Genomic DNA, 115343 nt, shown 5'->3' on the forward strand with positions numbered 1-115343 from the left:
GCATGAGCGGACGCACGAGCGCGGAACCCCGCCCGGCGGCCGCGCTTCTGCTTAGCTGGCGCCATGGCTGAAGCACGGCAAGTGGACGTGGTGGTCGTCGGACTCGGGGTCGGCGGCGAGGAGGTCGCCGGTCGCCTGGCCGCGGCCGGGCTCAATGTGGTCGGAGTCGAGCAGCGGCTGGTCGGCGGCGAATGCCCGTACTGGGGCTGCATCCCTACCAAGATCATGGTGCGGGCCGGGAACGCCCTGGCCGAGGCGCGCCGCATCCCCGGCCTGGCCGGGGCGTCCACGGTGGAGCCGGACTGGGCCCCGGTGGCGAAGCGGATCCGGGACGAGGCCACCGACGACTGGAACGACAAGGTCGCGGTGGACCGCTTCACCGGCCGGGGCGGGACGTTCGTGCGGGGCACGGCGACCATCACCGGTCCCGGCCGCGTCCGGGTCGGCGAGCAGGAGTACGCCGCGACGCGCGGCGTGGTCGTCGCCGCCGGCACGGCCGCGGTCATCCCGCCGATCGACGGCCTTTCCGGTACGCCGTACTGGACCAACCGGGAGGCCGTCGAAGCGGCCACCCTGCCGGAGTCGATGCTGGTGCTCGGCGGCGGCGCGATCGGTTGCGAGCTGGCCCAGGCGTACGCCCGGTTCGGGGTCCGGGTGACCGTGATCGAGGGCTCGCCGCGCCTGCTCTCCTTGGAGGAGCCGGAGTCGTCCGAGGTGGCCGCGGCCGCGTTGACGGCCGACGGCGTCCAGGTGCGCACGGGGGTACGGGCCCGGCACGTCGCTCACGACGGCTCGTTCCGGGTCACGCTCACCGACGACACCGTGCTGACCGGCGAGAAGCTTCTGGTCGCCACCGGCCGGGCCGCCCGCCTCGCCGGTCTGGGACTGGAACACGTGGGGCTGGATCCGTCCGCCCGTTTCCTGAGCACCGACGAGCGGATGCGCGCCGGCGACCGGATCTGGGCCGTCGGCGACGTCACCGGCAACGGCGCCTTCACCCACATGGCGATGTACGAGGCCGACGTCGCGGTGCGGGACATCCTCGGGCAGGGCGGCCCGGCGGCCGACTATCGGGCGCGGCCGCGGGTCACCTTCCTCGACCCGGAGATCGGCGCGGTCGGCATGACCGAGCAGCAGGCTCGGGACGCGGGGCTGGACGTGCGGGTCGGCCACGTGCCGCTGAACCGGACCTCGCGGGGCTTCATCCACGGCCCCGGCAACGAGGGTTTCCTCAAGCTGGTGGCCGACCGGGGCCGGGGCGTGCTGGTCGGCGGGACGACGGCCGGGCAGTCCGGCGGGGAGATGATCGGAGCGGTGTCGGTGGCGGTGCACGCCGAGGTGCCGATCGAGACTCTGCTCGGTCAGATCTGGGCGTACCCGACGTTCCACCGAGGGCTGGGGGAGGCGCTGAAGGCGCTGGTCTGAACCCGTCCCGGGGCGCCGCCATCCGGGCGGGCCCCGGGACGTCCGGTTCTGCGCGCTCCGCGTGGCCGGGTGTCGGCCCGTCGGTGCCGGTTCTGCCGTGGTCCGCGTGGCACGGTGTCGTCCCGTCCGTAGCGGTTCTGCCGTGGTCCGCGTGGCCGGGTGTCGGCCCGTCGGTGCCGGTTCTGCCGTGGTCCGCGTGGCACGGTGTCGTCCCGTCCGTAGCGGTTCTGCCGTGGTCCGCGTGGCCGGGTGTCGGCCCGTCGGTGCCGGCCCGTTCGGTTCCGGTGCCGCTTCCCGCTGATCGCCCCGGTCCGTTCGCCGATATTCCTGCGCTGAGCTGGGCGGACGCGAGACACTAGACCCCGATTTGGAGCAGCGGGAAACCAGCGGGTAATGTTCTGCGAGCCGGCAGGGAAACGGGCGAGCGAGCGGAGAGATCCGCAGCGGCCGTCCTGCCAAATCCTTGATCATCTGACCACGGCAGCGCTGTGGCCTGGATCAGGGTGGCCGTACCGGGTCAGATCGGTGCCAACCGGGATTAACTGGTTGACAACGCCGAGCGGGCCGGGTAACGTAGAGCGAGTGCCCCGGAGGGCGGGCCGCGGAAGCGGTTCTTCTGATGGTGTGCGGTTGTTCTTTGAGAACTCAACAGGGTGCTTGATAAGCCAGTGCCATTATGGCAATACCCCGGCCAGGCCTTTGGGTCTGGTGGGAGATTCCTTTGGCAACTTTTTTGTTGTCGGGATTCGCTTTTTGACAAGTTTTTGTTGGAGAGTTTGATCCTGGCTCAGGACGAACGCTGGCGGCGTGCTTAACACATGCAAGTCGAGCGGAAAGGCCCTTCGGGGTACTCGAGCGGCGAACGGGTGAGTAACACGTGAGTAACCTGCCCCAGACTTTGGGATAACCCTCGGAAACGGGGGCTAATACCGGATATGACCTTCGGCCGCATGGTTGTTGGTGGAAAGTTTTTCGGTTTGGGATGGGCTCGCGGCCTATCAGCTTGTTGGTGGGGTGATGGCCTACCAAGGCGACGACGGGTAGCCGGCCTGAGAGGGCGACCGGCCACACTGGGACTGAGACACGGCCCAGACTCCTACGGGAGGCAGCAGTGGGGAATATTGCACAATGGGCGGAAGCCTGATGCAGCGACGCCGCGTGAGGGATGACGGCCTTCGGGTTGTAAACCTCTTTCAGCAGGGACGAAGCGTAAGTGACGGTACCTGCAGAAGAAGCGCCGGCCAACTACGTGCCAGCAGCCGCGGTAAGACGTAGGGCGCGAGCGTTGTCCGGATTTATTGGGCGTAAAGAGCTCGTAGGCGGCTTGTCGCGTCGTCTGTGAAAACTTGGGGCTCAACCCCAAGCTTGCAGTCGATACGGGCAGGCTAGAGTTCGGTAGGGGAGACTGGAATTCCTGGTGTAGCGGTGAAATGCGCAGATATCAGGAGGAACACCGGTGGCGAAGGCGGGTCTCTGGGCCGATACTGACGCTGAGGAGCGAAAGCGTGGGGAGCGAACAGGATTAGATACCCTGGTAGTCCACGCTGTAAACGTTGGGCGCTAGGTGTGGGGGACCTCTCCGGTCTTCTGCGCCGCAGCTAACGCATTAAGCGCCCCGCCTGGGGAGTACGGCCGCAAGGCTAAAACTCAAAGGAATTGACGGGGGCCCGCACAAGCGGCGGAGCATGCGGATTAATTCGATGCAACGCGAAGAACCTTACCTGGGTTTGACATCACCGCAAATCTTCCAGAGATGGGAGGTCCTTCGGGGGCGGTGACAGGTGGTGCATGGCTGTCGTCAGCTCGTGTCGTGAGATGTTGGGTTAAGTCCCGCAACGAGCGCAACCCTCGTTCGATGTTGCCAGCGCGTTATGGCGGGGACTCATCGAAGACTGCCGGGGTCAACTCGGAGGAAGGTGGGGATGACGTCAAGTCATCATGCCCCTTATGTCCAGGGCTTCACGCATGCTACAATGGCCGGTACAAAGGGCTGCGAAATCGTAAGGTGGAGCGAATCCCAAAAAGCCGGTCTCAGTTCGGATCGGGGTCTGCAACTCGACCCCGTGAAGTCGGAGTCGCTAGTAATCGCAGATCAGCAACGCTGCGGTGAATACGTTCCCGGGCCTTGTACACACCGCCCGTCACGTCACGAAAGTCGGCAACACCCGAAGCCGGTGGCCTAACCCCTTGTGGGAGGGAGCCGTCGAAGGTGGGGCTGGCGATTGGGACGAAGTCGTAACAAGGTAGCCGTACCGGAAGGTGCGGCTGGATCACCTCCTTTCTAAGGAGCAACTTTCACCGAAAGGTGACAGTGGCCCGCGACCTGCGAATGTCAGGTCGGGGTGCTCATAGGCGGAGACACTGGCTAGTTCGAGCCGGCAACGGCCGGGACATCTAGTACACGCCTTCGGGCGGCGGAACGGGTTCTGGTGCGGCTGGTGAGGGCGATAAGCACCCTGTTGGGTATCTGAAAGAACAACCTTTGGGTTGGTCTTCAATGCCAGGCACGACCTGGTCTTCCATACCGGCTGTTTTGACAGTGCTGGTGGTTGATCGTGGTGGTTGTGGGTTGGTCGTTGGTTGAGAATTGCACAGTGGACGCGAGCATCTTGTTTTCTGTGGTTAAGTTGTCAAGGGCGAACGGTGGATGCCTTGGCACCAGGAGCCGATGAAGGACGTGGGAGGCCGCGATAGGCCTGGGGGAGCTGTCAACCTAGCTGTGATCCCAGGGTGTCCGAATGGGGAAACCTGGCACGAGTCATGTCGTGTCATCCATGCCTGAATTCATAGGGTGTGTGAGGGGAACGCGGGGAAGTGAAACATCTCAGTACCCGTAGGAAGAGAAAACAACCGTGATTCCGTGAGTAGTGGCGAGCGAAAGCGGATGTAGCCTAAACCTTGCGTGTGTGATACCTGTCAGGGGTTGCACGTGAGGGGTCGTGGGACCTGCTGGAACGTACTGACATGCGTTCGAGGAGTTACAAAGTCTTATGCTAGTCGAACGACGTGGGAAAGTCGGCCGTAGACGGTGAGAGCCCGGTAGACGAAAGTGTATGACCTCCTTGTGGTGTTCCCGAGTAGCAGCGGACTCCTAGAATCTGCTGTGAATTTGCCAGGACCACCTGGTAAGGCTGAATACTTCCTGGTGACCGATAGCGGACTAGTACCGTGAGGGAATGGTGAAAAGTACCCCGGGAGGGGAGTGAAATAGTACCTGAAACCGTTCGCCTACAATCCGTCAGAGCCTTTCGGGGTGATGGCGTGCCTTTTGAAGAATGAGCCTGCGAGTTAGTGGCATGTGGCGAGGTTAACCCGTGTGGGGTAGCCGTAGCGAAAGCGAGTCTGAATAGGGCGTTTTTAGTCGCATGTTCTAGACCCGAAGCGGGGTGATCTAGCCATGGGCAGGTTGAAGCGTGGGTAAGACTGCGTGGAGGACCGAACCCACCAACGTTGAAAAGTTGGGGGATGACCTGTGGTTAGGGGTGAAAGGCCAATCAAACTCCGTGATAGCTGGTTCTCCCCGAAATGCATTTAGGTGCAGCGTCGTGTGTTTCTTGCCGGAGGTAGAGCACTGGATGGTCTAGGGGGCCTACAAGCTTACTGAAATCAGCCAAACTCCGAATGCCGGTAAGTGAGAGCGCGGCAGTGAGACTGCGGGGGATAAGCTTCGTAGTCGAGAGGGAAACAGCCCAGATCGCCAGCTAAGGCCCCTAAGCGTGTGCTAAGTGGAAAAGGATGTGGGATCGCATGGACAACCAGGAGGTTGGCTTAGAAGCAGCCACCCTTTAAAGAGTGCGTAATAGCTCACTGGTCAAGTGGTTCCGCGCCGACAATGTAGCGGGGCTCAAGCACACCGCCGAAGCTGTGGCATTGACGCATTGCTCGGTAGAGTTCTTCGGGATTCTATCCAGGCGCGTTGATGGGTAGGGGAGCGTCGTGTTGCGGGTGAAGCGGCGGAGTGATCCAGTCGTGGACGCTACACGAGTGAGAATGCAGGCATGAGTAGCGAATGAAGGGTGAGAACCCCTTCCGCCGGATGACCAAGGGTTCCAGGGCCAGGCTAATCCGCCCTGGGTGAGTCGGGGCCTAAGGCGAGGCCGAGAGGCGTAGTCGATGGATAACGGGTTGATATTCCCGTACCCGCAAAGGAACGCCCAAGATGAACCTCGGGATGCTAACTGCCTGAAGCGTCTGCGGTCTTCGGACCAAGGGCGTGGAGGCCAGGACCCTTCTGGGTAGTAGTTTAGTGATGGGGTGACGCAGGAAGGTAGCTGATCCCGGCCGGTGGTTGTGCCGGGGTAAGCGTGTAGGCCGTGTCATAGGCAAATCCGTGACACATGAGGCTGAGACGTGATGCCGAGCCGTTCTGGTGAAGTCAGTGATCCTATGCTGCCGAGAAAAGCCTCTAGCGATGTTCCGAGCGGCCCGTACCCGAAACCGACACAGGTGGTCAGGTAGAGAATACCGAGGCGACGGGTGAACTGTGGTTAAGGAACTCGGCAAATTGCCCCCGTAACTTAGGGAGAAGGGGGGCCGGACGCGTGAAGCCCCTTGCGGGTGGAGCGTGGTATGGCCGCAGAGAGCAGGGGGAAGCGACTGTTTACTAAAAACACAGGTCCATGCCAAGTCGTAAGACGATGTATATGGACTGACGCCTGCCCGGTGCTGGAACGTTAAGGGGACCTGTTAGCTCTTTGGGGCGAAGCGGAGAACTTAAGCGCCAGTAAACGGCGGTGGTAACTATAACCATCCTAAGGTAGCGAAATTCCTTGTCGGGTAAGTTCCGACCTGCACGAATGGCGTAACGACTTCCCCACTGTCTCAACCACAGGCCCGGCGAAATTGCAGTACGAGTAAAGATGCTCGTTACGCGCGGCAGGACGGAAAGACCCCGGGACCTTTACTATAGCTTGACATTGGTATCTGAATTCGATTGTGTAGGATAGGTGGGAGCCGGTGAAGCTCGGACGCCAGTTCGGGTGGAGGCGTTGTTGAAATACCACTCTGTTGGGTTTGGGTATCTAACTTGCGGCCCTGATCGGGTCGAGGGACAGTGTCTGGTGGGTAGTTTAACTGGGGCGGTTGCCTCCTAAAGGGTAACGGAGGCGCCCAAAGGTTCCCTCAGCCTGGTTGGCAATCAGGTGTTGAGTGTAAGTGCATAAGGGAGCTTGACTGTGAGACTGACGGGTCGAGCAGGGACGAAAGTCGGGACTAGTGATCCGGCACTTGCGTGTGGAAGCGGTGTCGCTCAACGGATAAAAGGTACCCCGGGGATAACAGGCTGATCTTCCCCAAGAGTCCATATCGACGGGATGGTTTGGCACCTCGATGTCGGCTCGTCGCATCCTGGGGCTGTAGCAGGTCCCAAGGGTTGGGCTGTTCGCCCATTAAAGCGGTACGCGAGCTGGGTTTAGAACGTCGTGAGACAGTTCGGTCCCTATCCGCCGTGCGCGTTGGATACTTGAGAAGGGCTGTCCCTAGTACGAGAGGACCGGGACGGACGAACCTCTGGTGTGCCAGTTGTTCCGCCAGGAGCATGGCTGGTTGGCTACGTTCGGAAGGGATAACCGCTGAAAGCATCTAAGCGGGAAGCTCGCTTCGAGATGAGGTATCCCACCACCTTTGAGTGGGTAAGGCTCCCAGCTAGACGACTGGGTTGATAGGCCGGAGATGTAAGCACGGTAACGTGTTGAGTTGACCGGTACTAATAGGCCGAGGGCTTAACCACTCTATACTTTATGCTTAGCGTCCACTGTGTGATTCACAGCAAACGAACAACCATCCCATGCTGCTGTTTGTGGTGTGTGGGTTGCTGGTTGTGGTTTCGCTGATGGCTGTTTCGGTGGTCATAGCGGAGGGGAAACGCCCGGTTACATTCCGAACCCGGTAGCTAAGCCCTCCAGCGCCGATGGTACTGCACTCGGGAGGGTGTGGGAGAGTAGGACGCCGCCGGACTTAACGTTGAGAAAGGCCCACCCCGGACGGGGTGGGCCTTTCTTCGTTTCCACGGACTGGCGAGCCTCGCGCCTGTGTCCGGGACCGGGCCGGGCCGCCCGGTGAGGCACCGGACCCGGCCCCGTGCGGCGGGCCGAGTGGTGAGACACCGGACCCGGCCCCGTGCGGCGGGCCGAGTGGTGAGACACCGGACCCGGCTCCGTGCGGCGGGTACAGAAACACCCCGTGCCCGGCCGGAGCTTCGAAACGGGGTGTCTGTGTGTTCCGGGGGGGAGTCCTCGGACGGCGGTGCGGGGCTCGTGGCGTACGGGGAAGCGGGTCAGATTTTTGCGATGTGGAGGCTGCGCCAGTCGACGAACTTGAAGTTCGTGCTGGTGCGCCCACCATCGGGGGTGTTCTCGCCGTCGTGGAGGACCAGCAGGCCCTTCGGGTAGCCGGGCAGCGCGACCGAGGTGGCCGCGGCGCCGTCGGAGTGCTGCACGCCGTCGAGCGGGCCGTCCGCGACCGTGAAGCGGGTGACCGGACGGTTCGTGCGACGGTCGTAGACGTAGAAGCGGCTGTCGCCCTGGCTGGAGACGATCAGGTAGCCGTCGTGCCTGCCGGTCTGGTAGATCGTGGCGCCCTCGACGTCCGCGGTGATCCGGCCGCCGAGGCCCGGGTCCGCGGCCGAGTCCAGGACGCACTCCTCGGACTCGGCGTCCCAGGTGCCCGGTACGCCGTACTCTTTGACCTTCTCGACGATCCGCGGGACGCTGCTGAACGTGCCGCCCCGCAGGTTGATCCGCCAGAGCGCGACGTCCTCCTGGGCGGCGTAGAGCACGCCCGCCTCGGCGTCCACCACCATGCCCTCGATCTGGGGGCCCTCACCCGGCTCCGCGCAGGGCGACCAGGTGCCGCCGTCCGGCAGCCGGAACGAGCTCGGCAGGTCCAGGGTGTCCGAGGTGCGGTAGGTGACCCGGCCGTGCCTCTCCTCCAGCCGGAAGATGCCGAGGCGGGTGCTGTGCCGGCGGCTGACCACCGCGTACCGGTCGTAGGTGGCCAGACCGTAGCCGGTGGCCTGCTCCTCGACCTCCGCCTGGTCCCGGGCGAAGAGCAGCGGCGCCTCGGCCGAGGTGACGTCGGTCAGCCCGGCCGGGCTGATCCGGTAGATGCGCAGCTTGTCCAGGCCGCGGTCGGTGACGACGGCCAGGTCGACCTTCTGCCGCCCCAACGGGAAGCCGGAGACGATGTCGACGTTGTTGAAGCGGCCGCCGTCCGGGGTCGCGATGGATTGCACCTCGCGGCCGGTCAGGTCGTAGACCCGCAGGCCGCCGTTCTTGGCGGTGCCGATCACCAGGCTGCGGGCCCGGTTCGCCTTGTTGATCCAGATAGCCGGATCGTCCGCGTCGGCATCGCCGCCGGCCTCGTCGTCGTACAACGCCGGGGTTTCGGCCTTCGCGGTCACTTCGCGGGCCGGGCGCTCGGCGGCGTAGGCCGGAGCGCCCGCGGCGAGGGTGGTCAGTGCGACAAGCGCGGCGATGCCGGAAGTACGTTGCATGGCTCGCAGGATCCCTGATCCACCTGTCCGCGAGATGTCCGGAGACTGAACACGCCAGCGAGTCGTGATCCAGTCGTGATGTGGGGGCTGCGCCGTCCTTGCCGACGTATCCGGGGTGCCCGTTACCACGGTGGAGCCGGAGGCGTGCGCGATCTCCCTGGCCGGGTCGAACAGCGCGCGGCAGACGTACCGGTCGTTGAAGCGGCGGGCGGTGGAACAGGCGCCCGAAGATCCGCCGATCGACGTGCCGGACGCCCGTACCACCAGCGTCATCGCCGGTTCCCGGCTGGACCTGCTGGACGCCCTGCAACGGTGGGAGACCCGCAACCCCGGTCTGGTCGGGCCGGTCGTTGCTGCGCGACATCCGCCGGCTGGACTACCGCGAGATCGCCGAACGCCAGGGCATTCCGGAGGGGACCGGGAAAGCCCGGATCCACCAGGGACGACGGGCGTACGTCCGGGGGTTCCTCGCCGCGGGGTGATCGCGGGCAGCCGTGGCGCGGCGGGTACATGATTGCGGAACGGATCGGGGTCGGTACGCTGACACCGGCGGGCCGCTAGCTCAATGGCAGAGCTGAGGACTTTTAATCCTTAGGTTCAGGGTTCGAGTCCCTGGCGGCCCACCGTTGCACCAGGCCAGCTCCGGTACACCGGGGCTGGCCTGGCCCGTTTTACGGGCGGTACCGCAGCCAAGCGCGCCCGCACGAGGTGGAAGAGGCGTTGTGGGCAGAGTCCTTGACTGGTTCGGTAAGCGCGCCGACCCGGTCGACAGCGACCCCTCGGCGGAGACGCGGCAGGCCGGCGACGTGTGCCTCTGCTGCGGGCGGCCGAGGGACACCCATGACCGGCATGCGCGGTTCCGGCTGCCGGATCCGGTCCTCGATACCCGCCGGCAGCATCGGGTACGAGGCGCCTGGCTGAGTCATGCGAACCCGGACGTCTCGGTGATGATGCACATCCCCGGGGTGGGCGCCTTCCTGCGGGCATTGCTCCCGGTGAGGTTGACCGGCGACTTCAGCGCCACGTTCGGGGTGTGGGTAGCGGTCGATCCGGCCGACCTCAAGCGCGCGTCCGCAGTGTGGTCGGAGCCGGAGTATCGGGATCTGCGGCTCCGGGGCCGGCTCGCGAACGCGCTTCCGGTCTGGGGCCTGCTGTCCGCTCCGGTCGAGTTGGCGGTGCGTGACCCGGAGCAGACGCCGTACTGCGTGTCGAGCTCCGATCCTGGTCTGGCCAGGGTGCTCGCGGAGGTCTGGCCGCATGAGGATGTGCTGCCCGGGCTCCCATGAGCTCAGCGCCGGGCGGAAGCGGGTCCCGGTCGGCCGCTCGCCGGGCCGGCGACGGCCGTCTCCGGACGAGGCGCGTCCCCGAACCGGCCACCGGTGGCATCGGCGAGCCCGGGCGGGGCACCCGGTCGGGGTAGCCGGATTGTTCCGAATGGGACCGCCTGGTCGGCGAAACTCCCCTCTTGCGGGTGTATCTACTGGTCGGTCACGACCCGGCGTGCGAGAGTCACAGTCCCGCGGCTGGGGCTCGCGGTGTGCCGGGGCCTGCCCGGCGGTGGACGGGAGCGTGGTGTGACGGGATGGGATGACGGACAGCTGGCGGCCGGGTTCCGGTCGATGACGTTGCTGGCCGCGCTGGTGGAGCGGGGTGGGCGGCCGGCCGCGGTGGCGCCGACCGTGCGGCTGCGGCCGGGGGAGAAGCAGTACGGGTGGTTCCCGGCCGACGTGACCGGCGGCGGCCGGCGGGTCGTGGTGATCACCGATCAGCGGATCGTGGTCGGCGCCGAGGAGTGGCCGCTGCGGGCGGTCGCCCAGGTCGAGACCGAGCCGGCCGACTGGTCGGTGACCTTGCGGGTGCGGGGCCGGTCGGCGCCGCTGGTGCTGAGCGGGCCGTGGGTGCCGTGGATGGGCGTGGTGCTCTGCGCCGAGCTGTACGGCACGGCGTTCCCGCCGGAGACGGCCGGGCCGGCCGTGCTGCCCGGGCCGCGCGCCCCGGGCGGGTCAGTAGACCCAGACCCGGGTCTTCAGCGGCAGGGCGTCGTTCTTCCACAGCCAGTTCATCGCGGCGATCGACACCCGGGCGCACCCGTGTGAGGCCGCGTAGGGCGGAACGCTGGTCGCTCCGTGCACGGCGATCCCGCCGTTGAAGTACTTCGGCCGCCAGAGCAGGCCCAGCGGGGCGTTCCGCCAGCCGTCGATCTGCCGGCTCACCCGGAATTTTCCCCGCGGGGTGTCGGCCCGGAAGGTCTCGCCCTTCTGCTGGTAGTACTCGTTCGAGCCGGTCGAGGTGTTGAAGACCTGGGTGATCCGGCCGTCGTCGACCAGCATCAGCAGCTGCCGTCTCAGGTCGATCTCCACCACCCGCCCGCTCGTCGATCTCGCCTTCGCGGCCACGCCGCGGTCCAGGGCCTGCCGGGTCCGTGGGCCGACCACGCCGTCGCGGCGCAGGCCGGCGGCCTTCTGCAGGGCGTACACCGCCTGCTGGGTGGTTGCGCCGAACCTGCCGTCCGCCGTGCCGTTCCAGTAGCCGAGCTCGGTCAGCCGGTGCTGCAGGGCGAGCACATCGGCGCCCTTGGCGCCGATCCTCAGTTTCCGTACCGGGGCGGTCGAGGGCGGGGCGGTGGGTGCGGACGGCGTGGCGGGGCTGCTGGGCGCGGCCGACGACGGAGCGGGTCCGGCCGAGGGCGTGCCACCGGTCTCCGGCTGGCCCGAGTCGCAACCGGTGGCCAGGGTCAACGCCGTCACCGCGGCGAGCGCGAAAACCGGGACTCTGTGCACGGGGGCCTCCCTCACCGATCAGCCGGGTCACTCTGGAGACCCATTCACCACCGTCCACCCATCATGTCCGATCGTCCACCCGCCGGTGAGTGATCAGGGCGTACCGGGTCGCAAGGTGTGAAAAAGAGTCAAGTAGTCTTTGGCTATGTCGTGGAAGGCGAGCGCGCGGCACGGCGTGCGGGAGGCGCCCGGAGGTTTCGCCCTCGTCCAGGAGTTGCTGAACACGCGCGCGGCGATGTCGTACGGGCCGGATCTGCTGGCCGCCGTCGAGGACGCCCAGTGGTGGGTGACCGACGCGCTGGCGATGTGGTCCCGCTCGTCCGGCCTGCCCGCCCCGACGCTGCTGCTCTCCGCCGCCGACCTGCGCTCGCTGCGCCGGCTGCGGTCGGCGTTCGAGCAGGTGGTGCTGGCCGGGTCGAACCAGGAGCCGCCCGGCGCGCTGCCGCCCGCCGACGTGCCGGTCAGCCTCGCGCCGGACGCGGCCGGGTGGGTGCGGGTGGTGCCGACCGGCCGGGGCACCCGGTGGCTGGCCTCGGCGCTGTGGGCCGAGGCGCTGCTCGCCCAGCAGGCCGGGATCTGGCCGCGGCTCAAGCTCTGCCACAACGCGGCCTGCCGCGCCGCGTTCTTCGACACCTCGCGGAACAACAGCGGGGTCTGGCACGACGTGAGCACCTGCGGGAACACCGCCAACCTGCGAGCCTTCCGGGAACGGCGGCGGCTGCTCGGGCACAGCCGGGAACTGCACGCCGGGCCGGGGCCGCAGTCGCACTGACCACCGCCGCCGGCGGAAAAGGCGGTGACCGGGCCGGAACCGTCGGCCGATCCCGCGCGACTATGGAGGCATGGCGTGTGAGCGGTGGCGCGAGATGCTGTCGGCGCAGTTGGACGGCGAGGACGACCCGGTCGTGCGGCCGCTGGTCGACGAGCACCTGGCCGGCTGTGCGGGATGCCGGGAGTGGCTGGAGCGGGCCGCGGCGGTGAACCGGCTCACGCGTACCGGGGCGGTGCCGGAGGTGCCGGATCTCAGCGCGGCCATCCTGGCCGCCCGGCCCGCGGCGCCGGTGAAGGCGCCCTCGCGGCGCCTCCCGGTGGCGGCGATGTACGTCGCTCTCGCGCTGATCGGCGCGGTCCAGATCATCCTGGGGCTGGCGCAGGTCGGCGGCGCGTCCGGGGCCGGGCACGTGCACCTCGGGCCGGCCACGGCGCCCGGGCACCTGTGGAACGAGTCGGCCGCGTGGAACGTCGCGGTGGGCGCGGGTTACCTCGTCATCGCGCTGCGGCGCACCCGGCCGGTCGGGCTGGTGCCGATGCTGACGGCGTTCGTCGGGATGTTGCTGCTGCTGTCGGTCAACGACCTGACCGCCGGCCGGGTGGACGTCGCCCGGCTGGTCGGGCACGGTTTCGTGGTCGTCGGCTATCTGCTGGTCGTGGCGCTGTCGCGAAGCGCCGGCGGATCGGCGCGGCCGCCCGGTGTGCGGGTCGGCGCCGGCTGGCGTTTCGACGGCACGGCCGAGCAGCAGGGCGAGACCCCGGCGGCGCGGCGGCCGGGACTGCGGCTGGTCCCGCCGACCGGTCCGCTCACCGCCCGGCGCGACTGCGGCCGGGACCGGCGCCGGGCGGCCTGATCAGCGGGCCGGCGGGCGCACGGACAGCTCACGCCACTCGTCCGGGCCGTTCAGCAGGGCGCGGACCATGTCCAGGGCGGCGTCCTCGCTGTCGTACTCGAAGAAGTGCGACGTGCCGTCGGAGCCGCCGGCGCGCTGCTCGACATACCACTGGTCGCCGCTGGTGCGAAGGTAGACGTCCTTCCGTGCGAGACGTCCCCATTTGCCGTTCCACCAGTGCTTACGCTGCTCCATCCCGGCACTGTATCGAACATCTGTTCGAACAGTGCCGGGAGGGCGAATCTTTTTCGCGGCCGGTCAGCGCGGCGGCTCCTGGCGGCGCTGGAGGATGTCGTCGACCGCGCTGCCGTAGACGTTGCCCTGCGGCTGGGCGCCATGCCCGGCCTGTGCCTGGGCGACCAGCGCGTCACGGATCTCGGTGAGCAGCTTGACCTCTTCGCTGGGCGACTTCGGCGGGGGCTCCTCGCCGCGGCGGCGGCGCTCGGCCAGCACGTTGAGCGGGTAGACGACCAGGAAGTAGAGCACCGCCGCGGTCAGCAGGAAGGTGATCACCGCGTTGATGAAGCTGGCGTAGTCGAACGGCACCTTGTTGATCTTGAAGGTGCCGGCCTCGACCCCGCTGCCGCCGCTGATCACCTGGATCAGCGGTTTCAGGAAGCCTTCGGTCAGGGTGGTCACCACGGCGGTGAACGCGGCGCCGATGACGACACCCACGGCGAGGTCGACGACGTTGCCGCGCATGATGAAGTCTTTGAAGCCTTGGAACATCTTTTTCACGGGCACTCCCGGGGGCCGAGGTCAATCCGGCAACGGGTTCCCGTGGCCGGTCGGCGACAAACTACGCCGACCGGTCCGGTCGTCGGGTGTGCGCCCGTCAGTCGAGCGCGGGCTCCTCGGCGGCGACCGCCTCATCCACGGTCGGGTACGTGTGCAGCACCTCGACCAGGCCGCTCACCTCCAGGATGCGCAGCACGCCGCGCTGCGGCGCGGCCAGCCGGACCGTGCCGCCGGCGTCGTCGGTGCTGTTCTTCGCACGGACGAAGACGGACAGCCCGGTGGAGTCGCAGAACGACACCTCGGCCAGATCGAAGACCAGCCTGGTCCGACCCTTCTCCAGCAGGTCGCTGATCTGGTCCTGCAGCTGCGGGGCGGTAGCCATGTCGAGCTCACCGGCCACCGACACGACGACCATGTCGCCGCGTTGTTCGGTCTGCACCGTCAAGGACATTCGTGGACCTCCTGTTATTGCTGAACGGTACTCCACGTACCGAGGGGATGCGCGCTGGCGGGGACGAAGGGCTTGACCCCGTCCGTTAGTTGGTCTACAGCAACTAACGGACATCCTGATGGTAAAGTCCGGCCGTTGCGCACGGATCGTGTGGTGGGGAGGCAGCGGTGGCGCTGAGTCCGGAGGAGTCGGTTCGGTTCGCGAACCTGCTCGAGGAACAATCCGAGGGGCTCGTCAGCCGCTGGGCGGAACTGGTCACCACCGGGCTCAAGGGCCGGATGACCGGCGTCGAGCTGCGGCGGCAGACGGCCGAGCTGCACAAGGGCTTCCAGCAGGCGCTCGCGGCCGGCGCGGGCGACGTCGCCGAGGAGTCGGCGGGCGAGCTGCGGGCCCAGCTGAGCGAGCTGTCCCGCAGCCGGGCGCGGCAGGGCTTCACCGCCACCGAGACCGCGATCAGCGTGTACGCGCTGAAGGACGCGGTGCTGGAGATCCTCGGGGACACCCCGGACGCCGGCACGCTGCGGCAGTACGTCGCCTTCTCCGGTTTCGTGGACCAGGCCGGCCTGTTCACCTTCGACAGCTACGTGCGTGTCCGGGAGGCCCTGATCGCCGACCAGACCGAGCAGCTGCTGGAGCTCTCCACCCCGGTGGTGAAGCTCTGGGAGGGCGTGGTGGCGGTGCCGCTGGTCGGCACGCTCGACTCGGCCCGCGCCCAGGTGGTGATGGAGCGCCTGCTGCAGACCCTGGTCGACACCGGCTCGCCGCACGCGATCATCGACATCACCGGCGTCCCGGCGGTGGACACCCAGGTCGCCCAGCACATCCTGAAGACCGTGGTGGCCGCCCGGCTGATGGGCGCCGACTGCATCATCTCCGGGATCCGGCCACAGATCGCCCAGACCATCGTGGCGCTCGGCATCGAGTTCGGCGACATCGCGACGAAGTCCTCGCTGGCCGACGCGCTGCGCTACGTTCTCGGCAAGAGCAGTTACAAGGTCGTGGCGACCAAGCGGACGGAGCGCTGACGTGGAACGCGTGCCGGTCCTCAAGATCGGCGACATCCTCCTGGTCTCCATCCAGATCGACATGGAGGACCAGACCGCCCTGCAGCTGCAGGAGGACCTGGCCGAGCGGATCGTGGCGACCGGCTGCCACGGCGTGATCATCGACATCAGCGCGCTGGACATCGTCGACTCGTTCGTCGGCCGTACGCTCGCGACCATCGCCTCGGTCTCCCGGGTGCTGGACGCCGAGACCGTGGTGGTCGGTATGCGGCCGGCGGTGGCGATCACCCTGGTCGAGCTCGGGCTGTCGCTGCAGGGCATCCGGACCGCGCTCAACGTCGAACTGGGCATCGAGATGCTGGCGCGCAGCCGGGCCGAGGCCGAGCCCGACGATGACGACGAGGATGAGGCCGACCCGGCAGCGGTAAGCACGCCGTGAACGAGGAGAGCCGGCGGATCCCGGTCACCACCGATCAGGACGTGGTCCGGGTCCGGCAGCTGGTCCGCACCGTCGCGGTCGAGGCCAAGCTCTCCCTCGTCGACCAGACCAAGCTGGTCACCGCGGCGAGCGAGCTGGCCCGCAACACCCTGGTCTACGGCGGCGGTGGCACCATCGAGGTGAGCCGGGTACGCAACGAGATCCGGGCCGGCATCCGCATCGTTTTCGCCGACCAGGGACCGGGTATCGCCGACCTGGACCTGGCCTTCACCGATGGCTACACCACCGGTGGCGGGCTGGGACTGGGACTCAGCGGCGCGCGCCGTCTCGTCGACGAGTTCGAGATCGAGACCGAGGTCGGCAAGGGCACCACCATCACCGTGACCAAGTGGTGCCGATGAGCGGAGGAACGGTGGCGTCCCTGCCCGAAGGGCTCCTCGAAGGTGGGGTCTGGTTCCGGGTGGAGGACGCCGGAACCGCCTCCGCCGTACGCCGCGCGGCCGAACGCCTCGCCACCGAGCTGGCCATGCCGGAGCGGCGGGTCGCCGACCTCTCCATCGTCGCCGCCGAAGCGGCCGGCAATCTGGTCAAACACGCCGTGCAGGGCACCGTCCTGGTGCGCGCGGTGCGCACCACGCAGCAGGCCGGGGTCGAGCTCGTCTCGATCGACAGCGGGCCGGGGATCGCCGATGTGGCGCGGGCGCTCGGCGACGGGCACTCCACCGCCGGCACGCTGGGTATCGGGCTCGGCGCGATCCTGCGCCAGGCCAGCCACTGGGACATGTACTCGCTGCCGGGCCACGGCACGGTCCTGGCCGTGCAGGTGTGGCCGGACGATCCCCCGGAAGCGGCGTGGGCGTCCGGGCTGACCCGGCCGATCACCGGGGAGGCGGTGAGCGGCGACGCGTACGCGATCCGCGAGGCCGACGGCCGGCGCCAGCTGCTGGTCTGCGACGGGCTGGGGCACGGCGGGCTGGCCGCGGCGGCCTCGCAGGAGGCGGTGCGGGTGTTCCGGCACGTCCCGGCCGGCTCGCCGGCGGCGATGGTGGAGGCGCTGCACCGTAAGCTCGGGCACACCCGTGGCGCCGCGCTGGCCGTCGCCGAGCTCGACCCGGCCGCCGGCCTGGTCCGCTACGCCGGGCTGGGCAACATCGCCGGCACCCTGTTCCTGCCCGACGGCACCCGGCGCGGCATGGTGTCGATGCCCGGCATCGCCGGGCATCAGCGCCGCCAGGTCCGGGAGTACGACTACCCGCTGCCACCCGGAACCACCGTGCTGATGCACTCCGACGGCGTGGTGGATCGGTGGTCCCCGGTCGGCTACCCGGGTCTGCTGGCCCGATCGCCCGAGGTGATCGCGGGCGTGGTGCTGCGGGACGCGGGAACCCGCCGGGACGACGCCGGCGTGCTCGTGGCCCGGCTGCCATGAGCGTGACCGAGCCACTGATGCGTATGCGGCTGCGCGCCGAACCGGACATCTTCGTGGTGCGGCAGCTCGGCCGGGAGGTGGCCCGGGCGGTCGGCCTGGAGGCGCAGGACCAGACCCGGATGGCGACCGCGATCAGCGAGGTGGGCCGGGTGCTGCTCACCGCGGGGGCGGGGGCGGACGTGACGTTCGCGGTGGAGCCCTATGGGGTACCCAACCTCCAGGTGACAATGGCACATTCGGCAGGTGGCGGCTCGCCGCGGCTGGCCGAGCAGTTGCAGCAGGTCGGCCGTCTGGTCGACACGATGGAGGTCGACGACGATGGCGGTAGCGGCACGACGATCCGGATGGCGCGGCGGTTACCGCCCGGGACGCCGGCTCTGACGCCGACCAGGATGGACGAGATCCGCGCCGAGCTGACCCAGCACGTGCCGGGCAGCCCGCTGGACGAGTTGGCGGTGCAGAACCAGCAGCTGATCGCCGCCCTCGACGAGGTGCGCGCGCAACGCGACGACCTGGCCCGGCTGAACGCCGAGCTGGAGGAGACCAACCGCGGCGTGATGGCGCTGTACCACCAGCTTTCCGACGAGCTCGAGGAGACCAACCGCGGGGTGGTCGCGCTCTACGCCGAGCTGGACGAGAAGTCGGTGCAGCTGCGCGCGGCCAGCGAGGCCAAGAGCCGCTTCCTGGCCAATGTCAGCCACGAGCTGCGCGCCCCGGTCACCGCGATCATCGGGTTGGGCCGGCTGCTCACCGACTCGTCGTCGGATCAGCTCACCGACGAGCAGCGCCGCCAGGTGGACCTGATCCGTACCTCGGCGAGCGATCTGCTGACCCTGGTCAACGGCCTGCTCGACCTGGCCAAGGCGGAGGCCGGCCGGATCGAGCCGAACTGGACCACGGTCGATCTCAAGGCGATGTTCGGCCAGCTGCGCGGCACCCTGCGCCCGCTCGCCACCCGTCCGGAGGTGGATTTCGTGGTGGAGGAGCCGGCCGTGCCGAGTCTGCGCTCCGACGAGGTGCTGCTCGCCCAGGTGCTGCGCAACCTGCTGACCAACGCGTTGAAGTTCACCGAGTCCGGCTCGGTGCGGCTCAGCGCGCGGCCGGTCGGCTCGGAGATCGAGTTCGTGGTCGCCGACACCGGGGTCGGCATCCCGCCCGAGCTGCACGAACGGATCTTCGAGGAGTTCTACCAGGTGCCCGGCAGCAAGCCGGTGAGCGGCAAGGGCACCGGTCTGGGCCTGCCCTACGCCCGGCGGCTGGCCGGGATCCTCGGCGGCGGCCTGCGGGTGCACTCCGTCCCGGGTGAGGGCAGCACGTTCACGCTCCAGCTACCGGCGACGTCATGACCCCGGCCACCGTCCTCGTCGTCGACGACAGCGCCACGAAACGGTACCTGCTGGTCAGCTGGCTGACCCGGGCCGGGTTCACGGTCGTCGAAGCCGAGAGCGGCGGCGAGGCGCTGCGCAAGCTGGCCGACGAGGACGTCGCCGCCGACCTGGTCGTGCTGGACGTGAAGCTGCCGGACATGAGCGGTTTCGACGTCTGCGAACAGATCAAGACCGATCAACGGTACGGCGTCCTGCCGGTGATCCACGTGTCCGCGCACGCGGTCGACGTCAACGACCGTACCCAGGGACTCAACCGTGGCGCGGACGCGTACCTCGTCGAGCCGATCGAGCCGGACGAGCTGATCGCGACCGCGCAGGCGGTGCTGCGCTACTACCGGGCACGGCAGCGGGCCGAGCTGCTCGCCGCCCGGATGGTCCGGCTGGCCGAGACCACGCTGGCGATCAACTCCTCGTCCACACTGTCCGCCCTGCTGGAGGCGGCCGCGGACGGGGCGGCGGACATCTTCGGCGGCCCGGTCGTGGTGGTGGCGGAGACCTCCGAGGGGGAGAGCCTGGCCGCGGTGGGGCCGCCCGCCGCCGTACGCAAATGGGCGGTGCCGGGCCATCGCGTCGCGGTCGGATCCCTGGTCCGCACGGACGAACCGGCCGACTGGGACGTGGTGCGGTGGCCGGACGGCGAGTCGGTCGCGGTGGCCGCGGCCCGGCTGCGGATCGACCGGCCGCCGGTCTACGTGGCCGTGTCGGGCAGCTCGCAGACGCCCGGTTTCCCGGTGCTGCGGCAGCTGTCGCAGGCGGTGGCGGCCGCGGTGGAGGCCCAGCGGTCGTTCGACGAGGAGCACCGGATCGCGGTCACCCTGCAGCGCAGCCTGCTGCAGTCCCGCCTTCCCGACGTGCCGGGGATCGAACTGGCCGTACGCTACGAGCCGGCCGGCGCGCAGACCGAGGTGGGCGGCGACTTCTACGAGCTGACCGTGCTGGACGGAAAGCTGCTGGTGGCGATCGGGGACGTGGCCGGGCACTCGCTGCACGCCGCCACGGTGATGGCCGAGCTGCGGCACGCGGTCCGGGCGTACGCGGTGGAGGGCCACCCGCCGGGGGTGGTGCTGGAGTTGGCGAACCGGTTCATGCGTACCGTGCTGCCCACCGAGTCGGCCACGCTGTGCCTGTTCACCCTGGACCCGGCCACCGGACAGATCCGGATGGCCTCGGCCGGGCACCTGCCGCCGCTGCTGCACGTCGACGGCGAAGCCCGGTTCCTGGCGCCGCGCGGCGCCCTGCTCGGGCTGGACGCGCCGGCACGCGCCGAACTGGAGCTCACGCTGCCACCCGGCGGCACGCTGGTGCTCTACACCGACGGGCTGATCGAGCGGCGCGACACCGACATCGACGAGGGGCTGCACGCGCTGGCCGCCTGCGCCGCCGAGGTGGAAGCGGACCTGAACGCCTTCTGCAGCCGGCTGCTCACCCGCCTCGGCGGGGCGGGTGAGCAGGCCGACGACATCGCGGTGGTCGCGCTGCGCCGCACCGCTTAGAACAGGTACGCCCACTTCTGGTACCCGGTGCCGATCCGCTGCCGAGCGGCGAAGGTGCCCCGGCCCGTGCCGAGCAGGCGGAACAGGTTGCCGGCCCGGTCGCGGACCAGCAGGTCGTTGCGGCCGTCCTGGTTCAGATCGCCCACGCCGATCACCGCGTTGTAGGCGGTGAACCCGGAACCGATCCTCCGGGCCTTGCCGAAGGTGCCGCTGCCGGTTCCGTACTGGGTGTACACGACGCCCTTCTTGCTGACCAGCAGCAGGTCGGCGCGGCCGTCGCCGTTGATGTCGCCGGGACCGACGATCCGGGCGTACGACCGGTAGCCGCCACCGAGCTCGGCACGGCCGCCGAACGACCTGCCGTTGCCGTAGTAGCGGTACAGCACGCCGGTCTTGGCGTCCCGGGCCAGCAGGTCGGGGCGGCCGTCGCGGTTCAGGTCGCCGGAGGTGACCAGCGCGTCGTAACGGTTCCAGCCGGTGCTGATCTTGACGACTCGGTTCCGGCCGAAGTAGGCCTGCCCGAAGCCGAGGTAGGCGTACAGGCTGCCGTCGCCCTTGCGAACCAGCAGATCGTTGTCGAGGTCGTTGTCGAGGTCGCCGAACGGGACGAGCGCCGACACCTGGCTCCTGCGGGTGCCGATGTCCCACTGCTCGGTCCAGCCCTGATCCCACAGCGAGGTGCGGTCCCGGCGAGCGAGTTGCCAGGCCGCCCGGCCGTCCTTTCGCACGGCCAGCACTCCCGGCATGCCGTCGCAGTCGTAGCCGCGCATCTTCGGGGTGCCGCACAGGACCATCACGGTGGACGTGCCGGTGCTGCCGGTGCTGCCGTCCGCGCTGGTGGTCAGGGCTATCCGGTACAGGCCGCTGGTCGCGCGCCGCCGACCGGCCAGGTAGCCGTCCCAGACGATGCCGATCTCGGCGGTCGTCGGGCCGCCGCTACGGGTGGCGACCACGGCGCCGGTGGCGGCCTCGGTGATGGTCGCCCTCCACGCGGTGACCGGCCGGCTCAGCGTGAGGTACCGGGACCAGACGTGATCGGAGCCGAAGGTCACCGCGTAGTCGCCGTCGTTGGTGACCACCACGGCCGGCCGTGACCGGGCCACCCCCGCGTCGATCACGTGCACGGCGCCGGTCGCGTCCGCATGGACGACATTCCCGCTGTACTTGTCGACCGCCCAGGTGATGTTCCGGTCGTCCGGCAGGGCGCCCCGGGCGAAGGTGCCGAGCGTGGCCCGGTCGCCGGTGCCCAGGTCGTGCCGGATCAGGGCGCCGTCCGCGTCGTGCCGGACCGCGTAGCCGTCACCGAGCAGGTATCGCCCGGACGGCAGCGCCACGTTCCGTTTCCGGGCCACGTCGTAGACGCCGGCCGGGCCGTCCGCGCCGCATGACCAGTAGACCTGCCTGCCGGTCGCTTGCAGCTCGGACGGTGTGCAGGAGGAGCCGGTGGCGAGCGCGGCGGCCGTGGCGCCGGTGGTCAGGTTCTTCGCCTGGATCCGGCCGGCGCTCGCGGTCCACAGTGTGTCGAACCAGAGCGCCGCGCCGGTCACCGCCCTCGCGGTGATCTCGTCGGTGTACCCGGTCCGGATCACGTACTGCCTGGCCGGGGTCGTGGTGTTGACGATCGCGTAGCTGTCGGAGACGTCGACCAGAGAACCGCCGCCGGCCGGGAGCGTGACATCGAAGCCACTGGTGTACGCGTCCCGCTTGAACGAGACGGTGGTCGAGGTCGTACCGGCGGAGACCCAGGCGGTGCCGTACCGGTTGCCGTCCACGGTGCGGACGCAGTGCGCGTCGGGCGCGCACGCGGAGGCATTCGTCAGTGTGCCACCGGCGGCGTGCGGTTCGGTGATGCCGCTGAGCAGGTGGTGGTTGGTGAATTCGTAGGTCGACTTCTGACCCTGCCGGGTGGTGACGCGTATCCGCCGGACCAGGCCCTGGCTCACCGTGAGACCGGCGGTGACGGCCGGGCGGGTCACGGCGAGGACCGGGACCGCGCCGCCGGAGGTGACCCGCTGGACAGCCCAGTCCCGCGCGTCCGTGCCGCCCACCACGAGGGCGCCGGCCGGAGCCGGGACGACCGCATCGGCGCCGGCCTGGCTTCGCGGCAGGAGCTGCCGGTCCGTTCCGTCGGCGGACCGGAACCGGACCGGCACCCGGTCGTTGCTGGTGGACCGGAGCAGGAGGCCGCCGTCGACCAGCAGCACGGAGGTTCCGGACGGGTACGCGATGGCGGCCGGTTCCCCGGCGGCGCCGGCGACGACGGCTGATCGCTCGAAGAGCTGCACCGTGCCGCTGGTCCGGAAGCCGACGTGGGTGGCCGACAGCATTACCTGGATGGTCCCGGTGACCTCGGGCATCATCGAGAGCCGGCCGGTCGCGATGTCGAGCAGGCCGTACCGGGTCCACCCGACGCCGTCGGTGCTGCCCCGGAAGCCGATGGTCGTCGCGGTCGCATCCGGTGCGGTGACGATGCCGCTGTTCAGCCCGGTCGCGTCAGCCGGTACTCCGGTCACGGGCACGGTGACGGGCGAGCCGTCGCCGGTGAACTTCCGCAGCGCCAGATCGCCGGGCCCGGTCCGGGACCGGATCAGCATCGTGTCGCTGAAGTAGGCGAGCATGGCGGCGTTCGTGGGTAGCGCCGGGTGCAACCAGCTGTCGGTGCCGAGGTCCAGCACCGTCAGCGCGCCGGCCACCGTGTGGCCGGCGACGTCGGCCAGGATCCGGATCCGGTCACCGCCGGCCCGGACGAGGTAACTTGCCGGGAGGCCGTCGAGCGCGGTGACGGTCCGGGTGGCGCCGTCCGCGTATCGGGTCCAGAGCCAGCTGTCGTTGGTCGTGTACTGGTGCAGGAAGCCGGTTTCCCCGGCGAAGCCCACCCGGTCGGTGGCGTAGTGCTCGATGATGTCGGACGGTATGACGGTCACTTCGGACGGCGCCGCCGCGGAGGCGGGCAGGGCCGGAACGGTCATCAGGCCGACGGTGGACAGGAAAGCGCAACAGGCGGCCGCGAGGCCGCGCTGAGCCGCAGAAGGCATGGGCTCATTCCCCCGTGATGGATGCCGATGATCGTAGAAGATCGACTTCTCCGCGGGTGACCGCCCCGCCTCGCGCGGGTCGCCGGTCGACACCCGGCCGGCGACACGAGGGGACCGCCCGTGCCGGTGCGTGGGTCGAGACCCTTTCCGGTACGACCATCGGCGTACCGGAAAGGGCCCGGCGGTGGTCAGATGGTGGCGGCGCCGGCCGTGTCCAGGATCCAGGCCAGGACGAAGGCCTCCTCCTTCCAGGAGTCGTAACGGCCGCTCGGCCCGGCGTGACCGGCGCCCATCTCGGTCTTGAGCAGGAACTGGCCCTCGGGGGCGACGGTGCGCAGCCGGGCGACCCACTTGGCCGGCTCGTGGTACAGCACGCGGGTGTCGTTGAGGCTGGTGACCGCGAGGATCCGCGGGTACGGCAGCGGGGCGACGTTCTCGTACGGGCTGTAGGACTTCATGTACGCGTAGACCTCGGCCGATTCCAGCGGATTGCCCCACTCCTCCCACTCGGTGACGGTGAGCGGCAGCGACGGATCGAGGATCGAGGTGAGCGGGTCGACGAAGGGCACCTCGGCGACGATGCCGGCGAACGACTCGGGGGCCAGGTTGGCGACCGCGCCCATCAGCAGGCCACCGGCCGAGCCACCACGGGCGACCAGCCGGTCGGCGGCGGTCCAGCGGTTGCGGATCAGCGCCTCGGCGCAGGCCACGAAGTCGGTGAAGGTGTTCTTCTTGGCCAGCATCTTGCCGTCCTCGTACCACCGGCGGCCCATCTCGCCGCCGCCCCGGACGTGCGCGATCGCGAAGACCACGCCGCGGTCCAGCAGGGAGAGCCGGGAGATCGAGAAGTACGGGTCGATGCTGTGCTCGTAGGAGCCGTAGCCGTAGAGCACGGCCGGGGCCGAGCCGTCCCGGGCGACGCCGCGCCGCGCCACGATCGAGATCGGCACGCGGGTGCCGTCCGGCGCGGTGGCCCACTGCCGGAACTGCTCGTAGTCGGCCGGGTCGTAACCGCCGAGCACCGGTTTCTGCTTGCGCAGCGTCATCGAGCGGGTGATCAGGTCGACGTCGAAGACCGAGTCCGGGGTGATCAGCGAGGTGTAGGAGATCCGCACCGCGGCGGTGTCGTACTCCGGGTTGCTGCCGAGGCCGACGCTGTAGAGCGGCTCGGGGAAGGTCATGTCGTACGTGTCGGTGCTGCCGTCGCACATCACTCGCAGGCCGGTCAGCCCGTCCTTGCGCAGCGAGATGACGATGTGCCGGGAGAACGCGTCGACCGATTCGAGCCGGGTGCCGGGCTGGTGCGGGATCAGCTCGACCCACTCGCCGGGCGCGTCGGCCGAGGTGTAGGCCAGCGCGAAGTCCTCGGCGTCGCGGTTGTGCAGGATCAGGAAGCGGTGCCCGTGGTGCTCGATCTGGTATTCCACGCCCTGCCGCCGCTCGGCGACCAGCACCGGCTCGACGGCCGGGGTGTCGGCGGGAATGACGCGTACCTCAGAAGTGATCTTGCTGTGCGCGTCGATGACGATGAACTTCTCGCTGCGGGTCAGCTCGACGCCGACCCAGAACCGCTCGTCGGTCTCGTGGTAGACGACCGCGTCGGCGGCGGCCGGCTGGCCGATCACGTGCCGGTGCACCCGGTCCGGGCGCCAGGCCTCGTCGACCGTGATGTAGAAGAGCACGCTGCCGTCGGCCGACCAGGCGCTGCCGTAGAACGTGTCCGGGATCTCATCGGCCAGCACCTCGCCGGTGCGCAGGTCCTTCACCCGCAGCGTGAAGCGCTCGTCGCCGTCGAAGTCGGTGGAGTAGGCCAGCCGGTGGCCGTCCGGGGAGACGTCGAAGGTGCCGAGCGCGAAGAACTCCTTGCCCTCGGCCAGCACGTTGCCGTCGAGCAGCACCTCCTCGTCGGGGCGCTCGTCGCCCGTCGGCGGGGCGGTCTCGCCGGGGCGCACCGGGACGCGGCACTGGATGCCGTACTGCTTGCCCTCCTCGGTGCGGGTGTAATACCAATACCCACCCTTGCGGCTGGGCACCGACAGGTCGGTCTCCAGGGTGCGGTCCTTGATCTCCTGGAAGATTTTCTCCCGCAGGCCGGCGAGGTGTGCCGTGGCCCGCTCGGTCCAGGAGTTCTCCGCCTCCAGATGGGCGATGGTCGCCGGGTCCTCTTTGTCCATCAGCCAGGCGTACTCGTCGGTGACCGTGTCGCCGTGGAAGGTGCGCGTGGTGGGCGCCAGGCGGGCCGGCGGTGGGCTGGAGGGGGCCGGGCGGGCCGGCGGCGGGCCGGCGGGCGATTCGGTCGTCACCTGAGACACGTTACCGGCGGAATGGTCGGCGATGAGTTCCTTACACACCCCGACTCCGCTCTTTCGAACATGTGTACGATGTGCCAGAGTGGACGATCTTCAGGGATCTCGATCCGCGCTCCGGTCTGATGGGGAGGCTTCGGACGTGACTGATTCCCTTCTCGACGCGCTCGTGGACATCTGCGGCCCCGGCTTCGCGCGCCCCGCGCGGTCGGTGGACCGGGTGGGCGGGCGACGTGCGGGCTTCGTCGCGGTGCCGGCCACCGGCCGCGCCGCCGCCGCCGCGCTGCGGCTCGCGGCCGAGCGCGGGCTCAGCGCCCGGGCCCGTGGGTCCGGCAGCAAGATTGATTGGGGTACGCCACCGGCCGGGCTGGACCTGATCGTCGACACCGGCCGGCTGAACGGGATGTGGAACCACCACGGCCCGACCGCGGTCGTCGCGGCCGGCACGCGGATCACCGCCGTGCAGGCCGCGCTCGCCCTGCAGGGCAGGCGGCTGGCGGTCGACCCACCGTCGCCCGGCGCCACCGTGGGCGGGATGCTCGCGGTCAACGAGGCCGGCCCGCTCGCGCACCGCTTCGGTAGCCCGGCCGAGCAGACCGAGAGCGTGACGTACGCCGACGCCACCGGCGCCGAGCTGGAGTCGGACGGCGAGGACGGCCGCCCCGGGATCGCCCAGATCCGCGGGGTGCTCACCGCGGCGGTGCTGCGGGTCCACCCGCGGCCCGCGACGCGCCGCTGGCTGGGCCGGGCGGTGAGCACCCCGGCCGGGGTGGCCGAGCTGGTCGAGCAGGTGAGCGCCGAGCGGCTGGAGCCCAGCGCGATCGAGGTCGACCTGCCCGGCGGCGGTGGCGGCACGGTCGCCGTGCTGCTGGAGGGCGACACCGAGACGGTGGCCGGCCGGTCGGCGCACCTCGCCCGGGTGTGGGGCGCCGGCACGGTCCTGGCCGAGCAGCGGCCGTCCTGGTGGGGCCGTTATCCGTTCGGCCCGCAGGACGTCGCGGTGCGGATCTCGGTGCGTCCCGAGGGGCTGCAGGCGGTGACGTACGCCCTGCGGGATCTGTGCGGCGTCCCGGTGACGCTGCGCGGCTCGGCGGGCCTGGGCACGGTGCACGCCGTCCTGCCGGCCGGTCTGCCGGCGCGCCGGGTGACCGAGATCGTGGACGGGCTGGAGCAGGTGCTGCTGGCGCGCAACGGCAAGGTCGTGGTGGTCTCCGCGCCGCCCGCGCTGGCCGCGGAGCTGAGGATGGCGCAGCCGCGGGATCTCTTCTGAGCCGTCGGTGGCGGGGTGGCGGTTTTCGGCGGCCGGGTGCTCAGGAGTGGGCCGGTGGCGGGGTGGCGGTCTTCGGCGGCCGGGTGCTCAGGAGTGGGCCGGTGGCGGGGTGGCGGTCTTCGGCGGCCGGGTGCTCAGAAGTGGGCCGGTAGCAGGGTGGCGGTCTCGGCGGCCAGGTGCCGGCCCATCCGGGCGACGTCGCCGACCGCGTAGGTGAGGTAGGCGAACTGGCCGACCTCGCGCACCCCGGTCAGCATCAGCTCGTCGACGCGCAGCCGGTGCCGCAGCATCGGGGTGCCACCGCCGAGCACGGCCGGCGCGATGCCGAGGATGAGCTCGTCGAGCAGGCCGTGCGCGGCGAACTGGGCGACCAGGTCGCCGCCGCCGGCCAGCCACACGTTCTTGCCCTGGGCCGCCACGAGCATGGCCTCGTGCACCCGGCGGACGTCCCCGCTGATCATGAAGACGTTGGCGTCCGGCACCGGAGGCAGGTCGCGGTGGGTGAAGACCCAGCACGGCACGTCGCCGTACATGTCGTGCCAGTTCTGCGGCTCTTCCAGCAGGTTGTCGTTCTCCAGCACCCACTCGTAGGTGGTCGCGCCCATGGCGAACGCGCCGACGCCGGCGAAGAACTCGCCGAAAGGGTTCTCGGTGCCCTCGTCCACCTCGAAGAGCCAGTCCAGCGAGTTGCGCTCGTCGGCGATGTAGCCGTCGATGCTGGTGGCGGTGTAGTACTGCGTCTTCGCCATGCCAACACCATGCCACGGTCGAGCTGACAAAAGGGGCAGATCGCCTCACGAGCCCGGCGCCGCGAAGCCCGCGGACCGCGCCGGTGGCCCGGCACCGGCGCGGCGGGTCGTGGCGCGGTCCCGGTGGCGGTTGCGGGCCGGGTCAGGGCGTCGGTGTGGCGGGTCGTGGCGCGGTCCCGGTGGCGGTTGCGGGCCGGGTCAGGGCGTCGGCGCGGCGGGTCGCGGCACAATGCCGGTTGCCGGTCGCCGGTGGGGGCAGGCCGGGTCAGGACCCCGGCGCGGCGAGTTGCGGCACGGTCCCGGTCCCCGGCCGGGGCGTGCCTCGTCAGGACGCCGGTGTGCCGGGGGTGGGCGGGCCGACCCGATAGGTCAGGTTGGCGAACTGTCCGAGCCGGCTCACTCCGGTCAGGGTGAGTCGGCGGGAGGTGAGCCGGCGCGGCAGCAGCGGGGCGCCCGATCCGAGCGTCACCGGCGCCACGCCCAGGATCAGCTCGTCGAGCAGCCCCTGATCGGCGAACTGCCCGACCAGCTCACCACCGCCGACCAGCCACACGTTGCGCCCGCCGGCCGCGGCCACCATCTCGCGGTGCACGGGAGCGACCTCACCCCGTACGAAATGGAGGTTGGCCCCCGGGATGCGGGGCAGCTCACGGTGGGTGAACACCCAGGCCGGGGTGTCGCCGTACGGCTCCAGCCACTTCTCCGGGTGCTTCAGGGCCTGCTCGTGGGCGACGATCCACTCGTACGTCGTGGCGCCCATCGCGAACGCCCCGACCCCGGCGAAGAACTCGCCGAACGGGTGCTCCTCGCCGCCCTCCACCTCGAAGAGCCAGTCCAGCGAGTTCTTCTCGTCGGCGATCCAGCCGTCGATCGTGGTCGCGGTGTAGTACTGCGTCTTCATACCGTGACCCTGCCACCGGGGTACGACAGTTTCAGGCGTCGTTGCGCAGCACCAGGATCGCGATGTCGTCCCGCGGCTCCTCCACCGAGAAGTTGATCGTCGTCGAGCGCAGCCGGGCGGCCATCGTGTCGGCCGGGTAACCCGCCAGCGGGGCGGCCGCCTCCCGCAGCCGGTTGGAGCCGAACAGCTCCCGGCCGCGCCGCCGCTCGGTGACCCCGTCGGTGTAGAAGATCAGCGAGTCGCCGGCCAGCAGGGTGATCTCGGCATCCGGCGTGGTGATCGACTCCAGCAGGCCGAGCGCCGTGCCGCCGTCGCCGACGAACGACGTCCGCCCGTCCGCCCGGACCAGCACCGCCCGGTCGTGCCCGGCCAGGTGCAGGCAGACCCGCAGCGCCCCGTCGCTGCGCCGGGTCACCGAGGCCATCGCGAGCGTGCAGTACCGCCCGCCGCCGCGCTGCACCAGCGTGCGGTTGACCCGGTGGAGGATCTCGTTGAGCCCCTTGCCGTCGTCGACCAGGATCCGGATCACGTCCCGGACCAGGCCGGTCACCGTGGCCGCCTGGACGCCCTTGCCGGAGACGTCGCCGACCACGACCAGCCACCTGTTGTCGCCGAACGGCATCACGTCGTAGAAGTCGCCGCCCACCTCGGAGCCGGTGGGCACGTACTCGGCGGCGAAGCCGATGCCCTCGACGTGCGGCAGCGCCGGCGGCAGCAGGGACGCCTGGAGGGTCCGCGCGACCGTACGCCGCTCGTCGTGGATCCGCGCGTTGTCGATCGCCAGTGCCGCCCGGCGGGCCACGTCCTCCAGCACGGCCACCTCGTCGGCGTCGTGCCGGTGCTTGGCGTGCCGGCCGACGGCGAGCGTGCCGAGCCGGGCGCCCCGGGCCACCAGCGGCACCGCGAAGCCTTCCAGCGGCGCGCCGAACATCACCTGGGTACCCAGCCGGGACGCCTCCTCCAGCCGGGCCAGCAGCGACTCCGGGCCGGACTCGGCGAGCGTGGCGTGCAGCTGGACCAGCGCGGACTCGTCGGCGTGGGTGGCCGCGGCCAGTTGCAGCCGGCCCCAGGCGTCGGTGGTGTGCACCGCGCACCACATGCCCAGCCGGGGCACCACGAGTTGGGGGATCAGCGCCATCGTGAGGTTGACGTCGAGCGACTGGGCGAGCAGCTCGCTGGCCTCGGCGAGGAAGGTGATCCAGGTCTGCCGGCGCACGTCGGCGCGGCGCAACCGGTCGTTCTCCAGGTGCAGCGAGAAGCGCTCGGCGACCATGACGGCCAGCGACTGGGCGTATCCGACCGGGGCCGCGTCCAGCTCCAGCTCCCCGGCGTACGGCCGGTGGACGGTCAGCGGGACGCGGATGGTGTCGGCGTTGTCGCGGGGGGCGCGGCCGTACCGGGCCAGCAGCTGGCGGCCCATCCCGTCGCCGCGGTCGACGCGCAGCACCGCGCCGGCCGCGCCGGTCAGCCGGGCCAGCCGGGAGAGCAGGTCGGTGGCCAGGTCGCCGAGGCCCTCGTCGGCCTGCCGCTCGGAGCCGCTGCGCAGCAGCCCGGTGAGCGCGCCGAGGCTGGGGGCGTCGGCGGTGACCGGGATCCGGGCGGCGCCGTCCGGGTCGCGGTGGTCGAGGTGGAACCAGACGCCCTTGCCGTCGCCCTCGTGCACGGTGCCCCACCGGCTGGCGAAGTGATCGACGAGCAGCAGCCCGCGGCCGCGTTCGGCCACCTCGCCGATGTCCGGGCTCTCGTTCTTCGGCCCGACGGCGAGCTGCTCGACCGGGCCGGGGGCGAAGTCGGTGACCGTCACGGTCAGCCCGCTCGGGTCGGCGGTGACCTCGATGTCCAGGTCGGTGTTGGCGTGCACCACGGCATTGGTGGACAGTTCGGTGGTCAGCAGCAGAGCCTCGTTGAGCAGGCTGTCCAGGCCGGCATCCTCGAGCACCGAGCGGACCAGCGCGCGCGCCGCCGCCGGGGTCCGCCGGTCGTTGGGCAGGCGTGCCCGGCGGACAAGGGTGCCGGAGGGCGCCCCCGACGGAATGCTCGTCCTCGTTCCGACCTCGGCTGGCACAGCATGCATCCTCTCCCGTGGGCGGGTGTATGCACAAAGTCGTCTCTCGCATTGACCCGGTCGAGCGAGAGAGGATAGGGAGCCCCCGGCAGCCGGACAGCGAGTGAGGACAGCATGACCGCGGCCAGAGAAGCCAGCGTCGGCGTGCCCGACGACACCGTTCTGCTCGGTGAGCTCGCTGATGCGCTGCGCCGGGTGCGGCGTGGCGACCTCAAGGTGCGGCTGCCCCGGCGGGCCGGCCTGGCCGGCTCGGTGGCGGAGGCCTTCAACGAGGTCGTCTCGATGCAGGAGCGGCAGAACCTGGACCTGCGTCGGATCAGCCGGATCGTCGGCCGTGACGGCCGGCTCACCGAACGGCTGGACGAGGAGGGACTGGACGGCTCCTGGGCGGACAGCGTGCGCTCGGTCAACTCGCTGATCGACGACCTGGGCCGGCCCACCACCGAGATCTCGCGGGTGGTCGGCGCGGTGGCCGAGGGCGATCTCTCCCAGCACATGGCGCTGGAGATGGACGGCCGCCCGCTGCGCGGCGAGTTCCTGCGGATCGGCCGGACCGTGAACACCATGGTCGACCAGCTGTCGTCGTTCGCCGACGAGGTGACCCGGGTGGCCCGGGAGGTGGGTACCGAGGGCGAGCTGGGCGGGCAGGCCGACGTCCGCGGCGTGGCCGGCACCTGGAAGGACCTCACCGACTCGGTGAACACCATGGCGTCGAACCTGACCCATCAGGTGCGGTCCATCTCCCAGGTGGCGACCGCGATGGCGCGCGGCGACCTGTCCCAGAAGATCACCGTGTCGGCTCGCGGCGAGGTCGCCGAGCTGGCCGACACCATGAACGGCCTGACCGACACCCTGCGGCTGTTCGCCGAGCAGGTGACCCGGGTGGCCCGGGAGGTGGGCACCGAGGGCAAGCTGGGCGGGCAGGCCGAGGTGCCGAACGTCGCCGGCACCTGGAAGGACCTCACCGACTCGGTGAACTCGATGGCGTCCAACCTGACCAGCCAGGTGCGCAACATCGCGCAGGTCTCCACGGCGGTGGCCAAGGGTGACCTGTCGCAGAAGATCACGGTGGCCGCGCAGGGCGAGATCCTGGAGCTCAAGGACACCGTGAACACGATGGTGGACCAGCTGTCGTCGTTCGCCGACGAGGTCACGCGCGTCGCGCGCGAGGTCGGCACCGAGGGCCGGCTGGGCGGGCAGGCCCAGGTTCGCGGCGTCTCCGGCACCTGGCGGGATCTGACCGAGAACGTCAACCAGCTCGCCGCGAACCTGACCGCGCAGGTGCGCAACATCTCGCAGGTCTCCACGGCGGTGGCCAAGGGTGACCTGTCGCAGAAGATCACGGTCGACGCGCGCGGCGAGATCCTGGAGCTGAAGAACACCGTGAACACGATGGTGGACCAGCTGTCGTCGTTCGCCGACGAGGTGACCCGGGTGGCCCGGGAGGTGGGCTCGGAGGGCAAGCTCGGCGGTCAGGCCCAGGTCAAGGGCGTTTCCGGTACGTGGCGGGACCTGACCGACAACGTCAACTACATGGCGTCCAACCTGACCAGCCAGGTGCGCAACATCGCCTCGGTCACCACGGCGGTGGCCAAGGGCGACCTGTCGCAGAAGATCACGGTCGACGCGCGCGGCGAGATCCTGGAGCTCAAGTCCACTGTCAACACGATGGTGGACCAGCTGTCGTCGTTCGCCGACGAGGTGACCCGGGTGGCCCGCGAGGTCGGCACCGAGGGCAAGCTCGGCGGGCAGGCGCAGGTGCGGGGCGTGGCGGGCACCTGGCGGGACCTGACCGACAACGTCAACTCGATGGCGTCCAACCTGACCAGCCAGGTGCGCAACATCGCGCAGGTCTCCACGGCGGTGGCCAAGGGTGACCTGTCGCAGAAGATCACGGTCGACGCGCAGGGCGAGATCCTGGAGCTGAAGAACACCGTGAACACGATGGTGGACCAGCTGTCGTCGTTCGCCGACGAGGTGACCCGGGTGGCCCGGGAGGTGGGCTCGGAGGGCAAGCTCGGCGGGCAGGCGCAGGTGCGGGGCGTGGCGGGCACCTGGCGGGACCTGACCGACAACGTCAACTACATGGCGTCCAACCTGACCGCCCAGGTGCGCAACATCGCCTCGGTCACCACGGCGGTGGCCAAGGGCGACCTGTCGCAGAAGATCACGGTCGACGCGCGCGGCGAGATCCTGGAGCTGAAGAACACCGTGAACACGATGGTGGACCAGCTGTCGTCGTTCGCCGACGAGGTGACCCGGGTGGCCCGCGAGGTGGGCTCGGAGGGCAAGCTCGGCGGGCAGGCCCAGGTCAAGGGCGTTTCCGGTACGTGGCGCGACCTCACCGACAACGTCAACCAGCTCGCCTCGACGCTGACCATCCAGCTGCGTGCCATCGCCGAGGTGTCCACCGCGGTCACCCGGGGCGATCTGACCCAGAGCGTCGCGGTCGAGGCCCAGGGTGAGGTGGCCGAGCTCAAGGACAACATCAACCAGATGATCGTGACGCTCCGCGACACCACCAAGACGAACGCGGAGCAGGGCTGGCTCGACTCGAACCTGGCCCGGATCGGTGGCCTGCTGCAGGGCCAGCGGGACGTCGGCGAGGTCTGCCGCATGATCATGACCGAGGTGACCCCGCTGGTGGACGCCCAGCTCGGCGCGTTCTTCCTGGTCGACAACGAGCAGGCGGTGACGCGCCTGCGGCTGGCCGCGGCGTACGGCTACGTGGCCCGCGACCACGAGGTGACCTTCGGGCCGGGCGAGGGCCTGGTCGGGCAGGCCGCGGTGTCCCGCCGCACCATCCGGGTCCGGGCCACCCACGACGGCATCCTGACCATGCGTTCCGGGCTGCTCGCCATGCCGCCGAACGACCTGGTGGTGCTGCCGGTGCTGTTCGAGGGCGAGATGCTCGGCGTGATCGAGTTCGCGTCGGTGGCCGCCTTCTCCGGGCTGCACCTGACGTTCCTGGAGCGGCTGGTCGCCACCATCGGGGTCGCGCTCAACACGATCCAGGCGAACCGGCGTACCGAAGAGCTCCTCGCGCAGTCGCAGCGGCTGGCCCGGGAGATGCAGGACCAGTCGGCCGAGCTGCAGCGCACCAACGCCGAGCTGGAGGACAAGGCCAAGCTGCTCAGCGAGCAGAAGGCCAACATCGAGCTGAAGAACCGGGAGATCGAGCTGGCCCGGCTGGGCCTGGAGGAGAAGGCGCAGCAGCTGTCGCGGGCCAACACGTACAAATCCGAGTTCCTCGCCAACATGAGCCACGAGCTGCGCACCCCGCTGAACTCGTTGCTGCTGCTGGCCCGGTTGCTGGCGGACAACACCGAGCAGAACCTGACCGAGAAGCAGATCGAGTTCGCCCGGACCATCCACAGTGCCGGCTCGGACCTGCTCTCGCTGATCGACGACATCCTGGACCTGTCGAAGATCGAGGCGGGCCGGATGGACGTCGAGCCGGACGTGGTCGACTTCGACGGCATTCGCAGCTATGTCGAGCAGGCGTTCGCGCCGCAGGCCGAGGACAAGGGTCTGCAGTTCCGGGTGGAGCTGGCGCCGGACCTGCCGGACTCGATCGTCACCGATCCGCAGCGGCTCCAGCAGATCCTGCGCAACCTGCTCTCCAACGCGGTCAAGTTCACCGACCACGGCTCGGTGACGCTGAGCATCTTCGCCGCCAACCAGGACACCGACCTGGAGGTGCCCTCGCTGGTGTCGTCCCGGCAGGTGATCGCGTTCGCCGTGCGCGACACCGGGATCGGCATCTCGGACGAGAAACTGGCGATCATCTTCGAGCCGTTCCAGCAGGCCGACGGCACCACCACCCGCAAGTACGGCGGCACCGGCCTGGGCCTGTCGATCAGCCGGGAGTTCGCCGCGCTGCTCGGCGGCACCATCGCGGTCCGATCGGTGCCCGGCGAGGGCTCGACCTTCACCCTCTACATGCCCGAGGCTCTGACGCCGGACGCGATCCCGATGCCGGCCCTGCCCGCGACCGCAACCCAGGCCATCCCGGTCCGGCCGGTGGCCCCGCTGGACATCCCGCTGATGGAGATGCCGCCGCTGGTTCAGCCGCGCCCGGAGGAGACCGCGCCGGCGCATCCGGCCGGGCGGCAGCTGGAGGGGGCCACCGTGCTGATCGTCGACGACGACGTGCGGAACGTGTTCGCCCTGACCAGCGCCCTGGAGATGCACGGTCTGAACGTGCTGTACTCGGACAACGGGGTGGATGGGGTGCGCCTGCTGGCCGAGCATCCGGAGGTGGACATCGTGCTGATGGACGCGATGATGCCGGACCAGGACGGGTACGAGACCACCCGCGGCATCCGGCGCAATCAACGTTTCCGCGACCTGCCGGTAGTGTTTCTCACGGCGAAGGCGATGCCCGGGGACCGGGAGTCGGCCATCGCCGCCGGCGCCAGCGACTACATCACCAAGCCCGTCGACCTGGACGAGCTGATCGAGCTGATGGCGCGCTGGGTGAACGCGGAGAGCACGCAGCCGGAACGCGGCTGACCGATGTGGTCTCCCAGAGCGGCTCGCGGGCCGTGGCGGGTAACGGAGCGTCGGACGGCGGCGTGGGGAAGGAACGAGGTGAGCACGGGTGGGTGAGCGCGCCAAGGCCCTGCTGGTCGACGACCGGCGGGACAACCTGCTGGCCCTGGAAGCGATCCTGCAGGGTCTGCCGGTGACCCCGGTGGCCGTGGAGAGCGGCGAGGCCGCGCTCAAGCAGCTGCTCACCGACGATTTCGCGGTGATCCTGCTGGACGCGCACATGCCGAACATGGACGGCTTCGAGACGGCCAGCCACATCAAGCGGCGGGAACGGACCCGGCACGTGCCGATCCTGTTCCTCACCGCGGCGGACCGGGACGCCCAGCTCGCCCTCCGGGGGTACGCGGTCGGCGCGGTGGACTACCTGACCAAGCCCTTCGATCCGTGGGTGCTGCGTGCCAAGGTCTCCATCTTCGTCGAGCTCTGGGGGAAGAACCAGCAGCTGAAGGCGCAGGCCGAGGCCACCCGGGAACGGGATGCGCAGTGGCAGCGGCTGACCGACACGGTCGACGAGGCGGCCCGGGTGCTGCGGGCCGGCGGCGAGCAGGCGGCGGCCGAGGCGCTCGCTCTGCTGGAGAAGGCGCGCTGGGGTAGCTGAGCCGTAAGCTGCACAAACAGCTCCATATGTGACCTGGGTCACGCGAGGCAACGAAGCTGATCTCCCGCCCCACTACCGGGTGTTGATCACTTGATCAAAGCCTCTTCCCCCAGGAGCTAGGAGCAACATGCGGCACGCACACCCCGACGACGCCATGGCCGCGAGCCGGCGCCGCCGCCGGATGATCACGGGCCTCGGTGCGGCCGGCGCCGCCGGTGCGGTCACCGCGCTCGTGGCGGTCCTCGTCCCGTCCGCCTCGGCCAGCACGATGTTCGACGACGACTTCGAGAACGGCGCGGGCAACTGGTCCAAGTCCGGTGGCGCCTGGTCGGTGGTGACCGACGGCTCGAAGGTGTACCGGCAGTCCAAGGCGGACAGTGGGCTCGCCCGGGTCTTCGCCGGCGAGACCTCGTGGAGCGACTACTCGGTGCAGGCCCGGGTCAAGGGGGTCGACCTGGGCAGCGGCCTGGCCGGCGTGGCCGCCCGGGCCAGCGGCTCGTCGACCATGTACCGGCTCGCCCTGCTGGGCGCCGGCAAGGCCGAGCTGCAGGCGGTCAAGGGCAGCGCGGTCTCGGTGCTCGGCTCGGCCCCGGTGAGCGGCCTCAACTCCTGGCACACCCTGCGGATCGACGTTTCGGGCAGCACGATCAAGGGGTTCGTGGACGGCACGGCGATCGGCGGCGGCGCCGGCACGCTGGCCGGGACCGGCCGGATCGGCCTGGTCACCAGCTTCGCGGCGGCCGAGTTCGACGACGTCGCGGTGTCCCCGGTCGCGGGCTCCACCGCGACCGCCGCGCCCAGCGCCACGGCCACCAGGACCGCGACGGCGAGCCCGACCGGGACGGCCACCGCGAGCCCGACCAGGACCGCGACGGCGAGCCCGACCAGGACGGCCACCGCGAGCCCGACCAGCACCGCCACCGCCGCCCCGACCGCGACGGCGTCCGCGTCCACCACCTGGCCGACCCCGAAGGGCCAGAAGCCCGTCACCGCGACCATCGAGGTGACCGGCAGCTTCGACGGCGGCAACCTGCGCTACTACGGCAGCGGCGCGCTCGGCACGGCCTCGCAGGACGAGAGCCAGGGCCCGCTGTTCGAGCTGGCCGACGGCGCCACCCTGTCGAACGTCATCCTGGGCGACCCGGCCGCGGACGGCGTGCATTGCAAGGGCTCCTGCACGCTGACCAACGTGTGGTGGGAGAACGTCGGCGAGGACGCCGCGACCTTCAAGGGCGGCACCTCGGCCGTCTACGCCGTGAACGGCGGCGGGGCCAAGGGCGCCGACGACAAGGTGTTCCAGCACAACGGCGGCGGCACGCTGACCATCAGGAACTTCCAGGTCAGTGACTACGGCAAGCTGTACCGCTCGTGCGGCAACTGCAAGACCCAGTACAAGCGCGCGGTCGTGCTGCAGAACGTGGTCGCCACCGGCAAGGCCAAGGCCCTGGTCGGCATCAACACCAACTTCGGCGACACCGCGACGCTGTCCGGCGTCACCGTGGTCGGCCACCCGAGCCTGAAGATCTGCGTGAAGTTCAAGGGCAACAACACCGGCGCGGAGCCGACCGAGATCGGTACCGGCGCGGACGGCACCTCCTGCAAGTACTCGGAATCCGACATCACCTTCCAGTGATGTCCCGGTGGCCGCCGGGTGCCAGACCGGCGGCCACCGTCCGACCCGTCCGTAGAAGGGTGCCGATGCGCGACGCCGCCTACCACGCGTACTTCGAGCAGCACCACGACTCGTTGTCGCGACTGGCGTACCTGATGACCGGGGACGCCTCGGCCGCCGACGACCTGGCGGCGGACGCCATGACCGAGGTGTGGCGGCACTGGGACCGGGTGCAGGCGGCGGACGACCCGGCGGCGTACGGGCACGGGATCCTGATGAACCTGGCCCGTAACTGGATCCGCAAGCGGAGCCGCGAGCGCCTGTTCTCGCTGGAGGTGCTCAAACGGGCGCCGGAGTCGGACGTGCCGGCCGTGCTGGACGTGCGTCGTGCCCTGGCCCGGCTGCCGCACCGGCGGCGAGCCTGCGTGGTGCTGCGGTACGCGTTCGACATGTCCGAGCGGGAGGTCGCGGCCACCCTGGGGATCTCCGCGGGCGCGGTGAAGAGCGCGACGTCGCGGGGCGCGAAGCAGTTGGCCGAGATGCTCGGCGGCAGTCTGGCACGAATCGACGGTTGGGAGGCGGCGCGGTGACGCTCACCGAGGACGAGCTGCGCGCGGTGCTGCGCGCCGAGGCGGCAGCACACCGGCCCGACCGCGTGGCGATCCTCGATCGGATCACGCAGACGGCGATGCGGAACGGGGGCGCGGGAGGGCGTGCCCCGCGGATCCGGATCGCCGGCGCGGCAGCAGCGGTGGCTGCCGTGCTGGGGGGCGGCGGTTTCGCCCAGTGGGCGCTGGCCGGCGGACCGGGAGACGACCGGCCCGTGCCGCCGCCCCCACCGGTCACCACGTCGGTCGGTCCGGCCGTCACGGAGAGCGCTTCCCCGGCCGCTTCCGCCTCGCCCTCACGCGCCCCGAGCAGCCCGGCCGGCAGGTCCCCGGGCGCGCGGCGGTCCAGCCGGTCCGGGTCCCCGCCGGCGACCACGACCAGCACCGCGACCAACCCGGCGGCCGAGCCCGCCAGGACCGCTTCGCTCTGGTCCGACGGCTCGGTCGACGTGGGTGGCGACACCCAGGCCAGCAGCGTGGTGACGCTGCGGACCACCGAGAAACTCACCGCGCTGCAGGTGACGATCCGGGTGGCGAGGACGGCCGGGCTGACCTCCCGGGGCAGCAGCCAGCAGGTGCCCGGCGCGAGCGTCGACAGCAGCGTGACCGAGGAGGGTGATGTGCTGGTCCACCACTTCACGCTCTCCTCCGGGGACACGCTCGATCCGGGCACGTACACGTTCTTCGCGCGGTACACGTACCCCGCCGGCGGCCGGGACGCCGGCGCGGACCGCTACTCGGCGACCGCGACCGGCGGGTCCGGCGCCACCCTGAGCGCCTCCGGCGCCTTCGGCTGAGCGCTGCTCGCGGCGGGCGGGGCGGCGCTACTCCGCCGGCTCCCCAGCCGGGGCGAGCGTCTGTCCACAGGCGACGCGATGCCGGCGCCGGCTCCTAGCCGGATGTGACAGCATCGCGGCATGGCCGATCTGAGCGTGCGCGAGATGACCGCGGATGAGTTCGACGCATGGCACGAGGCCGTCATGCGATCCTTCGCCGAGGCCCAGACCGACGCCGGCGTCGGCACGTTCGAGGAGAACCTGCGGCGTGTGCGGGAGGCGCAGGCGGCGTTGCTGCCGCGCGGCCGCCAGACCCCGGGGATGCTGTTCCTCAACGGGGTCGGCCCGGACGGCGTCGTGGTCGGCGCGATGTGGATCGGCCTCGAGCACCCGCGCGGCTTCCCCGGCTGCGCGTTCCTCTACGAGATCGCGATCGACGAGGCGTTCCAGGGCGCCGGTTACGGCCGGGCGCTGCTCACCGCCGGTGAGGAGATCGTCCGCGAGCACGGGCTGACCGGGCTCGAGCTCAACGTCTTCGCCGCCAACACCCGCGCGCTCAACCTCTACACCACCGCCGGGTACCGCGTGATCACCCAGCAGATGCGCAAGGACCTGCGGTCAGGGAGCACTGATCATGAGGGCTGACCGGAGTCCGGTGATGTCCAGCACCCGCATCAGGAAATCGCCCACGTTGGCCAGCGCCAGCACGGTCTGGTTGTGCTGCGCCTTGCGGCTGAGCACCACCAGCGTCCCCAGGCCCTGCGAGTCGCAGAAGGTGACGCCGGCCATGTCCAACACGATGCGGTTGGGCGGCTCGGCGGCGAGGATGTCGTTGACGAGGGTGGACAGCTCGGTGACCGTGAGCACGTCGATCTCCCCGGCGAGCTGCACGATGACCTCGTCGGGGGCGCGCTGAACCGTGATGGACAGCTCGGGTCGCTCCACGCCGGCCAGCCTATCCTCTTACACGCGAATCGGCCCGTCGGGCGCGGTCAGACCGGGCTGTTCCGGACATCATCCGGTGACGTGAACAACCCTCTCGACACTGCCACCCGTGCTCGCTGACAGAATGGGAACCGCTGTGACCACGACATATTCCACCGCGGATCTTCCGTACCCGGAGGACGCCCCGGTCTCCCAGGCCCTGTTCGACCGCGCCCAGGCCACCATCCCCGGCGGGGTCAATTCACCTGTGCGTGCGTTCCGCGCGGTCGGCGGCACGCCTCGATTCATGACCCAGGGCAGCGGCCCGTGGCTGACCGACGCCGACGGCCGGCGCTACGTCGACCTGGTGTGCTCCTGGGGGCCGCTGATCCACGGCCACGCCCATCCGGAGATCGTCGCCGCGGTGCAGCGCGCCGCGGCGCTCGGCACCAGCTTCGGCACGCCCACCGCGGGCGAGGTCGAGCTGGCCGAGGAGATCGTCCGGCGGACCGCCGTCGACGAGGTGCGACTGGTCAACTCCGGCACCGAGGCGACCATGACCGCGATCCGGCTGGCCCGCGGCTGGACCAGCCGGTCGAAGGTGGTGAAGTTCGCCGGCTGCTACCACGGCCACGTGGACGCGCTGCTGGCCGCGGCCGGCTCCGGGGTGGCCACCCTGGGGCTGCCCGACTCTCCCGGGGTCACCGGGGCGGCGGCCGCGGAGACCATCGTGCTGCCGTACAACGACGTCGCCGCGGTCGAGGCCGCCTTCGCCGCGGAGGGCGACCGGATCGCCGCGGTCATCACCGAGGCGGCGCCGGGCAACATGGGCGTGGTCACGCCGCGTGACGGCTTCAACCAGAAACTCGCCGAGATCGCCCACCGGCACGGCGCCCTGCTGATCGTCGACGAGGTGATGACCGGCTTCCGGGTCTCCGCAGGGGGCTGGGCCGGGCTGGAGCCGGTCGACGCCGACCTGTTCACCTTCGGCAAGGTGATGGGCGGCGGCCTGCCCGCGGCGGCGTTCGGCGGCCGCCGGGAGATCATGTCTCGGCTGGCCCCGGCCGGCCCGGTCTACCAGGCCGGCACCCTCTCCGGGAACCCGCTGGCCTGCGCCGCCGGCCTGGCCTCGCTGCGGCTGGCCGACGCGGACGTCTACAAGCGCCTGGACGAGCTGGCCGGCACGGTCGGCGCGCTGGCGTCGGAGGCGCTGACCGCCGCCGGCGTGCCGCACCGGCTGTCCTACGCCGGCAACATGTTCTCGATCTTCTTCACCGAGGACGAGGTCGTCGACTACGACTCGGCCAGGGCGCAGGACGCCGCGGCGTTCAAGGCGTTCTTCCACACCATGCTGGCGCGCGGGGTGTACCTGCCGCCGAGCGCGTTCGAGTCGTGGTTCGTGTCGACCGCGATCGACGACGCGGCGCTGGAGCAGATCGCGGCCGCACTGCCACACGCGGCGCGGGCCGCGGCGGGGAGTCAGCGGTGAGCGAGCCGACCAGGACGACCGTGCACGTGTTCCGGCACGGTGAGGTCTTCAACCCCACCCGGATCCTGTACGGCCGGCTGCCCGACTTCCACCTCTCCGAGCTCGGGCACCAGATGGCCAAGGCGGCCGCCCAGGCGCTCTCCGGCCGGGACGTCACGCACGTGGTGGCCAGCCCGCTGGAGCGCGCCCAGGAGACCGCCGCGCCGATCGCCGCCGAGTTCGAGCTGGAGACGGCGACCGACGTCCGGCTCATCGAGAGCGCGAACTACTTCGAGGGCAAGCGGGTCTCGGTCGGTGACGGCGCGTTCAGCAACCCCCGGCACTGGTGGGTGCTGCGCGACCCGATCACCCCGTCCTGGGGCGAGGCGTACCTCGCGATCGCCCGGCGGATGTTCGAGGCGTTGCAGGCCGCCCGGGTCGCGGCCGAGGGGCACGAGGCGGTCTGCGTCTCGCACCAGCTGCCGATCTGGACCCTCCGGCGGTACGTCGAGGGCAAGCGCCTGTGGCACGACCCGCGCAAGCGGCAGTGTGGCCTGGCCAGCCTGACCTCGTTCCGCTTCGAGGGGTCCAAGGTGGTCGGCATCGACTACAGCGAGCCGGCCGCGCATCTGGTCGCGCTCTCCGCCACCGCCAAGACCGCCAAGGGAGCCTGACCGTGCGCCGTCTCCTCGTCGCCGCCCTCGCCGTGGCTGCCACCGCCGGCGCCCTGACCGGTTGTGGCGGCGAGGAGAACTGGGCGAAGAAGTGCGCCGCCACCAACGGCGTGGTCGAGTGCGACGTGGCGGACCGGCCGCAGGTCGGCGACGTGACCGGCGAGCTGCTCGACGGTGGGCGATACGACGTCGCCGACGACCGCGGCAAGGTCGTCGTGGTCAACTTCTGGGGCTCCTGGTGCGCGCCGTGCCGGGCCGAGGCGGCCGACCTGGAGAAGACCTACCAGGCGACCAAGGCGAAGAACGTGACGTTCCTGGGGATCAACTCGCGGGACGACCGGGACTCGGCCAAGGCGTTCGAGCGGGGCCGGATCACCTACCCGAGCATCTACGACTTCGACGGCGACGTCGCGCTGAAGTTCGACGTCACCCAGACCACCACGCCGGCCACCCTGATCCTGGACCGGCAGGGCCGGATCGCGGTCGCGCTGCGGCGCTCCACCACCGCCGGTGAGCTGCAGCCTCTCGTGGAACGGGTGGCCGCGGAGGGGAACGGCTGATGGGCGACGCCTTCAACGACGTGGCCACCGGCGGCCCGCTGCTGCTGGCCATCGGCGCTGCCATGATCGCCGGGGTGGTCAGCATCCTGTCGCCGTGCGTGCTGCCGCTGGTCCCCGGCTACCTGTCGTACGTCACCGGGCTGGCCGGGTCGGATCTGGAGGCCGCGATCGGCACCACCCGCCCGGGCCCGGCGGGGTCCGGCGGGGTCGCCGTGCGGACCGCCACCAGGCCGCGGGCGGTGGCCCTGAAGAGCCGGGTGCTGGCCGGCAGCCTGCTCTTCGTGCTCGGCTTCTCGGTGGTCTTCACGCTGATGGTCACACTGGTGGCGAACGTCGCGATCACGCTGTTGACCAACCGGGACACGCTCAACCTGATCCTCGGTGTGCTGATCATCGTGCTCGGTCTGGTCTACCTGGGCTGGATTCCCGGGTTGCAGCGCGAAGCCCGGATCAGCCGGCTGCCGTCGGCCGGGCTCCTCGGCGCACCGGTGTTCGGCGCGATCTTCGCGGTGTCCTGGATGCCGTGCACCGGCCCCACCCTGGCCGCGGTGACGAGCATGGCCGCCACCACCGGCAGCACCGACCGCGCGGTGATCCTGGCGCTGGCCTTCAGCCTGGGGCTGGGCGTGCCGTTCATCCTGTTCGGGCTCTTCTTCCGCAAGCTCCTCGGCGTCTTCACCGCCATCCGCCGTAACAGCCGCTGGGTCACCCGGGTCGGCGGAGCGCTGCTGATCGCGGTCGGGGTCACGCTGGTCAGCGGCCGATGGCCGTACTTCCTGGCGTGGCTGCAGACCACGTTCAACTTCGGCGGGGAGACCCTGCTGTGACCGTCGTCGAGGACCGGCCGGACACCGCCGAGGCGCCACCGCCGCGCCGGACGAACCCGCTGTGGGCGCTGCTGCGCAACTCGTGGCGGCAGCTGACCAGCATGCGTACCGCGCTGATCCTGCTCTTCCTGCTGGCCGTCGCGGCGATCCCGGGCTCGGTGTTCCCGCAGACCTCGGTGAACCGCGAACGGGTCTCGCAGTACTTCACCGCGCATCCGAAGCTGGCGCCCTGGGTGGACCGGCTGGGCGGCTTCGACGTGTACGCCTCGCCCTGGTTCGCGGCGATCTACCTGCTGCTGTTCACCTCGCTGATCGGCTGTGTGCTGCCCCGGCTGCGCGACCACGTACGCGCGCTGCGGACCGTGCCGCCGGAGGCGCCGAAGCGGATGGACCGCCTGCCGCAGCACGCCCCAGCGGTCGCGCTCGCGGAGGATCCGGCCGCGGCGGCGCAGCGGCTGGCGCGCACGCTGCGCCGTCGGATGTTCCGTACCCGGGTGCGCGAGCTGCCGGACGGCGGGTACTCGGTCGCGGCCGAGAAGGGCTACCTCAAGGAGACCGGCAACCTGATCTTCCACATCGCCATGCTGGCGGTGCTGATCGGCGTCGGTTTCGGGCACTGGTACGGCTGGCACGGCAACCGGCTGCTGGTGGCCGGCGAGGACCAGGGCTTCTGCAACGCGATCACGCAGTACGACGACTCCGCGCTCGGGCCCCGGGTCAGCGCCGCCGACCTGCCGAAGTTCTGCCTGCGGATGACCGATTTCGAGGCCACCTACCAGAGCACCGGGCAGCCCAGGTCGTTCCTGGCCACGGTGCAGGTCAAGGAGGGCGGCAGCTGGCGGACGGAGAGCTTCACGGTCAACGACCCGCTCCGGCTGAACCACGCCAACGTGCACCTGATCGGCCAGGGGTACGCGCCGATCCTGCGCTACACCGACCGGTACGGCGTCAGCCAGACCAAGATCGTCCCGTTCCTGCCCACCGACGGCATGCAGACCAGCGAGGGCGTCGCCCAGTTCCCGGACGTCAACATCGATCCGCGGACGAACAAGCGCGACGACCGGCTGCAGGTCGGTTTCGAGGGCGTCTACCTGCCGACCGGCGGCACCGACGGCAGCGCCGTCTCGCGCTTCCCGGCCGAGAACAACCCGGTGCTGTACCTGGCCGCCTACCGCGGCAACCTGGGCCTGGACGTGGGCAAGTCCGGCTCGGTGTACGCGCTCGACCGCGGGCAGATCAACAACGGCGAGCTGAAGAAGGTCAGCGGCGAGCGGCCGTACGTGCTGCGGCCGGGCCAGACCCTGACCCTGGACGACGGCACCAAGCTGGAGTTCCTCGGCACCCGACAGTTCGCCACCCTGTCCATCCGGTACGACCCGACCCAGGCGCTCCTGCTGGTCGGCGCGGTGCTCGGGCTGCTCGGGCTGATGCTCTCGCTCTTCGTGCACCGGCGCCGCGTCTGGTTCCGGGTGCTACCGGGCAACGCTCCGGGAGCCGGCGGTAGCGTGGTCGAAGCCGGTGGGCTGCCCCGTACCGACTATCCGGGGTTCGCGGCCGAGTTCGCCGCGCTGACCCGGCCCGCCGGCGACGACGGGCCGCCCGGGCACGCCGAGGAAGGAACGCTCTGATGGCGAATCTGTCCGACCAGCTCATGGCGCTGGCCGTGCTGGCCTACCTGACCGCCATGGTCTGCTACGCCGGGGAGTACGCGTTCGGCCGGCGCAGCCGGATCGGCCAGGCGGCCGTGCGCCCGGCGCGGCAGCTCGTCGGGGCGGGCGCGCCGCTGGACGCCGGCGCCCCGGACCAGCCGGCGCCACCGCAGGCCGTGGCCCGGCCCGGGCGGGGCGAGTGGGCCGGCCGCATCGCCGTGGCCTTCAACGCCGTCGCGCTGGCCCTGCACCTGGGCACGCTGGTGACCCGTGGGCTCGCGGCCGACCGCATGCCCTGGGGCAACATGTACGAGTACATCGCGTCCGCGACGTTCGTCGGGTCGGCGGTCTGGATGGGCGTGCTGCTGCGCCGCCCCACCCTGCGCCACCTCGGCCTGTTCTCGTCGCTGGCCCTGGTGGTGCTGCTGGGCGCGGCCGCGCTGATCGCCTACACGCCGGTCGGCCCGCTGGTGCCGGCCCTGCACTCGTACTGGTTCATCTTCCACGTCTCGACGATCATCGTCTCCTCCGGCATTTTCCTGATCGGTGCGGTGCCGGCCGCGATGTTCCTCGTCAAGAACGGGTACGACCAGGGCCGCCGCAGCTTCCCGTACACCCTGGGCCGGCGGGTGCCGACGCCGGCCGCGGCGCTGGAGCGGCTCACGTTCCGGCTGCACGCGTTCGCGTTCCCGCTGTTCACCTTCGGCGCGCTGATCGCCGGGCCGCTGTGGGCGGAGGCGTCCTGGGGCCGGTACTGGGGCTGGGACCCCAAGGAGGTCTGGGCGTTCATCTCCTGGATCGTGTACGCGGCGTACCTGCACGCGCGGGCCACGCCCAGCGTCAAGCGCACGGTGGCGACCTGGATCGCGCTGCTCGGGTTCGTGACCATGCTGATGAACCTGTTCGGCGTGAACCTGTTCTTCGAGGGGCTGCACTCGTACGCGAACGCGGGCGACTGACCCGGCGCCGACCGGCCCCGGCGCGGGTCGATCAGCGGCCGGCGCCGGGGGGTCGCGGCTCGTCCCGGCCGCCGGAGCGCCGCACCCCGACCCGGCCGGCCGTGGGCACGCGCTCGGCCCGGGCGGCCGGGCGTGACTTCGCCCGGGTGGTGGCGGCTCCCGCCTTCGCCCGGGCTCCGACCGGTCGCGGCTCGGCCGGGGTGGCGGCGGGACCCGGCTCGACCGGGGCCGGCGCCGGGTCCGGGCAGTCCCCGGCGTTCCAGGTGTCGTAACGGGTCACCCAGTCCAGGCAGAAGCCGCCGCTGCGCTGCTGCTGACCCGGGCTCACCCCGGTCAGCGTGCCGACGTCCTCGCGCCAGAACCGGGACGGCCCGCCCCCGGGCGGGCGCAGCTGCACGTTGTCCACCTTCACCGGCGGCACCTGGATGAGTCCCGGCTTGCTGGCGTCCACGTGCACCTCGACGTACTGCTCGACGAGGGCGGTGCTCCCGATCGGCAGCTTCTGCGCGGTGAGCAGGTTCCACCGGTTGTTCCACCACAGCCAGGCCTGCCAGACACCGTCGGCATCGGTGTGCAGGTCCAGCCAGACCGTGTCGCCCGGTTTGATCGGGTACTGGTCGTAGAACTGCCACGACTTGGTGTTGGTGTTGAAGGTGTAGACGTGCGGCCGGCCCGGCGACGCCCACCCGGTCTCCGACCAGCCCGCCTCCAGCCAGGCGATCTCACCCTTGCCCAGGTCACGCTTCACCATGAACCGGCCGGCGACGAAGTCGTAGGTGTCGGGCCGGATCGAGCCGTCCACCACGGCGAACCGCCCGGAGACACCACTCCACTCGGTGCTCGTGCCGGCGCCCAGGTGGTGGTATCCGCTCGGGGTGAAGCCGGGCCGGCCGGTGCGTACCGAGGACTCCGGAACGGCGGCCCGGCACGCGCCCGGCGCCGACACCGCCGCCGGGCCGGACGGTGGCCGGCTGGGCGCCGGGCCGCTCGCACGGCAGACCGGGAGCCGGTCCGGTCGCGCGGAGCTCGCCGGCGCGGCGCCGGCGCCGCCGGCCAGCAGCCCGATCAGGGCCCACCACCTCGCCACGCTCCGTCGCCGCACGTTGTCCTCAACGTGAGGCGCGGATCAAACGTGACGGACCTGAACTCCGGTGAGGGCCGCAGCGGTGCCAGACTGTGGGTCATGGCGCCTCGTGGGTTTCCCTATGCCGATCTGCAGAGTTTTCTCGCCGCCCTGGAATCCGCCGGTGAGCTGCGCCGGGTCACCGTCCCGGTGGATCCGACGCTGGAGATCAGCGAGGTGGTCACCCGCACCGTGCGCGCCGGCGGCCCGGCGCTGCTCTTCGAGAAGCCGACCCGCGGTGCGATGCCGGTGGCGATCAACCTGTTCGGCACCGAGAAGCGGATGGCGATGGCGCTCGGGGTCGACTCCCTCGACGAGATCGGCGCCCGGATCGGCGACCTGGTCAAGCCGGAGCTGCCGGTCGGCTGGTCCGGGATCCGCGAGGGCATGGGCAAGGTGCTGCAGCTCAAGTCCCTGCCGCCGAAGAAGGTCAAGGTCGCGCCCTGCCAGGAGGTCGTGCTCTCCGGCGACCAGGTGGATCTGAACCGGCTGCCCGGCCTGCAGGTCTGGCCCGGCGACGGCGGGATCTTCCACAACTTCGGGCTCACCCACACCAAGCACCCGGAGACCGGCAAGCGCAACCTGGGCCTGTACCGGTTGCAGCAGCACTCGCGGAACACGCTGGGCATGCACTGGCAGATCCACAAGGACTCCACCGCGCACCACGCGGTCGCCGAGCGACTCGGGCAGCGCCTTCCGGTGGCCGTGGCGATCGGCGCGGACCCGGTGGTCTGCTACGCGGCCAGCGCGCCGCTGCCCGGCGACATCGACGAGTACATGTTCGCCGGTTTCCTGCGCGGTGAGCGGGTCGAAATGGTGGACTGCGTCACCGTGCCGCTGCAGGTCCCGGCGAACGCGCAGGTCATCCTGGAGGGCTACCTGGAGCCGGGGGAGCGGCAACCGGAGGGGCCGTTCGGCGACCACACCGGCTTCTACACCCCGGTCGAGCCGTTCCCGGTGCTGCACATCGAGTGCATGACCATGCGTAAGGACCCGGTCTACCACTCGATCGTCACGTCCAAGCCGCCGCAGGAGGACCACGGTCTCGGCAAGGCCACCGAGCGGATCTTCCTGCCGCTGGCCAAGCTGCTGATCCCGGACATCGTCGACTACGACATGCCGGCCGCCGGTGTCTTCCACAACTGCCTGATCGTCTCCATCCGCAAGCGCTACCCCAAGCACGCGCAGAAGGTGATGAACGCGATCTGGGGCGCCCACCTCATGTCGCTGACCAAGCTCATCGTGGTGGTGGACGAGGACTGCGACGTGCACGACTACGCCGAGGTCGCGTTCCGTGCCTTCGGCAACGTCGACTACGCCCGGGACCTGCTGCTCACCGAGGGGCCGGTGGACCACCTGGACCACTCGTCGTACCAGCAGTTCTGGGGCGGCAAGGCGGGCGTCGACGCCACCCGTAAGCTGCCCGCCGAGGGTTACACCCGCGGCTGGCCGGAGGAGATGGTGATGAGTCCGGAGGTCACGAGCCTGGTGGACAAGCGCTGGAAGGAATACGGCATATGACCGCGGTGGCACCGGAACGGCCCGGAAAGGTGAAATCCTTCCTGCGGCTGGTGATGATCGAACACTCGGTGTTCGCGCTGCCGTTCGCCTACCTGTCCGCGCTGGTCGCGATCGACCGGGACGGCACCGGACGGCACTGGGGCGACCTGGTGCTGGTCACGGTCGCCATGGTGGCCGGGCGTACGTTCGCGATGGCCGCGAACCGGATCCTGGACCGCAGGATCGACGCGCTCAACCCGCGTACGCAGAATCGGGAGCTCGTCACCGGGGCGGTGAGTGTCCGGACGGCCTGGACCGGCGCGCTGATCTCGCTGGTGGTGCTGATCGCCGCGGCCGCGCTGCTCAACCCGCTGTGCCTGGTCCTGTCGCCGCTGGCGGTGATCCCGCTGGTGATCTACCCGTACGCGAAGCGGTTCACCAACTTCCCGCACTACGTGCTCGCCCTGGCCCAGGCGGTCGCCCCGGTCGGGGCCTGGCTGGCGATCACCGGCACGTTCACCGGCTCCGGCCCGGCCTGGGTGCTCGGCGTCGCCGTCGGCCTGTGGATCGGCGGCTTCGACATCATCTACGCCTGCCAGGACGTCGAGGTGGATCGCCGGATCGGGGTGCACTCCACGCCGGCCCGGTTCGGGGTGGCCACCGCCCTGCACATCTCCACCGTCACGCACGTGGTGGCGTTCGCGCTGTTCGTCTGGTTCGGCCAGTGGGTCGGGCTGGGCTGGCTCTGGTGGATCGGGCTGGCGCTGACCGCGGGCGGCCTGATCTACCAGCACGTGGTGGTCACTCCGACCGACCTGTCCAAGGTCAACCGGGCGTTCTTCACCGCCAACGGTTTCATCGGCATCGCGCTGTTCGTCTTCGCGCTGCTCGACCTGATCCTGCGGTGACCGGCGGCGCCGGGCGTGCGGTTCGGTGCGGCGCCGGCTCCGTGAGCGGCGGCACGCGGCGTGCGGTTCGGTGCGGCGCCGGCTCCGTGAGCGGCGGCGTGCGGTTCGGTGCGGCGTTGGCTCCGTGAGCGGCGGCGTGCGGTTCGGTGCGGCGCCGGCTCCGTGAGCGGCGGCACGCGGCGTGCGGTCCGGTGCGGCCCCGGCCCCGGCGTGACCGGGCCGGCCATTGGCGGACACTGGAAGGCATGCGCCAACCCTGGATCATCGGTGTCTCCGGAGCCTCCGGCACCCCCTACGCCCGGGCGGTGATCACCGCGCTCATCGATGCCGGTGAGTCCGTCGACCTGGTCGTCTCCCGGGCCGCCCGGCTCACTCTGCTCGACGAGACCGGCGCGACGATCCGGGACGCGCACTGGAAGGACGACGTCTCCGCCTGGCTGGCCCGCGACCTCGGTGACCTGGCCTACTGGCCGGCCGGTGACCTGGCCGCCGGGCCGAGCAGCGGGTCGTACCCGGCGCGCGGGATGGCGGTGGTGCCGGCCAGCACGGCGGCCTGCGCCGGGATCGCCATCGGGCTCTCCAAGGACCTGTTGCAGCGGGCCGCCGAGGTCAACCTGAAGGAGCGGCGGCGGACCGTGGTGGTGCCGCGGGAGACGCCGGTGACGCGCAGCCACCTGGAGCATCTGATCGCCCTGCACGACGCCGGTGCGGTGGTGCTGCCGGCCAGCCCCGGCTTCTACGGGTCCGGGGCAGACGCCACCGCACAGCAACTCGTCGACTTCGTGGCAGGCAAGGTGCTGGACTCGCTGGGTGTTCCGCACACCCTGATGCGGCGGTGGAGCGGACGACTCGGTGAGCGCTAGCGCAGACCGTTCGGCGGGCCGTACCCCCCGCCCGGGTTGGCCGGGCCGGTGTTGCGCGGCTTGTTGGCCGCGTCGTCCTCACGCATTTCCTCGATCACACCATCGCCCTCAAGCAGGGCCTTGACTTCGGACTCGCGGAATCGGCGGTGTCCACCAGGAGTACGGATGCTGCCGATACGCCCGGCCGCAGCCCAGCGTGTGACCGTTTTCGGATCGACGCGAAACAATGCGGCCACCTCGCCCGGCGTCAGCAGACGGTCTCCAGTGTCCACAACCCCCTCCTCGGTTCGGGTTTCTGGAGCGGCCGGTGGTCACGGTGAGTGTCGGCATGCTCGATCGGGACGTAAAGCCATTAGAGCACCGCCCCTGAACCAAGTCCGTGAAATGCGGAAAAAGCCCCGATTGCGACAACGATCATTATCCTGCCTCCCATTCGCCGCTACCGGGCGTGAGTGCCGAGGAGCCACCCGATTAGGGTTTCAGGCATGGACTCCATCGACCTCCGGCTGATCGACCTGCTACGGGAGAACGCGCGCTCGTCGTATGCCGAGCTGGCACGCAAGGTCGGGCTCTCCGCCCCCGCGGTGCACGAGCGAGTGGGTAAGCTCGAGGCAGCCGGCACCATCCGCGGATACCGAGCCGACGTCGACCACGAGGCGGTCGGGCTCGGCGTGACCGCCCTGATCGGCATCGTCGAGGACTCCGGCGCGGACACCGACGACGTGCTTGCCGCGGTGCGTGCGATGCCCGAGGTGGAGAGCTGCTATTTCATGGCCGGGGTGGAGTCGTACCAGCTCACCGTCCGGGTTGGGACGATCGCGGAACTCGAGCAGTTGATCGTCCGGATCAACCGGACGCCCGGCGTGGCCTCCACCCGTACCGCCATCGCGCTCTCCACCAAGTGGGAGAACCGGCCGCAGCCCAGCGCGGGCTGAGATGAGCGGCATGCTGGACCGTTCCGACGACGCTGCCCGGGACTGGGCTCGTGAGGCGATCGCCGCGGTCGAGGCGGATGCCAACCGCTCCGCCGACACCCACCTGCTGCCCTTCCCCCTGCCGGCCGCCTGGGGCATCGACCTGTACCTCAAGGACGAGTCCTCGCACCCCACCGGTTCACTCAAGCACCGTCTGGCACGGTCGCTTTTCCTGTACGCCCTGTGCAATGGCTGGATCGGCCCACGCACCACGGTCGTGGAGGCCTCGTCCGGATCGACTGCGGTGAGTGAGGCCTATTTCGCCCGAATGCTCGGATTGCCGTTCATCGCGGTGATGCCGGCCGCCACCTCGCCCGAGAAGATCGCGCTGATCGAATTCCAGGGTGGCCGGTGTCACCTGGTGTCCGATCCCACCACGGTGGTCGCCGAGGCGCAGCGGCTCGCCGCCAACCTGGACGGCCACTTCATGGACCAGTTCACCCACGCCGAGCGCGCCACCGACTGGCGCGGCAACAACAACATCGCCGAGTCGATCTACAGCCAGCTCGCCCTGGAGCGCCACCCGGTGCCGAGCTGGATCGTGATCGGCGCCGGCACCGGCGGCACCAGCGCCACCATCGGACGGTACGCGCGCTACCGCCGCTTCCCCACCAAGGTCTGCGTTGTCGACCCCGAGGGCTCGGCGTTCTGGCAGGCTTATGTCGCCGGCGACTGGAGCGTGGTGACCGGGACGGGCTCCCGGATCGAGGGTATCGGCCGCCCCCGGGTGGAGCCGTCCTTCCAGCCGGCCGTGGTCGACCGGATGGTGCAGGTGCCGGACGCCGCCTCGCTCGCCGCGATGCGGGCCGGGTCGGCCGTCCTGGGCCGGCGGCTCGGCGGGTCCACCGGCACGAACCTGTGGGGCGCGTTCGGACTGATCGCCGAGATGCTCCGGGCCGGGCGCACCGGTTCGGTGGTCACCCTGATCTGTGACGGCGGCGAACGGTACGCGCACACCTACTACTCCGACGACTGGGTGGCCGCGCAGGGACTGGAGCTGGCGCCGTACGCCGCCACGATCGAGCGTTTTCTCCGGGACGGCGTCTGGCCGGGCCCGGTCGCATCGACAGGCCGTGATTAGATCCCGGCCGTGGACGAACCATCGCTCGCGGCCGTACGGCAGCCGGGAACCGCGCCGCAGCACCCGGCCGCGCCGCAGCACCCGCCCGTGCCGCAGCACCCGCCCGTGCCGAAGCCCCGGATCGCGCCGGATGCCGGTCCGCAACCCCGGCCTGCTCGCGCCGCGCCGCAACCGTGGCCGGCACCGAGCGCCGCGCCGCAACCGGGGCCGGCACCGAGCGCCGCGCCGCAACCGTGGCCGGCACCGAGCGCCGCGCCGCAACCGTGGCCGGCACCGAGCGCCGCGCCGCAACCGTGGCCGGCCCCGAGCGCCGCGCCGCAACCGTGGCCGGCCCCGAGCGCCGCGCCGCAACCCTGGCCCGCCCCGAGCGCGTGGCCCGCCCCCGGCCCCTGGCCGGCTCCGCCCGCGCCGGGCCCCTGGTCCGGCCCGGCGCCCGCGCCCCGCCGGACCCGGAAACCCGCCATCCTGGCCGCCCTGGCCGCGATCGTGCTGGCGGCCGCCGCCGGAGCCGCTGTCCGGTGGCCGCACCCCGCCGAGCCCGCGAAGGCCGGCGCCGCCGCGCAGCCGACCCGCCCGCCGACCCCGTTCGCCATCGTCCTCCAGCGGCTGCGGAAGCAGGCGGACGCCCTGGTCTCAGGAGACGAGAAGACCTGGATGTCGCCGGTGGATCCGGCCCGGAAGGCGCTGGTCACCCGATATCGGACGATGTACCGGAACCTGCGCGCGCTACAGATCAGCCACGCCGAAATCCACGCCGACAAGCTGGCGGGGACCACCGCGACCAAGGTGGTGGTGCAGGCCGCGCTCGGCTACTGCCTCTCCGGCGTCGCCTGCCCCGCCTGGCGCGACGACTACGACGAGGGCCCCGCCAAGGCGACCTACCGGCTGACGTTCCAGCAGGTCCGCGGCCAGTGGTCGATCGTCGACCTGAACGACGCGGCCGGCGTGCAGCACAATCATCTGCAACCGGCGCCGTGGGACAACCGGAAGCTGACGTTCGTGACCGGCCGGCGCGTCATCGTGGCCGGGCCGAGCGGTCAGGCCAAGCGGCTCAAGCAGGTGCTGGCGCTGGCCGAGAAGGCCGCCGGGGTGGCCGACCGGTACGCCGGCTACGTGCACAACCCGCAGCCCCGCTACCGCGTCTACGTCGCCGACGAGAAGGGCTGGAAGAACTGGTACGGCGGCATCGACGAGAAATGGGTCATCGGGTACGAGATGCCGCTCAACTCGACCGGCGGCGACGTCATCCTGCGCGCCCGGGGCAGCACCGACCCGCGCCAGCTGGCGGTCACCATCCAGCACGAGCTGGCGCACGTGATCACCCTGGCCGGCGGGCACTGGGAGACCAGCGACGACCAGTGGCTGGTCGAGGGGGTGGCCGAGTACATCGGCGCGCAGCCCCGCGCACCGCAGGAGACCGGGAACCGTGACGTGCTCGCCGCGGTGTTCCGGGAGCGCGGGGTACCGAAGAGCATCGCCGTGCCGCCGCTGCCCGACGACGCGGACGATCTGACGGTGAACACGATCTACGCGATGGGGCATTACGCGACCGCGTGCATGGCCGCCAAGTTCGGTGAGCGCCGGATGCTGAAGTTCACCGACCTGGTGCTGCGCGAAGCCAAGAAGCCGGACGAGGCGGCGCGTACCGCGTACGGCAGATCCTTCGCGTCGGTGGACCGGGCCTGCCTCAGCTGGATCCGGGACCGGGTGTGATCCGCCGCGCCAGCCCCGGATAGTCGATGACGAAGCCGTCGTCGTCGACCGTCAGATCGGCGGCGAAGGTCTCGCTCGCGAACCGCACCCGGTTGTCGCCCAGCGGCGTGTAGATCTGGTCCGCCTGCACCACCTCCAGGCTCGGTACCAGCACCCACGCCACGCTCAGCCGGTGCGAGACGCCGACCTCGCTGTCCAGCAGGCGCAGCCGGTGGATCGGCAGCGTGTTGGTCAGCGGCGACCCACTCACATCCACGTCGAACGCCCCGTACAGCAGGTCCGGGTCCTCGATCCCGGGCAGCCCGGCCCGCGCGTGCCCGGCCGCGACCAGCGCCGCATCGAGATCGCCCTGCTCGGAGGTGGTGACCCGCCAACGCCCGGCGGCCAGTTCCAGCCGCACCCCGCGCGCCCAGCCGGCCCCCTCGGTCCGCACGTCCACCTCCACGGTCACCCAGCCCGGATCCGTCTGGACCTCGTAGTGGCAGGCGAACGCGACCGGCCCGGCCGCCAGCGCGGTGCCCTGCGCGTAGAGCCCGTTCTCCGCGTTCAGGCGCACGTGCTCGCTGCCGGGAACATCCCGGCGTTCCCAGAACAATCCCGCAGACAGAACCGCCATACCGGCAAGCTACCTGCCCGTCCGCGTTCCCGCCCCGCAAGCAAGCCCCGCACCACCCGGCACGGTGGTCCCGGCGGGATCCGCCCGCCCCGCGAGGCCCGGCGCCCTGCGCTGGGCAGACGCGATCCCGGTGAGCCCGGCATCCGTGCACCGTTCCGGCCGCCGCCTGGTCGCCGGGCCCGGCCGTGCGGATCCCGGTGGGCGATACCCACCCGGCTCCAGGCGTCCGCCGCGGCCGTTCCCACAGCCCGGCACAGGCGCCCGCTCCGAGGGCTCGCAGTCGGACCGCGGCGGTTGAGCGCGGCGCCGCGGCGGTTGAGCGCGGCGCCGGTCGAGGTTCGCGGTGCTCGGGCCGTGCGGCTCAGCGCGGCGCGGGCCCGGTTCAAGGTCTGCCGCGGCGGGCGGTGCGCCTCAGCGCGGCGCGGGCCTGGGTGCAGGGTGTGCCGCGGCGGGCCGTACGGCTCAGCGCGGTGCGGGCCCGGGTCCACGGGTGTGCCGCGGTACGGCCGTGCGCCTCGGCGCGGCGCGGGCCCGGGGTCCAGGGGCCTGCCGCGGTCGGGCCGTGGCGGTCGGGCGCGGCGCGGGCCCGGGTCCGGGACGTCGCCGCGGGTCACGCTACGTCCGTTTTCTTCCGGTACGACCTGACCGCCCCACCACGCCCCCAAGCCCCGAGACCACCGCCGCCCTGTGGATAACGTGTGGAAAACCGGAGGCCCCGGCTCGCGGTCAGCGGGCCGGGGCCTCCGGTTCAGTTCGGTGAATCACCGCGGCCGGCCGGGACCGGCAACGGATCAGTGGCTGCGCGCCGGCCGGGTCGGGTTGAAGCGCCCCGGGCCCTCACGGCGGTCCGTGCGCTGCCCGTCACGACGCTGCCCGGAGGGCCGGTCGCCGGTACGCGCCGGCCGATCGCCGAAGTGCCGCTCGCCACCGCCGGCACGCTCGCCCCGCGCCCGGTCGCCGAACGGCCGGTCGGTGCGCGGCCGGTCGCCGAACCGGCGCTCGCCGGTGGCCCCGTGCTCGCCGGACCGCTCGCTGTAACCGCCCCGCTCGCTGTAACCGGACCGCTCCCCGAAGCCGCCACGCTCACGGCCCGGCCGGTCGAAGCCGCCACGCTCGGAACGCTCGCCGTAACCACCGCGCTCACCGGCCGGCCGGTCACCGCGGTAGCCCCCGCGGTCGCCGAAGCGCTCGTTGCGGTCGCCGTACGAACGCTGCGGGCGGTCGCCGTACCGAGGACGGTCACCGCCGAAGCGGCGGCCGCCGCCGGACCGCTCGCGGCGCGGCTCCGGCTCGTCCACCACCGGGACGCCGCTCGGCTCCTGGGCGCCGGTGACCTCGGCCAGCTTCTCGTCGCCGAGACGGACCCGGACCTCGGCCGGCGCGACGCCCGCCTTGGCCATCATCGCCTGGGTGGTGCGGCGCTGCTTGGGCAGCACCAGGGTGACCACCGCGCCGGACTCGCCGGCCCGCGCCGTGCGGCCGGCCCGGTGCAGGTAGTCCTTCGGGTCCTTGGGCGGGTCCACGTGCACGACCAGGGAGATCCCGTCGACGTGGATGCCGCGGGCGGCCACGTCCGTGGCGACCAGGACGTTCGTCCGGCCTTCCTTGAACTCGGCCAGGGTCCGGGTGCGCACCCGCTGGGTCTTGCCGCCGTGCAGGGCGCCGGCCCGCACACCGACCGCCGCAAGCTGCTCGACCAACCGGTCCACGCCCATCTGGGTGCGGGCGAAGACGATGGTCTTGCCGGCCCGGCTGGCGATCGACGCGGTGATCGGGAACTTCTCGGCCGGCGGGATCAGCAGCAGGTGGTGATCCATCGTGGACACGCTGGCCTCGGCCGGTGCGGTCGAGTGGGTCACCGGGTCGTGCATGAACCGCTTGACCAGGGTGTCGACGTCACCGTCCAGGGTGGCCGAGAAGAGCAGGCGCTGCGCGCTCTCCGGGGTCTTCGCGAGCAGCTCGGTGACCTCGGGCAGGAAGCCCATGTCGGCCATCTGGTCGGCCTCGTCCAGCACGGTGATCTCGACGTCGTCGAGCCGGCAGGCGCCACGCTCGATCAGGTCGGCGAGCCGGCCCGGCGTCGCCACGATGACCTCGACGCCACGGCGCAGCGCGTCCATCTGCCGGTCGTACGGAACCCCGCCGACCGCGGTCTTCAGGAAGACGCCGACCGCGCGACCGACCGGCATCAGCGAATCGGCCACCTGCATGGCCAGCTCGCGGGTCGGCACCAGGATCAGGGCCTTGGGGTGGTGCGGACGCGCCTTGCCGCCCTGGGCGGTGCGGGCCAGCACCGGCAGGCCGAAGGCGAGCGTCTTGCCGGAACCGGTCTGGCCACGGCCCAGCACGTCCCGGCCGGCCAGCGCGTCCGGCACGGTCGCGGCCTGGATCTCGAACGGAGTGGTGATGCCCTCACGGTTGAGGACGCGCACGATCTCGGACGGCAGGCCCAGATCGGCGAAGCTGCGGACCGGCTCGGCGGTCTCGGCGGTGACCGGCTCGGCCGTGACGGGGGTCTCGCCGGCGGCGGCCACCGCGACGGGGGCCTCGGTCACCGGCGCTTCGGTGCTGCTGTTGTCGAATACGGACGGGAACGTGCTGGGGTCAGCGAAAGTGGTCAAGAGAACCTCTCTACGGGGGCGCATGCTCGCGAAATGGCCCGCCGCGGTGGTGGTGAACCGCCCGCTGAAATGCCCGCAAGAACGCCCGTGGCGTGCACCGGTGGGGCACGCCGCGTGAATAACTGCCATAAGTGTACGGGTGAACGCTTACCCCACCGACCGCATTCCCGTCGGGTAGTGGGCAGGCTCACCTGAAGAGCACAACCTCGCCAGCTTAGGGCAGGGGTCCCCGGGCGACAATGACCAGGGCGGTGACGAGAGGGCGCCGGATCAGCCCGAGATGCCCTTCAGCATGTCGCTGAAGCTGTCACCGACGGTGAACACGAACACCAGGCTGACCGTCACCAGCAGGCCCAGCACGATCAGCATGGCCAGCACCACCTTGAAGTTGCCGCGGCGCTGCTCGATCGGCGCGTCGTGCCAGCCCTGGGCCAGGATGTGCCCGGTCAGCGAGCCGGAGTTCTCCACCGGGTTGCTCACCGGCATGGTCATGTCGATCGACGGGTAGCCGCCGGTGCCGTACAGCGTGCCGGGCGCGATCTGTCCGGAGTGGCCGCGCTGGCCCGGCACGGTCTGCTGGGGCGGCGTCACGACGTTCACCGGCATCGTCGCGTCGATGTTGGATGTGTGCAGGTTCACCGGCATGGTCATGTCGCCGCTGCCCGGCGCCGTCATGCTGACCGGCATGGTCATGTCGCCGCTGCTCGGCGCCGTCATCGTGACCGGCATGGTCATGTCGCTGTGGTCGGAGGTGGCCACCGGCATGGTGCGGTCGCCGGAATTCGCGGCGGCGGCCGACAGGGGCATGGTCAGGTCGGGGTTCGGGGCGGTGGTTCCGGCGGCCGCGAGGTTGACCGGCTGGGTCATGTCGCTGTTTCCCGGGGCGGGTGGGAAACCGGGGGTGCCGTAGGACATGGGCGGAAGGACTCCCGTCGGGCCGCCGCCCTCCGGCGGCATCGTGTACGAGGGCAGGCCGTTCCCGATCACCGGGGGCGGCGGGAACACCGGACTCGGTCCGGGTGGTGCGGGCACCGGACTCGGTCCGGGCGGACCGGGGACCGGGCTCGGCGCCGGTCCGGGCGGGACCGGGGACGGTCCGGGCCCGGGCGGGACCGGGCTGGGCGCCGGCATCGGCGGGACCGGCGAGGGGCCGGGACCGGGCGGAACGGGGCTCGGCGGGTACGGATCGGGCGCGGGCGGAACGGGCGCCGGCCGTGGCTCGGGCTCCGGCGTGGGGAAGGGGCTCGGCTGCGGACCCGGGATCGGGCCGGGAGGCGGCTTGATCGGCTCCGGGCGCGCCGGTACAGGCTCGACCGGGCCGGGGTGCACCGGCTCCGGAGGCGTCGGCCCAGGCTCCGGACGGGCCGGGATGGGCTCAGCCGGCTTCGGCTCGCCGGGTTTCGGTTCAGCCGGTTTCGGCTCGGCGGGGCGTGGGGGAGCCGGGACCGGGCGCGGCTCGCTCGGTCGGGGCTCGTCCGGCTCGGGGCCGCCCGGCTGCGGTTCGGATGGCCGCGGTTCGCCCGGTGTGGGGTCGCCGGGTTCCGGGTTGGTCGGTTGCGGGTCGCCGGGTTCCGGGTTGGTCGGTTGCGGGTCGCCGGGTTCCGGGTCGGTCGGCTCGGGTTCGCCGGGTTCCGGCCTGGCAGGTTCCGGGGCGGCAGGTTCCGGTCCGGCGGGCGTCGGATCCCCGGCCTTAGGGCTCGCCGGGCCGGCCGGCTCAACAGCCGGCTCACCGAGTCGCGGCCCGGCGGTGCCGGTTGCGGGAGCCGCGGAGACCGGGGCGGTGCCGGTCGCGGAGACCGGGGCGGTGGCGGGAGCTGCGGAGACCGGGGCGGTGCCGGTGGCGGGAGCCGCGGGGACCGGGGCGGTGCCGGTTGCGGAGACCGGGGCGGTGGCGGGAGCTGCGGAGACCGGGGCGGTGCCGGTGGCGGGAGCTGCGGAGACCGGGGCGGTGCCGGTCGCGGGCGCGGCGGGAACCGGGGTGGACGCGGAGACCGCGCCGGGTTTCGGGGCGGTGGCCGCCCACAGCGGGCCCGGCGCGGGGGGTGGTGGCGGCATGAAGCCGCCGGTCCGGTCGGCGGGCGGCTGGGCGGGCGACGGCGTGGAACTCGCGCCGTCCCTGGTCGCCTGCTGCTCGTCCATGGGTCCTCCCGACCGCGGGGCTGCCGACGGTTTTCGGACGTCGGTCGCTGACCTTAACCGTGCCACATCAGTCGGTGTGAACGCACCCTGCATCGACCCGACCAACCCTACGACTAATCGGCCGAAGGGACGATGAGCAGTTCGAACGTTTGCGAATGCCTTGTCGCGTGATTTCCGGACCCGTTCCCGTCCCGTGGGCCGCGGCGGCGATCCACGAGACGGGTTCCGATCCGTTTACCCGGCGGACGAGGTGGAGGTCGAGGCCGCCGTGGACGACTTCGTCGACTCGGCGGTCTTCGTCGGCTCGGTCGTCTTGGCCGGCTCGGTCGTCTTGGCCGGCTCGGTCGTCTTCGTGGCCACCGCCGAGGACTGTGTGGCCGAAGCGGACGAACTCGACTCGGCCGGCGACTGCGGGGTCTGCGACGAACTCGGCTCCGGGGCCGGCGACGTGCTCGACGAGGTGCTGGGCGCCGGGGTCGTGGCCGGCGTGCTCGGCTGGGTCGGTGTGGACGGACCGGTGCCGGGGCTGGACGAGCCAGGGTTGGACGGCTTGGTGGTCGTACCGGAGGGCTTCGGCGTCTTGGTCGTGGTGGACGGCTTCGGCGTCTTGGTGGTGGCCGACGGCTTGGGCGAGGCCGTCCGGGTCGGGGTGGTGGTCACCGGTTCCTCCGGGTCGGGCGAGCCGAGAGGCACGTCGCTCACCCCGCCCTCGACCGCGCCGAACACGCGGGTGGCCTGGAAGAGGCGGCTCCACCGGACCGGGACGAGGCGGACGTTCAGGCCGGTGCGCGGGGCCTCGACCATCATGCCGTCGCCGGCGTACATGGCCACGTGGTGGATGCCGGTCCAGCTGTTGGAGTAGCTGAAGAACAGCAGGTCGCCGGGGAGCAGGGAGTAGCGGTCGACCACCTTGTTCCGGGTCTGCCAGTACTGGTCGCGGGAGACGCGGACCAGCGGGAAGCCGGCCTCGTGGTACGCCGCCCACATCAGGCCGGAGCAGTCGTACGCGTCCGGGCCCTCCTCGGACCAGACGTACGGGTCGCCGCGCTGGGCCAGTGCGAACTGCAGGGCCCGGACGGCCCGCGGGTCGGCGCCCCGGCCGGCCGTGCTGCCCGCCAGGTATCCCGCGCCGAGTGCCTGGTCGGTCGCGGTCGCGGACGCCTCGGCGGCGTTCAGCTCGTCGCGGTGGGCGTCCTCCAGCTTCTGCTGGGCCGCCTGCTTCTGGACCAGCTGCGCGTTCAGCCTGGTGTACTGCCCGACCAGCTGCTGGTGCTTCCGGGTGGCGGTGGTCTGCTCGTCGAGCGCGATCTGTGCGGCGATCTGCGCGGCCTCCAGGCGGCGGGCCGCGGCGTCGTCGGTCGGGGTCTCGCCGCGCTCCAGGCGGGCGAGCTGGTCGAGACCGATCAGGCCGGAGTCGAGGGCGCCCGGTGGAACCGCGGCGGCCTGCTGCATCGCCAGGTCGGCGGCGGCCACCGCGTCGGTCTGCGCCTGGCCGAGAGCGGCCTGCGCGTCGATCACCCGCTGCTGGGCGGCGGCGACCTGCGCCTGCGCGAGGTCGCGGTCGGCCTTCACCGTGAGCAGCTGGTCGCCGAGCTGGTCGACCGCCAGCCGGCCCTTCTCGATCTGCTGCAGGACCGGGTTGGTGGCGGAGCCCGGGATGGTGCTGGTCGTGGTGGTGGCGATCGGCGTGTTGGGCAGCACGAGGGCGCCCAGCGCCGTCGGGCGTGACCCGGAGTCCGGCACGCCGGCGGTGACGACCTGACCGTCACCGGGCGCCGCCATGGCCGGGATCGGCTGGAACAGTGCCGCCAGTGCCGCCGCGACAGCCGCCGAATAGAGAACCGGGCGAAGTCGCGTCTGCACGGAGCGTGAGGTACCGGATCCGTTTCGCAGTGCCTTCGACATGAGCTCCCCGTCCGCGCCGGTCGCCGACCGCCGCTAGTCATTCTCAAAGGTTCATACCCCAGGCGGAGCACCGCTGTCGATCGAAAGAAGATGAAAGGACCCTGAGAATTTCTCAACTTGCCGATGAGGTGCGTCGTCGCGGCTGGCCGAGGTGGGCGCCGGTCGGTGCGGCGTGACACCACCCCGCCCGTCGCCGTGCCGGTTGTCGGACCGGGCACGTACCCTCGACCGCGACGACGGGAAAGGGGCGCGCATGGATGCCGGACTGAAGCGTGAGCTCGAGGCGAAGGTCTACGCCGGTGAGCGGCTCAGCCGCGCGGACGGCATCGCGCTCTACGAGAGCGACGACCTGGCCTGGCTCGGCCGGCTGGCCCACCACCGGCGCACCGAGCTCAACGGTGACCGGGTGATGTTCAACGTCAACCGGCACCTGAACCTCACCAACGTCTGCTCGGCCAGTTGTGCGTACTGCTCCTTCCAGCGCAAGCCGGGGGAGAAGGACGCCTACACGATGCGCATCGACGAGGCCGTCCGCAAGGCCAAGGAGATGGAGGACGAGCAGCTCACCGAGCTGCACATCGTCAACGGCCTGCACCCGTCGCTGCCCTGGCGCTACTACCCCAAGGTGCTGCGCGAGCTGAAGGCGGCGCTGCCGAACGTCAAGCTCAAGTGCTTCACAGCCACCGAGGTGCAGTGGTTCGAGAAGATCAGCGGCCGTTCCGCCAGCGAGATCCTCGACGAGCTGATGGACGCCGGGCTGGAGTCGCTGACCGGCGGCGGCGCCGAGATCTTCGACTGGGAGGTCCGGCAGCACATCGTCGACCACGACTGCCACTGGGAGGACTGGTCGCGGATCCACCGGCTGGCCCACCAGAAGGGCATGAAGACGCCGGCCACCATGCTCTACGGGCACATCGAGGAGCCCCGGCACCGGGTCGATCACGTGCTGCGACTGCGTGAGCTGCAGGACGAGACCGGTGGCTTCGCGGTCTTCATCCCGCTGCGCTACCAGCACGACTTCGTCGACTCGCAGGACGGCAAGATCCGTAACCGGATCCAGGAGCGCACCACGATGGCCGCGCCGGCCGAGTCGCTCAAGACGTTCGCGGTCTCCCGGCTGCTGTTCGACAACGTGCCGCACGTCAAGTGCTTCTGGGTCATGCACGGGCTGTCGGTCGCCCAGCTCTCGCTCAACTTCGGCGCCGACGACCTGGACGGCTCGGTCGTGGAATACAAGATCACCCACGACGCCGACTCGTACGGCACGCCGAGCACCATGCACCGTGACGACCTGCTGGAGCTGATCTGGGACGCCGGTTTCCAGCCGGTCGAGCGCAACACCCGTTACGAGGTCGTCCGGGAGTACGACCGCGCCCCGAGTCTGGCGCAGCGGCGCAGCGAGCCGCAGAAGGTCTGGGCCTGAGGTGCGGCCTAGGCTGTTCTGATGAGCCAGCAGCGGAGCACGGGCGGTCTGCGGCGCGATCCGGGACCGGTGGCGACCGTCGGTGACCTGCTCGGCGCCGCGTTCGCCGGCCTGGTCGTCGGGATCGCGGTGGTCCTGGTGCTGGAGGGGATCCTGGCCCTGACCGGGATCGCCGACTTCGGCCGGACGAACGGCTGGCTGATCGTGATCCTGCCGGTCTGGCTGTTCGTCGAGCAGTTCCGGGCCGCGGGCTACGGCGCGGACCGGGTCATCGTGGCGCTGCTGGGCATCGGGTTCGGGACCGCTCTCGGGATGACCGTCGCCGGTCTGCTAGCGCCGTACACCCCGCCCCTGGTCAGCGGCGGCGCCGGAGCCGTGACCGGTACGGTCGTGTACTGCTTCGTCTGGTTCTACGGCCTCCGCTGGCTCCGCCGGCGGTCGGGCTGAGGGAGAGAAATCATGAGTCCCGCCGTCAAGTACACCCTCGGCCGGTTCGGCCTGTTCGTGGTGGTCTTCGCCGCGCTGTTCCCGCTGCCGTTGAACATCCTGGTCAAGGCGATGATCGCGTTCGTCGCCTCGGCCGGTTTCGCGTTCTTCCTGCTGCGCAGGTGGCGTGACGAGATGGCGGAGCAGCTCGGTTCGGTGGCGCAGCGGCGGTCGGCGGAGAAGGCGCGCCTGCGCTCCGCCCTCGCCGGTGACGACGCCGCCGCGGCGGCCGGTGACCGGGTCGTCGCCGCCGAAGCCGGCGACAGCGCCGCCGCGAGCGCGGCCACCGGCAGCGCGGACAGCGGCAGCGCAGCCACCGGCAGCGCGGCCACCCGCAACGCGGACAGCGGCAGTGCGGACGGCGGCAGCGCAGACAGCGGTAGCGCGGACAGCGGCAGCGCGGACAGCGGCAGCACGGCCACCCGCAGCACGGATAGCGGCAGCACGGCCACCCGCAGCGCGGCCACCGGCGAGGCGGCTGCCGCGGGCGACCCGGCGACCGAGAAGAAGAGCGAAGCGGGCAGGTAGCCGCGGGACCGGCGCGCCACGGTGCGCGGTGGCGGCCGGAGGACCTCGGCGGCGCCGGAGTTCAGGCGGTGTCGGCCGAGTCCGGTCACATCGCGCGGCGCCGTGACCGGCTGACCGGCGGTGTCCAGGGCCCAAATACACCTCTGCGCGCCGATCGGCGGACCGCCGGCCGGCGGCGGTCCCGGCGGATCGGCTACCGCGCCGCCCGGAAGAGCCCTGACCAGCACGGACGCGGTCGGCCCGGACCCGCCCGCGGGGCCGGAGCGGGCCCCGGCGGGCGGTCGTGGAACGGCGGGGGTGTCCGAGCTTACGGAACCGCGCCGTCCGGCGGCGGCCCGCTTCGCGGTGGGTTAGCGTTTCCGGGACCGCGCCACAGCGAAGCCGGTGCGAATCCGGCGCTGTCCCGCAACTGTGATCCCTCCGCGCGAGGTTAGCCAGGTCGCCTGGGGCGTCGGTCGCGAACCAGCGCTCCCGGGGAGGGGCGTCTCGCGGGCGGCGGCCACCGGCCCTGTCGGCGATTCACCATGCCCGGCCGACAGGAGGATCCCGATGAAACGCGCGTTTCTCGCCGCCGCGACGGCGGCCGCCCTGCTACTCACCGGCTGCGGTGACCAGGCGGGCGACAACTCGAACAGCGGGGCCGGCGCACCCAGCGCGACAGCCGCCGGCTATCCGGTCACGGTCGGCACGCTGACCCTGGACAGCCGTCCTGAGAAGATCGTCTCGCTGAGCCCGACCGCCACCGAGATGCTCTTCGCGATCGGCGCCGGCTCCCAGGTGACCGCGGTCGACGACCAGTCGGACTATCCGGCCGAGGCCCCGAAGAGCGACCTCTCCGGCTTCAAACCGAAGGCCGAGGCGATCGCCGCCAAGGATCCGGACCTGGTGGTGCTCGCCAACGACATCGACCAGATCGTCGCCCAGCTCGGCGAACTCAAGATCCCGGTGTTCCAGGTGCCGGCGGCGCGGAGCCTGCAGGAGACCTACAAGGAGATCGGCGAGCTGGGCACGCTGACCGGCCACGCCGGCGAGGCGGAGGCGGTCAACCAGCGGATGAGGGCCGACATCGATCAGATCGTGAAGGCGGTCCCGGCGCGCGGCAAGCCGCTCAGCTACTACTACGAGCTCAGCCCGGAGCTGTACTCCGCGACGTCGAAGACCTTCATCGGCGGGGTGTTCGACCTGTTCCGGATGACCAACGTCGCGGACCCCGCGGACGCCGACGGCAGCACCGGCGGGTACCCCCAGCTCTCCGCGGAAGCGCTGGTCGAGGCGAACCCGGACACGATCTTCCTGGCCGACACCGAGTGCTGCCAGCAGTCCGTCGCGACGGTCGAGGCGCGCAAGGGCTGGTCCTCGATCACGGCGGTGCGCTCGGGGCAGATCTACCCGCTCGACGACGACATCGCGTCGCGCTGGGGACCCCGTACCGTTGATCTCGTGCGGGCGGTCGCCGACGCGGTGCGCAAGGTTCCGGCCTCATGAGGCCGGCCGGGCTGCGCCCGGCCTGGCTGGCGTCCGGCGTGCTGGCCGTGCTGGTCGCGGTCATCGCCGGCCTCGCCTTCGGCTCGGTCTCGCTGCCGCCCGGCGGCGTCGCGGTCGAGCTGCTCAACCTGATTCCCGGGGTACGCCTGGACAGCGGCCTCACCGAGCGGGACGTCGCCATCCTGACCCAGCTGCGGCTGCCCCGGGTGGTGCTCGGCCTGCTGGTCGGCGCGATGCTGGCCCTGGCCGGCGCCGCGTACCAGGGCGCTTTCCGCAATCCGCTGGCCGACCCGCACCTGCTCGGCGTGGCCGCCGGAGCCGGACTGGGCGTGACCGCGGTGATCGTGCTGCGGCCGGCCGCCGACGCCACGGCGGGACTGCCGATCGGAGTGCCGGCGGCCGCGTTCGCCGGCGGCCTGATCGCGGTGACCCTGACCTGGGTGCTGGGCGCGGCCGGTGGGCGTGACCGGTCACCGGCGGCACTGGTCCTGGCCGGGGTGGCGGTCTCCGCGTTCCTCTCCGCGGTGCAGACGTACCTGCTGCAGCGGCACGTCGAGTCGCTGCGCGAGGTGTACTCCTGGCTGCTCGGCCGGCTGGCCACCGCGGGCTGGCACGACGTGCTGGTGGTGCTGCCGTACACGGTGGTGACCGCGGCGATCGTGCTCGCCCAGCGGCGCCAGCTGGACGTGCTCACCGTCGGCGACGAGGAGGCGTCCAGTCTCGGCCTGCACCCCCGGCGCAGCCGCTACGTGTTGATTGTGGCGGCGTCGCTGGGCACCGCCGCGGCCGTCTCGGTCTCCGGCCTGATCGGCTTCGTCGGCATCATCGTTCCGCACACGCTGCGGTTGCTGAGCGGGCCCGGCCATCGCTCGCTGGTGCCGTTGTCGCTGCTGTTCGGCGCGGCGTTCCTGACCCTGACCGACCTTCTCGCCCGGGTCGCCGGCGGCGCGGCGGAGATCCCGATCGGGGTGGTCACGGCGTTCCTCGGCGCGCCTTTCTTCGTCCTGGTGCTGCGCACCAGCCGTTCGGCGCCGACGTGACCGCCGGCCCGGGAAGCGGCGCGGCCACGGATCCCCCGGCCATCACGGTCGGTGGCCTGACCGTACGGCTCGACGGCGCCCTGATCGTCGACCGGGTTCACCTCGATGTGGCCGAGGGCGAGTGGGTCACCGTGATCGGCCCGAACGGGGCCGGCAAGTCGACCGCCCTGCGCGCCGTGGCCGGCCTGCTCCCGTTCCGCGGCACGGTGCGCCTGCACGGCCGGCCGGTGGAGGCGCTGCACCGCCGGGAGCGGGCCAGAGCGGTCGCGGTGGTCGTGCAGAACCCGGTCGTCCCGCCCGCGATGAGCGTCTACGACTACGTGCTGCTCGGCCGTACGCCGTACATCGCACCACTGGGCCGGGAGTCGGCCGCCGACCTCGCCGCGGTCGAGGAGGAGCTCGCCGCGCTCGACCTGACGCCGTTCGCCCACCGCCGGCTGGACACGCTCTCCGGCGGTGAGCGGCAGCGCGTGTTCCTGGCCCGGGCACTCGCCCAGGGCGCCCGGATCCTGCTGCTGGACGAGCCGACCAGCGCCCTCGACATCGGCCACCAGCAGGAGGTTCTGGAACTGGTCGACCGGCTGCGCGCCGAGCGGGGCCTGACCGTGCTGGCCACCATGCACGACCTGTCGACCGCCGGCGAGTACGCGGATCGGATGGTGCTGATGGCGGGCGGCCGGGTGGTCGCGGCCGGGGTGCCCGCCGACGTGCTCACCGAGGCGAACCTGGCCGAGCACTACCGCGTGCGGGTCCGGGTGATCCCCGGCGACCGCGGTCCGCTGGTCGTCGCCGTGCGCGCCTGAGGCGCGGCGCTGCCGCGGGCCACTTGAGGTTTCCGGCGGCGCGAACCGAACGGCAACCGGGAGGTGACCGGTCGGCACTCCGCGGGCCGCCCGGCCGCCCGAACTGGGGGGCATGACCGACACGATGGTGGTTGAGCTGGGACTGCAGGCGATGAGCATCGCGGCGAAGATGTCCGCTCCGGTGCTGCTGACGGCCCTCGCGATCGGTTTCGCGATCTCGCTGTTCCAGTCGGTGACGCAGATCCAGGAGGCGACGCTGTCGTTCGTGCCGAAGGCGGTCGCGATCGGGGCGGTGCTGCTGTTCACCGGCAACTGGATGCTGCACGAGATGCTCACCTACACCGAGCAGCTGTTCGAGCGGGTCCCCGACCTGCTGCGCTGATCCAGCCCAGAACTGATCTCGACAAGGGGCCGCCCGGTGGGGCGGCCCCTTCGCCGTCAGCGGCGTCCGGCGAGGATCGCGAACGTCGCGCCCTGCGGATCCTCCAGCACCGCGTACCGTCCGATGGAGATCGTCGTCGGCGGGTTGACGAGCCGGGCGCCCAGCGCGAACGCGTGCTCGGCCGCCACGTCACAGTCCCCGACCGCGAAGTACACCAGCCAGTACGGCGGCACGTCGTCGGCCCACCCCTCGCCAATCATCGGCTGGATCCCGGCGACCGGGTGCCGCAGGTTGTCGCAGAGCAGGTACGGCAGGCCGCCCACCTGCGCCTCCCGGAACTCCCAGCCGAACACCGACCCGTAGAAGGTCCGCGCCCGGTCGACGTCCCGGGTGTTCAGCTCGGTCCAGGTGAGCGCCCCGGGCACGTCGAACACCCCGGCGCCGGGCATCATCCCGGCCTGCCAGACGCTGAACGGCGCGCCGGACGGGTCGAGGAACGCCGCCATCCGGCCCTGATCCATCACGTCGAACGGCGGGACCAGCACCTTCCCGCCCGCCGCGGCCACCCGACCGGCGACCGCGTCGGCGCCGCCGGTAGCGATGTACGTGCTCCAGGCGGTCGGCTGCCCCTCGCCGAACAGCGGCCCCGCGCCGGCCACCGGGAGATCGTTGAGCGAGAAGGTGGTGTACCCCCCGAAGTCGTCGCCGGACACCTCGGCGGTCCAGCCGAACAGCGCCGTGTAGAACCGGATCGCGTCGCCGAGATCGGCCGTGGCCAGGTCCACCCAGTTCGGCACGCCGGGCGAGGGAACCGTCATAGCCGCATGTTCGCATCCGGACACCAGCGCCGGCATGAAAGTGTCGGTCTTCCGGCCGAACCGCGAGCGGCGCGCCCGCGTCCACCCGGGGAGATCGAGCCGCGACGGAACGGGCCGCCGGCGACCACGGAGCGGTTGTCCACAGCTAGCGGTCCCGGGCTGTGGATAACGCTCCGGCCGACCGGCGTGGACCCGGTCCTCGCCGGATCACCGCGTCGGCCGGCGTGACCGGGACGCCGCGCGGCCGGCGCGCCGCGCGGCGTCGGCCGGTCAGCGGCCCAGCGCCTGCAACGCCGCCCGGACCTGCGGAATCGGGTCCGGTCCGAGCGGCCGCAGCACGACCGTCGCGGCCCCGGCCTCGGTCAGCGACCGCACCCGGCCGGGAATCTCCGCGGCCGGGCCGATCAGGGTGAAGACCTCCTCCGGCGGCAGCCCCAGCCAGCCGGCCTGATCGGCGACCATCGCGCCGGTCACCTTCGCCGCGTCCGCCGGATCGTCGTTGACGTGCAGGTAGGTGAGGACGATCAGCTCGTGCCCGCCGGTCGCGCCGCCCCGGCGGATGTGCCCGAGCGCATCGGCGAGCTGAGCCGGCCCGTTGCCCTCGGCGATGATCGTGCCGTCGGCGACCCGGCCGGAGAGCTCCAGCGAGCGCGGCCGCACCACGCCGGTGACGATCGGCGGGACCGCCACGGGCGGGTGCACCAGGCGTACGCCGTCGATGCACACCTCGCGCCCGTTCAGCGTCACCGTCTCGCCGCGCAGCAGCCCCTGCACCACGAGGATCGTCTCCTCCAGCATGGCCAGCTTGGACTTCGGCTCCACGCCGACCTGGCGCATCCACTCCGGCACGCCGTGCCCGAGGCCGGCGACCAGGCGGCCGGGGTACACCCGGGCGAGCGTGGCCAGTTCCATGGCGAGCAGGGCCGGGCTGCGCAGCGGGGCCGGGGTGATCCCGATGCCGACCCGGATCCGGGACGTGGCGGCCAGGGCCAGCGCGGCCGCGCTGATCGAGCCGGCCCAGCCCAGGTCTTCCACCACCCAGAGGTCGTCGGCGCCGGCCTCCTCCACGGCCACGGCGAAGGTCTGCAGATCTTCAGGGGACAGGTCGCGGTCGAACATCACTCCGATGCGGGACATCAGGCGATGTTAAGCGGTCCCGGAAGGGGACGGGCGTGCACGACCGCGAGCCGGGTCACCGCGCGGGTGAGCACCACGTACAGCCGGTTGAGGCCGCGTGGCTCGGCGGCCACGATGTCGGCCGGCTCGTGCACGATGACATGGTCGTACTCCAGGCCCTTGACGACGGTCGCCGGGACCACCATGACGCGCGCCGTGGCCTCGAGGTCGTCGGGCGTCGCGTGCTCGATGCCGGCGGCCGTGAGGTGGTCGCGCAGCCGCTCCACCGCGGCGTCCGCCGCGATCACCGCGACCGAGCCCTCGTGCGCCAGCGCCGCGCCGACCTCGGCCAGGGTGCGCGCGTCCAGGTCGGCCGGCTCGGCGACGGGCACGACCGCGAGCTCGCCGTCGCGGCGCAGGGAGACCGCCTCCGGGACATCGACGCCGAGCGCCGGGAGCAGGCGGTTGGCCAGGGCCACCACGGCTTCCGGTACGCGGAAACCGACGGTCAGCGGCACGACCGAGGCGTCCGGTTTGCCCAGGTGTTCGAGGATGTCCCGCCAGTCGGTGGTGGCCCACGGCGCGGTGCCCTGGGCCAGATCGCCGAGCAGGGTGATCGAGCCGTGCTCGCTGCGCCGGGCAATCGCGCGGGCCTGCATGGGCGACAGATCCTGCGCCTCGTCAACGACCACGTGACCGAAACTGCTCTCCCGGTCCAGCAGGCCCGCGGCCTCGTCGAGCAGGACCAGGTCGGCCGCCGTCCATCGGGCCGACTTCACCGTTCTGGGCGGCGTGGTCCAGCGGATCATGTCCTGCTCCTCGGCGGTGAGCACGTCCCCGGCGATCGACGGGTCGGTCAGCACGCCCGCCACCAGGGACTCCGGGGTGACGGCCGGCCAGCAGGACTCCAGGAAGCCGGTCACCGGGGCGGCCTTGCTCATCCGGCGCAGCCAGGACTCGCTCGGCGAGTTGCCGGTGCGGTACTCCGACTGGCGTTGCAGCAGGCCCACCACGCGGGCCCGGACCCGCTCGCGGCCGACCGAATACGGCAGTCCCTCGCGGCGTGCCTCGTCGACGATCCGGAGCAGCGGCCCGGTGTCGATCCGCCAACGGTACGAGCCGTCCGACACCATGATCGGCTCGGTCGGCTCGGCCAGGCGGCTCCACAGTGCCCGGCGCAGCACCTCGGCCATCCGTACGTCGTGCTTGACGAGCGCGGCCGGCGCCGGATCGGCGGCCCGGACCGGAGCCCGGGCGATGAGCTCGTCCAGCGTGGACTGCTGCACCTCGACCTCACCCAGGGTGGGCAGCACCGCCGAGATGTACGACAGGAAGGCGGTGTTCGGCCCGACGATCAGCACCCCGGACCGGCGCAGCCGCTCCCGGTGCAGGTAGAGCAGGAACGCCGCGCGGTGCAGCCCGACCGCGGTCTTACCGGTCCCGGGCGCGCCCTGCACGCAGATCGAGTCGGCCAGCTCGGCCCGGACCAGCTCGTCCTGCTCCGGCTGGATGGTGGCGACGATGTCCCGCATCGGCCCGACGCGCGGCCGCTCGATCTCGGCGGTCAGGATCCGGCTGCTGGTGCCCAGCTCCTCGCCGCGGTCCAGGTGCTCGTCCTCGAAACTGGTCAGCTCGCCCTTGACGAAACCGAACCGGCGGCGGGTGGCCACCCCCTGCGGGTCACGCACGCTGGCCCGGTAGAACGAGCGGGACAGCGGCGCCCGCCAGTCCAGCACCATCGGCTCGCCGGCGTCGTCGGTGACGTGCCGGCGGCCCACGTGGTAGGCGGTGTCCTCGATGTCGAGGCGGCCGAAGAAGAGCGGGGTGTCCGGGTCGTCGGCGAGCTCCTTGACCCGGCGGGCCATGTGCCGGCCCAGCTGTTCGGCGGTGTAGGAGTCGCCCGCCACCCGGTCGCCGGTGGCGAAGAGGGCCTCGGCGCGGCCGCGCATCCGGCGCAGCGCGGCCCGGGACTCGCTCAGATGGCGGCGTTCCTCGGCGAGTTCGGTGTCCAGACGGTCGTCGTGCAGGTCAGGCGCGGGCACGGGGCATCCTCGGCGGGCTGGTCGGGGCTGCGCTCGCGTATCCGGAAGGCGGGTCGGCCGCCGCCGGCGCGGGGGGACGTCCGCTGCGGTGCATGCTCACCACGGCCGTCAAGCGGGCCTCCACGCTACCGCCCGAGCCTCCGCTGTCCACCGAATTTCGGCCGGGTCCCGGTGACCCGGTCGCGGGGGCGCGCGGCACGTTCGCCGCACCGTGCTCGTCGCCGGCCGGCCGCGGGGCGCGCTCGGCGGCCTGCCGCTGGTGCGACGTGAGCCACCAGTCACCCCGCCGACCGGTGCATCCGCCGACCTCGGGGATACCGTCGCTGCATGAGCGACAGCGTCCGTCGGCCCCGGGTCGGGCACATCCAGTTCCTCAACTGCCTCCCGATCTACTGGGGGCTGATGCGTTCCGGCGCGCTGCTCGACGTGGATCTGCACAAGGACACCCCGGACCGGCTCAGCGCCGCCCTCGTCGCCGGCGACCTGGACATCGGACCGATCACCCTGGTGGAGTACCTGAAGCACGCCGATCAACTGCTTCTCCTGCCCGACCTGGCGGTCGGCAGCGACGGTCCGGTGCTCTCGGTCAACCTGGTCTCCACCCGGCCGCCGGTCGAGCTCGACCAGCGCCCGGTGGCGCTCGGCTCCACCTCGCGCACCGGCGTCCTGCTGGCCCAGATGCTGCTCTCCGAGAGGTATGCGGTCGAGCCCGCCTACTTCCGCTGCCCGCCCGACCTGTCGCAGATGCTGCAGGAGGCCGACGCCGGAGTGCTGATCGGCGACCCGGCGCTACGCGCGATGTACGAAGCGCCCGCGCTCGGCCTGCAGGTGATCGACCTGGCCGACGCCTGGCGGGAGTGGACCGGGCTGCCGATGGTCTTCGCCGTCTGGGCGGTCCGCAAGGACTTCGCGACCGCCCACCCCGGCCAGGTGAAGGACGTGCACCAGGCGTTCCAGCGGTCCAAGGAGGTGTGCCTGGGCGAGCTGGACGCGGTGGCCGAGGCGGCCGCGCGCTGGGAGCCGTTCGACGCGGCCACGCTGGCCAACTACTTCCGGGCGCTGGACTTCTCCCTCGGCGAGCGGCAGATCCGGGGCGTGCAGGAGTTCGCCCGGCGTGCCGCAAATCGCGGAGAGGTGCCGCCGCTGCCACGGGACGAGCTCCTCTTCGCCGAGGTTTGATCTTTCCTGCGCACAGGCCGTACGCTGCTCGAACTCTCTCCAGCCGCGACCTGGCGGCCTAAGCTCGAAGACGGTGACCATGCGTTTGCGCGCCCTGCTCCGCCGCCTCGCCCTGCCGCCGGTAGCAGCCGGTCTGGCCGTGGCCGGGCTGGCCCTCCCCGCGCAGGCCGACGACCCGGCACCCGGCGATGTCCCGATGGTGTTGCTCAACATCACCGACGCCGTGACGGTGATCGACGGCCAGGCCAAGACGGTCAAGTTCGAGGTCCACAACTTCGGTGGCGCGGAGGCGAAGGACGTCGTCATCGGCTTCGCGAACGGTCTCGAGCCGGTGCCGGCCGACATCGGGTTCGTCCCGCCGGCCGGCTGCTCGGCCGCCGCCTGCGAGATCGACAAGTTGGCGGCCGGGGAACGGCGCGGCTACACCCTCACCGTGCGGCCGGATGTCTCCTCCACCACGAACCTCACCTCGTACTTCGACGTCACCAGCACGGTGGGCGGCGAAGAGACCGACAAGGTGCAGGTGCAGGTGGTGCGGACCACCGAGAGCGGTGTCGACATCGAGGTCGCCGGCGTCAAGGACATGCGGCTGGGCCGTGGCCAGAGCGCCGACGTGCCGCTGACCGTCCGCAACACCGGCAACGCGCCGTCCGGCGCGCTGGGCGTGGTGCTGCTGGCCCAGAGCGGTGTCGAGCCGATCCTCGACTACCGCAACTGCGAGAAGGACACCGAGGTCGAGGGCATGGTCTGCCTGCTCGACGAGCCGCTGCCGGCGGGCGCGGAGGCCGGTCTGCCGGCATCCACCCCGGTGCGGATCCGGGTCGGCGCGGACACGCCCGGCCCGGCGGACTACTACGGGCTCGTCGGGGTGGTCGGTCTGACCGACGACTACGCGGCCGCCTTCAGGAAGCGCAACGCGACCAGGACCGGCGCCGCATTGAAGCTGGAGACGACCGTCTCGGCGGCCGGCATCACCGACGACGACGTCACCGACGACCTCAACCCGGCGGACAACATCGCCGAGTTCGCGGTCCGGGTCGGCCGCTCGGAGGCGGACAGCAAGGCCATCGGCGGCGCCTTCACCGGTACCGCCGGTGACCTCTCCACGGTCAAGGTGGGCAGCCAGAACCTGGGGCCGACCGCGAAGGTGCCGTTCAACAGCAAGTGGGACGATTACGTGCACGTCAACGTGCCGACGAACGTCAAGCTGACCGAGGTCGACCCGTGGTGCCTGCCCGGCACCGCGCCGAACGATCTGGACCTCGATGGCGGCCTGGACAGCCGGGACTGGGTCTGTTTCGTGCTCGACCAGCTGCCCAGAAACGGCAAGGCGCTGTTCACCTTCCAGGCCATGATCCAGGAGGGTGCGCACGAGGCCGGGTACGTCCGGGTGGACGGCGGCCCGCAGGACTCCCGGCACGGCAACGACAAGGCCGCGCTGACCGTGGCGTCGGGCGACGAGGACGAGGTGAGCCTGCCGATCACCGGCCCGTCCGCGGGCCTGCTCGCCGCGGGCGGCGCGGTGGTCCTGGTGGCGGGCGTGATCGCGTTCCGGATGGCGCGCCGTCGCCGGATCGTCACCGTCGTCGAATGACCGCTCCGCGTTACTGCGGAGGCTTCCCTGGGCGGTGATCCCCCCGGGGGCGTGAATCCAACGGGGGCCGGGTGCATCGCACCCGGCCCCCGTTGCGTTGTTCCCGGAACTATCCCGTTCTCCTGCGGATCAGCCGTTCAGCAGGGCGTCGAGGGCGGCGATGTCGGCCGCGCCCAGATCCCAGCTCGCCGCCGCGGCGTTGGCCTGCACCTGGTCCGGGGTCGTCGCGCCGGCGATGACGCTGGTCACCGCGGGGCGGGCGGCCAGTCCGGCGATCGCCACCTCGAGCAGGCTGTGTCCCCGCTCGGCGCCGAACGCGGTCAGCGCCTCGATGGTGTCCCAGTCGGCATGGGCCAGCCACGGCGCCCACCGCTCCTGGGCCAGTCGGGTGCCGGCCGCGGGCTTCTCGTCGCGCCGGTACTTGCCGGAGAGCAGACCCGAGTCCAGCGGGAAGAACGGCAGCAGGCCCAGCCCGAAGCGCTCGCAGGCCGGAACCACCTCGATCTCCACGTCCCGGTGCAGCAGGCTGTACTGGTTCTGGGCGCTGATGAACGGGGTGAGGTTCGCGGCGCGGGCGGTCCAGTCGGCGTCCGCGATCTGCCAGCCGGAGAAGTTCGAATTGCCGAGGTAGCGCACCTTGCCGGAGCGGACCAGGTCGTCCAGCGCGGCCAGGGTCTCCTCGATCGGGGTCGCCGGGTCCGGCTCGTGCATCTGATAGAGGTCGATGTAATCGGTCTCCAGCCGGCGCAGGGACGCCTCGACCGCGCGCACGATGTAGCGGCGGGAGCCGCGGGCGCCGAAGTCCCGCCCGTTCATCCCTTCCATGTTCATGCCGAACTTGGTGGCCAGCACGACCTCGTCGCGGCGCCCCTTGAGCGCCGAGCCGAGCAGTTGCTCGGAGCTGCCGTGCGGAGTGCCGTAGATGTCCGCGGTGTCGAACAGGGTGATCCCCGCGTCGAACGCGGCGTCCACGACCTCGCGGGTGCCCTCCGCGTCGAGCTTGCGGCCGAAGTTGTTGCAGCCGATCCCGACCACGGACACCACCAGGCCTGATTCGCCGAGCCGGCGGTAGCTCATCTCACTCATGATCCGACCTTAGTTCCCGGAGGCGGGCCAGCCGGGGCAGACCGATACATCGACAACCGCTTACCGGCACCGGTTGTTACGCCTCGCAAGCTCATGGGCACTCTCCGAGAGGCGAATTCCGCGCCGGTCGGGTAGTCTCCAACCCGCCGCGTCCATCGTGGACTCGCCCACGATCGGTCTGCGATGGACGCGGCCCTGCCCTGCTCGCCGCGCTCGACTCGCTGCGGCACGGGCGGCGGTCGATCCGCAGGTGACCGTGTCAGTCCTCCGCCGGGGCCGCCAGATCGCGGTACACCCGGCGCAGCAGGTCGATCAGCGGAATGTGCCGTACCGTGACCGGCGGCGGGTCGAGCGCGCGCAGCAGCAGCTCAGGGGGCGTCCCGCTGCGGGCCGGTCGCTCCCGCAGCCGGCCGAGGCTGATCCCGGGGGAGTAGAAGTCGGCCAGCCGGTCGGTGAGCGGCGGCTCCTCCACGGCCAGCGGATCCACGGTCTCGCCCGGGTCGGCGGTGCCGCGCAGCGCGTCCAGCAGCGGCTCACGCGCGCGTCCGCGCCAGGCGAGGACCAGGAACGGGTCGTCGTCGAAGGCCTCGGCCAGGACGTACAGCGCGGCGGAGCCGTGCTTGCACGGAACGCCCCAGTCCGGGCAGGAGCAGTCGATGTTCAGCTCGGACGGGAACAGCGGCAGCCCGAGATCGGTGAACAGGTCGACGATCTCGCGCGGCATCTCGCCGGCCAGCAGCGCGGCGCGGTAGAGCGCCTGCGCGCCGAGCGCCTCGGTGATCTCCGCCCACTGTGCGTCATCGAAAGCGCTGATACGGATCGTCACCTGGTACGGCGTCGGCCGCGACCCCTGCACCCGGGCGACCATCTGCCCCGGCCGCAACGTGAAGTCGATGACCTGCCCCTTGCGCGCATAGGCGCGCCCGCGGGCGAGCCGTCCGGGATCGCAGATCTCCTCCAGCACGTCGACGAACCGCCGTGACCACCACTGCTCACCGATCGTGCCGCGTTTCGACCGGACCGCGAGCCCGCCGTCCACCTCGATCGCTCGGCTGGCCTCGTAGAACTGGCCGGACCTGTCGAACGGCATCTCAGCCCACCGCCGCCGGGTCGAGCGCGAAGAGTTCCCGCAGCTGATCGGTGCTCAGATCGGTGATCCACTCCTCGCCGGTGCCGACCACCGCGGACGCCAGGGCCTTCTTCCGCTCGATCATCGCGTCGATCTTCTCCTCCAGCGTGCCGGTGCAGATGAACTTGCGCACCTGCACGTTGCGCGACTGTCCGATCCGGAACGCCCGGTCGGTGGCCTGGTCCTCGACCGCCGGGTTCCACCACCGGTCGAAGTGGACGACGTGGTTCGCCGCGGTCAGGTTGAGCCCGGTGCCGGCCGCTTTCAGCGAGAGCAGGAACAGCATCGGCTCGTCCGCCGTCTGGAACCGCTCGACCAGATCGTCGCGGCGCGGCTTGCTGAGTCCGCCGTGCAGCCACAGCACCGGCCGGTCCAGGTGCGCCGCGAGGTACGGCTGAAGCAGCGAGCCCCACTCGGAGTACTGCGTGAAGATCAGGGCCTTGTCGCCGTCCTCGACGATCTCCTCGGCCAGCTCCTCCAGGCGGGCCAGTTTGCCGGACCGGTCAGGCAGCCGCGATCCGTCCTTGAGCAGGTGCGCCGGATGGTTGCAGACCTGCTTGAGCTTCATCATCGCGGCCAGCACGTTGCCGCGCCGCTGGATCCCCTCGCTGCTCTCGATCTCGGCCATCATGTCCTCGACCACGGCCTGGTAGAGGGTGGCCTGCTCGGGGGTGAGCGAGCACCACACCTTCATCTCGTTCTTCTCCGGCAGGTCCGAGATGATGTTCTTGTCGGTCTTGAGGCGGCGCAGCACGAACGGCCCGGTCGCCCGTTTCAGCGCCGCCGTCGCGTCCACGTCCTGGTCGATCTCGATCGGCTCCTGGAACCGGCGGCGGAACCGTTTCGCCGGCCCGAGCAGCCCGGGGTTGCAGAAATCCATGATCGACCACAGCTCGGCCAAATGGTTCTCCACCGGGGTGCCGGTCAGCGCCAGCCTGGTTCGCGCCGGGATGGCCCGCACCGCCTGGGACTGGCGGGTGCCGCTGTTCTTGATCGCCTGCGCCTCGTCGCAGGCCACCCGGCTCCAGCCGACCTCGCGCAGCGCCTCCAGGTCTCGGGCGGCGGTGCCGTAGGTGGTGAGGACCAGATCCGCCGCGGCGACCGCGGCGAGGAAGTCCTCCCCGCGCTGCCGGGTGCTGCCGTGATGCACGTAGACCCGCAGCTGCGGGGCGAACCGGGCGGCCTCCTTCTGCCAGTTCGTGATCAGGGACATCGGGCAGATCAGCAGGGTCGGCGCGACCTCGCCCGGTGCGGCGCCGGCCCGCTCGGTGAGCAGCAGCGAGATGGCCTGCGCGGTCTTGCCCAGGCCCATGTCGTCGGCGAGAATCCCGCCCAGCCCGAGCCGGCTGAGGAAGTGCAGCCAGGACAGGCCGCGCTCCTGGTACGGCCGGAGCGTGCCGCGGAAGCCGGTCGGAGTGGGCGTCGGGTCGAGGCGCTCCGACGCCTGACCGGAGAGCAGGTCGCCGAGGGTGCCGTCGGCGTCCACATCGACCAGTGGCAGGTCCTCCTCGCCGCCCTCGACCACCTGCTGCAGCACCTCGGCCGCGGTCAGCTCGCCGCTGCGCCGCCGGTTGACCGCCTTGAGGGCGGCCCTGAGCTGACGGTCGTCGAGCTCCACCCACTGCCCGCGGACCCGTACCAGCGGCACCTTGAACCGGGCCAGCTCGGCCAGCTCCTCGGCGCTGACCGGGCCGTCGCCGATGACGAGGTCGAGCCGGAAGTCGACGATCTCGGTGAGGCCGAATCCGGAGCCGGCCGCCGCCCGTGACGCGCCGGCCTTGGACCGGGAGCGGGTGGTCAGTTTCAGCCCGACGCCCTTGCGCCCGGCCCAGGCCGGCAGCTGCACCCCGAACCCGGCCGCCTGCAGCAGCGGGGCAGCCTGGCGCAGGAACTCGTAGGCCTCCGCGGTGCTCAGCGGCATCGCGGCCGGTCGCGGTTGGCGCAGCGCGGTGTGCAGCTGGGGGAACAGCCGGACGGCCCGGCCCAGCCCGGCGAGCAGCGCCTCGTCGGGGCGGCGGGGCAGCCCGGGGAAGCGCTCACCGGCCCAGACCGCCTCGGCGGGCAGATAGAGCCCGGAGTCCTCGGCCGACTGCAGGGCGAACTCCAGCTCCCACTCGTCCTCCCCGGGCTCCGGCTCGACCAGCCGGAAGCTGACCCGGATCGGGCTGTTCGCCGCCTGCGCCGCGCGCATCCAGTCGTCCAGTGCCCTGCGCAGGTCGCGCAGCTCGGTGCCGCCCGCCCCGGGCAGGGTGGGATCGGCCGCGGTCAGCGCCGTGACCCACCGATCGGGCAGCGGCGCCCGCGAGCCGGCGCGATGTCCGCCCAGGATCCGCTCCGGCAGGGTGGCACGGGCGGCCGCGTCCAGCATCGTCTCGAGCGCGTCCCGCAGGGTCCGGCCGACGCCCTCGCCCGCCGGCGCGGCGGCAGCGGCCCGGCCGGGTCGCGGGGGCGCGCCGAGGGCCCGGACCACCGGCGGCATCCCGGCGGCGAAGTCGCGGTAGGCGGCCAGGTCGGAGCCGGTCAGCACGGAGCGCCAGCGTGCGGCCGGAACGCCCTCCTCGATCACCAGCTGCGGCAGCATCCGGCCGTGCCGGGCGAGATCGCGGGCCCAGCCGGCGAGCAGGCAGAGATAGCGCAGCGAGGCGCCGGCCACCCAGGGCGCCGCCGGGTCCGGTTCGGCGAGCGAGCCGAGCACGGTCAGCGCCGACTCGCCCGGGACCGACAGGGTCGGCACCGTCCAGGACGCGAGGCGGACGCCGCGCGGTGCGGCGGTCTCCAGGCCGGTCTCCGGCGAGGGAACCGGGCCGCGCGGGGTGGCGGGCAACCCGATGGTGGCGACGCCGGCGGACGCCTCCGGGATCGGCAGGGCGGTGCTCAGCGTCTCGGCGTCGGCCGCGAAGGGGTGCGGTCGCACCCTGGCCCGGGAGGCCGGAGGCGCATCGGGCCCCGGAGCCTCGGCCCAGAGCAGCAACCGGCCTGGGCGCCCGGATCCGGGCGCCCAGCCGCCGTGAACGACGAGCAATTCCAACCCCCTGAACGAGTCCGTCGAGATTATCGGCCCGGCGCGGGCTCGGCCCAGGACGCCAACTCGTAGACGACCCCATTGGGGTCGGTGACCAGCAGCAGCCGCTCGCCCCAGGGCTCCTCCCGGATGGGCAGCGACGGCTCGACCCCCTCGGCGCGCAGTCTGTCCTGCTCCGCGTCCAGGTCGTCGACCACGAAGGCGACGATCGTGCCGGCGACCGGCACGTGCCGCAGCTCGGGTGGCAGCACCTCCAGCCCGACGGCGTGGAACACCACGTCCACCCCACCGTCGGCACGGCTGAGGGAGGCGAAGCCCTCGGCGGACATCCGCTCGGTGTAGCCGAAGTGGTCCGCGAGAAACTTGCTGGAGGCCGGAACGTCGTCGACGGTGAGCGCGACGACGGACGACGTGATCTGCATGACGCCTCCCCGGGGGCGGGTTAGTTGTACGCCGTACACAATACGCCGTACAGGAAAGGAGTGCCACCCGAGATGGCCGAAGCGCGTCGCACCATCGATCTGCTCTGGTTTCCGGAGGCGGTCGAGCGCAAGCGAGGCCGGCGTCCGGGCCTCAGCGTCGCCCGCGTGGTGGACACCGGCATCGCCCTGGCCGACGCCGAGGGGCTGGACGCGGTGTCGATGCGCCGGGTGGCGGGCGAGCTCGGCGTGGTGCCGATGACGCTGTACACCTACGTCCCGGACAAGGCCACCCTGCTGGAGCTGATGCTGGACCGGGTGTACCTGGCGATGCCGCGGGTGCCGCTGCCGGACCGGCCCTGGCGGGAGCGGCTCACGGCGATCGCCGAGGAGAACCGCGCGCTGGTCGAGAACCACCCGTGGGTGGCCGCGATGCCGGCCAACCGGCCGCCGCTGGGCCCCGGCCTGATGGCGAAGTACGAGCACGAGCTGCGCGCCTTCGACGGCTGCGGGCTGGACGACGTGGAGATCGACTCGGCGCTGACCTTCCTGATCGGCTTCGTGCAGTCCGCGGCGCGGGCCGCCGCCGACGCGCGGGCCGCGGCCGGGCGCAGCCACGAGACCGACTGGGCCTGGTGGCAGGAGCGCGGGCCGGTCTTCGAGGCGGTCTTCGACCGGCACGCCTACCCGACCGCGACCCGGGTCGGCGCGGCCGCCGGCGCGGCGCTCGGCACCGCCTACGATCCCGCGCACGCATACGCCTTCGGCCTGCAGCGTGTCCTGGACGGACTCGGCGCGCTGATCGACAGCCGGCGCTCCGGTGACGCGGGCCGCTGACGGCGGTCCGGGGGTGGACGTACGCTTCCTCTCGTGACGGTGAACCCGGAGATCGACAGCATCCTGCAGCGTGGCGCTGACGGCGGGCGGATCACGCCCGAGGAGGCCCTGCTGCTCTACACCGAGGCCCCGTTCCACGCGCTGGGCGAGGCGGCCGACGCGGTCCGGCGCCGACGCCATCCGGACGGCATCGTCACCTATCTGATCGACCGCAACATCAACTACACGAACGTGTGCGTCACCGCGTGCAAGTTCTGCGCGTTCTTCCGGGCCCCGAAGCACCGGGAGGGCTGGTCGCACCCCACCGAGGAGATCCTGCGCCGCTGCGGCGAGGCGGTCGAGCTCGGCGCCACCCAGGTGATGCTGCAGGGTGGCCACCACCCGGAGTACGGCGTGGAGTACTACGAGGAGCTGTTCTCCTCGGTCAAGCAGGCCTACCCGCAGCTGGCCATCCACTCGATCGGGCCGAGCGAGATCCTGCACATGGCCAAGGTCTCGAACACCTCGATCGAGGAGGCGATCGTCCGGATCAAGGCCGCCGGGCTGGACTCGATCGCCGGTGCCGGCGCCGAGATGCTGCCCGAGCGGCCGCGCAAGGCGATCGCCCCGCTGAAGGAGAGTGGCGCCCGCTGGCTCGAGGTGATGGCGGTGGCGCACCGTAACGGCCTGTCCTCGACCGCCACCATGATGATGGGCACCGGCGAGACCAACGCCGAGCGCATCGAGCACATCCGGATGATCCGCGACGTGCAGGACCTGGCGGTGGCCAACGGCTACCGGGACGTCTCGGTCGAACAGTCGCACGAGGTCGGCGGCTTCCGCGCCTTCATCCCGTGGACCTACCAGCCGGAGAACAACCACCTCAAGGGCCGCACCCAGGCCACCACGATGGAATACCTGCGGTTCATCGCGGTGTCCCGGCTCTTCTTCGACAACGTCGCGCACCTGCAGGCGTCCTGGCTGACCACCGGCAAGGACATCGGCCAGCTCGCGCTGCACATGGGCGTCGACGACCTGGGCTCGATCATGCTGGAGGAGAACGTGATCTCCTCGGCCGGGGCGCGGCACCGCTCCAACCTGCGGGAGCTCATCTCGATGATCCGCACCGCCGACCGCATCCCGGCCTGGCGCGACACGTGGTACCGGCACCTCGCGGTGCACCGGACGCCCGCCGACGACCCGACCGACGACCGGGTGGTCTCGCACTTCTCGTCGATCGCGCTGCCCGGCGGCGGGTCCTCGGGCCGCACCCGGCTGCCGCTGGTGGACGCCCGGTAGGACACGAGCGCCGGAAAGTACGACGGGGTCGGGCCGGTGCCTGCCCGGCTGCCGCGGGTGTCGGCCGGGCCGGGCTTTTCGGCGCGCCCCGCCTGACCGTTCGGTCAGGGTGGGGCTCGCCGGACCGGTGAGGCTGGATTGCTCCTTCGTAACGAGCCCGCGGGTTGCCTGTACCGGCTCCATCCGGCTGGTTACGTTGCCTGTCGTAAGGCAGCGGAACACTCATTCGTCGCCAGGCGGTCAGCGTCGGTGACGAGCAGTCGGACCCGACCGATGGCGGTCGTATATATAACGCACAAGGCGCGGGCGGGATGGGACACCATCCCGCCCGTTCTGTTGTCCGGGGTGGCAGAGTGTTGCGACGTGACACGCGCAGATCTGGACAAGCAGCCGCACGAGGTCGCCGAGATGTTCGACGGCGTGGCCGAGCGGTACGACCTGACCAACACCGTGCTCGCCTTCGGCCGGGACCGCGGCTGGCGCCGGGCCACCCGGGCGGCGCTCGGCCTGCGGCCCGGGGAGCGGGTCCTGGACGTCGGCGCGGGCACCGGCGTCTCCACCGATGAGCTGGGCCGGTCCGGGGCGTTCGCGGTCGGCGCGGACCTGTCGGTCGGGATGCTGCGGGCGGGCCGGCGGGTGCGGCCGGACGTGCCGCTGCTGGCCGGTGACGCGTTGCGGCTGCCGTTCCCGGACGCCACCTTCGACGCGGTGACCATCTCCTTCGCTCTGCGTAACGTGGTGGACACGGCGGCTGCGCTGCGTGAGTTCGGCCGGGTCACCCGGCCGGGTGGCCGGCTGGTGGTGTGCGAGTTCAGCACCCCGACGAACCGGGCGTTCCGGACGGTCTACATGCAGTACCTGATGCGGTCGCTGCCGGTGGTGGCGCGTGGCGTGTCGAGCAACCCGGACGCGTACGTCTATCTGGCCGAGTCGATCCGGGCGTGGCCGGACCAGGCGGAGCTGGCCGGGCGGATCGCCGAGGCCGGGCCGTGGGACCGGGTCGGCTGGCGGAACATGACCGGCGGCGTCGTGGCGCTGCACCGCGCGACCCGGCGCTGATCACCAGCCGGGCGCGGGCACGCGGCGACGCTGGACTCCCGGTCGGTCATCAGGCGCGGCCCGCGTTGATCACCGGCCGGTCGCGGGCGTGCGGCGGGCGTCGGTTCCGGGTGGGGCGCGGGCGGCGGCGGGCGTCGGTTCCGGGTGGGGCGCGGGCGTGCGGCGGGCGTCGGTTCCGGGTGGGGCGCGAGCGCGCGGCGGGCGTCGGTTCCGGGCGGGGCGCGGGCGGGATCCCGCGGTCCTGCGGACCCGTGCCGGAGGTCCGGCGGGAGGCGGCCGGAGGCCCGGGCTGATCAACTCGCGCGTGTCAGTGACAAAAGCGGCATTCGACGTACGGAATACGAATCGGCTGTTTAGCTCGAACTCATGACAAAACTCGGGCACCTCGACGACACCGACATCGACATCGCGATCGACGACGGCGAGGCTGGTGAACGGCGCGCCACCGAGCTGGCCAACCGCATCCGGATGGTCGCCGCGCAGGATCCGCTGCTCGCGCAGGACCTGGTAGAGGAACTGATTGTCGCGCTGGACCGGGCGATGGGCGGAACCATCCGAGACCACCTGGAGGGGCCGGCGCGTGGGATGGCAGAGCGCCTTTTGGGGGAATCTGACCCGATTCGTTAGCCACGCCGAAACAAATAGCCCCACCTGCGCGCGAAGATCGTCGATAGTCGGCCTAGACTCCGATCGAGGCATGCTTGTGAACTAATTCACGAGCACTGCGGATCGGAGGCTGCACCGTGAACGACCACCCGCCATCCACCGTCACGGACGAGGCTGACGTGATCGTGGTCGGCGCGGGACCGGGCGGCAGCGCGGCCGCCTACCACCTCGCCCGGCACGGCGTACGTGTCCTGCTGCTGGAGAAGACCGAGTTCCCCCGCGAGAAGGTGTGCGGTGACGGCCTGACCCCCCGCGCGGTCCGCCAGCTGGTCCGGATGGGCGTCGACACCTCCGAGAAGGCCGGCTGGCTGCACAACCGTGGGCTGCGCGTGATCGGCGGCGGCGTCCGGCTCGAGCTGGACTGGCCCGAGCTGGCCAGCTTCCCCAACTACGGCCTGGTCCGCACCCGCCTGGACTTCGACGACATGCTGGCCCGCCGCGCGGTGGAGGCCGGCGCCCTGCTGCGCACGAACGTGACCGTGACCGGCCCGGTGCTGGACGAGGACGGGCAGGTGATCGGCGTCGAGGCCAAGGCCGGCCCGGGACGTGAGCCGGTCTCGTACCGCGCGCCGCTGGTGATCGCCGCCGACGGCGTCTCCGGCAAGTTCCCGCTGGCACTGGGCCTGGCCAAGCGTGACGACCGCCCGCTCGGCGTGGCCGTCCGGCGCTACTACCGCTCCCCGGCGCGCTCGGACGACAACTACCTGGAGTCCTGGCTGGAGCTGCGCAGCGCGCAGGACCCGAGCCGGCTGCTCCCGGGGTACGGATGGATCTTCGGCCTGGGCGACGGCCGGGTGAACGTCGGCCTCGGCATCCTGAACTCGTCGGACGCCTTCGGCAAGACCAACTACCGCGCGCTGCTGACCGACTGGCTCGGCTCCACCCCCGCGGACTGGGGGATGCGGGACGAGGCGAACGCGGAGGGCCCGACGCTGGGCGCGGCGCTCCCGATGGGCTTCAACCGGGTGCCGCATTACACCCGTGGAGTGATGCTGGTCGGCGATTCGGGTGGCATGGTCAACCCGATGAACGGCGAAGGCATCGCGTACGCGATGGAGTCCGGCGAGCTGGCCGCCGAGGTGGCCGTGCAGGCGCTGGCCCGCCCGGCGGGGCCGGAGCGGGAGCGGGCGCTGCGGGCGTACCCGGCCGAGCTGAGCCTCCGTTTCGGCGGCTACTACCGGCTGGGCGGGGTGTTCGTGAAGCTGATCGGCAACCCGCAGATCATGCGGCTGGCCACCAAGCACGGCATGCCGCACCCGACGTTGATGAGGTTCGTCCTCAAGCTCCTGGCCAACCTCACCGATCCGCGCGGAGGCGACGCCATGGACCGCATCATCAACGGCTTGACCAGGGTGGCGCCCGCCGTCTGACGACGGAATCGGGCACCCCGACCAAAGGACTACAAAAGCGAAAAACTAGTGTGAAGCGGCTAACAGTCGTACGGGAGAGAAGATGACGATCAACCCATACGTCCCGATCGTCGGGTTGCTGATCCTCGGCGCGCTCTTCGCGTTGTTCTCGGTGTCCGTCGCGCCGATCGTCGGACCGAAGCGCTACAACCGGGCGAAACTCGACGCCTACGAATGCGGCATCGAGCCGGCGCCGCAACCGGTCGGCGGCGGCCGGTTCCCGGTGAAGTTCTACCTGACGGCGATGCTCTTCATCGTCTTCGACATCGAGACCATCTTCCTGTACCCGTGGGCCGTCTCGTTCGAGGCGCTGGGCCTGTTCGGATTCGTGGAAATGGTCCTGTTCATCGTCACCGTCTTCATCGCCTACACGTACGTGTGGCGGCGTGGCGGCCTCAACTGGGACTGATAACCATGGGAATCGAAGAGAAGCTGCCCAGCGGCATCCTCCTCACCTCGGTCGAGAAGCTGTCGAACTGGGCCCGCAAGTCGTCGTTCTGGGGCGCCACCTTCGGCCTCGCCTGCTGCGCCATCGAGATGATGGCCGCCGGCGGCCCGCACTACGACCTGGGTCGCTGGGGCATGGAGGTGTTCCGGGCCTCGCCCCGCCAGGCCGACCTGATGATCGTCGCCGGCCGGGTCAGCCAGAAGATGGCCCCGGTGGTCCGGCAGATCTACGACCAGATGCCGGAACCGCGTGCGGTGATCTCGATGGGCGTCTGCGCCTCGTCCGGCGGCATGTTCAACAACTACGCCATCGTGCAGGGTGTGGACCACATCGTCCCGGTCGACATCTATCTGCCGGGCTGCCCACCCAGGCCGGAGATGCTGATCGACGCGATCCTCAAGATGCGCGAGAAGGTGATGGCCCAGCCGCTCGGCCCGAACGGCCGCAAGATGCTGGAACAGCGCCGCGCCGAGGGCAAACTGCCGCTCGTCGCACCGGGCGCCATGCCGTCGTCGTACCGGGTGGACAAGGTCCGCCGGGCGGAATGGACGCAGGCCGTCAAGGAAGGCCGCGAGGAGCAATTGCGGATCGAGAACTGGATGAAGCTCCAGCCGCATTTGCGGGAGGGTGGCAAATGACTATTCGACCCGGAACGGACGGTGACGTTCCCGTCGCCGCAACGAGTGGTGTGAATATAGGTGCACCCGCGCAGACGCCGCCCAGCCCGGATAAGGGCATGTTCGGCGTCAAAGGCACCGGAGATGTTTCCGGCTTCGGTCGCCTGGTCCGCCCCCGACCTGCTGTTCTTGGCAGCGCACGGCCGTACGGCGGATATTTCGACGACGTCTATGACGCGTTGGAGGAAGCTTATCCGGCCCTCTCCGAAGCCATCGAGAAGGTGGTGGTGGATAGGGCGGAGCTCACACTTCACATCAGGCCCGAGAAAATCAAGGACGTCTGTCAGGTAATGCGGGACGAAGGGTCCCTCAGATTCGAGCTCTGCTCCTCTGTCGACTGCGTCGACTACCTGGGCAGCGACGAGCGCCGCTTCCACATCGCGTACCAGCTCACCTCGATGACGTACCGCCGGAGGGTGCGTCTGGAGGTCGCCGTCGCCGACGGCGTGCCGGTGCCGAGCGTGACCAGCGTGTACCCGACCGCCGACTGGCAGGAGCGGGAGGTCTACGACATGTTCGGCGTGGTCTTCGCCGGCCACCCCAACCTCACCCGGATCCTGATGCCGGACGACTGGGAGGGCCATCCCCAGCGCAAGGACTACCCGCTCGGCGGGGTGCCCGTGGAGTACAAGGGCGCCGAGATCCCGCCGCCCGACCAGCGGAGGGTCTACCAGTGACAACTTCGGAATACGCGAGCGCGCGCGAGACCACCGAGGGCCGGGTCTTCACGGTCACCGGTGGCGACTGGGACAGCGTCACGTCCAGCATCGACCCGCTCAGCAACGAGAAGATCGTCGTCAACATGGGTCCCCAGCACCCGTCCACGCACGGCGTGCTCCGGCTGGTGCTGGAGCTCGAGGGCGAGACGGTGACCGAGGCCCGCCCGGTGGTCGGGTACCTGCACACCGGGATCGAGAAGAACCTGGAGTACCGCACCTGGACCCAGGGCGTCACGTTCGTGACCCGGATGGACTACCTGTCCAACATGTCGAACGAGACGGCCTACTGCCTCGCGGTGGAGAAGCTGCTCGGGGTGACCGACCAGATCACCGAGCGGGCCACCACGATCCGGGTCATGTTCATGGAGCTGCAGCGGATCGCCTCGCACCTGGTCTGGCTGGCCACCACCGGCATGGAACTGGGCGCGATCTCGATGATGCTGTACGGCTTCCGGGAGCGCGAGTACATCCTCGACATCTTCGAGGAGACCTCCGGCCTGCGGATGAACAACGGCTACATCCGCCCCGGCGGCCTGGCCCAGGACCTGCCCGACTCGGCGGTCCGCAAGATCCGGGACTTCCTCAAGTACCTGCCGAAGAAGCTCAAGGAATACGAGGCGATGCTCTCCGGCCAGGTGATCTGGCAGAAGCGCACGCAGGGGGTCGCCGTCCTGGACGTGACCGGCTGCCTGGCCCTGGGCATCACCGGCCCGGTGCTGCGCTCCGCCGGCCTGCCCTGGGACCTGCGCAAGACCATGCCGTACTGCGGTTACGAGACGTACGAGTTCGACGTCCCGACCGCGACCACCGCCGACGTCTGGGGCCGCTACCTGGTCCGGCTGGCCGAGATCAGGGAGTCCCTGAAGATCGTCGAGCAGGCGCTCGACCGGCTCCGGCCGGGCCCGATCTGGATCGCGGACAAGAAGATCGCGTGGCCCGCGCAGCTCGCGCTGGGCGTCGACGGCCTCGGCAACTCGCTGGAGCACGTCGCCAAGATCATGGGTCAGTCGATGGAGTCGCTGATCCACCACTTCAAGCTCGTGACGGAAGGCTTCCGGGTCCCGCCCGGCCAGGTCTACGTGGCGGTGGAGCACCCGCGTGGCGAACTCGGCGTACACGCGGTGTCCGACGGCGGCACCCACCCGTACCGGGTGCACTACCGCGAGCCGAGCTTCGTCAACCTGCAGGCCATCCCCGCGATGGCCGAGGGCGCGCTGCTCGCCGACGTGATCGCCGGCGGCGCGTCCCTGGACCCGGTGATGGGTGGGTGTGATCGCTGATGTCCGCAAGTGCCATCGAGTTCTCGCCGGCGGCGGCTCCGCTCGCGGAGAAGCTGCTCGGCGCCGCGCAGGAGATCCTGGCCCGCTACCCGGCGGGCCGGGAGCGCTCGGCGCTGCTGCCGCTGCTGCACCTGGTGCAGACCGAGGAGGGCTACGTCAGCCCGGCCGGCGTGGCGTTCTGCGCGGAGCTCCTCGGGATCAACAAGGCCCAGGTCGGCGCGGTCGCCACGTTCTACACCATGTACAAGCGCCGGCCCACCGGTGAGTACCTGGTCAGCGTCTGCACCAACACCCTGTGCAACGTGCTCGGCGGGCAGGAGGTCTACGACCGGCTTGCCGAGCACCTCGGCGTGGGTCACGACGAGACCACCGCCGACGGCAGGATCACGCTGGAGCACGCCGAGTGCCTGGCCGCCTGCGACTACGCGCCGGTGGTGACGGTCAACTACGACTTCACCGTCGACCAGGCCACCCCGGAGTCCGCGGTCGAGCTGGTCGACCGGCTGCGCGACGGCGAGCGCCCCACGCCCAGCCGGGGCGCCCGGATCTGCTCCCTGCGCGAGATGCAGTACCAGCTCGCCGGTTTCGCCGACCCGCGCGAGGGCGCGGTCGGCGACGGGGTGGCCGGGGCGCCGACCCTGCGCGGCGTCCGGCTCGCCCAGGAGCACGGGATCGCGGTGGCCGGCTTCCACCTGGACACCCCGATCACCAAGACCAAGCCGGCCCGCGACCCAGGCGCGCTCCCCGAGTCCACGCAGAAGCCGGCCGCGGAGAAGACGGGCAAGGTCGCGACGGCGGTCCAGGCGGTCAGGTCGGCGGTCGGCGCGGTGGCCGACAAGACCCGCCGCAACGCCGGCGAGAAGGCCGAGGACCCCCAGGTCCGTACCGCGGAACTGCGCAATCCCACCGCCGGCGAACCGGCCGAGCCGGGCGCGGACGCCGCCGGCCCGCCGCCGGCGAACGCCGCGGAGGCGGCCGGCGTCGCGGGCAACGCGCCGGCCGGGGACGCCAAACCGGCGGGTGACAGCCCGCGTACGCCCGATCCGACCCGTGGCTCGGAGGAGCAGAAATGACTCAACCCCGGCCGGAGGTGCTCCAGAAGCTGACCCCGGTGCTCACCAAGCGCTGGCTTTCGCCGGACGCCTGGCAGATCGGCGTCTACGAGCGGCTCGACGGCTACCAGGCGGTCCGCAAGGCACTCGACGTGCACCCGGACGACCTGATCCAGCTGATCAAGGACTCCGGGCTGCGCGGCCGCGGCGGGGCGGGCTTCCCGACCGGCCTCAAGTGGGGGTTCATCCCGCAGGGCGACGGCAAGCCGCACTACCTCGTGATCAACGCGGACGAGGGCGAGCCGGGCACCTGCAAGGACCTGCCGCTGATGACGTACGACCCGCACTCGCTGGTGGAGGGGGCGATCATCGCCTCCTACGCGATCCGCGCCAGCCGGGCGTTCATCTACATCCGCGGGGAGGCGGTGCACGCCGCCCGGCGGCTGCGCAACGCGGTCCGGGAGGCGTACGCCGCCGGTTACCTCGGGCAGAACATCCTCGGCTCCGGGTTCGACCTGGACCTGGTGGTGCACAGCGGGGCCGGGGCGTACATCTGCGGTGAGGAGACCGCGCTGCTCGACTCGCTGGAGGGGTTCCGCGGCCAGCCCCGGCTGCGCCCGCCCTTCCCGGCCGTCGCCGGCCTGTACGCCAGCCCGACCGTGGTCAACAACGTCGGCACCATCGCCAGCGTGCCCTACATCGTGCTGGGCGGGGCCGACTGGTGGAAGAGCATGGGCACGGAGAAGTCGGCCGGCCCGATGATCTACTCGCTCTCCGGCCGGATCGCCCATCCCGGGCAGTACGAGTGCGGCCTGGGCATCACCCTGCGTGAGCTGATCGAGCTGGCCGGCGGCATGAAGCCGGGGCACAACCTCAAGTTCTGGACCCCGGGCGGCTCGTCCACGCCGATCCTGACCGCCGAGCACATCGACACCCCGATGGACTTCGAGGGCGTCGCGGCGGCCGGCTCGATCCTCGGCACCACGGCCATGCAGATCTTCTCGGACCAGGACTGCCCGGTCTACAACACGTGGCGGTGGCTGGAGTTCTACCACCACGAGTCGTGCGGCAAGTGCACCCCGTGCCGGGAGGGCAACTACTGGATGGTGCGCACGTACCGGCGCATTCTCGCCGGTCAGGGCACCTACGCCGACCTGGACACGCTGCAGGACACCGCGGACAACATCTTCGGCCGGTCCTTCTGCGGCCTCGGCGACGGCGCGGCGACGCCGGTCGTCTCGACGCTGAAGTGGTTCCGGGACGACTACCTCGGCTACATCGAGGGCCGCACGGCTCCCCGGCTGTCCGAGAAGAGCCTGGTGGGAGCGCACTGATGACCGATGTAGAGAAGCGGGCCGACACCGTCTCGCTGACCATCGACGGGGTCGAGGTCACGGCCGAGAAGGGCGAGCTGGTCATCCGGGTCGCCGAGCGGCTGGGCATCGCGATCCCGCGGTTCTGCGACCACCCGCTGCTGGCCCCGGCCGGGGCCTGCCGGCAGTGCCTGGTGGAGGTGGAGGGGCAGCGCAAGCCGGTCGCCTCGTGCACCCAGACGGTGGCCGACGGCATGGTGGTCAAGACCCAGCTCAGCTCCCCGGTGGCGGCCAAGGCCCAGGCCGGCGTGATGGAGCTGCTGCTGATCAACCACCCGCTGGACTGCCCGACCTGCGACAAGGGCGGCGAGTGCCCGCTGCAGAACCAGGCGATGAGCACCGGCCGCGCCGACTCCCGGTTCCACGAGCACAAGCGGGAGTACGAGAAGCCGATCCACATCTCCAGCCAGGTGCTGCTGGACCGGGAGCGGTGCGTGCTGTGCCAGCGCTGCACCCGGTTCTCCGAGGAGATCGCCGGCGACAAGTTCATCGACCTGATGGACCGCTCGTCCGGCGAGCAGATCAACGTGTACCGCGACGACTTCTTCGGCGGCACGGGCACCGGCGACGGCCAGGTCGGCGAGGGCGCCGGGGACGTGCCGTTCAACTCGTACTTCTCCGGCAACACCGTGCAGATCTGCCCGGTCGGCGCGCTCACCGGCCAGCAGTACCGGTTCCGCGCCCGCCCGTTCGACCTGGTGTCCACGCCGACCGCGTGCGAGCACTGCGCCGCCGGCTGCGCCATGCGGGCCGACCACCGGCGCGGGAAGGTGCTGCGCCGGCTGGCCGGTGACGACCCGGCGGTCAACGAGGAGTGGAACTGCGACAAGGGCCGGTGGGGTTTCCGCTACGCCACGGCCACCGACCGGATCACCACGCCGCTGGTCCGGGACGCGCGCAGCGGCCAGCTGCGCGAGGCGTCCTGGAGCGAGGCGCTGCTGGCCGCGGCGGAGGGGCTGCGGGCGGCACGCGAGCGCGGCGTCGGGGTGCTCACCGGCGGGCGGCTCACCGTGGAGGACGCGTACGCGTACGCGAAATTCGCCCGGCTCGTCCTCGGTACCAACGACATCGACTTCCGGGCCCGTCCGGTGCGCGCCTCCGGCTCGCCGGCCGAGATCACCGAGGAGGCCGATTTCCTCGCCGCCGCGGTGGCCGGGATCGCCGAGGTCACGTACGCCGATGTGGAGAGCGCGCCGGCCGCGCTGATCGTGGGGCTGGAGCCGGAGGAGGAGTGCCCGATCCTCTTCCTGCGCCTGCGCAAGGCGTACACCAAGAAGAAGTTGCAGGTCACGGCCATCGCACCGGGTCTGTCCCGGGGGTTGGAGAAGCTCGGCGCCGCGCTCGTCGCGGCCGTGCCGGGCGACGAGGCCCGGCTGCTGAACACCGACCCGGCGGTGGCCGCGGCGCTCCGCGCGCCGGGCAGCCTGCTGCTGGTCGGCGAGCGCCTGGCCACCGTGCCGGGCGGGCTGTCCGCGGCCACGGCGCTGGCCGCCCGGACCGGCGCCCGGCTGGCCTGGGTGCCGCGCCGGGCCGGCGACCGGGGCGCGCTCGACACCGGCTGCCTGCCGAACCTGCTGCCCGGCGGCCGCCCGGTCACCGACGCGGCGGCCCGTGCCGAGCTGTCGCTGGCCTGGTCCGTCGACGCCGGGATGCTGCCCGGCCGGCCGGGCCGGGACGTCGACGCGATCATCGCGGCGGCGGCCGACGGGACGCTCGGCGGCCTGCTGGTCGGCGGGGTGGACCCGGACGACCTGGCCGACCCGCTGCTGGCCGAGCGGGCGCTGGACGCGGTGCCCTTCCTGGTCAGTCTGGAGCTGCGCCACAGCGCGGTGACCGGGCGCGCCGACGTGGTGCTGCCGGTCGCGCCGGCGGTGGAGAAGTCCGGCACCTACATGGACTGGGAGGGCCGGCTGCGGTCCTTCGGGACGGTCCTCCCGGGTAGCTCGGCGATGACCGACGGCCGGGTGCTGGAGGCGGTCGCCGCGCTGCTGGACGTCACCCTGAACACCGGCGACGTGCAGGCGGTGCGGCGCGAGCTGGGTGCCATGCCGGCCGGTACGGCCCGGCCCGAGCCGCCGTCGGTGGCGCCGGTGGCGGTCGCCGAGCCGGGGGAGCGGGCCGCGGTGCTGGCCACCTGGCATCAGCTGATCGACCGGGGCTCGCTGCTGGAGGGCGACGAGGTGCTGGCCGGCACGGCCCGCCCGCCGGTCGTCCGGCTCGGCAAGGAGCTGGCCGAGCAGCTGCGGGTCGCTGACGGTGACCTGCTCACGGTGCGCACCGATCGGGGATCGGTCTCGCTGCCGGCGGCGATCGCCGACCTGCCCCGGCAGGTGGTGTGGCTGCCCACCAACTCGCCGGCCTCGACGGTGCGCCGCAGCCTCGGCGTCACCGCGGGCGCGGTGGTCCGGTTGTCGGCCGGTCTGCCCGGTCCGCTTCTCGCCGAGGGAGCTGAACGATGAATCTCCTGCTCGCGGCGCACGCGGAGGACCCGACCCTGCAGACGTTCGAGCAGGATCCCTGGTGGATCCTGCTGATCAAGCTGCTCGGCGTGTTCGTCCTGCTGTTGCTGCTGACGCTGTTCACGATCAACTACGAGCGCAAGGTCGTGGCCCGGATGGCGGTCCGGCCCGGCCCCAACCAGGTCGGGCCGAAGGGGTGGCTGACCAGCCTGAGCGACGGCCTGAAGCTGCCGTTCAAGGAGGAGATCATCCCGAAGACCGCCGACAAGGTGGTCTACTTCCTCGCCCCGGTGATCTCGGCGACCACGGCGTTCACCGCCTTCGCGGTGATCCCGTTCGGCGGCGTGGTGAACATGTTCGGACACCGGACCGCGTTGCAGCTCACCGACGTGCCGGTCTCGGTGCTGGTGCTGCTGGCCTGCTCGTCGATGAGCGTGTACGGCGTGGTGCTGGCCGGCTGGGCGTCCGGCTCGACATATCCGCTGCTGGGCGGCCTGCGGTCGAGCGCGCAGATGATCTCGTACGAGGTGGCGATGGGCCTCTCCATCGTCGCGGTCTTCATGACCGCCGGCAGCATGAGCACCTCGCAGATCGTCGCGGCGCAGGCGTCCGGCGACCCGACCGAGCTGTTCGGCGTCGAGATCACCATGCCCGGCTGGTACGCCCTGCAGCTGCTGCCGAGCTTCCTGATCTACGTGATCTCGGCGGTCGGTGAGACCAACCGGGCCCCGTTCGACCTGCCCGAGGCGGAGTCGGAGCTGGTCGGCGGCTTCCACACGGAGTACTCGTCGTTCAAGTTCGCGCTGTTCTTCCTGGCCGAGTACATCAACATGATCACCGTCTCGGCGTTCTGCACCACGCTGTTCCTGGGCGGCTGGCGCGCGCCGTGGCCGATCACCGCGGTCTGGGCGGGCGCCAACTCCGGCTACTTCGCCCTGATCTGGTTCTTCCTGAAGGTGTTCGCGCTGCTGTTCGGCTTCATCTGGCTGCGGGCCACGCTGCCCCGGCTGCGGTACGACCAGTTCATGCGGTTCGGCTGGAAGGTCCTGATCCCGATCAACCTGGTCTGGATCCTCTTCCTGGCCTACTTCAAGGTCGCCCGCAGCGGCGCGCTCTCCACCGAGGTCCGGTGGATCTCCACCGCGGCGATCGCGCTGGTCGTGCTGGTGGTCGCGTGGGCCTGGCCGTCAGCCGAGAAGCCCAAGCCGGTCTCGGTGGAGGAGGAGGTCGCCGCCCGGCCCCCGGGCAGCTTCCCGATCCCCCCGCTGGACCTGCAGGTTCCGCCGAGCCCGCGCGCCCGCCGTGCGGTCGCCGAGCGTGCCCCGGCCGCCGTCGGCGGCGACTCCGAGTCGAAGGAGGTGTGACGTGAACACGTTGACCGGCTCCTTCAAGGGCTTCGGCGTGACGTTCGCGCACATGTTCCGCAAGGTGATCACGACCGACTACCCGTTCTCGCCACCCAAGCCGGCCCCGCGCTACCACGGGCGGCACATCCTCAACCGGCACCCGGACGGCCTGGAGAAGTGCATCGGCTGCGAGCTGTGCGCCTGGGCCTGCCCGGCCGACGCGATCTACGTCGAGGGCGGCGACAACACCGAGGAGCAGCGGTTCTCGCCGGGCGAGCGGTACGCGAAGATCTACCAGATCAACTACACCCGCTGCATCTTCTGCGGGCTCTGCATCGAGGCCTGCCCGACCCGCTCGCTGACCATGAGCAACGAGTACGAGCTGGCCCGGGACAGCCGCCAGGACCTGATCTTCACGAAGAAGGAGCTGCTGGCCCCGCTGCTGCCCGGGATGGAGCAGCCGCCGCACCCGATGCGCCTGGGCGAGACCGACAAGGACTACTACGTCGGCGCGCTGACCAACCCGGGCACCTCGGCCGGCGCCGAGCGGGCGCCCTGGACCCAGGCCGGCACGCACGACGCCGCCGACCCGGCGGACCACGCGCCGCGGCCGGAGACGGCCGGCACGGTCCGGAAGGAGGGCGGGGCATGACCCACGTATCGACCGGCGAGCAGGTCGCGTTCTGGATCCTCGGCTCGCTCGCGGTGATCGGGGCGCTCGGCATGGTGCTGGCCCGCAACGCGGTGCACTCCGCGCTGTGGCTGGTCGTCACCATGTTGAACCTGGGGTTCCTCTATGTGATCAACTCGGCGCCGTTCCTCGGCTTCGTGCAGATCATCGTCTACACCGGCGCGATCATGATGCTGTTCCTGTTCGTGCTGATGCTGGTCGGCCGGGACGCCTCGGACTCCCTGATCGAGACGCTACGCGGACAGCGGCTGGCCGCGATCGTCCTCGGGATCGGGTTCGCCGGCCTGGTCGGCACCGGCCTGGGCCGGGCGCTCGCCGACACCCCGGCGGCCGGCCTGGAGGCGGCGAACCAGCACGGCAACGTGCCCGGCCTGGCCGCCCTGCTGTTCACCAGGTACGTCTTCGCCTTCGAGGTCACCTCGGCGCTGCTGATCACCGCGGCGGTCGGCGCGATGCTGCTGGCCCACGTGGAGCGGGCCAAGGCCGACCGGGTGGACCAGGTGACCCGGATGAAGGAGCGGTTCCGCCCCGGCAACTACCCCGGCCCCAAGCCCGGCCCGGGTGTCTACGCGAACACCATGTCGGTGGCCGCGCCGGCCCGGCTGCCGGACGGCAACGGGGCCGAGAGCAGCATCTCGCCGATCCTGCCGGTGCGGGAGCTGACCGCCTCCGAGGCAGCCCCGAAGGGGACCGAGAAGTGAACGCGAAGCGGAGCAACCGAAGGGCGGCGCGGCGACGTGACACCTGATTACTACCTGATCCTGGCGTCGATCCTGTTCACCATCGGGGCCGCCGGGGTGCTGGTGCGGCGCAACGCGATCGTCCTGTTCATGTGCATCGAGCTGATGCTGAACGCGGCGAACCTCGCGCTGGTCACCTTCAGCCGGATCAACGGCGGCCTGGACGGCCAGATCATCTCGTTCTTCGTGATGGTCGTCGCGGCGGCCGAGGTCGTGGTCGGCCTCGCCATCATCATGTCGATCTTCCGTACGCGGCGCTCGGCGAGCGTCGACGACGCGAACCTCCTGAAGTACTGAAGGGGACTGTCGTGGAACACACTGTGGACTACGCCCCCGCGACGGGAGCGCTGAGCGGCATCTGGCTGCTCGTGGCCATCCCGCTGTTCAGTGCGGCGGTCCTGCTGCTGCTCGGCAAGCGGGCCGACAGGTGGGGGCACTGGCTCGGCGTGCTGGCGGTGGCCGGTTCGTTCGTACTCGGGCTGATCTTCTTCATCCAGCTCGGCGGCCTCGCCGACGAGCACCGGTCGGCGGAGTTGAGCCTCTTCGACTTCATCGACGTCGGCAGCCTCAAGGTCGACTTCGGGCTGCTGTTCGACCCGCTCTCCGGGGTCTTCGTACTGCTGATCACCGGCGTCGGCTCGCTGATCCACCTGTACGCGGTCGGCTACATGGCGCACGATCCGGGCCGGCGGCGGTTCTTCGCGTACTTCAACCTGTTCGTCGCGGCGATGCTGCTGCTCGTGCTGGGCAACAACTACGTGCTGCTGTACTTCGGCTGGGAGGGCGTCGGTCTGGCGTCGTACCTGCTGATCTCGTTCTGGTACACCCGGCCGTCGGCGGCCACCGCCGGCAAGAAGGCGTTCCTGATGAACCGGGTCGGCGACGCCGGCCTGGCGATCGGCGTCTTCCTGATGTTCACCACGCTGGGCAGCACCCAGTACGCGGACGTGTTCAACGGGGTCACCTCGCTGAGCGCGACCACGGTGCTGGTCCTCGGGTTGCTGCTGCTGCTCGGCGCGTGCGGCAAGTCCGGTCAGTTCCCGTTGCAGGCGTGGCTGCCGGACGCGATGGAGGGCCCGACCCCGGTGTCCGCGCTCATCCATGCGGCCACCATGGTCACCGCGGGTGTGTACCTGATCGCCCGGTCCAACCCGATCTTCTCGGCGAACACGACGCTCCAGCTCGTGGTGGTCAGCGTCGGCGCGCTGACGCTGCTGATCGGCTGTGTCATCGGCGCCGCGAAGGACGACATCAAGCGGGTCCTGGCCTGGTCCACGGTCAGCCAGATCGGCTACATGTTCCTCGGCGTCGGGCTCGGCGGCGCGGCGTACGGCCTGGCCATCGTGCACCTGCTGGCGCACGGCTTCTTCAAGGCGAACATGTTCCTCGGCGCCGGATCGGTCATGCACGGGATGCACGACCAGGTGGACATCCGCCGGTTCGGCGCGCTCGCCAAGCCGATGCGGATCACCTGGCTCACGTTCGCCACCGGCTGGCTGGCGATCATCGGCATCCCGCCGCTGTCCGGCTTCTTCTCCAAGGAGCCGATCATCGCGGCCGCCTTCGAACGGGAGGTGACCTGGGAGGCCTGGACCTTCGGGCTCGCGGCGCTGATCGGCGCCGGGCTGACCGCGTTCTACATGACCCGGCTGTTCGTGCTGACCTTCCACGGCCCGTCCCGGTGGACCGAGGAGAACCGGCACCCGCACGAGTCGCCGGCGATCATGACGGTGCCGCTGGTTCTGCTGGCGATCGGCTCGGTCGCGGCCGGCTGGGTGATGAGCACGACCGTCCCGGACTGGCTCAACCCGGTCTTCGGCGCGGAGCAGGCCGAGGCGGCCGGCGTCCTGTCGCACACCGTCATCACCGTCCTGTCGCTGCTGGTCACGGTGGCCGGCGCCGGTCTGGCCTGGGCGATGTTCCGCAACGGCACCGCGCTGGAGCCGAAGCCGGCCGGGATCGTGGTCACCGCCGCCCGGCGCAACCTGTACACCGACGCGTTCAACGAGGCGGTGTTCGAGCGGCCCGGCAAGTACCTCACCCGGGCGCTGGTCTACCTGGACGCCAAGGGCATCGACGGCCTGGTCAACGGGCTGGCCGCGGCGGTCGGCGGAAGCTCCGGCCGGTTGCGGCGGCTGCAGACCGGGTTCGTCCGCTCGTACGCGCTCTCCATGCTCACCGGCGCCATGCTCGTGGTCGGCGCCTTCCTCGCGATCCAGTTGGGGTGGCTGGCGTGAAAGACTTCCCGTTCCTTTCCGTTCTCACGCTGCTGCCCCTGGCCGGCGCGATCGTGGTGGCCTGCATCCCGCGGGCGAGGGCCGAGCTGGCCAAGATCGTGGCCCTGGTCTGGTCGCTGGCGGTGCTGGCGCTCAGCATCGTCATGTGGGCCGCCTTCACGGTCGGCAGCACCGACCGCTTCCAGTTCCGCGAGTCGTACGCCTGGATCCCGTCCTGGGACGCGCGCTTCACCCTCGCCGCCGACGGCATCGCGCTGGTCATGCTGATGCTGATCGCGGTGCTGTTCCCGGTGGTGATCCTGGCGTCCTGGCACGACGTCGACGCCAGCCGGCGATCCGCGCCGGCCTACTTCGCCCTGCTGCTGGCCTTCGAGTTCACCATGATCGGGGTGTTCGCCGCGGCGGACGTCTTCCTGTTCTACGTGTTCTTCGAGATCATGCTCATCCCGATGTACTTCATCATCGGCTCCTTCGGCACCGGCCAGAAGCAGTACGCCGCGGTGAAGTTCTTCCTCTACAGCCTGGTCGGCGGGCTCTTCATGCTGGCCTCGGTGATCGGGCTGTGGGTGGTCGGCGGGCACACCTTCGACTTCGCCGCGCTGGTCGAGGCCGGTAGGTCGTTCGACACCAACACCGCCCGCTGGCTGTTCCTGGGCTTCTTCGTGGCATTCGCGATCAAGGCGCCGTTCTTCCCCTTCCACACCTGGCTGCCGGACTCCGGTGGCGCGGCCCCGGCGGGCGCGGCGGCGCTGCTGGTCGGCGTGATGGACAAGGTCGGCACGTTCGGCATCCTGCGCTACTGCCTCCCGCTGTTCCCCGAGGCGTCGCGCTGGTTCGCCCCGGCCGCCCTGGTCCTGGCCGTGATCGGGATCATCTACGCGGCCCTGCTGGCGGTCGGGCAGAACGACCTGAAGCGGCTGGTGTCGTACACGTCGATCGCCCACTTCGGCTTCATCGGCATCGGCATCTTCGCCTTCACCACGCAGGGCGGCACCGGCTCGGTGCTCTACATGGTCAACCACGGGTTGGCCACCGGCCTGCTGTTCATCGTGGTCGGCATGTTCGTGGCCCGGCGCGGGTCCTCGCTGGTCAGCGACTTCGGCGGGGCCGGCAAGCTGGTCCCGGTGCTGGCCGGGGTGCTGTTCTTCGCCGGTCTGGCCTCGCTGGCCCTGCCCGGCACGGCGCCGTTCGTCAGTGAGTTCCTGGTGCTGATCGGCACGTTCAGCACCCACAAGGCGTACGCCGTGATCGCCACCGCCGGCATCATCCTGGCCGCCGCGTACGTGCTGTGGATGATCCAACGGACCACCCAGGGCACCCTCAACCCGGCCCTGGACGAGGTGCCGGCCATGCGCAAGGACCTCAGTCTGCGGGAGAAGGTCGTGGTCGCCCCGCTGATCCTGCTCCTGCTGGTGCTCGGCTTCTACCCGAAGCCGGTCACCGACGTGATCAACCCGGCGGTGCAGGCGACCCTGCAGGACGTCGGCACGACCGACCCGGCTCCCACCGCGGTCGCGGACGGAAAGGGTGGCCGATAGCCATGGGCGAGCTGAAACTGCCCCCGATCGACTACGGTGCGCTGGCGCCCATGTTGATCCTCTTCGGGGTCGCGTGCGTCGGGGTCCTGGTCGAGGTGCTCATCCCGCGCCGGTTCCGCAACCTGACCCAGCTGATACTCGCCCTGCTGGGCGTGGTGGCCGCGCTGGTCTTCCTGGTGATCAACCGGAACACCCGGATCGTCACGATCGGTGGCGCGGTCGCCGTGGACGGGCCGACCATCTTCCTGCAGGGCGCGATCCTGGTGCTCGGCGCGCTGTCGCTGTTCCTGATCGGGGAGCGGCAGGTGGAGGCGGGCGGCGCGTTCGTCCCCCAGGCGGCCGTCGTGGTCGGCTCGGACTCCGACACCCGGCAGACGCCCGGCCGGCCCGGGCTCACCGAGGTGTACCCGCTGGCCACCTTCGCGTTGGGCGGCATGCTGCTCTTCGTCGCCGCGAACGACCTGCTCACCATGTTCGTCGCGCTGGAGGTCTTCTCGCTGCCGCTGTATCTGCTGTGCGCGCTGGCGCGCCGTCGGCGGCTGCTGAGCCAGGAGGCCGCGCTGAAGTACTTCCTGCTCGGGTCGTACGCGTCGGCGTTCTTCCTGTTCGGCGTCGCGCTGCTGTACGGCTTCGCCGGCAGCGTCCAGTTCGACGCGATCCATCAGGCGGTGGCCAGTCCGCAGAACAGCCAGGTGCTGCTCTACGGCGGCCTCGGCCTGGTCTCGATCGGCCTGCTCTTCAAGAGCGCGCTCGCCCCGTTCCACGTCTGGACGCCGGACGTCTACCAGGGCGCGCCGACCCCGATCACCGCGTTCATGGCGGCCTGCACCAAGGTCGCCGCGTTCGGCGCGCTGCTGCGGGTGCTCTACGGCGCGTTCGAGGGGGCCCGCTGGGACTTCCAGCCGGTGCTCGGCACGGTGGCGGCGCTGACCATGCTGGTCGGCGCGATCCTCGCGGTCACCCAGACCGACATGAAGCGGCTGCTGGCCTACTCGTCGATCGCCAACGCCGGCTACCTGATGGTCGGTGTCCTGGCGCTCACCGAGGACGGCCTGAGCAGCACGATGTTCTACCTGGTGGCGTACGGGTTCTCGGTGGTCGCGGCGTTCGCCATCGTCAGCCTGGTGCGCGACTCCGACGGCGAGGCGACGCACCTGTCGCGGTGGGCCGGGATCGGCCGCAAGAGCCCGCTGCTCGCCGGGGTCTTCACGTTCATCCTGCTGGCCTTCGCCGGTATCCCGCTGACCAGTGGCTTCACCGCCAAGTTCGCGGTCTTCGGGGCGGCGGTCGACGGCGGGCAGACCTGGCTGGTCATCTTCGGCGTGGTCACCAGCATGTTGATCGCCTTCCCGTACCTGCGTGTGGTCGTGCTGATGTGGCTCTCCGAGCCGGGCGAGAGCACGCCGGCGGTGTCCATCCCGGGCTTCCTCACCTCGGCCGCCCTGGCGCTCGGGGTGATCGTCACGATCGCGCTCGGCGTGGTGCCCGCCCCGCTGATCGATCTGACCCGTGAGGCATCGCAGTTCGTCCGTTGAGTGCGCACCGATCGGTTCTCCCGCAGCGGCCCCGGCGTCTCGCCGGGGCCGCTGCGGCGTTGTGGCGGGCGGCCGGGGAAAGCGCCGCGGCGGGGCCGGCCGGCCCGATCGTGGGCACCTCGGCGTACGCCGGCATCCCGTGCCGTTCCGGCAACCGGCGCCGCGGTGCCGGTGGTACCCGAACTGTCGGTTTTTGGATCTTGTGGCCTGTACCCCTGGGACGGAAAGCGGTGAACGGGTATGGCATCGTGGGTGCGTGGTGAGCACCGGTGATCTGACGTTGTCGTCGCTGGGCCTCGACGTCGATCCCGCGATGGACGCGTCGGTGTCGGCGATGCTGGCCGCCGTGGAGGAAGCGCTGCGGCAGCACCTGGCGAGCGCCGACCCGCTGGTGACCGAGGCCGCCCGCCATCTCGCCGACGCCGGCGGCAAGCGGCTCCGGCCCATCCTGGTGGCGCTGAGCGCGCAGTTCGGCGACCCGAGGCGGCCCGAGCTGATCGACGCGGCGAACGTGGTCGAGCTGACCCACCTCGCGACGCTGTACCACGACGACGTCATGGACGAGGCGCCGGTCCGGCGCGGCACCCCGAGCGCGAACGCCCGCTGGGGCAACTCGGTGGCGATCCTCGTCGGCGACTACCTCTTCGCCCAGGCCGCCGAACTGGCCGCCAAGCTCGGCACCGAGGCGGTGCACCTGCAGGCGCAGACCTTCTCCCGCCTGGTCCACGGGCAGATCGCCGAGACCGCCGGTCCGCGCGGCACCGACCCGATCGATCACTACCTGCAGGTCATCGCGGACAAGACCGGCTCGCTGATCGCCACCGCGGCACGGTTCGGCGGCATGTTCTCCGGCGCCCGGCCCGAGGTGATCGAGGCGCTCGCCGGGTACGGCGAGATGCTCGGCCTGGTGTTCCAGCTCTCCGACGACCTGCTGGACATCGCCTCCGAGTCGATCCAGTCGGGCAAGACGCCCGGCACCGACCTGCGCGAGGGCGTGCCCACCCTGCCGGTGCTCTACGCGCTGGCCGCCGACGACACGGACGCCGCCGCGGTGCGGCTGCGGGAGCTGCTCTCCGCCGGGCCGATCACCGACGACGCGCTGCACGCCGAAGCGCTCACGCTGCTGCGCGAGTCGGCGGCGATGAAGCGGGCGCGGGAGACGGTGCGGGGCTACGCCGAGGAGGCCCGGGCGCGGCTGGCGCCGCTGCCCGACGGCGAGCCGAAGCGCGCGATGGAAGCGCTCTGCGACTACATCGCCGACCGTACGAATTAGGCGCCGCCGCAGGCGTGCCGGCGCGGCAGCCGGCTGCCCGGGTGTCCCTCGTATGACCGGTGGCGCCGGCCGCCAGATTCGCCGTCACGCTCCACAGTGACCGCGGCGGTGAGCGGTGTCGCCGTGGGCGAGCGGATGCCGGCCCGGGCGGGCCGGGCCGTGACCCCGGTGGAAATGCGGCTTCGCGCCGATCTGTGCGGCCCATCCACCGGTCCGGAAGACCGGTGTCGAAACAGAAAAACAGCGGCGGTCCGGGCTCGACCGGGGTCGCGTGGCATTTCGCCTGGTCGGTCCGGTTTGGTGGAGCTGTTGTGGGGTCCGCGGCATCGGCCGCAGAGTAAGCCAATTCGGACACGCCCGGACACGGGCCGTCCTATTGATCACACCCGCTGTGCAAATCGATCGTGATCCACATGGTTTTGGCATTCCGTCTCCGGATGATTCTTCATATGGTGTAAGTCCCTGGCCTCGGAGGTAGCTGTGCGTGACCCCCTAGCGGAGCCGTCAGATCTCATCCGGAGCGTGTCGCGTGCCCTGCGCGTCCTGGAGTCGGTCGGGCGGGCGCCACGCGGGCTCACCGTGAAACAGATCGCCCGGCGCTGCGAGCTGACCGTCGCGACCACCTATCACCTCGTGCGTACCCTGGCCTACGAGGGTTACGTGATCCGGCGTGAGGACGGCACCTACATCGTCGGTCTGGAGATCGCCGACCGGTACCGCGAACTCGTCTCGGCGTTCCGCGGCCCGCCCGCCGTCGGTGAGGCGCTGCGCCGCGCCGCGCTCGACACCGGGTACAGCCACTACCTGGGCCGGTTCGTCGGCGGCCGGATCGCGGTCACCGCCTCCGCCGAGGGCGCCCGTTCGCCGTTCCTGGATGACGTCGCGCCCGGCTTCGACGAGGGCGGGCACGCCACCGCGCTCGGCAAGGCGCTGCTCGCCACGCTCACCCCGGACCAGCGGTCGCGGTACCTGCGCGACTACGGGATGCGTGCGTTCACCCCGTCCACGCTGACCACCCCGGAGGCGCTGGAGACCGATCTGGCCGCCGGTGAGCGGCGCGGCATGCAGATCGAGATGGGACAGTTCCGGCAGGGGCTGGCCTCGGCCGCGGTGGTGGTGGTGGCCGACCGCGACATGGAACGGCGGCTGGTGCTGGCCTGCTCGATGCCGGCCGCCGAGATGCTCACCTCGGCGCGGGTGGTGCGAGCCAAGCTGACCGCCGCCGCGCGGAACGTGGCCGAGGCGCTGTCCGGTGGCGAGTCCGCCACCGCCTGACCCTCTCCGATCGTAGTTCCGCCGGCCGGCGGGAGGATCACGGTTCCGCCGCCCCGGTGGGGGTTGCGTCTTTCCGCCGCCCGGTGGGGGTTGCGTTTTTCGGCCGCCCGGTGGGGGTTGCGTTTTTCGGCCGCCCGGTGGCGGTAGCGTTTTTCCGCCGCCCGGTGGCGGTAGCGTTTTCCGCTGCTCGGGAACGGTGTCGTCGTTCCGCTGCTCGGGGACGGTGTGAGTCACCGGATCGCTACAGCTTGAGGTGCGGCTTTAAGAGATATTTGAACCTCCGGGCCGGTTGCCGCGTACCAGAGTGCGGATGACGGAGAGCCGGCTGGAGGCGGAACAGATGCGCTGCGAGGACGGGCACGACGACGCCGCGTACGTCCTCGGCGCGCTGTCGCCGGCGGAACGGGCGGCCTACGAGCAGCACCTTTCGACGTGCTCGTTCTGTCGGGAAGCGGTGGCCGACCTGTCCAGGGTGCCGGACATGCTGGACCGGCTCGACGCGGAGGAATTCGCGAAGCTGCTGGACCCGACGCTGTCGGCCGCGCCGCCGGCACGTTCCCACCGCCCGGCCGCACCGCCGGTCCGAGCCTTCCCGGTACGACTCCTGAGCACCGTCGCGGCGGTGCTGCTCATCGTGGTGCTCGGCGGCGGAGTCACGCTCTGGCTGCTGAACCGGCCGGCGCCGGGCAGCGCGGCGGCCGGGCCGGCGGTGGCGATGAGCGCGGTGGACCCCCAGTCACCGGTCTCGGCGACGATCCGGGTCACCGGCACGGCGGGCGGGACCAAGGTGGAGATGCTCTGCCGGTACGCGGAGTCGGCGAAGCCGTACACGTTCCGGCTGATCGCTTACGGACCCGACGACCAGAGTGAACAGCTCGGCTCGTGGACGCCGAAGCCGGGTGCGGAATTCCCGATGCAGGGGGTGACGCACTTCCCGGCGGAAGGCTTGGACCGGTTGGATCTGGTGCGCTTCGACGGCAAGGTGATGCTGACCTACAAGCCCCGGTGATCCCGGCGCGGCGGCCGGGATCACCGGGGTACCGGTGCGTCTATCAGCTGTCAGACCGAGGCGGTGGCTTTCTCGCTCTCGGCGCGCTGGCGGGCGCCGGTGCGGGCGCTGCGGATCCCGTCCGTGGTGAAGATGGTCAGGGCGATCCAGACCAGCCCGAAACCGGCCAGCCGGGCGGCCGGCATCGGCTCGTGGTAGATCAGGATGCCGCAGGCCAGCTGCAGGATCGGCGCGACGTACTGCAGGATGCCGAGACCGACCAGCGGCACCCGGTTCGCCGCGGCGGCGAAGAGCAGCAACGGTACGGCGGTGGCCACGCCGGAGAACAGCATCAGCGCCGTGTGCCACATCGAGACGTGTCCGAACTCCGCGCCGCCGGTCAGGTTGAGCCAGGTCAGGTAGCCGAACGCGGGCAGCGCCAGCACCGCCGACTCGACGAACAGCCCCTCGGCCGGCGGGAGCGACATCCGCTTCTTGATCAGGCTGTACGAGCCGAACGAGGCGGCCAGCACGAGCGCGATGTACGGCAGCCGGCCGTAGTCGAGGGTGAGGATGGCCACCGCTAGCCCGCCGATGCCGACCGCGGTCCACTGCCAGGCGCGTAGCCGTTCGCGCTGCACGGTCACCCCGAGCAGGACCACCACCAGCGGGGTGATGAAGTAGCCCAGCGCCGTCTCCACGACCCGGGACGAGTTGACCCCGTAGATGTAGGTCGCCCAGTTCACGCCGATCAGCAGCGCCGCCGCGGAGACGCCGCCGACCAGTCGTGGCGTGCGCAGCAGGCGGCCCAGGAACCGCCAGTTGCGCAGCGCGGAGAGCAGCAGCGCGACGAAGGCGACCGACCAGATCACCCGGTGCGCCAGGATCTCCAGCGGGGACGAGGGGCGGAGCAGCTTGAAATAGATCGGGAAGAACCCCCAGATCACGTACGCCGTGAGGCCGTACAGATATCCGCGCCGCTCATTGCTCATGCCTTCACCGTAGGGTCGGCCTCCGCCCGCGGCCTGTCGCCTATGTTTCACCTCACGAGGCCAATCGCCCCGAGCTGGCCTGCTCCGCGGTGCGCGGACCGGGTGGCCGTGGCGGCTCGGGCCGGGCCGGCCCCGGTGTGTGGATCGTTTCGGTAGCCGTGGGGCCCGGGTGTGTGCCTCAGTCGGGAACCGTGGCGGCCCGGACCCGTGCCGGCGGTGTGTGCCTCAGTCGGAACCGTGGCGGCCCGGACCCGCGTCGGCGGTGCGTGCCTCAGTCGTAACCGTGGCGGCCCGGACCCGCGTCGGCGGTGCGTGCCTCAGTCGGAACCGTGGCGGCCCGGACCCGTGCCGGCGGTGCGTGCCTCAGTCGTCGCCGTCCGGGACGAGCATGTTGAGCACCCAGCTGACGATGCCGACGAGTAGCGCGCCGAGGACCGCGGACAGGAAGCCGTCGACGTGGAAGCCGAGCTCCAGCTCGCCGGCGATCCAGCTGGTCAGCAGGAAGAGCAGGCCGTTCACGATCAGCGCCATCAGGCCGAGGGTGAGGATGTAGAGCCCGCAGCCAACCGTCTTGATGATCGGCCGCAGAACCGCGTTCACCAGACCGAAGATCGCCGCGACCGCCAGCAACGTGCCGGCCTTACCGGCCGAGGTGTCCGCGGAAAGCTCGATCCCGTCGATGACCAGGGTCGTGATCCACAGTGAGATGGCCGTGATGACGAGCCGGATGATGATGCCCATGGCCCGGGATCGTGCCACGGCTGTGCCAGTGCTGGATACAACACTCCGCGATCTTCATCCCCCCGCCCCCGAAAGAAGCCGACATATCGAGACCTATGGCTCATCTGTCGACCGGTCCGGATCGCCTACCAGTACCTTCTCGACAGGAGTGGGGGAGAGCATCGCCCATCGGACGGCCTGCCGATTGATCACGCCGACCATGCCCGGGCGCATCCGCGTGAGGAGTTGCGCGGTGTCGCCCAGAGCGAGCGCGGTGCCGATCAGAGCGGCTTCGGCCGACCGCAGCGCTTGCAGCAGGAGCAGGTCCGCACCGATCGCGGCGCCGACGTCAGCCGCGCCGAAGGCCTCCCGAACGGTCAGAGTGGCTGTCCACGGCCCCGCGTCTGCGGTGGCCTCGGTCCAGGCGTTCGTCGGGGGTTCGGTCCTCGCGTCTGCCGTGGCTCCGGTCCACGCGCCTGCCGTGGCCTGGGTCCTCGCGTCTGCCGTGGCTTCGGCCCGCGCCTCGGCCGTGGCTCCGGTCCACGCGCCTGCCCTGGCTCCGGTCCGCGCCTCGGCTGTGGCTTCGGCCCACGCGTCGGCTGCGGCCGGATGGGGGAATCCGCCGCTGTCCGGTTGCGTGGGCCATCCGGCTGCGATGTCCGACGCGTTGATTGTCGCGGCATTGATGCTTGTCACGCCGGGCGCGGGATGGGCGCCCGCGCGCGGGTGAGCCGCGTTGGATGGGGGTGTGGCGCCGTCGCACGTTGCCGGACGTAGTGGGACGTCGAGGACGACCAGCAGCGGGCGCACGGGTGAACTGGGTGGAAGGTCGGCCGGGCGGTCAGGCGGCACGATGCCGATCGTGCTCCCGGGCGTGGCCGTGCCGCGGACGAACGGCTCCCACGCGTGCGGCCGGTCGGTCCGCACCAGCACCCGTGCGCCGACCGCCATCGCCCGGAATACCACCAGCTGCGCACATCGCATCCCGCCGATCATCAGTGCCCGGGTGTGCTCCGGTCGGAACAGCCGAATCAGCACCGGATGGCCGTACCGGTTGCGACCCACCGTCAACCCGGCCCAGGCGGTCGGTAACACCAGCCTGCCGAAGCCGGCGTCCGGTCCGGTTCGTTCGCGGTCTGGTACCTGACCTGGCTGCCGGGGTTTCCCGGCGCGGGGTTGTCGTTGCCGGCGGGGTTCGGGCTCGCCGCCGAGCTCGCCATGGGGTGAATGGTTCGTCACGCCGAGCGGGAGGGTCGCCGCGAGGCCGGGCCCATGCTCGCCGTCTCGTCTCCGGAGCCGGACGTGCTCTCCGGCGGCTAGCTGCCGCAGAGCCCCGGCCGCGGCATTGAGCGTGGCCGGCTCCGCGGCGGCCAGCCGCACGGCCACACTGATCAACGGCGGCTCGTCGGACCCGGACTCCGGAAGATCGGCCGTCAACGTCACGGTGGTCGCCGCGGCCGGAAGGTGGAGCAGCCGGGTGAGCAACGCGGCCGACGGCCCCGCCACGGCCCGGGGCTGCCCGTGGAAAGTGACCTGGGCCAGGCCGCCGACCCGTAACACCGTCCAGTCCTCGTGAATCTCGGCGGTGGGATCGGCGTACGCAAGATCGGCAAGCGTGCCGGCCGTCCCGGCCGCGTCGACCGGTTGTGCCGGCAGGCGTTTGGCCAGCCTGCGCACCTGGCCCGTCAGGGTCCGGTGCAGCTCACCGTCGGACCACCCCTCCGCCCGCAGCACCCGGACCGCCAGCATCGCCCGGGCGTGACCGAGCGCCCGGCCCTCGGTCAGCATCCGGTAGGAGCCGGCCACCGGGCCGCTTCCGAGCGTGCCGGCCGGTGCCGGCACCCCGGTCAGCAGCAGCTGGACCCGACCCGGTGGTCGTGCACGGCCGTCGTCGGACAACAGCTCCCACGGCGCGGGTAGTTCGGTGCGGGCCTCGGCCAGCAGGGCGGCCGGATCGCCGAGCTCGAGAAGCATGGTGAGGCCGGAGTCGTCGGCAAGCACCGCGGCCGGTCCGCCGGGTAGATCGGTGGAGGACAGCCGGGTGCCCTGGGTGGCGACCTGGAGAACCGTGGCGGCGGTCCGGCGCCGGGCGATGAATCGCAGGCCGATGGCAAGCCACTCGTACGCCCAGCGCTCGCGGACCCGCAGCCAGGTTGCCAGGAGCAGGGCTATCGCGCCGGCGGCGGCGACGAGCAGGATCGGGCCGCCCACGGCGGCGGAGATCAGCACCGGGACCGCGGCCGCCTGCGTGGCGACCACCTGATGGAGGCGTACGCCATGGGGGCGGGCCCGCCATCGCGGTGCCGCTGCATCCGTCGCCACGCGAGCCTCCTCGATCGCTCCGGACATCGATCGTCATGCGCGGCTCATGGTAGGGCGAAATTCGATTCGGCCGTGTCGGTTGTCCACAGGGGAAGTTATCCACAAGCCGGGAATCGGGGGTTTCGCCGATGTCCCGTCATCCCCTAGCGTCGAGGCCCGGAGCGTGACCGGGCGGTCACTCAGCGAATGATCATCCCGCCGTGCGCCGGTTAGTGCGATGACACCGGTCGATGCAATGCCGTTTGCAATCGACGTCCACGTCGGAAATGGGGGTGACCTAGGAATGGCGCTGACGCAGGCCGAGTCCGCGGTGATGGCGAGTACCGCCGCGAGATTCGATCAGGTCAACAGTGGGCTGCAGTCGATGCTCAGCACGTTGATGTCCGAGCTGTCGGTGCTCGGCGGCGCCTGGAGAGGGCTGGGCGCCACCGCCTTCGAGCAGGTCAAGACGCAGTATGCGGCCGATCTGCAGAGCCTCAACCGCGCGCTGGCGGAGACCGCCCAGGCGATCCGGGCGTCCGGCGCCGGGTACCACGCCACCGATACCGACGCCGCCAGCCGTGTCGCCCGTACCGGTGGCACCTTCACGCTGCCGCTCTGACTTCTCCCGGAGGATTTCTCGTGAACGACGGAGTTCTGCTCGTCAACTTCGGTGCCCTGCAGCAGGCCGGCGCCGACATCGACAAGGCGCTGCGCACCCTGCGATCCCAGCTCGACCAGCTCGAGCGGGACGCCGCGCCGCTGGTGGCCACCTGGGCGGGTGACGCCCAGGAGGCGTACGCGCAGCGCCAGGCCAGGTGGCGGGCCGCCTCGACCGATCTGGAGAGCATTCTCCGTCAGATCAGGGTCGCGGTCAGCGAGTCGGCGGCCGACTACGTGGCCACCGAGCGGGCGGCGACCCAGCGGTTCCAATGACGCGAGGGGGTACCCGTTCGGGTGTTCTGCCGGCCCGATTCGGGAGGGTTCAGGTCGCCCGTTCGCGTACTGGTCCAGGCGGTTGACGCGGCTACCATCGGTTGTTGGATCATTGCGCCGGGCGATCGGGGTGCGCGTGCCAGTTCGGCGCGGGCGGCCACCGAGCGCGGCCGGACACAACTCGGCCATCAGCGCACTGCCGCCCATTGTCATTGCGGTCTGGCCTTGTAGGTTATACGCGTTGCGTTGGCTCAGTCGCACGCGTGGGGAGAGGTGGACGTGTCCGAGTGGGAACCGGCTACGGACGCCGAGGTCGCGATGCGCGATGCGCTGCGCACCGACGATCAGGAGTCCTATTTCCGCATTCTCGCCGGGGTCGATCTCCTGCTACCGGTGTCGGCCGACGCGCTGGCCGGTCTGGCCCCGCTCGGCTGGGGCACCTGGAGCACCGGCGGGCGCACCCATGTGCTGGCGTTCACCTCCCAGGAGGCGCTGCACGCATGCCTCTCCGACTACACCGGGTCGTCACGCCGGGTTCCGTACACGGAACTGGCCAACACGTGGCCCAACCTTGAGTGGTGGCTGGCGGTCAACCCCGGCCTGCCGATCGAGGGCTACCTGCCGGCCTGGTTCGTCGCCCAGCTCGCGCGGGGCGATCTGCGGCTCCCCACCCGGGGGCCGGGCCGTGACGTGCACGGCACCTCCAAGATCCAGGAGCTGGGTGCGGCCGCGCTGGCGGCCAGCCGGGCCGGGGACGGTCCCGGCGGGCCCACCTATGACGCTCCAGCAGCCGCAGCGGCGGGATACCCGGTCCAGCCGGCCGGGAGCCCCGGCCTGCCCCCGCCGGGCGGATCCGCCGGTGCGACCGGCGTGCCGCAGCCCGGCCCGGGTCAGCCTGCCCGGCCCGCGATGACTCCGGCGGGCCTGCCGCAGCGCGGCGCGCCGCAGCCCGGTGCACAACCCGTTCCAGCGGTTGCCGCGCAGTCCGGTCCCGGCGGTATGCCCGCTCCGGGCCAGGCGAGCCTCGGCAGCGATGCCGGCTCCGCGCGCTCCGGTGCGGGCGGCGCGTTCGGCGGGTCCCAGGCCGGTCCCGGTGGAGCGTCCGGTTCCGCCGCGTTCGGTCCGGGTGGAGTGTCCGGTTCCGCCCCGTTCGGTCCGAGTGCCACGCCTGGTGCGTCTCAGTTCGGTCCGGGCGCTGCCGCACAGGGACCGTCCGGGCAGCCTGGCGACCTCCCGGTCCGCAGCCCCGGTGCGGGCGTGCCCGCCCGCTCGGCCACGCCGTCCGGTCTGCCGATGCGGACCGCGACCGCGTCGCCGGCTCAGCCCCCCGCAGCCGGGGACATGACCCGGGCGGAGCAGGTTCCGGCGGCGTATCCGGCATCCGGCTCCGGGCGGGACCTCCCGGGCTCACCCGCCGCTCCGGCGGCGTCCTCGGGACTGCCCACTCGTAGCTTGTCGGGCAGCGCCATGGCGACGCCCGGCTGGCATTCGGACTCGCTGCCCTTCGGACCGGAGAACGACCCGCGCGGGCCGCTGCAGGACCTGAATGCGCCGCTTCCGGTGCGCACCCCGATGGCGAACACGCCCCCGGTCCCCGAGCACGTCCGGCCGTATGACCCGGCCGAGGCGCTGGTCGATCCGGGGTGGGCGGCGCTCGGTGGCCGTCCCTCCAGCGCGGGCAGCGGCGGAGCGCCCGGAATGCCAGCAGCCGCGGGTGCCGATGCCGCTGGTGGCGCGAACACCGGCACGACGCCGCCGACCAGCCCCACGCTCGCTCGTGGCGGATCCGACCTGCCGCGCCGTCAGCCCGGGCAGACTGCCGGACCCAGCCAGACCACGTCCTTCTCCGGGTTCGCCAACGCCCGGACCAATCCAGCTCCGGCGGCCGCGCCGCGCTTCCCGCAGGGGCCGGCTTCGCCGCAGGCGGTGGCTGCGCAGCCCGCGCCGGCCTCGGGCGCGCCGGCTCCCGGCACGGCGAGCTCGTCGGGCGGCCCGGGCAGTCCGCTGCCCCGCCGCCAGGTGACCCCGCCGTCCGAGCGCCCGCCGTCGATGGCGGCCGCGGCGCAGGCGCTCACCGGTGGGCGTACGCCCGCTCCGGATCCCGGCCTCCCGCAGCGGGATGTTCCGCCAGCAGCGGACCGTTTCGGCCCGTCCGGTCCGGCTCCGTCGCTGCCTCGCTCCGACGGTGCGGCCGGCGGCGATCGGCCCGCGCCGAGCTCCCGGCCAGGGCTGCTCCCCCCGGTGATCCCCGGCGCTCCCGGTGCTGATCGCGGTGCGGGCGGTGCCATGGGGAGCGGTGCCATGGGCCATGCAGGTGGGGGTGCCGCGACCGGTGCGCCCGCGCCGGGCTACGGTCCCGGCACCACGGCGCCCGGCTACGGTGCGGCCGCGGCGGCCTTCAGTGCCGCGACGTCCGGTCTCGGCCCGGCCGCGAGCGGTTCTCCCACCGCGCCCGCCTACGGCTCGCCGGTTTCCGGTGCTGCCGCGCCGGGTCATCCGGTCTCCGGGGCTGCCGCGCCCGCTCACCCGGTGTCTGGCGCCGCTGCCCCTGGCCATCCGGTCTCCGGGGCGGCTGCCCCTGGCCATCCGGTGTCCGGGGCGGCTGCCCCCGGCCATCCGGTATCCGGGGCGGCTGCCCCTGGCCATCCGGTGTCCGGGGCGGCTGCCCCCGGCCATCCGGTGTCCGGGGCGGCTACGCCTGGCCATCCGGTCTCCGGGGCTGCGGGCTTCCCTGTCTCCGGACCCGCCAACCCGGCCGGAACCGCGCCCGCCGCTCCGGGCAGCCCGTCGTCGGCCTATCCGCCCCCGGGCGCCCCGTCGTCGGCCTATCCCGTCCCGGGCGACCCTGCCCCGGGCAGTCCGACGTTCGGCGCTCCGACGTCCGGCGGTCCGACGGCGCATACGGCTGGGTCGAGCGCGGCCTACGGTGCGACGACTCCGGGTGCTGCGTCCGGGTACGGCACGGCCGGCGCGGGCTATGGACCGGCGGGGGCGTACGCGCCCACGGCGCCGGGCTACAGCGTTCCGGCGGTGCCCGCGCCCGGGCCGGCGTTCGGCATGCCGCCGCAGGGCAGCCCCGCGTCGGCGTACGCGAATCAGGCCTTGGCCACCCAGATCATCCAGCTTCCGGCCGGGTCGGTCCCGGCGAGCGCCGCGTCGGCATCCGGGAGTTCCGGCCTGGGGGTCGCCGGCTCGGCGACCGGCGGCGGCTCCGGCCCGGGGCAGCGCGGCCGTGCCCACGAGGAATTCGTCCCGGCCAATGACACCGAGCGGGAGCTGCGGGAGGCCGCGGACGCCGGCAACACCGACATCTTCCTCTCCACGCTGCTGCTGGCGAACGTGCTGGTGCCGGTGGCCCACCACTCCCGGCCGGGCAGTGCGCCCGGGGAGTCCGGCTTCGCGTTCCAGCCGGAGGAGGTTGGGGGCGAGAAGTTCCTGATCGTGTTCACCAGCAAGGACCGGCTCTCCGAGCACTTCGGTGAGCCGACCCGCACGGTCGGCGTCCGCTTCTACGAGCTGATCCGCAACTGGCCGGACCCGGACTGGTCGTTCGCCGTCAACCCGGGCACCCCGGTCGGCGCGAAGTACCCGGGTGCCCAGATCATCGCGCTGGCCAACTGGGCCACCGAGGCCGGGCTCGGCGCCGACCCGATCGACGGGCCGTCCGCGGAGGAGACCGCCGAGCCGGTGCCGGCTCCGGAGCCGGCCAGCGACGAGACGCAGCACGCCACCGTCATGCAGAAGACGATCGCCGCCGAGCAGGTCGACTACTACCTGGAGCGCGGGTACGACCGAGTGGCCGGGTTCGTGCACCGGGCGTCCGAGGTCGAGCATCTGCGGACACCGGCTGAGCTGTTCAGCGCGCTCGGGCTGTACTACGACTCGTCGCCGTTCCAGCCGGACGCCAAGGAGGCGTTCGTGCTGCGCTGGCCCGCGTTCCGGCCCAGCCTGTACCGCATTCCCTACGGCGGGCAGAACGAGCAGGCGCTGCGCGCGATGGACGGCTGGGTGATCGAGCGGCCGCCGTTCCGGGGCAACGGGTTCGCCCCGGGCGAGGGCCGCGACGTCATCGCCGAGTTCAAGGTGGACAGCGTGCGGCTGCCGCACGGCGCGCAGCTGTGGCGCATCGACGCGGACGGCAACGAACGCATGTTGGCGATCTTCGACGCGGACGGGCCGCTCTGGCGCCGGGTGGGTGAGCAGTGATGCGCGACGGTTACGTGGTGACCTGGCAGGGCCGGGAGTACGACGCGGTGCCGGACCGGGACAAGGTGCGGATCTACTCGGCACAGCCGGCGGAGGGCTTCACCGAGGTCAAGCCGGGGCGTTACGTACGGGTGCTGGAGCCGGACGAGTACGACGAGATCATGTACGTCCGGACGATGTGCACCTGGCGAGGCGAACCGTTCATCGTGCTCGCCGAGGCGGACACCTGGCTGCGGCTGGAGTACACCGGCGGCCGCGCCCCGGTGGCCCGCGAGCTCGGGCTGGAGGAGTTCGACTACGGCGTCTACCAGGGCTGGGCGCCGGCCAACGAGGTCCACGACCGCTACGAGCACCGCGTCTGACCGGCCGATCGAGCACCGACCGGCCGCGACGGTAAGCGCAGGATCCCCCGGTCGCCCCGGCCCGCGGGCCAGGCCGCGGTCTTCAATCAGTGCAGGATGCACCGGTGGTCCGCGGCCCGGGGTCTTCATTCGGCGCAGGATGCTCCGGTGATCCCCGATCCGGGGTCCTCAGCCAGCGCAGGATCCCCCGGTGGGCCACGGCCCGGGGTCTTCAGTCGGCGCAGGATGCCCCGGTGATCCCCGATCCGGGGTCAGGCCGGGGTTTTCAGCCAGCGCAGGATCTCCCCGGTGACCACGTCCGGCGCCTCCTGGTGCAGGAAGTGGCCGGCGCCGGGGATCAGACGCCACTCGTACGGGGCGGTGACGTACCGCCCGGAGCCCTGCGCCGTACGCGGCAGGATCGCGGTGTCCAGGGCGCCGTGCAACTGCAGGGTGGGCATGCCGAGCGGCTGCTGCATCAGCTTGACGAACCGGTAGCCCTGCAGCCGGAGAGCGCTGCGCGCCACCCAGCGGTACGCCTCCAGCGCGCAGAACGACGCCTGCGGGATCTGCATCGCCTGCCGGCACCGGTACGAATAGTCTGCGAACTCCGGCGTGGCCGCCCACTGCGGGCTGCTCCAGTGCGCCATCAGCTCGCCGATGAGCGCCGCGTCGTCCCGGGTGAGCACGTGCTCGTAGCGCGGCACCTGGAAGCGCAGGATGGTCGCGGACGCCGCGAACTGCCCGCGCGGGTCGGCGAAGAGCGCGGCCCGTAGCCGCAGCGGGTGCGCCGCGCCGAGCACCACCAGGCGATTGATCAGTTTGGGGTGGAACGCGGCGGCCGCCCAGCCGATCATCCCGCCGGCCCCGGTCCCGACGATCGTGGCGGAACGCTCGCCGAGCGCCCGGATCAGGCCGGTCACGTCGGCGGCCATGGTGTAGCCGTCGTACCCCCGCGGGGGTTTGTCGCTGGCGCCGTAACCCCGCAGGTCGATGGCGGCGGCGCGGTAGCCGGCGTCGGCGACACGGGTCATGATGTCGTGCCAGGCCCACCAGAACTCGGGGAACCCGTGGAGGAAGAGGACGAGCGGGCCGGTGCCCGCCTCCACCACGTGGAAGCGGCTGCCGTTGGCG

Annotated in this window: 94 protein-coding genes, 1 tRNA gene, 3 rRNA genes, 2 pseudogenes and 1 riboswitch (1 of these 101 cut by a window edge); of the genes and pseudogenes, 71 read left to right on the forward strand and 29 right to left on the reverse strand. The window is 71.2% G+C overall.

All coding sequences use genetic code 11. The features are described from left to right. The first annotated feature begins 63 nt into the window (after positions 1-63). The 4 genes from ACTEI_RS00775 (at position 64) to rrf (ending at position 7380) form a co-directional block, all read left to right on the forward strand. Positions 64-1425 carry a dihydrolipoyl dehydrogenase family protein gene (locus ACTEI_RS00775; RefSeq protein ID WP_122975871.1) on the forward strand — a complete coding sequence of 454 codons (1362 nt, stop codon included), beginning with the start codon at positions 64-66 and terminating at the stop codon, positions 1423-1425. Positions 1426-2189: 764 nt separating this feature from the next. Continuing rightward, a 16S ribosomal RNA gene (locus tag ACTEI_RS00780) occupies positions 2190-3706 on the forward strand. A gap of 339 nt (positions 3707-4045) precedes the next feature. Next, positions 4046-7153: ribosomal RNA gene (locus tag ACTEI_RS00785) — 23S ribosomal RNA — on the forward strand. 110 nt (positions 7154-7263) lie between these two features. Beyond that, a 5S ribosomal RNA gene (rrf, locus tag ACTEI_RS00790) occupies positions 7264-7380 on the forward strand. The 16S, 23S and 5S rRNA genes sit together here, the layout of an rRNA operon. 319 nt (positions 7381-7699) lie before the next feature. On the opposite strand, the gene ACTEI_RS00795 is transcribed toward rrf, so the two are convergent. Beyond that, entirely contained in the window at positions 7700-8917 is a 1218-nt protein-coding gene (locus ACTEI_RS00795; protein WP_122975872.1) for a phytase, read from the reverse strand. Between the two features lie 350 nt (positions 8918-9267). Here ACTEI_RS00795 and ACTEI_RS38850 point away from each other — a divergent pair, with 350 nt between their 5' ends. The 4 genes from ACTEI_RS38850 to ACTEI_RS00815 all read left to right on the forward strand — a co-directional run bounded on the left by ACTEI_RS38850 (position 9268) and on the right by ACTEI_RS00815 (position 11013). Further along, positions 9268-9399 (forward strand): sigma factor-like helix-turn-helix DNA-binding protein, encoded by a 132-nt coding sequence (locus ACTEI_RS38850; protein ID WP_262384786.1) that lies wholly within the window; start codon positions 9268-9270, stop codon positions 9397-9399. Positions 9400-9468: 69 nt separating this feature from the next. Next, positions 9469-9540 (forward strand) — tRNA-Lys (locus ACTEI_RS00805). A 99-nt stretch (positions 9541-9639) separates the two neighbouring features. Beyond that, the gene (locus tag ACTEI_RS00810) at positions 9640-10203 is read left to right on the forward strand and encodes a DUF2199 domain-containing protein (RefSeq protein ID WP_164465806.1); all 564 of its coding nucleotides are present in this window, start codon (positions 9640-9642) and stop codon (positions 10201-10203) included. 288 nt (positions 10204-10491) lie between these two features. Next, positions 10492-11013 (forward strand): hypothetical protein, encoded by a 522-nt coding sequence (locus ACTEI_RS00815; protein WP_122975874.1) that lies wholly within the window; start codon positions 10492-10494, stop codon positions 11011-11013. On the opposite strand, the gene ACTEI_RS00820 is transcribed toward ACTEI_RS00815, so the two are convergent. Beyond that, positions 10921-11697 (reverse strand): L,D-transpeptidase family protein, encoded by a 777-nt coding sequence (locus ACTEI_RS00820; protein ID WP_203723870.1) that lies wholly within the window; start codon positions 11695-11697, stop codon positions 10921-10923. The two genes, ACTEI_RS00815 and ACTEI_RS00820, sit on opposite strands and share 93 nt — an antisense overlap. Before the next feature lie 145 nt (positions 11698-11842). Between ACTEI_RS00820 and ACTEI_RS00825 the strand changes: the two genes are divergently transcribed. Both ACTEI_RS00825 and ACTEI_RS00830 read left to right on the forward strand, forming a co-directional pair. Further along, complete coding sequence (locus ACTEI_RS00825) at positions 11843-12469, forward strand: CGNR zinc finger domain-containing protein (RefSeq protein ID WP_122975875.1); 627 nt, start codon at positions 11843-11845, stop codon at positions 12467-12469. Between the two features lie 70 nt (positions 12470-12539). Further along, the gene (locus tag ACTEI_RS00830) at positions 12540-13322 is read left to right on the forward strand and encodes a zf-HC2 domain-containing protein (protein WP_122975876.1); all 783 of its coding nucleotides are present in this window, start codon (positions 12540-12542) and stop codon (positions 13320-13322) included. Here ACTEI_RS00830 and ACTEI_RS00835 read toward each other — a convergent pair whose 3' ends face one another. The 3 genes from ACTEI_RS00835 to ACTEI_RS00845 form a co-directional block, all read right to left on the reverse strand. After that, positions 13323-13556, reverse strand: a complete 234-nt coding sequence (locus tag ACTEI_RS00835) for a hypothetical protein (protein WP_122975877.1) — start codon at positions 13554-13556, stop codon at positions 13323-13325. A 63-nt stretch (positions 13557-13619) separates the two neighbouring features. Next, positions 13620-14090 carry a large conductance mechanosensitive channel protein MscL gene (gene mscL, locus ACTEI_RS00840; RefSeq protein WP_122975878.1) on the reverse strand — a complete coding sequence of 157 codons (471 nt, stop codon included), beginning with the start codon at positions 14088-14090 and terminating at the stop codon, positions 13620-13622. A gap of 106 nt (positions 14091-14196) precedes the next feature. Beyond that, positions 14197-14550 (reverse strand): STAS domain-containing protein, encoded by a 354-nt coding sequence (locus ACTEI_RS00845; protein ID WP_122975879.1) that lies wholly within the window; start codon positions 14548-14550, stop codon positions 14197-14199. A gap of 167 nt (positions 14551-14717) precedes the next feature. Here ACTEI_RS00845 and ACTEI_RS00850 point away from each other — a divergent pair, with 167 nt between their 5' ends. The 6 genes from ACTEI_RS00850 to ACTEI_RS00875 are packed head-to-tail and all read left to right on the forward strand — an operon-like array spanning position 14718 to position 20303. Next, entirely contained in the window at positions 14718-15575 is an 858-nt protein-coding gene (locus ACTEI_RS00850) for an STAS domain-containing protein (protein WP_122975880.1), read from the forward strand. A gap of 1 nt (position 15576) precedes the next feature. Further along, a complete protein-coding gene (locus ACTEI_RS00855; RefSeq protein ID WP_122975881.1) occupies positions 15577-15993 on the forward strand; it encodes an STAS domain-containing protein in 417 nt (138 codons plus the stop codon). After that, on the forward strand, positions 15990-16394 hold the full coding sequence (locus ACTEI_RS00860; protein WP_122975882.1) for an anti-sigma regulatory factor: 405 nt from the start codon (positions 15990-15992) through the stop codon (positions 16392-16394). Before ACTEI_RS00855 ends, ACTEI_RS00860 begins: the two co-directional genes overlap by 4 nt. Beyond that, a complete protein-coding gene (locus ACTEI_RS00865) occupies positions 16391-17422 on the forward strand; it encodes a SpoIIE family protein phosphatase (RefSeq protein WP_122981847.1) in 1032 nt (343 codons plus the stop codon). The genes ACTEI_RS00860 and ACTEI_RS00865 overlap by 4 nt, the downstream gene beginning before the upstream one ends. Further along, positions 17419-18768 (forward strand): sensor histidine kinase, encoded by a 1350-nt coding sequence (locus tag ACTEI_RS00870; RefSeq protein WP_187645963.1) that lies wholly within the window; start codon positions 17419-17421, stop codon positions 18766-18768. Before ACTEI_RS00865 ends, ACTEI_RS00870 begins: the two co-directional genes overlap by 4 nt. After that, positions 18765-20303, forward strand: coding sequence for a SpoIIE family protein phosphatase (locus tag ACTEI_RS00875; RefSeq protein WP_122975884.1), 1539 nt, complete (start codon positions 18765-18767; stop codon positions 20301-20303). The genes ACTEI_RS00870 and ACTEI_RS00875 overlap by 4 nt, the downstream gene beginning before the upstream one ends. Here ACTEI_RS00875 and ACTEI_RS00880 read toward each other — a convergent pair. Both ACTEI_RS00880 and ACTEI_RS00885 read right to left on the reverse strand, forming a co-directional pair. Continuing rightward, entirely contained in the window at positions 20300-23272 is a 2973-nt protein-coding gene (locus ACTEI_RS00880) for an FG-GAP repeat domain-containing protein (RefSeq protein ID WP_122975885.1), read from the reverse strand. The two genes, ACTEI_RS00875 and ACTEI_RS00880, sit on opposite strands and share 4 nt — an antisense overlap. Before the next feature lie 254 nt (positions 23273-23526). Continuing rightward, positions 23527-25641, reverse strand: a complete 2115-nt coding sequence (locus tag ACTEI_RS00885; protein ID WP_122975886.1) for a S9 family peptidase — start codon at positions 25639-25641, stop codon at positions 23527-23529. 145 nt (positions 25642-25786) lie between these two features. Here ACTEI_RS00885 and ACTEI_RS00890 point away from each other — a divergent pair, with 145 nt between their 5' ends. Further along, positions 25787-26914, forward strand: coding sequence for an FAD-binding oxidoreductase (locus ACTEI_RS00890; protein WP_122975887.1), 1128 nt, complete (start codon positions 25787-25789; stop codon positions 26912-26914). Between the two features lie 134 nt (positions 26915-27048). Here the strand turns inward: ACTEI_RS00890 and ACTEI_RS00895 are convergent, their stop codons facing one another. The 3 genes from ACTEI_RS00895 to ACTEI_RS00905 form a co-directional block, all read right to left on the reverse strand. Continuing rightward, positions 27049-27663, reverse strand: a complete 615-nt coding sequence (locus ACTEI_RS00895) for a dihydrofolate reductase family protein (protein ID WP_122975888.1) — start codon at positions 27661-27663, stop codon at positions 27049-27051. Positions 27664-27988: 325 nt separating this feature from the next. Next, positions 27989-28564 carry a dihydrofolate reductase family protein gene (locus tag ACTEI_RS00900; protein ID WP_122975889.1) on the reverse strand — a complete coding sequence of 192 codons (576 nt, stop codon included), beginning with the start codon at positions 28562-28564 and terminating at the stop codon, positions 27989-27991. A 31-nt stretch (positions 28565-28595) separates the two neighbouring features. After that, positions 28596-30638: a SpoIIE family protein phosphatase gene (locus ACTEI_RS00905; RefSeq protein WP_239082753.1), complete on the reverse strand. Its 2043-nt coding sequence runs from the start codon at positions 30636-30638 to the stop codon at positions 28596-28598. Positions 30639-30743: 105 nt separating this feature from the next. On the opposite strand from ACTEI_RS00905, the gene ACTEI_RS00910 reads away from it, so the two are divergent. The 6 genes from ACTEI_RS00910 to ACTEI_RS00935 all read left to right on the forward strand — a co-directional run bounded on the left by ACTEI_RS00910 (position 30744) and on the right by ACTEI_RS00935 (position 39422). Next, positions 30744-35144, forward strand: coding sequence for a HAMP domain-containing protein (locus tag ACTEI_RS00910; protein ID WP_122975890.1), 4401 nt, complete (start codon positions 30744-30746; stop codon positions 35142-35144). Positions 35145-35232: 88 nt separating this feature from the next. Then, positions 35233-35781 (forward strand): response regulator, encoded by a 549-nt coding sequence (locus tag ACTEI_RS00915; protein ID WP_122975891.1) that lies wholly within the window; start codon positions 35233-35235, stop codon positions 35779-35781. Positions 35782-35908: 127 nt separating this feature from the next. Beyond that, positions 35909-37414, forward strand: a complete 1506-nt coding sequence (locus ACTEI_RS00920; protein WP_122975892.1) for a pectate lyase — start codon at positions 35909-35911, stop codon at positions 37412-37414. A 65-nt stretch (positions 37415-37479) separates the two neighbouring features. Further along, positions 37480-37983, forward strand: coding sequence for a SigE family RNA polymerase sigma factor (locus ACTEI_RS00925; RefSeq protein WP_122975893.1), 504 nt, complete (start codon positions 37480-37482; stop codon positions 37981-37983). Next, a complete protein-coding gene (locus tag ACTEI_RS00930) occupies positions 37980-38798 on the forward strand; it encodes a hypothetical protein (protein WP_122975894.1) in 819 nt (272 codons plus the stop codon). The genes ACTEI_RS00925 and ACTEI_RS00930 overlap by 4 nt, the downstream gene beginning before the upstream one ends. A 120-nt stretch (positions 38799-38918) precedes the next feature. Next, positions 38919-39422: a GNAT family N-acetyltransferase gene (locus ACTEI_RS00935; protein WP_122975895.1), complete on the forward strand. Its 504-nt coding sequence runs from the start codon at positions 38919-38921 to the stop codon at positions 39420-39422. Here ACTEI_RS00935 and ACTEI_RS00940 read toward each other — a convergent pair. Next, positions 39396-39722, reverse strand: a complete 327-nt coding sequence (locus ACTEI_RS00940; protein WP_122975896.1) for an STAS domain-containing protein — start codon at positions 39720-39722, stop codon at positions 39396-39398. The genes ACTEI_RS00935 and ACTEI_RS00940 overlap by 27 nt on opposite strands. A gap of 124 nt (positions 39723-39846) precedes the next feature. On the opposite strand from ACTEI_RS00940, the gene hemL reads away from it, so the two are divergent. From hemL to ccsB, 6 genes are read left to right on the forward strand one after another with little or no spacing between them, the layout of a single operon-like run. Continuing rightward, the gene (gene hemL / locus ACTEI_RS00945; protein WP_122975897.1) at positions 39847-41190 is read left to right on the forward strand and encodes a glutamate-1-semialdehyde 2,1-aminomutase; all 1344 of its coding nucleotides are present in this window, start codon (positions 39847-39849) and stop codon (positions 41188-41190) included. Continuing rightward, positions 41187-41843, forward strand: a complete 657-nt coding sequence (locus ACTEI_RS00950) for a histidine phosphatase family protein (protein ID WP_122975898.1) — start codon at positions 41187-41189, stop codon at positions 41841-41843. Before hemL ends, ACTEI_RS00950 begins: the two co-directional genes overlap by 4 nt. A 2-nt stretch (positions 41844-41845) precedes the next feature. Beyond that, positions 41846-42403 carry a TlpA family protein disulfide reductase gene (locus ACTEI_RS00955; protein ID WP_122975899.1) on the forward strand — a complete coding sequence of 186 codons (558 nt, stop codon included), beginning with the start codon at positions 41846-41848 and terminating at the stop codon, positions 42401-42403. Beyond that, positions 42403-43230: a cytochrome c biogenesis CcdA family protein gene (locus ACTEI_RS00960; protein ID WP_122975900.1), complete on the forward strand. Its 828-nt coding sequence runs from the start codon at positions 42403-42405 to the stop codon at positions 43228-43230. Before ACTEI_RS00955 ends, ACTEI_RS00960 begins: the two co-directional genes overlap by 1 nt. Then, positions 43227-44858 carry a cytochrome c biogenesis protein ResB gene (gene resB, locus ACTEI_RS00965; protein ID WP_122975901.1) on the forward strand — a complete coding sequence of 544 codons (1632 nt, stop codon included), beginning with the start codon at positions 43227-43229 and terminating at the stop codon, positions 44856-44858. Before ACTEI_RS00960 ends, resB begins: the two co-directional genes overlap by 4 nt. Further along, positions 44858-45838 (forward strand): c-type cytochrome biogenesis protein CcsB, encoded by a 981-nt coding sequence (gene ccsB / locus ACTEI_RS00970; protein WP_122975902.1) that lies wholly within the window; start codon positions 44858-44860, stop codon positions 45836-45838. The genes resB and ccsB overlap by 1 nt, the downstream gene beginning before the upstream one ends. Before the next feature lie 31 nt (positions 45839-45869). Here the strand turns inward: ccsB and ACTEI_RS37960 are convergent, their stop codons facing one another. Further along, entirely contained in the window at positions 45870-46940 is a 1071-nt protein-coding gene (locus tag ACTEI_RS37960; RefSeq protein WP_239082525.1) for a hypothetical protein, read from the reverse strand. Positions 46941-47021: 81 nt separating this feature from the next. On the opposite strand from ACTEI_RS37960, the gene ACTEI_RS00980 reads away from it, so the two are divergent. The 3 genes from ACTEI_RS00980 (at position 47022) to ACTEI_RS00990 (ending at position 50232) form a co-directional block, all read left to right on the forward strand. Beyond that, positions 47022-48482 carry a menaquinone biosynthesis decarboxylase gene (locus ACTEI_RS00980; RefSeq protein WP_122975903.1) on the forward strand — a complete coding sequence of 487 codons (1461 nt, stop codon included), beginning with the start codon at positions 47022-47024 and terminating at the stop codon, positions 48480-48482. Next, the gene (gene mqnP, locus ACTEI_RS00985; protein ID WP_122975904.1) at positions 48479-49369 is read left to right on the forward strand and encodes a menaquinone biosynthesis prenyltransferase MqnP; all 891 of its coding nucleotides are present in this window, start codon (positions 48479-48481) and stop codon (positions 49367-49369) included. Before ACTEI_RS00980 ends, mqnP begins: the two co-directional genes overlap by 4 nt. A gap of 245 nt (positions 49370-49614) precedes the next feature. After that, complete coding sequence (locus tag ACTEI_RS00990; RefSeq protein ID WP_122975905.1) at positions 49615-50232, forward strand: UbiX family flavin prenyltransferase; 618 nt, start codon at positions 49615-49617, stop codon at positions 50230-50232. Here ACTEI_RS00990 and ACTEI_RS00995 read toward each other — a convergent pair. After that, entirely contained in the window at positions 50229-50504 is a 276-nt protein-coding gene (locus ACTEI_RS00995; RefSeq protein ID WP_122975906.1) for a BldC family transcriptional regulator, read from the reverse strand. The genes ACTEI_RS00990 and ACTEI_RS00995 overlap by 4 nt on opposite strands. A 213-nt stretch (positions 50505-50717) precedes the next feature. Here ACTEI_RS00995 and ACTEI_RS01000 point away from each other — a divergent pair, with 213 nt between their 5' ends. The 3 genes from ACTEI_RS01000 (at position 50718) to ACTEI_RS01010 (ending at position 54000) form a co-directional block, all read left to right on the forward strand. Beyond that, on the forward strand, positions 50718-51167 hold the full coding sequence (locus ACTEI_RS01000; protein WP_122975907.1) for an Lrp/AsnC family transcriptional regulator: 450 nt from the start codon (positions 50718-50720) through the stop codon (positions 51165-51167). A gap of 10 nt (positions 51168-51177) precedes the next feature. Next, the gene (gene cds1 / locus ACTEI_RS01005) at positions 51178-52287 is read left to right on the forward strand and encodes an L-cysteine desulfhydrase Cds1 (RefSeq protein ID WP_372443281.1); all 1110 of its coding nucleotides are present in this window, start codon (positions 51178-51180) and stop codon (positions 52285-52287) included. Between the two features lie 486 nt (positions 52288-52773). Then, positions 52774-54000, forward strand: a complete 1227-nt coding sequence (locus ACTEI_RS01010; protein WP_122975909.1) for a M1 aminopeptidase family protein — start codon at positions 52774-52776, stop codon at positions 53998-54000. Here ACTEI_RS01010 and ACTEI_RS01015 read toward each other — a convergent pair. The 4 genes from ACTEI_RS01015 to ACTEI_RS01030 form a co-directional block, all read right to left on the reverse strand. Next, positions 53975-54616, reverse strand: coding sequence for a putative glycolipid-binding domain-containing protein (locus ACTEI_RS01015; RefSeq protein WP_122975910.1), 642 nt, complete (start codon positions 54614-54616; stop codon positions 53975-53977). The genes ACTEI_RS01010 and ACTEI_RS01015 overlap by 26 nt on opposite strands. Positions 54617-55407: 791 nt before the next feature. Continuing rightward, the gene (locus tag ACTEI_RS01020) at positions 55408-57237 is read right to left on the reverse strand and encodes a DEAD/DEAH box helicase (protein WP_122975911.1); all 1830 of its coding nucleotides are present in this window, start codon (positions 57235-57237) and stop codon (positions 55408-55410) included. Positions 57238-57507: 270 nt separating this feature from the next. Beyond that, the gene (locus tag ACTEI_RS01025) at positions 57508-58152 is read right to left on the reverse strand and encodes a hypothetical protein (protein ID WP_145830789.1); all 645 of its coding nucleotides are present in this window, start codon (positions 58150-58152) and stop codon (positions 57508-57510) included. 1458 nt (positions 58153-59610) lie between these two features. Continuing rightward, positions 59611-61239: a C40 family peptidase gene (locus ACTEI_RS01030; RefSeq protein ID WP_239082526.1), complete on the reverse strand. Its 1629-nt coding sequence runs from the start codon at positions 61237-61239 to the stop codon at positions 59611-59613. 295 nt (positions 61240-61534) lie between these two features. Here ACTEI_RS01030 and mqnE point away from each other — a divergent pair, with 295 nt between their 5' ends. The 7 genes from mqnE (at position 61535) to fliQ (ending at position 67428) form a co-directional block, all read left to right on the forward strand. Further along, complete coding sequence (mqnE, locus tag ACTEI_RS01035; protein ID WP_122975914.1) at positions 61535-62704, forward strand: aminofutalosine synthase MqnE; 1170 nt, start codon at positions 61535-61537, stop codon at positions 62702-62704. Between the two features lie 21 nt (positions 62705-62725). Then, positions 62726-63151: a hypothetical protein gene (locus ACTEI_RS01040; protein WP_122975915.1), complete on the forward strand. Its 426-nt coding sequence runs from the start codon at positions 62726-62728 to the stop codon at positions 63149-63151. Positions 63152-63163: 12 nt separating this feature from the next. After that, entirely contained in the window at positions 63164-63718 is a 555-nt protein-coding gene (locus ACTEI_RS39120) for a DUF4229 domain-containing protein (RefSeq protein WP_307837893.1), read from the forward strand. Positions 63719-64098: 380 nt separating this feature from the next. Beyond that, a riboswitch (cobalamin riboswitch) is annotated at positions 64099-64157 on the forward strand. Between the two features lie 110 nt (positions 64158-64267). Further along, positions 64268-65203 (forward strand): ABC transporter substrate-binding protein, encoded by a 936-nt coding sequence (locus tag ACTEI_RS01050; RefSeq protein ID WP_122975916.1) that lies wholly within the window; start codon positions 64268-64270, stop codon positions 65201-65203. Then, entirely contained in the window at positions 65200-66243 is a 1044-nt protein-coding gene (locus ACTEI_RS01055) for a FecCD family ABC transporter permease (protein WP_122975917.1), read from the forward strand. Before ACTEI_RS01050 ends, ACTEI_RS01055 begins: the two co-directional genes overlap by 4 nt. Then, positions 66240-67046, forward strand: coding sequence for an ABC transporter ATP-binding protein (locus tag ACTEI_RS01060; RefSeq protein WP_187645965.1), 807 nt, complete (start codon positions 66240-66242; stop codon positions 67044-67046). The genes ACTEI_RS01055 and ACTEI_RS01060 overlap by 4 nt, the downstream gene beginning before the upstream one ends. 112 nt (positions 67047-67158) lie before the next feature. Next, a complete protein-coding gene (gene fliQ / locus ACTEI_RS01065) occupies positions 67159-67428 on the forward strand; it encodes a flagellar biosynthesis protein FliQ (RefSeq protein WP_122975918.1) in 270 nt (89 codons plus the stop codon). Between the two features lie 56 nt (positions 67429-67484). On the opposite strand, the gene ACTEI_RS01070 is transcribed toward fliQ, so the two are convergent. From ACTEI_RS01070 to ACTEI_RS01080, 3 genes are all read right to left on the reverse strand, one after another. Continuing rightward, positions 67485-68246: a VOC family protein gene (locus tag ACTEI_RS01070; RefSeq protein ID WP_122975919.1), complete on the reverse strand. Its 762-nt coding sequence runs from the start codon at positions 68244-68246 to the stop codon at positions 67485-67487. Positions 68247-68516: 270 nt separating this feature from the next. Next, positions 68517-69383 (reverse strand): LLM class flavin-dependent oxidoreductase, encoded by an 867-nt coding sequence (locus tag ACTEI_RS01075; protein ID WP_122975920.1) that lies wholly within the window; start codon positions 69381-69383, stop codon positions 68517-68519. Beyond that, positions 69383-71404, reverse strand: a complete 2022-nt coding sequence (locus ACTEI_RS01080; protein WP_122975921.1) for a HelD family protein — start codon at positions 71402-71404, stop codon at positions 69383-69385. The genes ACTEI_RS01075 and ACTEI_RS01080 overlap by 1 nt, the downstream gene beginning before the upstream one ends. A gap of 327 nt (positions 71405-71731) precedes the next feature. On the opposite strand from ACTEI_RS01080, the gene ACTEI_RS01085 reads away from it, so the two are divergent. Further along, complete coding sequence (locus ACTEI_RS01085) at positions 71732-72583, forward strand: menaquinone biosynthetic enzyme MqnA/MqnD family protein (protein ID WP_122975922.1); 852 nt, start codon at positions 71732-71734, stop codon at positions 72581-72583. A gap of 73 nt (positions 72584-72656) precedes the next feature. Continuing rightward, complete coding sequence (locus ACTEI_RS01090; protein ID WP_145830790.1) at positions 72657-74177, forward strand: hypothetical protein; 1521 nt, start codon at positions 72657-72659, stop codon at positions 74175-74177. A 129-nt stretch (positions 74178-74306) separates the two neighbouring features. Here ACTEI_RS01090 and ACTEI_RS01095 read toward each other — a convergent pair whose 3' ends face one another. From ACTEI_RS01095 to ACTEI_RS01110, 4 genes are all read right to left on the reverse strand, one after another. Continuing rightward, positions 74307-75263, reverse strand: coding sequence for an aldo/keto reductase (locus ACTEI_RS01095; RefSeq protein WP_187645966.1), 957 nt, complete (start codon positions 75261-75263; stop codon positions 74307-74309). A 259-nt stretch (positions 75264-75522) separates the two neighbouring features. Further along, on the reverse strand, positions 75523-76353 hold the full coding sequence (locus tag ACTEI_RS01100) for an SWIM zinc finger family protein (protein ID WP_122975925.1): 831 nt from the start codon (positions 76351-76353) through the stop codon (positions 75523-75525). Between the two features lies 1 nt (position 76354). Then, complete coding sequence (locus ACTEI_RS01105) at positions 76355-79414, reverse strand: DEAD/DEAH box helicase (RefSeq protein ID WP_122975926.1); 3060 nt, start codon at positions 79412-79414, stop codon at positions 76355-76357. Positions 79415-79443: 29 nt separating this feature from the next. Further along, positions 79444-79836 (reverse strand): VOC family protein, encoded by a 393-nt coding sequence (locus tag ACTEI_RS01110; protein WP_122975927.1) that lies wholly within the window; start codon positions 79834-79836, stop codon positions 79444-79446. 72 nt (positions 79837-79908) lie between these two features. Here ACTEI_RS01110 and ACTEI_RS01115 point away from each other — a divergent pair, with 72 nt between their 5' ends. The 22 genes and pseudogenes from ACTEI_RS01115 (at position 79909) to ACTEI_RS01230 (ending at position 104734) form a co-directional block, all read left to right on the forward strand. Then, the gene (locus ACTEI_RS01115; RefSeq protein ID WP_122975928.1) at positions 79909-80670 is read left to right on the forward strand and encodes a TetR/AcrR family transcriptional regulator; all 762 of its coding nucleotides are present in this window, start codon (positions 79909-79911) and stop codon (positions 80668-80670) included. A gap of 33 nt (positions 80671-80703) precedes the next feature. Then, complete coding sequence (gene mqnC, locus ACTEI_RS01120; protein WP_122975929.1) at positions 80704-81948, forward strand: cyclic dehypoxanthinyl futalosine synthase; 1245 nt, start codon at positions 80704-80706, stop codon at positions 81946-81948. A gap of 408 nt (positions 81949-82356) precedes the next feature. After that, positions 82357-83007, forward strand: coding sequence for a demethylmenaquinone methyltransferase (locus ACTEI_RS01125; protein ID WP_239082533.1), 651 nt, complete (start codon positions 82357-82359; stop codon positions 83005-83007). A 366-nt stretch (positions 83008-83373) separates the two neighbouring features. Further along, positions 83374-83634, forward strand: a complete 261-nt coding sequence (locus ACTEI_RS01135) for a hypothetical protein (RefSeq protein WP_122975931.1) — start codon at positions 83374-83376, stop codon at positions 83632-83634. Between the two features lie 116 nt (positions 83635-83750). Further along, on the forward strand, positions 83751-85043 hold the full coding sequence (locus ACTEI_RS01140) for a geranylgeranyl reductase family protein (protein WP_122975932.1): 1293 nt from the start codon (positions 83751-83753) through the stop codon (positions 85041-85043). An 82-nt stretch (positions 85044-85125) separates the two neighbouring features. Further along, a complete protein-coding gene (locus ACTEI_RS01145; RefSeq protein ID WP_122975933.1) occupies positions 85126-85491 on the forward strand; it encodes an NADH-quinone oxidoreductase subunit A in 366 nt (121 codons plus the stop codon). Between the two features lie 5 nt (positions 85492-85496). After that, positions 85497-86168: a NuoB/complex I 20 kDa subunit family protein gene (locus ACTEI_RS01150; protein ID WP_122975934.1), complete on the forward strand. Its 672-nt coding sequence runs from the start codon at positions 85497-85499 to the stop codon at positions 86166-86168. Beyond that, on the forward strand, positions 86165-86884 hold the full coding sequence (locus ACTEI_RS01155) for an NADH-quinone oxidoreductase subunit C (protein WP_122975935.1): 720 nt from the start codon (positions 86165-86167) through the stop codon (positions 86882-86884). The genes ACTEI_RS01150 and ACTEI_RS01155 overlap by 4 nt, the downstream gene beginning before the upstream one ends. Then, positions 86881-88206 carry an NADH-quinone oxidoreductase subunit D gene (locus ACTEI_RS01160; RefSeq protein WP_122975936.1) on the forward strand — a complete coding sequence of 442 codons (1326 nt, stop codon included), beginning with the start codon at positions 86881-86883 and terminating at the stop codon, positions 88204-88206. The genes ACTEI_RS01155 and ACTEI_RS01160 overlap by 4 nt, the downstream gene beginning before the upstream one ends. After that, a complete protein-coding gene (gene nuoE / locus ACTEI_RS01165; RefSeq protein WP_122975937.1) occupies positions 88206-89279 on the forward strand; it encodes an NADH-quinone oxidoreductase subunit NuoE in 1074 nt (357 codons plus the stop codon). The genes ACTEI_RS01160 and nuoE overlap by 1 nt, the downstream gene beginning before the upstream one ends. Next, positions 89276-90592, forward strand: coding sequence for an NADH-quinone oxidoreductase subunit NuoF (gene nuoF / locus ACTEI_RS01170; protein WP_122975938.1), 1317 nt, complete (start codon positions 89276-89278; stop codon positions 90590-90592). The genes nuoE and nuoF overlap by 4 nt, the downstream gene beginning before the upstream one ends. After that, positions 90592-93090, forward strand: a complete 2499-nt coding sequence (locus ACTEI_RS01175) for an NADH-quinone oxidoreductase subunit G (RefSeq protein ID WP_122975939.1) — start codon at positions 90592-90594, stop codon at positions 93088-93090. The genes nuoF and ACTEI_RS01175 overlap by 1 nt, the downstream gene beginning before the upstream one ends. After that, positions 93087-94454 (forward strand): NADH-quinone oxidoreductase subunit NuoH, encoded by a 1368-nt coding sequence (gene nuoH, locus ACTEI_RS01180; RefSeq protein ID WP_122975940.1) that lies wholly within the window; start codon positions 93087-93089, stop codon positions 94452-94454. The genes ACTEI_RS01175 and nuoH overlap by 4 nt, the downstream gene beginning before the upstream one ends. Position 94455: 1 nt before the next feature. Next, positions 94456-95057, forward strand: a pseudogene (gene nuoI, locus ACTEI_RS01185) (NADH-quinone oxidoreductase subunit NuoI); the annotation flags it as partial. 27 nt (positions 95058-95084) lie between these two features. Then, complete coding sequence (locus tag ACTEI_RS01190; RefSeq protein WP_122975942.1) at positions 95085-95828, forward strand: NADH-quinone oxidoreductase subunit J; 744 nt, start codon at positions 95085-95087, stop codon at positions 95826-95828. A 36-nt stretch (positions 95829-95864) separates the two neighbouring features. Further along, complete coding sequence (gene nuoK, locus ACTEI_RS01195; RefSeq protein ID WP_089295959.1) at positions 95865-96164, forward strand: NADH-quinone oxidoreductase subunit NuoK; 300 nt, start codon at positions 95865-95867, stop codon at positions 96162-96164. Between the two features lie 11 nt (positions 96165-96175). Beyond that, positions 96176-98104 carry an NADH-quinone oxidoreductase subunit L gene (gene nuoL, locus ACTEI_RS01200; RefSeq protein ID WP_122975943.1) on the forward strand — a complete coding sequence of 643 codons (1929 nt, stop codon included), beginning with the start codon at positions 96176-96178 and terminating at the stop codon, positions 98102-98104. Next, positions 98101-99642 carry an NADH-quinone oxidoreductase subunit M gene (locus ACTEI_RS01205; RefSeq protein WP_122975944.1) on the forward strand — a complete coding sequence of 514 codons (1542 nt, stop codon included), beginning with the start codon at positions 98101-98103 and terminating at the stop codon, positions 99640-99642. The genes nuoL and ACTEI_RS01205 overlap by 4 nt, the downstream gene beginning before the upstream one ends. A gap of 2 nt (positions 99643-99644) precedes the next feature. Further along, positions 99645-101177, forward strand: a complete 1533-nt coding sequence (gene nuoN / locus ACTEI_RS01210) for an NADH-quinone oxidoreductase subunit NuoN (protein ID WP_122975945.1) — start codon at positions 99645-99647, stop codon at positions 101175-101177. A gap of 313 nt (positions 101178-101490) precedes the next feature. Beyond that, on the forward strand, positions 101491-102450 hold the full coding sequence (locus ACTEI_RS01215; protein WP_187645971.1) for a polyprenyl synthetase family protein: 960 nt from the start codon (positions 101491-101493) through the stop codon (positions 102448-102450). A gap of 480 nt (positions 102451-102930) precedes the next feature. Then, positions 102931-103725, forward strand: a complete 795-nt coding sequence (locus ACTEI_RS01220) for an IclR family transcriptional regulator (RefSeq protein ID WP_122975946.1) — start codon at positions 102931-102933, stop codon at positions 103723-103725. 310 nt (positions 103726-104035) lie between these two features. Continuing rightward, complete coding sequence (locus ACTEI_RS01230) at positions 104036-104734, forward strand: anti-sigma factor family protein (RefSeq protein WP_239082527.1); 699 nt, start codon at positions 104036-104038, stop codon at positions 104732-104734. A gap of 50 nt (positions 104735-104784) precedes the next feature. Here the strand turns inward: ACTEI_RS01230 and rarD are convergent, their stop codons facing one another. The 3 genes from rarD to ACTEI_RS01245 form a co-directional block, all read right to left on the reverse strand. Beyond that, the gene (gene rarD / locus ACTEI_RS01235; protein WP_122975947.1) at positions 104785-105705 is read right to left on the reverse strand and encodes an EamA family transporter RarD; all 921 of its coding nucleotides are present in this window, start codon (positions 105703-105705) and stop codon (positions 104785-104787) included. 363 nt (positions 105706-106068) lie between these two features. Then, positions 106069-106446, reverse strand: a complete 378-nt coding sequence (locus ACTEI_RS01240) for a phage holin family protein (protein WP_122975948.1) — start codon at positions 106444-106446, stop codon at positions 106069-106071. A 93-nt stretch (positions 106447-106539) separates the two neighbouring features. Continuing rightward, a complete protein-coding gene (locus ACTEI_RS01245) occupies positions 106540-108426 on the reverse strand; it encodes a hypothetical protein (RefSeq protein ID WP_145830791.1) in 1887 nt (628 codons plus the stop codon). 604 nt (positions 108427-109030) lie between these two features. Here ACTEI_RS01245 and ACTEI_RS01250 point away from each other — a divergent pair. From ACTEI_RS01250 to ACTEI_RS39520, 3 genes and pseudogenes are all read left to right on the forward strand, one after another. Then, on the forward strand, positions 109031-109348 hold the full coding sequence (locus tag ACTEI_RS01250; protein ID WP_122975950.1) for a WXG100 family type VII secretion target: 318 nt from the start codon (positions 109031-109033) through the stop codon (positions 109346-109348). 20 nt (positions 109349-109368) lie between these two features. After that, the gene (locus tag ACTEI_RS01255; RefSeq protein WP_122975951.1) at positions 109369-109662 is read left to right on the forward strand and encodes a WXG100 family type VII secretion target; all 294 of its coding nucleotides are present in this window, start codon (positions 109369-109371) and stop codon (positions 109660-109662) included. A 318-nt stretch (positions 109663-109980) separates the two neighbouring features. After that, positions 109981-110238: pseudogene (locus ACTEI_RS39520) on the forward strand (SseB family protein); the annotation flags it as partial. Between the two features lie 1226 nt (positions 110239-111464). Here ACTEI_RS39520 and ACTEI_RS01260 read toward each other — a convergent pair. Continuing rightward, positions 111465-111737 (reverse strand): hypothetical protein, encoded by a 273-nt coding sequence (locus tag ACTEI_RS01260; RefSeq protein WP_122975952.1) that lies wholly within the window; start codon positions 111735-111737, stop codon positions 111465-111467. A 955-nt stretch (positions 111738-112692) separates the two neighbouring features. On the opposite strand from ACTEI_RS01260, the gene ACTEI_RS01265 reads away from it, so the two are divergent. Together ACTEI_RS01265 and ACTEI_RS01270 are read left to right on the forward strand one after the other, a co-directional pair. Continuing rightward, complete coding sequence (locus ACTEI_RS01265; RefSeq protein WP_239082528.1) at positions 112693-113868, forward strand: SseB family protein; 1176 nt, start codon at positions 112693-112695, stop codon at positions 113866-113868. Further along, the gene (locus ACTEI_RS01270) at positions 113865-114230 is read left to right on the forward strand and encodes a hypothetical protein (protein ID WP_122975953.1); all 366 of its coding nucleotides are present in this window, start codon (positions 113865-113867) and stop codon (positions 114228-114230) included. The genes ACTEI_RS01265 and ACTEI_RS01270 overlap by 4 nt, the downstream gene beginning before the upstream one ends. Before the next feature lie 251 nt (positions 114231-114481). Here the strand turns inward: ACTEI_RS01270 and ACTEI_RS01275 are convergent, their stop codons facing one another. Then, a protein-coding gene (locus tag ACTEI_RS01275; protein WP_122975954.1) for an alpha/beta fold hydrolase crosses the window boundary here: on the reverse strand, positions 114482-115343 show its 3' portion. 53 nt of this gene lie beyond the right edge of the window; the window shows 862 of its 915 coding nt (coding positions 54-915); the start codon falls outside the window, past its right edge; the stop codon is at positions 114482-114484.

Source organism: Actinoplanes teichomyceticus ATCC 31121 (assembly GCF_003711105.1).
Classification (GTDB): Bacteria; Actinomycetota; Actinomycetes; order Mycobacteriales; family Micromonosporaceae; genus Actinoplanes; species Actinoplanes teichomyceticus.

What these genes read in the sequence shown, in the direction of transcription:
- ACTEI_RS00775 (WP_122975871.1), top strand. Translation starts at nt 64, where the DNA reads ATGGCTGAAGCACGGCAAGTGGACGTGGTGGTCGTCGGACTCGGGGTC.
- ACTEI_RS00795 (WP_122975872.1), bottom strand. Translation starts at nt 8,917, where the DNA reads ATGCAACGTACTTCCGGCATCGCCGCGCTTGTCGCACTGACCACCCTC.
- ACTEI_RS00825 (WP_122975875.1), top strand. Translation starts at nt 11,843, where the DNA reads ATGTCGTGGAAGGCGAGCGCGCGGCACGGCGTGCGGGAGGCGCCCGGA.
- ACTEI_RS00830 (WP_122975876.1), top strand. Translation starts at nt 12,540, where the DNA reads ATGGCGTGTGAGCGGTGGCGCGAGATGCTGTCGGCGCAGTTGGACGGC.
- ACTEI_RS00835 (WP_122975877.1), bottom strand. Translation starts at nt 13,556, where the DNA reads ATGGAGCAGCGTAAGCACTGGTGGAACGGCAAATGGGGACGTCTCGCA.
- mscL (WP_122975878.1), bottom strand. Translation starts at nt 14,090, where the DNA reads ATGTTCCAAGGCTTCAAAGACTTCATCATGCGCGGCAACGTCGTCGAC.
- ACTEI_RS00845 (WP_122975879.1), bottom strand. Translation starts at nt 14,550, where the DNA reads ATGTCCTTGACGGTGCAGACCGAACAACGCGGCGACATGGTCGTCGTG.
- ACTEI_RS00865 (WP_122981847.1), top strand. Translation starts at nt 16,391, where the DNA reads ATGAGCGGAGGAACGGTGGCGTCCCTGCCCGAAGGGCTCCTCGAAGGT.
- ACTEI_RS00870 (WP_187645963.1), top strand. Translation starts at nt 17,419, where the DNA reads ATGAGCGTGACCGAGCCACTGATGCGTATGCGGCTGCGCGCCGAACCG.
- ACTEI_RS00875 (WP_122975884.1), top strand. Translation starts at nt 18,765, where the DNA reads ATGACCCCGGCCACCGTCCTCGTCGTCGACGACAGCGCCACGAAACGG.
- ACTEI_RS00880 (WP_122975885.1), bottom strand. Translation starts at nt 23,272, where the DNA reads ATGACCGTTCCGGCCCTGCCCGCCTCCGCGGCGGCGCCGTCCGAAGTG.
- ACTEI_RS00895 (WP_122975888.1), bottom strand. Translation starts at nt 27,663, where the DNA reads ATGGCGAAGACGCAGTACTACACCGCCACCAGCATCGACGGCTACATC.
- ACTEI_RS00900 (WP_122975889.1), bottom strand. Translation starts at nt 28,564, where the DNA reads ATGAAGACGCAGTACTACACCGCGACCACGATCGACGGCTGGATCGCC.
- ACTEI_RS00905 (WP_239082753.1), bottom strand. Translation starts at nt 30,638, where the DNA reads ATGCATGCTGTGCCAGCCGAGGTCGGAACGAGGACGAGCATTCCGTCG.
- ACTEI_RS00910 (WP_122975890.1), top strand. Translation starts at nt 30,744, where the DNA reads ATGACCGCGGCCAGAGAAGCCAGCGTCGGCGTGCCCGACGACACCGTT.
- ACTEI_RS00920 (WP_122975892.1), top strand. Translation starts at nt 35,909, where the DNA reads ATGCGGCACGCACACCCCGACGACGCCATGGCCGCGAGCCGGCGCCGC.
- ACTEI_RS00925 (WP_122975893.1), top strand. Translation starts at nt 37,480, where the DNA reads ATGCGCGACGCCGCCTACCACGCGTACTTCGAGCAGCACCACGACTCG.
- ACTEI_RS00935 (WP_122975895.1), top strand. Translation starts at nt 38,919, where the DNA reads ATGGCCGATCTGAGCGTGCGCGAGATGACCGCGGATGAGTTCGACGCA.
- hemL (WP_122975897.1), top strand. Translation starts at nt 39,847, where the DNA reads ATGGGAACCGCTGTGACCACGACATATTCCACCGCGGATCTTCCGTAC.
- ACTEI_RS00960 (WP_122975900.1), top strand. Translation starts at nt 42,403, where the DNA reads ATGGGCGACGCCTTCAACGACGTGGCCACCGGCGGCCCGCTGCTGCTG.
- ccsB (WP_122975902.1), top strand. Translation starts at nt 44,858, where the DNA reads ATGGCGAATCTGTCCGACCAGCTCATGGCGCTGGCCGTGCTGGCCTAC.
- ACTEI_RS00980 (WP_122975903.1), top strand. Translation starts at nt 47,022, where the DNA reads ATGGCGCCTCGTGGGTTTCCCTATGCCGATCTGCAGAGTTTTCTCGCC.
- mqnP (WP_122975904.1), top strand. Translation starts at nt 48,479, where the DNA reads ATGACCGCGGTGGCACCGGAACGGCCCGGAAAGGTGAAATCCTTCCTG.
- ACTEI_RS00990 (WP_122975905.1), top strand. Translation starts at nt 49,615, where the DNA reads ATGCGCCAACCCTGGATCATCGGTGTCTCCGGAGCCTCCGGCACCCCC.
- ACTEI_RS01000 (WP_122975907.1), top strand. Translation starts at nt 50,718, where the DNA reads ATGGACTCCATCGACCTCCGGCTGATCGACCTGCTACGGGAGAACGCG.
- cds1 (WP_372443281.1), top strand. Translation starts at nt 51,178, where the DNA reads ATGCTGGACCGTTCCGACGACGCTGCCCGGGACTGGGCTCGTGAGGCG.
- ACTEI_RS01015 (WP_122975910.1), bottom strand. Translation starts at nt 54,616, where the DNA reads ATGGCGGTTCTGTCTGCGGGATTGTTCTGGGAACGCCGGGATGTTCCC.
- ACTEI_RS01025 (WP_145830789.1), bottom strand. Translation starts at nt 58,152, where the DNA reads ATGTCCTACGGCACCCCCGGTTTCCCACCCGCCCCGGGAAACAGCGAC.
- mqnE (WP_122975914.1), top strand. Translation starts at nt 61,535, where the DNA reads ATGGATGCCGGACTGAAGCGTGAGCTCGAGGCGAAGGTCTACGCCGGT.
- ACTEI_RS01040 (WP_122975915.1), top strand. Translation starts at nt 62,726, where the DNA reads ATGAGCCAGCAGCGGAGCACGGGCGGTCTGCGGCGCGATCCGGGACCG.
- ACTEI_RS39120 (WP_307837893.1), top strand. Translation starts at nt 63,164, where the DNA reads ATGAGTCCCGCCGTCAAGTACACCCTCGGCCGGTTCGGCCTGTTCGTG.
- ACTEI_RS01050 (WP_122975916.1), top strand. Translation starts at nt 64,268, where the DNA reads ATGAAACGCGCGTTTCTCGCCGCCGCGACGGCGGCCGCCCTGCTACTC.
- ACTEI_RS01055 (WP_122975917.1), top strand. Translation starts at nt 65,200, where the DNA reads ATGAGGCCGGCCGGGCTGCGCCCGGCCTGGCTGGCGTCCGGCGTGCTG.
- fliQ (WP_122975918.1), top strand. Translation starts at nt 67,159, where the DNA reads ATGACCGACACGATGGTGGTTGAGCTGGGACTGCAGGCGATGAGCATC.
- ACTEI_RS01070 (WP_122975919.1), bottom strand. Translation starts at nt 68,246, where the DNA reads ATGACGGTTCCCTCGCCCGGCGTGCCGAACTGGGTGGACCTGGCCACG.
- ACTEI_RS01075 (WP_122975920.1), bottom strand. Translation starts at nt 69,383, where the DNA reads ATGTCCCGCATCGGAGTGATGTTCGACCGCGACCTGTCCCCTGAAGAT.
- ACTEI_RS01085 (WP_122975922.1), top strand. Translation starts at nt 71,732, where the DNA reads ATGAGCGACAGCGTCCGTCGGCCCCGGGTCGGGCACATCCAGTTCCTC.
- ACTEI_RS01095 (WP_187645966.1), bottom strand. Translation starts at nt 75,263, where the DNA reads ATGAGTGAGATGAGCTACCGCCGGCTCGGCGAATCAGGCCTGGTGGTG.
- ACTEI_RS01100 (WP_122975925.1), bottom strand. Translation starts at nt 76,353, where the DNA reads ATGCCGTTCGACAGGTCCGGCCAGTTCTACGAGGCCAGCCGAGCGATC.
- ACTEI_RS01110 (WP_122975927.1), bottom strand. Translation starts at nt 79,836, where the DNA reads ATGCAGATCACGTCGTCCGTCGTCGCGCTCACCGTCGACGACGTTCCG.
- ACTEI_RS01115 (WP_122975928.1), top strand. Translation starts at nt 79,909, where the DNA reads ATGGCCGAAGCGCGTCGCACCATCGATCTGCTCTGGTTTCCGGAGGCG.
- ACTEI_RS01125 (WP_239082533.1), top strand. Translation starts at nt 82,357, where the DNA reads ATGTTCGACGGCGTGGCCGAGCGGTACGACCTGACCAACACCGTGCTC.
- ACTEI_RS01135 (WP_122975931.1), top strand. Translation starts at nt 83,374, where the DNA reads ATGACAAAACTCGGGCACCTCGACGACACCGACATCGACATCGCGATC.
- ACTEI_RS01145 (WP_122975933.1), top strand. Translation starts at nt 85,126, where the DNA reads ATGACGATCAACCCATACGTCCCGATCGTCGGGTTGCTGATCCTCGGC.
- ACTEI_RS01150 (WP_122975934.1), top strand. Translation starts at nt 85,497, where the DNA reads ATGGGAATCGAAGAGAAGCTGCCCAGCGGCATCCTCCTCACCTCGGTC.
- ACTEI_RS01155 (WP_122975935.1), top strand. Translation starts at nt 86,165, where the DNA reads ATGACTATTCGACCCGGAACGGACGGTGACGTTCCCGTCGCCGCAACG.
- nuoE (WP_122975937.1), top strand. Translation starts at nt 88,206, where the DNA reads ATGTCCGCAAGTGCCATCGAGTTCTCGCCGGCGGCGGCTCCGCTCGCG.
- nuoF (WP_122975938.1), top strand. Translation starts at nt 89,276, where the DNA reads ATGACTCAACCCCGGCCGGAGGTGCTCCAGAAGCTGACCCCGGTGCTC.
- ACTEI_RS01175 (WP_122975939.1), top strand. Translation starts at nt 90,592, where the DNA reads ATGACCGATGTAGAGAAGCGGGCCGACACCGTCTCGCTGACCATCGAC.
- nuoH (WP_122975940.1), top strand. Translation starts at nt 93,087, where the DNA reads ATGAATCTCCTGCTCGCGGCGCACGCGGAGGACCCGACCCTGCAGACG.
- ACTEI_RS01190 (WP_122975942.1), top strand. Translation starts at nt 95,085, where the DNA reads ATGACCCACGTATCGACCGGCGAGCAGGTCGCGTTCTGGATCCTCGGC.
- nuoN (WP_122975945.1), top strand. Translation starts at nt 99,645, where the DNA reads ATGGGCGAGCTGAAACTGCCCCCGATCGACTACGGTGCGCTGGCGCCC.
- ACTEI_RS01215 (WP_187645971.1), top strand. Translation starts at nt 101,491, where the DNA reads ATGGACGCGTCGGTGTCGGCGATGCTGGCCGCCGTGGAGGAAGCGCTG.
- ACTEI_RS01230 (WP_239082527.1), top strand. Translation starts at nt 104,036, where the DNA reads ATGACGGAGAGCCGGCTGGAGGCGGAACAGATGCGCTGCGAGGACGGG.
- rarD (WP_122975947.1), bottom strand. Translation starts at nt 105,705, where the DNA reads ATGAGCAATGAGCGGCGCGGATATCTGTACGGCCTCACGGCGTACGTG.
- ACTEI_RS01240 (WP_122975948.1), bottom strand. Translation starts at nt 106,446, where the DNA reads ATGGGCATCATCATCCGGCTCGTCATCACGGCCATCTCACTGTGGATC.
- ACTEI_RS01250 (WP_122975950.1), top strand. Translation starts at nt 109,031, where the DNA reads ATGGCGCTGACGCAGGCCGAGTCCGCGGTGATGGCGAGTACCGCCGCG.